The organism is Promicromonospora iranensis (genome assembly GCF_028994775.1).
Taxonomy (GTDB): domain Bacteria; phylum Actinomycetota; class Actinomycetes; order Actinomycetales; family Cellulomonadaceae; genus Promicromonospora; species Promicromonospora iranensis_A.
The window spans coordinates 1-112,324 of the sequence record NZ_JAJQMN010000008.1 but is presented as its reverse complement, the minus strand read 5'-3'; the positions used below and the strand labels follow the sequence as shown (position 1 = coordinate 112,324).

The window sequence follows — 112,324 nt, the reverse complement described above, 5'->3', positions numbered from 1 at the left end:
CTCGACGGTGCGGATCGCGTCCTCGAAGACATGGGTCTGCATCTTCACCGACGGGTCGTCGGGCTCGTCCGCGAGGGCGAGGTGCGACATGAGTCCGACGACCGCGAGCGCGCCCTCGGCCTGCAGCGCGGCTGCCCGGTCGAGGACGGCCGGCAGGTCGTCCGGCATGATCCCGTTGCGGCCGAGCCCGGTGTCGACCTTGAGGTGCACGCGGGCGGTCCGGCCGGCGGCGCGGGCGCCGTCGGCCACCTCGTCGAGGGCCCAGGCGGCCGCGACCGCCACGTCGACGTCGTTGCGGATCAGGTCGGCGAACGGGGCGCCGGGCGCGTAGAGCCAGGTCAGGATCCGATGCCCGGGTCCGACGGCGGCACGGACCGCCAGCGCCTCCGCGCCGTGCGCCACGCCGATCCAGGTCGCGCCGCCCGCGAGCGCCGCCCGGGCCGCCGGGGCCAGCCCGTGTCCGTACGCGTCTGCCTTGACGACTGCCATGACCTGCGCGGTCGGGGCGGTCGCCCGCAGGGCGCGCACGTTGTCGCGGATCGCGTCGAGATCGACGACGGCGCGGGCTGGGTGATCGGGGGCGGTGCTCATCGCACCGATTCTCGCACCTGGCGCCCGTCCGGGGGTCCCCACTCGCTCAGGGTCCTGCGGGACTCGAAACGGCGGGGCCGTCCGGACAGCGGGTCGGTGAGCTCGAGGGACCGGGACAGGAGCTGCAGCGGGCGGTCGAAGTCGTCCGGATCACTGTCGCGGAGCGCCGGCCAGAACGGGTCGTGCAGGATCGGCAGTCCGAGCGACGCCATGTGCAGCCGGAGCTGGTGGGTCTTGCCGGTGTGCGGCTCGAGGCGGTAGAGGCCCAGGCCCCGCGCCTCGTCGGCCGCCGCGAGCGTGACGAGCGACTCGGCGTTCGGCTCGCCGGGCACCTCCTCGGCCCGGGTGACGCCGCGCCGCTTCACGATGCGGCTACGGAGCGTGACGGGTTCACCCTGGGCGACCCGGGCGGCGTCCGGCGGCGCACAGTCCGACAGCGTCAGCGGCGCCACCGCCTCGTAGACCTTGCGTACCTCGCGCCGGGCGAACGCCTCCTGGTACGCACCGCGCACCTCCGGCCGCACGGTGAGGACCAGCACGCCCGCCGTGCCGCGGTCGAGCCGGTGCGCCGGCGAGAGCTCGGGCAGGTCCAGGGCGACCCGGAGGCGGACCAGGGCGGTCTCCCGTACCCACCGCCCGCGTGGCATCGTCGCGAGGAAGTGCGGCTTGTCCACGACCAGCAGGTTCTCGTCGCGATGCAGCACCTCCGGCTCGAACGGGATCCTCTCCTCGTGCGCGGGCGGGTCGCGGTACAGGTAGAGGAAGCCGCGCGGCTCGTACGGCGTCGTCGGGGTGAGCGGCTCGCCGTGGCCCGTGACGATCTCGCCGAGGTCCAGCTTCTCGAGCAGGCGCGCCTCGTCGTCGCGGAAGCGGTCCAGGAGGTAGTCGAGCGCACGGGGGAACCGCGTGACCACCGCGGGGTCGTGGGGCAGCACGAGCCGGGTCGGGTTGAGCCCGTCCCGCACGGGCAGCGGCGGTCGGTGCTTGGCGGGGCCAGGCGTGCGCACACCATCAACCTATCCTCCCGAGCGCGCCCGCCGGTCCCGGAGGGTTCCGTCGACCCGGACAACGGGTAGAGGATGGGCGGGTGACCCTCTACGACATCCCCTTCCACACGATGGACGGCACCGAGATCTCGCTGGCCGAGCACAAGGACGAGGTGGTGCTCGTCGTCAACGTGGCCTCGCGGTGCGGCCTGGCGCCGCAGTACGAGACCCTGGAGAGGCTGCAGAAGAAGTACCAGGACCGGGGTTTCACCGTGCTGGGCTTCCCCAGCAACCAGTTCCTGCAGGAGCTGAGCTCGAACGAGAAGATCGCCGAGTTCTGCTCCATGACCTACGGCGTCACGTTCCCCGTGCTCGACAGGATCAGGCTGAACGGGCGGCACGCCCACCCGCTCTACGTCGAGCTCAAGAAGACCGAGGACGCCGGAGGACACTCGGGCAAGATCCGCTGGAACTTCGAGAAGTTCCTGGTCCTGCCCGGCGGCGGCGTACGTCGGTACTCGCCGAAGACCCTGCCGGACGACCCTGCGATCATCGAGGAGATCGAGGCACACCTGCCGCGCTGAGGTTCAGGCCGCTCCGGTGGTGGCCGCCTCGTCAGGCGTCACCCGGAGCCAGCGTGAGCCGCATGGCGACCGGCACAACGTCCGAGGCGTCGCCGAGCCAGCCGGTCCACACCCTCGTCAGGCCCAGCTCCCTCCCGGGGTCGGGGTCCTCCGCGATCAGCCTGTGCTTGCTCACCAGCGGCATGGCCGTGAGCTCGCTGACCGTCAGAATGTCGATGACCAGCACGTCCACCCGATCGAGGCCGAACGCGAGCCAGTCCTGACTCACTCGCAGCGAGAGCGTGTCGAGCGCCGTCAGGCGGGACATCACTGCACTGAATGCTGTATCTGTCATGCAGCCTTGACGCTCGAGGTGCCCGGAGGTCACAGCACTTCGTGGAAATGTTGCAGACTGATTTTCGACAGGTAGGCCGCCCGGCCGACGGCTGCGTCCGCAAATCTCGACGGTGGTGCTCACGGCACGGCCTGGGCCTACGCTGTTGAGCATGGAACCGACCCGATTTCGGCAGGCCACGCCCGAGGACGCGCAGGCGCTCCTCGACGTCGAGCGCGCCGCCGGCATCGCGGCGCTCGGCCATATCTTCCCGCCGGGCATGTACCCCTTCCCGGCCGACGAGGTCCGGGCCAAGTGGGAGGCCGCGCTCGCCGAGCCCGGAGTCCGCGTGCTCGTGCTGGACGACGACGTCGACAGCTCCCGCCTCGCCTGCTTCGTCGCTCATGACGAGCGGCTGCTGCGACACCTCGCCGTGCACCCGGCCCGCTGGGGCGCCGGCCTCGCACGGGCGGCGATGGACGCGGCGGTCGCCGGGATGAGCGACCCGCGCCTGTGGTGCCTCGCCGACAACGACCAGGCCATCGGCTTCTACGAGCACCTCGGCTGGCGCCGTACGGGCCGCACCCAGGCATCGGACTACCCGCCGTTCCCGGACGAGGTGGAGATGGTCCTCCCCCGGGACTGACGGGCCGGGAGCCCGGCTACAGGTCGACCAGGCCTGCCCGGTACCCGAGCACCACCGCCTGCGTGCGGTCCCTCGCCTGCAGCTTCGCGAGGACGGACGCAACGTGCGTGCGCACCGTCTCGACCCCGACCACGAGCGCCGTGGCGATCTCCGCGTTGGTCATGCCCTCCGCCACCAGGCTCAGCACCTCCCGCTCGCGCGGCGTCAGCACCGGCGCCCCGGTCTTGGCACGCGGCCGCGCCCGCACCAGGTCACGCACGGCCTGCGGATACAGCAGGCTCTGCCCGACGGCGACCGTCCGGACCGCCTGCACCATCTCGTCGGCCCCGGCGCGCTTGAGCAGAAAGCCGGACGCCCCGACCGTCAGCGCGTCGAGCACGTAGCCGTCGTGCTCGAACGTCGTCACCACGAGCACCCGGGGAGGATCGGGCAGGCGGAGCACGAGCTCCGTCGCGCGCAGTCCGTCCACGCCGGGCATCCGTACGTCCATGCAGACGACGTCGGGCCGCAGCGTGCGCGCGAGCTCGACCGCCTGCGCGCCGTCACCCGCCTCACCGACCACCTCGAGGTCGGGCTCGGCGTCGAGGATGAGGCGCAGGCCGCTGCGGACGAGCGGCTCGTCGTCGGCGACGAGCACCCGTACAGGGGTGTCAGGCATCTGGGTCCTTCCGGTCGGTCCTGCCAGGGGCACCCTCACGCCCGCCTCGCGGCATGGGTGTGCAGGGCAGCGTCGCACGAAGCACCCACGCGCCGCCGTCCGGTCCCGCCTCCACCGTGCCGCCGAACAGGGCGACGCGCTCCCGGATGCCGGACAGGCCACGTCCGCCGGAGGAACGCCGGCCCAGGCGCGAGCCGGGGCCCGAGCCGGAGCGGACCGGGTTCACCACCTCGATCCGCACCTCGTCGCCGGCGTGCCCCACGGTCAGGCGCACAGGACCGGGAGCACCGTGCCGGTGGGCGTTGGTCAGCGCCTCGGTGACGATCCGCTGCACGGTGCGGCTCAGCAGGGCGGGCAACCCGTCCGGCAGGTCGATCTGGGCACTCAGGTCGAGCCCGGCGCGGCGGTGCGCCGACACCACGTCGTCCAGGGCGGGTGCGAGCGCCACGGGTGCGGCGTCGTCCGCGTCGTCGCGGAGCACTGCCAGGAGCTGGTCGAGCTCTGCGAGCGCCGCCCGCGCCGTGTCCTCGATGGCCCCCAGGGCGTCGGCCGCCGCGTCAGGGTTGACCGCGACGACCCGCCGTCCGGCCGCGGCCTGGACACTGACGACGGTGAGCGCGTGGCCGATCCCGTCGTGCAGCTCGCGGGCGAGGCGGGTGTGCTCCGCCTCGCGGCGGGCTCGGGCGAGAGCCGTCTCCATCCGGTCGTGCGGGGTGGGGCCGAGCACCCGCCCGGCGAGTGCCGAGGCGGCTGCCCCGAGCGGCCAGGTCGCCACGAGGGACAGCAGCCCGAAGACCGTGCACGCGATCAGCCGCAGGACGAGCGACACCGGACCGGTCGGCAACGGCAGGCCGGTGTAGAACGAGTCCCCGGGACGGAACGACTCCCCGGCGATCGCCTCGACAGCGATCATCACCGCCAGCGGGATACCCGCGAACAGCCCGGCCGCGACGAGCAGGCCCGAGGCCAGGTGCCCGGCCACCCATGCGGCCGTCCGGATCCGGTGCGCGGGCCGGGGCCGGGCGGGGACCACGAGCTCGTCGTCCACGTCGAGCAGCGCCCGGGCCGCGGTGACCTCCAGCTCCCGTGCGCCGGGCACCAGCCCGAGGCCGATGGCGGCGGTGACCGTGGCCACCGCCACCAACCACGAGGGCGGCCCTTCGGACGTGATGTTCAGCAGGCTGAAGACGAGCAGGACCAGGGCAAGCCCGATCGCCCCGCCCAGCATCTGCCAGGCGAACCGCCGGGCGAGGTACCGCGTGAGATACCGCTTCGTCGCCTGCATGCGGTCATCCTCTCCGGTCGTCAGGGTCACCTGCCAGGTCACACGGTCGCCCACCCTGCCGGTCACGCCGCAGGGAGCCGGTCCAGGGACGTGTCGGCGGCATCGAGCGCGGCCGCTCGCTCCGACTGGAGCCGGTGGGCGACGTAGCCCCAGACCGCGAGCGCCAGTGCCGGACCCCAGTACCAGCAGGGGAAGGCGATGGCGCTGACGATCTGGTCGCTGACGCTGTGTTCGCTGGCCGTGACCAGCATGGGGATGGCGGAGAAGATGAGGGTCACCGCGATCAGCCCGCCGGGTACGGCGGCAGCCGTGATCGGCACGCGGCGTCCGGCCAGTCCCGGCATCCACCGGGGGAACACCTCACCCCAGGACCGGATCAGGCCGAGGGTCAGGAAGAAGCCGAGCCAGGCGGCACTGGACAGCGTGATCCCCCAGATCCGGGTGGACATGTCCATGTCGTACTCCCCGAGCTGGGGCCACGGTGTGAACCACGTGAGCCGGGCCAGCGCGTACGGGAGCGGTCCGGTGGCGGCCGCGATCGTGATCGCACGGCGGTGCCTGACCACCCAGGCGGTGGCCCGCTCCATGGCCGACACGCCGGAAAGCGCCTGGACGCCGACCATGGCCCACAGGGTGCCGAGCGCGAGGATGAGCAGCGTGATGAGGACCGTCACGCCATGGGACAAGAAGACGCCAAGGATTCCGGTCGCCAGCCCGGTGAGGGCGTCGCGTGCCAGGACCACGCCGACGACGAGAGCCACCAGGCCGGGCACTCCAATCGCCCAGCGGGCCACTGGGTACCGGCGCACCAGCTGGATGAGCATGACCACCACGGCGAGCGGCATCAGGAGCGCGACGAGGTAGCCCATCGTCGCCAGGGGGCCGGTGCCCTGCAGCAGCACTCCGAACACGATGAGCTGCAGTGCGCCGGTCCCGACACGGCCCCGTACGCCGAGGGCACCGGCGAGGCCGGCGATCCCTGCCGCGACGCCGGTCAGTGCGGTGACGACGTGCAGGGTGGTGGCGACGTCCGGCCCGGCGAGCCCGGTGAGGAGGACTGGCCCGGCGAACCCGGCCAGGGGCACCCCGGCGGGTCCGGCGTACGGGTTGGGCCAGAGCCCGAGCATCCAGGCGAGACCGAGCAGCGCGACCGCACCGCTCGCGATGGTGGCGCCGAGGAGAGTGGCGCGAGGGAGGCGTTCCATGACTGTTCCTTCCGGTCGGTCGTTCGGTATGCCCTCACACTCCCGCCGGGTGGGTGCTCGCCCCCTCCCCCGGCCGGGGGATATCGGCTGGTGACCGGGGGATCCGTGGGGATAGTTTCGTGCGCATGACGTTCGACGAGGAGATCGCCGAGGGGCTTGCCGTCCCCACCGACGGCTGGGACTTCTCCTGGTTCGCGGGCCGGGCTACCGAGGAACGCCCGGGCTGGGGATACGTGCGGCTGTGCGGCGAGCGCCTGGGCCAGGTCGGCTCGGTGCTCGACGTCGACACCGGTGGCGGCGAGGTCCTCGCGGAGGCGCTGGGACTGGCGGAACGGGTTCCCCGCACGGTGTGCGCGACCGAGGGGTGGGCGCCCAACTACGAGCTGGCCTCAGCCGCTCTGGAGCCGTTCGGTGGTGTCGTGACCCTGGTCGACGGCACCACGGCGCCGCTCCCCTTCGACGACCGGACGTTCGACCTGGTCACGAGCCGGCATCCGGTCTCGTTCCCGTACGCGGAGGCCGCACGCGTGCTGGCGCCGGGCGGCACGCTGCTGGTGCAGGAGGTCGGTGCGGGGTCCAACCGGGCGCTCTACGAGTTCCTGATGGGTCCGCAGGAGAACCGGGACGCCGAGTACCTGGACGTCCTGCGGGCGCAGGTGGCCGGCGTCGGCCTCGACATGGTGCGGCTCCAGGACGCGCTGACCCGTGTCGAGTTCTTCGACCTGGCATCAGTGGTGCACTTCCTGCGCAAGGTCCTGTGGACGGTGCCGGACTTCAGCGTGGAGAAGTACGACGACCGGCTGCGCGCACTGCGCGACCACATCGCGGAGCACGGTTCGTTCGTCTGCCACAGCCGGCGCACGCTCGTGGAGGCACGCAAGCCCTGAGCGTCACGGGGACGCTCGTGCGGCCGCCTCAGGGCAGCTCGGGCTTCCCGTTCACGTCCTCGCGGGCCGGCGGCGGGTCCACGCGCTGCGCCGTGAGGTCGCGCGGTGTCAGGGTGAAGCCCTGCCAGTGCATCTCCATGGGACTCTGGTCCTCGTCGCGGGCGACGTGGTGGAACCCGACGGCGACCCAGGTGACGACGTCGGACAGCTCCGCCTCGTCCTGCGCGAAGTCGAGCACGCCCGACCCGCACGTGCCCTCCTTGTTCGCCGTGGCGAACAGCTGGCAGTCGTCCGCCTCGGTGAACGCGATGGTGTAGCCGGCGACCTCGGCGTCGTCGTGGTGGTGGTCCTGGGTGAGCTCGAACGGGGTCGTCGCGCCGAGGTCGATCTGGTACGAGATCGGGTGCTCGTCCTCGTTGAGCACCTCGGGGTTCACCACGCGCCACCAGCGGCGGTCCGCCGCCTCTGCCGTGCCCTCGTGCGTGATCCGGGTGAGCTCGCCCGCGACGATCGGTGACCGCGGTCCCTCCTCACCCGTCGGTTCGGCGTCGTACTGCTCCACCAGCTGGCCACCCCGTCCGCCGAGCGCCCAGTGCACCCGCCACACCGCGTTGTGCGAGTGGCTGGTGGCGTAGTCCGTGTCCCCGGGGCCGACCGGCCAGCCGTGGGCGGGATCGTCGCCGTAGTCCTCCGGCGACAGGTCACCGGTGGCACCCAGGTCGGACCGGATGGTGCCGTCGCTGGCGAACGTGTACTGGCTGACGTACTCGTACCAGCCGACCTTCGAGATCGTCGCCAGCCGCAGGTCCGTGCGCCGCGCCACCTCGGTTCCGCTGCCGTCGCTGCTCCGGTACGCGATCCCGCCGTCGACGACCTCCTGGCACAGCACGGCACGCCGCTCGCCTCCGCCGCCCATCGAGCCGTCACCGATCTTCGGCACGTACGTCTCGAGCCGCTCGCCCAGGCACTCCGTCTCGGTGAGGGTCATCATCTGGCGGCCCCCGAAGCCCTGCGTGGTGATGTCCTCGGTGTTGCGCAGGCCGGTGTCGTACGGCACCTCCAGCTGCCCGATGGACAGTTCCGCCAGCACCTGCACGGGCTTCCGACCCGCGGGCGTGAAGTGCACGTCCTGGAGCACCAGCCCGCGGCTGGAGTCGACCCGCCAGCACATGGTCCATGTAGAACCGCTGGGCAGCTCCTCCGTGACCGGGTCGTTCTCCGGACACCTGAGGTCCGCACCGCCCGACGCCGTCGGCTCTTCTCCGCGCGGAGCCGGTGCGGCGGGTATCGCTTGCTCCACCACCAGGATCGCGGCCACGACGAGCGCGACGATGGCCGCCGCTGCGACGATCGCCGGAATCACTCCCCGTCTCGGCAACAGCTCGGGCACGACTCCCCCTTCGATCTCGAGCACCGGCCCGTCGCCGGGCCGGTGCCGTACGAAACCGGCCCGGTGCGACGACGTCGCACCGGGCCGGTCTTACTGCGTCAGACACTTGCTACTGCGTCAGAGCATCAGCTCATCAGACGGCAGGCTTGTCGCCCGACATCCGGCCCATCGCGGTGGCGAAGGCCTGGCTGATCTCGCGACGGCGCTTGATCATGACCGCACCGGCGCCGAGGAGCAGCACCATGGCGGCGATCAGGGCCGCCACGTTCGCACCCGTCGCGGCGAGGCCGCCGTCGGTGCCGTCGCCGGCACCCGCACCCGCGTCGTCGCCGTCACCCGCGCCGGCGTCGGGCGAACCCGCGACAACGGTGATCGGCGTCTGTGCGCCCTCGCTGCCGTCGTCCGGCTGAGCGTCGACGATGATGACACCCGGCGGGGTCCCCTCGGGAACCGTGATCGGGGTCGTGAAGCCGCAGTCTTCGTCAACCTCAACGGTGACCGGGTCACCGATGTTGTTGCCCTGCGTGTCCTTCAGCTGCACGGTGACGGTGGCGCCGGCCGGGAAGCCGGTACCGGTCACCATGACCTCGTCGCCGGCCTCGACCACGGTCGGGTCAGCAACGATCGTCGGGTCGGTGCACTCGTCGCCCGGCGGGTTGGTGCCGGGGGCGAGGATCTCGAGCGGTGCCTCGGCACCCTCGCTGCCGTCCTCGGGCAGGGCCTCGACGATGTGGTCGCCGGGCTCTGCGTCCTCAGGAACCGTCAGGTCCGTGATGAAGCCACAGGCCTCGTCCGGGGTGACCGTGACCGGGTCGCCGACCGCGTTGCCCTCGGCGTCGCGCAGCTGCACGACGACCGGGACACCGGCCGGGAAGCCCTGGCCGACGACCGAGACGGTGTCGCCCGGGTAGGCAGCACCCGGCTCGACGGTCAGGGTCGGGTCCATGGCGCAGATGTCGGAGCCGGCGACCACTGCCAGCGGGGCCTCAGCGGCCTCACCGGTGGTGTCGTCCGTACCCACGACCGGGTAGACGCCGAGCTCGGCGTCAGCCGGGACCGGCACCGCGACGGAGAACCCGCCGGTGGAGTCGGTGTCGACCGGGATGGCCTCGCCCACGGGGTTGCCGTCGGGGTCGGTCAGCTGGACGGTCGCCGTCGAGTCAGGGGTGTAGCCCGTGCCGGTCGCGATGGTCGACTGACCGGGAGCGACCGTGGCGGGGTCGACCGAGATCGAGGGGTTGATCTCGCCAGGTCCACCAGGTCCGCCGTCGCCGGGCGTGATGCGCACGGCAGCGTTGCCCAGGTTGATCCGGGCGACCTCGTTCGCCGGGAGGAGCGCGATGCTCAGCGCGTTCAGGTCGAACGACGTGACGACCTCAGCGGCCTCGGCCGCCGTGGAGGTCTGGGTGACCTCGGTGGTCTCCGACACCTGACGGTTGATCGTGATCGAGAGGACCTCGGAGAGGACGTCGAACACAGGCGAGAGCAGCTCGCGGATCGGAGCCGTGATGGCGTCCGTCTTGAGGTCGTTGATCAGCAGCTCGAAGATGTTGTCACCCTCGTCGCTGATCAGCAGGTCGTACACCGGGGCGAGGATCGGCGCGAGCGCCGGGCCGAGCGTGTTGATGGTGTTGACCAGGACCGCGGCGACCGGCGCCATGGTGCCCGTGCTGTTGTCCACGGCCTCGGGGAAGTCGCCGTTCACGGCGTCCGCCAGGGGCAGCGACCACGAGACGTCGAGGGTGCCCAGCGGGCCCTCCTCGTAGAAGGCGATGTTGATCGTGACCGAGTTCAGCGAGTCCTCGATCGCACCGATGAGGATGCGGGTGACTTCCTGCATCAGCTCGTGCACGGTCTCCGCGATCAGCGGGTAGGTCGTGTCGTCGATGAGCTCGTAGTTCGGGGGCAGCTCGTTGAGCCCGCCCTCGGACCCGTCGGGGTTGTCCACCAGCTTGTCGAGGTGGATCTGCAGCTCACCGGTCGACAGGTCGATCGTGATCAGCTGGTTCGCCGAGGTGATCGGCTCGCCCACGACGGACTGGAACAGGTTCTCCTGCATGTTGCTGTCGACGGTGATCGAGGGCGTCGGAACACCCGGGACCGCGTCGAACAGGCCGGTCAGCGCACTGTCGTCGAGGTTCTCGTTGACGAGGTCCTCGACGGTCGTGTCGATGGTGCCGCCGATGTCGTAGATCGACGAAGCGGCATCCTCGATGACCGGGGAGTGCAGGAACAGGTCCAGGTCGGCAACGCGGTACTGGCCGAGGCCACCCACGCCGTCCTGGTCCAGGATGACGCCGTTCTCAGCCTTGACCTCGGCCGCACCCGCGCCCACCTCGAGCAGGAGCTGGTCGACGATCTCGTCGGTCAGGCCGTCGACGCCCAGCAGGCGTGCGACCGACAGGACGTCCACGGACGCCTTGCCGAAGTCCTCGGTCTCGCCGTCCAGGGTGATGCCGCCGTCCGCGCCGAGCAGGCCGGACACCGCGTGGGCGTCGACCGGGGACGACGCCTCGCTCTTGCTGGCAAGCGCACCGAGCTGACCGAAGTCAAGGAACTCGTCGAGGGGAACCTCGACGTCACCGATGCGGACGAGCTCGGAGCCGAGCAGCTCGACGTTGAGGTTGCCCTCGTTCGGCCCGGGGTTGGACTCCGAGCCGGCGTCCGAGTAAGCAGCAGCCAGCAGCGCCTCCTGGAAGAGCGTCGAGTCGAGGACGCTCGCAGCGGCCTCGGACGGCTCGTCCGGGTAGTTGTCCACTGCGACCGCAGGCAGTCCGGTGGCCGTAACCACGACTGCGGTTGCCGCGGCCGTCGCCAGGGTCCGGCGCCACGGGACGCCGCCCTTCCGACGTCGGCCTGACGGTACTTGCGTTCGGTTCAAGAGAACTCACTCCTCAATAGACACGCTTCAAGAAAAGCGTCCGGATCGGTACGTGATCACGTCCGGATCGATTGGGGCGAGGCGTATGACACACCGGTGCCCGGGGTTCAGCGAACAGTGGTTCTCAGGGACCTGCCAGGTGGAACGGCAATCGTGCGCTGACGCAACGGAACGCAACTCGCGGTGCGTTGAGCGCGATCGGAGGCGCGACAAAGGCATCCGCACGCACATGAGCGGAGAGAAGCGAAGGTAGTCCGAAATGCCGGGTGAAAAGCGCGACCAATAGCGGGTGAAAAACCTGCGCTCGAGTTGCGCGTCAGCCGCCGGCGAGCCAAGCGGGAGGGCGCGTCTCGGCGAGGCGCACCAGGTCCCTGCGGTCCCGGATGCCGAGCGTGGCGTAGGCCCGGCGCAGCCGGTTCACCACAGTCCGCTCGGACACGAACGTCGCCTGGGCGATCTGCGAGTTGGTCGCGCCGTGCACCGCGAGCCGGACCATCTCGCGTTCGTGGCTGCCGAGCACCTCCCACTCGGGACCGGTGCCACCGCTCGCGTCGGCCTCCGCGATGAACACGTCGATACCGCGCAGCCAGCCCGCCATCCCGGCCAGGCGCACCAGCGTCCGGGCCTCGTCGAGCATCGCGTTGCCCGTCGTGCGGCCGCCGCGCGTCACGGCGTACCGGCCGTACGCCACGAGCATGCGCACGCGCTGCCAGGGCGACATCGGGGCGGACGGCGTGTGCAGCGCGGCCTCGAAGGCAGCCGACGGCGCTCCGTCGTCGGCCAGGAGCGCATCGAGCCGGGAGTAGGCGGCCGCGACGTCCGGCGCCGACCACTCCTCCGGCGCCACCGGCGGATCGAGCAGGCGCTGTGCCCGCGGGCCGACCTTGCCGGGCGGGGTGGAGGCCATGACCGCCTCCACGAGGTCGCACCGCACCTGCACGCGCCCCCGGTACGGCCAGGCGCAGTGCTCGAGCGCGATGGTCAGCAGCGCGACCGCACCCTCCGCTTGTCCGACGACGAGGTGCGCGGCACCCAGGTCCGCGGCGTACTCGCCGAGCACGCGGGCGGACCAGCTGCCCGCCTGCGCGGGCATCGTGCTCGCGGGAACCGTGCCGTCGACGACGGCGTCCGCCGAGGCACGCATGCCCCGGGCCGGCAGCCACTCCTCGACCGACGGCCGCAGTTCCGCGGCGTGCGCGAGATGCGTGCGGACGTCGGCGGCGCGGCCGTCGAACGCGGCCACCCGGGCCGCCGCGAGGTCACGTGCGACGATCTCCGCCACCGTCCGGCCCGGCGTCGCGCCGGAGTGGTCGGCGAGCAGGCCGCGTGCGCCGACGACGTCACCCAGCGTCAGGAGGGCGCACACCTGGATGCCGACGCCCACCCAGTTCTGGCCGGGCGTCGGGCCGATCAGGCGCAGGTCCGCGCGCAGCGCGATCGGATCCGGCAGGTCGCCGGTGTCCTCCAGGCACAGGAGGGCCTCGGCGACGCGGGCGCCGGCGGCGCGAGCGGCCTCGCCGACGTTCGCCGGGTCACGCCACCACAGGTGGTCGGTCCATCCCGGCCCCACCCCGTCCGGCACCAGCGGGCCGTCCAGGTGATCCCGCCAGGCGCGACCGGTCAGCAGCGACACCCCGACGGCCCGCGCGGCCAGACCCGGGTCCGGCACCGCCGCGACCACCGCCCAAGCACGCGACGGCAGCTCGTCCAGGTGCAGCCCGTCGAGGAGCGTCGCCACGGAACCGGGGCCGGCCACGCCCCGGTCCAGCGCGTGGGTCCGGCCGTCCGCGACGACCTCCGCGGCACCCTCCGCGGCGCATGCCTCGCGGCACAGCAGGGCCAGCAGCGGGTGCCCCACCGCCGAGCCGCCGTCCCGGTGGGCGCGCGGGGCGCCGCCGAGGGGCTCGGCCGCGAGTACCGCCATGGTCACGGGGTCGAGCCCGGCCAGCATCGCCCGGTACGCGCGGCGCGCCGCCGAACCCACGGTCTCGGGTCCGGCCCAGGAGACGTCACCGCGCAGCTCCGCGGCGCTCAGCGAGCCGGCGAGCTCGAGGGCGAGCCGCGGATTGCCCGCGCTCCACCAGCGCAGGCGCTCGACGACGTCGGCCGCGACCGGGTCGCTCAGCTCCGCCGCGAGCACGCGCCGCAGGGACATCCGGTCGAGCGGGCCGAGCTCGAGCACCTCGACGTCGTCGGAGAGCGGATCGGCGGCGATGCTCCGTACCGCGGCGATCACGCGCCAGTCCTGCCCGTACGCCTCGTCCGCCAGGTGCTGGAGCCAGCGTGCGCGCTCAGGGGTGAGCACCCCGACGTCATCGACGAACAGGACTCGCGGCCCGGAACCACCGTCGCCGGCCCAGACCGAGACCGCGCGCAGGAACCCTGCCGCGTCAAAGGCCGCGTCATGCTCCAGGTGTTCCGGTACGGACCAGGCGGAGAGGTCGATGCGCCGGTTGTTGTCCAGGTCGTGCGCCGACGGCCGCGACGAGCACGGCCGCACCACGCGGATCGCCGAGGAGCCCGCGCCGACCAGCTTCAGGGCGTGGAGCACGGTCGAGGTCTTGCCGATCCCGCTCAGTCCGCGCACGACCAGGACCGTCGGGTCCAGGTCGGTCGCGAAGTGCCCGATGACCCGCAGCTCTCGATCACGCCCGTGGACCACGAGGTCCCTCCCCCTGCTACCTGCCTGGCTCGCCCATGCCGCCGGCACCGCCGAAGGCACCGCCACAGAAGGCCCGTTGCTTGATGGCACGCACACCCCAATTCGCCACTTACATGAATATTTATCAGTAGCGCCTCAGGAGTCTATGACAACAGATGAATCGTGCAGGGCGAGAGTGTGGTACGGGATATTACGGCCCTACATGGCGGATCTCCGGCAAGTGCGATAAACGCCGACAGCCGGGAATGCGTACGGAATGTCGCATTCAGCGCCATGAGGCTCACGCCAGCGGGCCGAGCATTTCCTGTCGGTCCGCGTCGGGCCGCGAAGTGCTGTCGAGCACGTCGACCAGCTTCTTCTCCTCGTACCGGAAATGCGTCTCCATGACGGACTCGATGCCGTCGAGGTGCCGCAGCAGATCGTCCCGCCCGGCTCCGGACAGCGTGGCGCGCTCCAGCTCGCCCAGCAGGTGGTCGAGCATGGAGTGGTCCCGTTTCAGGTCGGCGACCACGGGCGCCAGCTCGGGCCGGTCCGCCAGCACGACGTCGAACAGCGTCGCGTCCTCGCCGCGGTGGTGCCCGGTCAGGGCGGCGCAGAAGCCGACGCAGTAGAGCCGCAGCTCCCGGGCCGTCGTCGGGCCTGAGTCGTCCTCCTCGACCGCGGACCGGGCCACGGCGAGCGCCTCGCGCAGTCGCCGATGGACCTCACGAAGCTCCTGCCCCCAGGCGACGACACGTTGACTCATCGCCGCCCACCCTAGTTCGGGTGGGCGGCGGACGTCAGGCGCCCAGCAGCTCGGCGACGACGGCAGGCACCGCCCTGGCGATCTCCAGCGCCGCCAGCGGGCCTCCCGCGGAAGCCCGCGCCGCCGCCCTGCCGTGTACGAGCACCGCCGCGGCCGCGAGGCGGGCCGCGAGCGTCTCGTCCGAGACGACATCGGCGGAACGGCCCGCGAGCAGCGTCCCGAGGATCCCCGCGAGCACGTCGCCGGCGCCGGCGGTGCTGGTCCACGCCGGTGCGTCAGCCTGTGTGTACACGTCACCCGGGCCCGCCACCACCGTGATCGCACCCTTCAGCAGCACCGTCGCGCCGGTCGCCTGGTGCGCCGTACGCACCCAGTGCAGCGGCTGCGCCTCGACCGCTGCCCGGTCGACGTCGTGCCCCAGGCCCTGCAGGAGGTCGGCCAGCTCGCCGGCGTGCGGGGTCAGGACCGCCCAGGCCGGGAGCCGGTGCTCCAGCATGGTGAGCGCACCGGCGTCGATGACAGCGGGCATCTTGCCGCCTGTCACGTCCTCGGACAGCACTCCGGTCACCGCCGCGAGCGCCCCGAAGATCCGGCGGGCCTGCCCGTCGTCGTCCGGGCCGTCCTCCGGGCCGATCGCGGGGACACCCGGCCCGAGGACCCAGGCCTGCACCCGGCCGCCCGCCACGACCACCTCGGGGCGGGCCAGCAGCACGCGCGTACCGACCGCCTCGGGGCCGAGGTAGCGCACCATGCCGGGTCCGGCCAGGACCGCGCCCGACGTCGCGAGGACGGCCGCGCCGGGGTACGTGCTCGTGCCGGCGATGACACCGACCACGCCCCGCGTGTACTTGTGGTCGTGGGGGCTCGGGACGGGCCAGAGCTCGGCCACGTCGGCCGGCTCCATCCGTCGCACCCGCCCGGAGGCCGGATCCGTCCCGCTCATCGCGTGCCGGCCTGGCGCAGCTCCCCACACCGCGCCGGACCATCCTTCGGATCCCGCGACGGTGGGGAAGCCGACGTCGACCAGCTCGACCTCGCCGGCGAGGTGGGCCGCCGGGGGCAGGATCAGGCCGGGCTTGAGCGCGCCGAACGTGACGGTACGGTCGGCGGCCAGGACCGGACCGGGCACCGCGCCGTCGTCCACGCCGATGCCGCTCGGGATGTCGACGGCGATGGTGAGGGGCCAGCGCTCCCCCGCCTTCTCACGGGCCTCCGCGAGCGTGCGGACCAGGCCGCCCGCGGGCGGCCGCAGCGCCCCGCGCGCGCCGACGCCGACCAGGCCGTCCAGCACGATGTCGGAGGCGAGCGCGGTCTGGACCACCGAGGGCACCCGGATGTCGGCGAGCGTCAGCACCTTCCCGCCCGCCGCCCGGAACGCGGCAAGGCCGTCCTCGTGCGCACGTGTCGACGCCAGGACTGCGGTGACCGACATCCCCCGGCGGACGAGGTGCGCACCGGCGAACAGGGTGTCGCCGCCGTTGTTGCCGGGGCCGACGAGCAGCAGCGCCCGAGCGCCGCGGACTTCACCCCTGATTCCCGCCGTTCGGGCGCGGCGGAGGCGGGCGGTGCCGGGTAGCCCGTCGGATCCGAGGCTGCCGCGCAGGCGGACGGCGGCCGGACGACCGGCCCGGTCCGGCGCACGCCCGGTCGTCGGACCTGCCGCCACCTCTCGGAGCACTGCCTGGGCCAGCGCATATGCCGCCCTGGCCATGAGCGGCTCGCCGGCAGCGATCATCGGCTCCTCGGCCTTGCGTACCTCGTCGGAACTCCACGCGTCTTTCACAGCACCTATAGTGCCGCTTCCGCCCTCGTCCGAGGTACCAAATCCCAGCAATGTGGACCGCGCCTCCCGTCGGCAACCCGGTCGGCATAGGGTCGGACCATGCGATTCGGACTCTTCATCCCGCAGGGCTGGCGCCTCGACCTCGTCGACATCGCGCCCGCCGACCAGTGGGCCTCCATGCTGTCCCTTGTCCACCGTGCGGAGAACCAGGCCGCTGGTGAGGCCGTCCCGGGCGGTGAGTTCGCCTGGGAGTCGGCGTGGGTCTACGACCACTTCCACACCGTCCCCCAGGTCACCACCGAGGCCACGCACGAGGCGTGGACCCTCATGTCCGCGTTCGCGGCGGCGACCCAGCGCATCCGCCTGGGCCAGATGTGCACGTGCATGGCGTACCGGAACCCGGCCTACCTGGCCAAGGTCGCCTCCACCATCGACACGATCTCGGGCGGCCGCGTCGAGATGGGCATCGGTGCCGGGTGGTACGAGCACGAGTGGCGCGCCTACGGCTACGGCTTCCCGTCCGCGGGCGAGCGCCTGCGTGCCCTCGACGAGGGGGTGCAGATCATGGCGAACATGTGGCGCACCGGGTCCTCGGGCAGTTTCGAGGGCAAGCACTACCAGGTCGACGGCGCGCTCTGCTACCCGCAGCCGCTGCAGCAGCTCCCGGTGGGCGACGGCGGCGTCGAGGTTCCGTCCATCCCGCTGTGGATCGCCGGGGGCGGCGAGAAGAAGACGCTGCGCATCGCCGCGCAGCACGCCCAGTACACGAACTTCGTCGGCACCCCCGAGGGCTTCGCACACAAGTCGAGCGTCCTCGAGGCGCACTGCAAGGACGTGGGCCGCGACTTCGGCGAGATCACCCGGTCCGCCAACTACAACGTGGTGATCGGCGAGACCGAGGCCGACGTCGCCGAGCGGCTCGCCTGGATCGAGGCCCACCTGCGCCGGTGGGCCCCGGAGAAGGCTGACCAGGAGATCAACACCTGGCGCACCGGGCTCCTGGTCGGGACACCCGAGCAGATCGTCGAGCGGCTGCAGGGCATGCGGGGCCTCGGGCTGGAGTACGCGATCACGTACTTCCAGGAGGCCGCCTACGACCAGACCGGTCTGGAGCTCTTCGAGAAGCAGGTGATCCCGGAGCTCCAGTAGCCCCGGGCGCAGCAGCGGCCCGGGCGATAGATCAGCCCTCCGCGATCACCATGGCCGACGCGATGCCCGCGTCGTGCGAGATCGTGATGTGCCAGGTGCGCACCCCGAGCTCGGCGGCGCGGGCGGCGACGGTGCCGCTCGCGTCGATCCGCGGCGGGCCACCCACGGTGCGGTGCACCGTGACGTCGTGCCAGCGGAGGTTCCCGGGAGCGCCGAGCGACTTCGCGATGGCCTCCTTCGCCGCGAACCGGGCGGCCAGGGACGCCGGTGGCAGCTCCCGCTCCGCCTCCGTGAACAACTTCTCGCGCAGCCGGGGCGTGCGATCGAGGGTCTCCATGAACCGGTTCACGTCGACCACGTCGATGCCCGTCCCGATGATCATGGGCTCAGCCTAAGGTCGCCGACGGCGGCTGCCGCCTCCCAGCCGTCCCCCGGCCCCGGCCCCGGCCCCACGGTTCCGCCCTTGCGCATGATGCCCGATTTAGCGCACCATGTCGCAGTAACGCTGAGGTAAAGATGGCGCCTGCATCGAACCGGCAGAGCGCCATCTTTCACGTGGAGGAGGTTGCCATGCCGGAGGACGACGACAAGCTGCCCTTCCCCCTGGTCATGGTCGCGGTGTTCGGCGTCCTGATCGCCGCCATCGTCACGCTGCTGGTGGTCGTCGCCGTGTCGGGCTGACGCCGCCGGCATGCCCGCGGGACCCGGGCTCAGGCCGGGTATGCCTCCTCGACGCGGTCCAGCCACTCGCCGACGAGCGCCTCCAGCAGCCCGGGCTGCTCCAGGTGCAGCGCGTGCCCGGCCCGGTCCAGCACCGCGAAGGACGCCCGCGGGTAGTGCTCGACGAGGCTCCAGGCGTCGCGGTAACCGGTGACCGAGTCCTGCCGCCCGACGACGATGAGTGCCGGCTTCTCGAACGGCGCCGGCTCGACGGGAAAGCTCCCGGCGTAGTGGGCCTCGACCCGTGCGACCACCTCCGGGTCGGCGGCTGCCAGCCCGGGGTCCACCTCCTGCCGCGAGCGCGCCCAGGTCTCCTCGGTCTGCACCACGAGGACGTCCTCCGCCGCTAGCGCCTCGGACCCGACTCGCTCCGCGAGCACCGGGTCCCTGCTCAGCACCTGGTACCGCGGCAGCTCACGCAGCTCGTGCCGCGGGTCGACCACGGTCACCGCGAGGGCCAGGCCGGTCACCCGCTCTGGGTCGGCCGCGGCGAGGCCGCGCGCCAGGTATCCCCCGTACGACTGTCCGACCACCGCGTAGTCGCCCACCGGCACCAGCGCCTGGACGGCGCCCCGCAGGATGCGGAAGACGTCGTCGGTGCTGGCGACGTCGGGCGCCGCCGTCCGGCCCATGCCGGGCAGGTCCACATAGAGGCGGCGCCAGCCCTGTCGGTCCGTGAAGACCGGCTCGAACGCGCCGATCATGAGCCGGTGGTCCACCGGGAACCCGTGGACCAGCACCACGGTGGGCACTCCCGGCCCTACCGGCCCGTGCTCCACGTAGTGCACCTGTACCCCGTCGACCTCTACGTACGCCATGCAGTCCTCTCTCGTCAGCCCCGTACCTGGACGGGGTCACCACCATCCCGGATGCCCGCGGTGTCCTCCGGCAGCACCAGGTGCCGCCACCGGAACCACTTGCGCTCCAGCTCCTCGGACAGGTCCACGTCGAACCGCCGGGCCACCAGCAACAGCTGCGCCAGCGCGTCCGCCACCTCGCCGCGGAACGCGGCACGCGTCTCGTCGTCGGACAGACCGCGGTCCCGCGAACGGCCGGACAGGTTCAGGAACGCCTGGGTGAGCTCGCCGACCTCTTCGTGAAGCTTCAGCATCAGCCAGTCGTCGGTGCGCTCCACGCCGTGCAGCCGAGCGTAGGCGCGGCTGATGATCTCGACGTCGTCGGAAAGTCTCGTGAGCTCCATAGCCGCCGAGCGTCCCACATGCCGACCGGCGGCTACTCCACCGTGACCGACTTCGCGAGGTTCCGCGGCTGGTCCACGTCGAGGCCCTTCGCGGTCGCCAGCGCCATCGCGAAGATCTGCAGCGGCACGACCGCCAGCAATGGCTGCAGCAGCGTCGGGGCCTGCGGGATCCAGAAGATCTCGTCGGCGTACGGACGCACCGCGTCGTCACCGTCCTCGGCGATCACGAGGGTGCGCGCGCCGCGGGCGCGGATCTCCTGGATGTTGGAGACGACCTTGGAGTGCAGGGAGTCACGGCCGCGCGGCGAGGGCACGACCACGAAGACGGGCTGCCCCTCGTCGATGAGGGCGATCGGCCCGTGCTTGAGCTCACCGGCGGCGAAGCCTTCCGCGTGGATGTACGCGAGCTCCTTGAGCTTCAGCGCACCCTCCAGGGCCACCGGGAACCCGACGTGCCGCCCCAGGAACAGCACCTTGTCGGACTTCTCCATGGAGCGGGCGGTCGCACGCACGTACTCGCCGCGCTCGATGACCGTCTGGATCTTGCGCGGCATGGCGCGCAGGTCGTCGAGCAGCATGGCGATCTCGTCGGGGAACTTGTTGCCGCGCAGCTGCGCCAGGTACAGCCCGAGCACGTAGGCGGCGGTGATCTGGGCGAGGAACGCCTTGGTGGAGGCGACGGCGATCTCGGGGCCGGCGTGGGTGTACAGCACGGCGTCGGACTCGCGGGGGATCGTCGAGCCGTGGGTGTTGACGATCGAGATCACCTTGGCGCCCTGCTCACGCGCGTGCCGCACGGCCATCAGGGTGTCCATGGTCTCGCCGGACTGCGTCACCGCCACGACCAGCGTGCGCTCGTCGACGATCGGGTCGCGGTAGCGGAACTCGTGCGCCAGCTCGACCTCGACGGGGATGCGGCACCAGTGCTCGATCGCGTACTTGGCCACGTGCCCGGAGTAGGCGGCGGTGCCGCAGGCCACGACGATGATCTTGTTCACCGCGCGCAGCACCGACTCGTCGATGCGCAGGTCGTCCAGCACGAGGGCGCCGGTGGCGTCCGTCCGGCCGAGCAGCGTGTCGGCGACGGCCTGCGGCTGGTCGTGGATCTCCTTGTCCATGAAGGAGTCGAAGCCGCCCTTCTCGGCGGCGGCCGAGTCCCAGTCCACCGTGTAGCGCGTGGCGTCGGCGGGCTTGCCGTCGAAGTCGGTGACGGCCACAGAGGTCGGCGTGATCGTCACGACCTGGTCCTGGCCCAGCTCGAGGGCCTCCTTCGTGTGCGCGATGAACGCGGCGACGTCGGAGCCGAGGAAGTTCTCACCCTCGCCGAGCCCGACCACGAGCGGGGAGTCGTGCCGCGCCCCGACGACCGTCTCCGGCGCGTCCGCGTGCACGGCGAGCAGCGTGAACGTGCCCTGCAGGCGACCGGCGACGGCGGTCATGGCCTCCGTCAGGTCACCCGTCTCGCGGTAGGCCTTCGCCACGAGGTGCGCGGCCACCTCGGTGTCGGTCTCCGATCGGAAGGTCACGCCGTCGGCCAGCAGCTCGGCCTTGAGCTGGGCGAAGTTCTCGACGATGCCGTTGTGGATCACGGCGAGCCGGTCGCCGTCGGCCAGGTGGGGGTGGGCGTTCGCGTCCGTGGGGCCGCCGTGCGTGGCCCAGCGTGTGTGGCCGATGGCGGCGGTGGCCTCCGGCAGCGGGTTCCGCTCCAGCTCCTCGATCAGGTTGGCGAGCTTGCCCGACTTCTTCGCCCAGGCGACACCGTCCACCCCGGGCCCGACGAGGGCGACGCCGGCCGAGTCGTAGCCGCGGTACTCCAGCCTGCGCAGCCCTTCGATGGCTACGTCGAGAGGTGTGGCCGACGGCGCGGCGGCACCTGCGGCGTCGCCGTTCGCACTAGTCGGAGCAGTTCCCGTGTAACCCACAATCCCACACATGCGGGCGAGTCTAGCGAGCGTTCGGGCCTGCCCCCATGACAGGGCTCACAGGGCACGAAGTCTCACCCGGAGCGCGGCCGGACGACGGACGACGGCCATACCACCCGCCAGGTGGTGCACAATGCTGCAGGTGGTTTCCCAGCATCCGACGACGGATCTCAGCGAGCACCTGCTGGCGCTCGCCCCGTCCTCGCCCTACGTGGATCTCGACCGTGCGGCCTGGAGCCGTCTGTCGGCCTCGACCCCGCTGCCGCTGACCGACGAGGACGTCGAGCGCCTGCGCGGCCTCGGCGACCCGATCGACCTGGCCGAGGTCGACGCGATCTACCGCCCCCTGTCGCGCCTGCTCAACCTGTACGTGCAGGCCACCGGTGGCCTGCACGACGCGACGTCGACCTTCCTGCACGAGGATCCGCCCCGCACCCCGTACGTCATCGGGGTGGCGGGCTCGGTGGCCGTCGGCAAGTCGACGACGGCGCGTGTGCTGCGCGAGATGCTCGCCCGCTGGCCGGAGACGCCGCGCGTCGAGCTCATCACGACCGACGGGTTCCTCTACCCCAACGCCGAGCTCGAACGACGTGGCCTGATGGAGCGGAAGGGCTTCCCCGAGTCGTACGACCGGCGCGCCCTGATCCGGTTCCTGTCCCGGATCAAGGCGGGGCAGGCCGAGGTTCGCGCACCGGTGTACTCGCACGTCATCTACGACATCGTGCCGGACCAGGAGGTGGTGGTGCGCAAGCCCGACGTGCTCATCGTCGAGGGCCTCAACGTGCTGCAGCCGGCCCGTCCCTCCACCGTCGACGAGTCGACGGTGGCCGTGAGCGACTTCTTCGACTTCTCGATCTACGTGGACGCCCGCACGAGGAACATCCGCCAGTGGTACGTGGAGCGGTTCCTCGAGCTGCGCCGGACGGCGTTCACCAAGCCGGACTCGTACTTCCGGCGGTACGCGTCGCTCTCGGACCAGGAGGCGACCGAGCGGGCCCTGTCGATCTGGGAGTCCATCAACGCGCCGAACCTCGAGCGGAACATCATCCCCACCCGGGGCCGCGCGACGCTCGTGCTCACCAAGGGATCGGACCACGCGGTGCAGCGGGTGCGTCTCCGCAAGCTCTGACCCGGTCGCCGTGAGCGTGATGGTCGCGCCTCGGTCGGGCAGTGGTCGCGACGGTCACGCGCACAGCGCTCAGCCGTCCGACGGCGGTACCGTCGCCCGCTCCGCGGCGGGCTCCGCCGCCTCGGCCTCCTTCTTGTCGAGATGCCGTTCGGAGAACCAGCCGACCACCTTGTCGACGACGAAGCCCATGGCGACGCCGAACACCACGCCGATGGCGATCGCCAGGAGCGGCTCGTGGCCGAGCCACTGCGCGGCGACCAGACCGATCCCCGCCGAGTAGAGCGCCCACATGACGGCAGCGATCGCCGCGATGCCCGCGAACCGACGCCGGGGGTAGCCGACGGCGCCGGCCGTCATGTTCACGGCCACCCGTCCGATCGGCACGTAGCGCGCCGCCAGGATGAAGGAGGCACCACGGCGGGTCAGCGCTCGCTCGGCCCAGGCCACCGCGCGGCGTCCGCGCGGTCCGCGCAGGAAAGGTACGCGTTCGGTGCCGATCATCCGCCCGATCTGGTAGGCGATCTGGTCGCCCACCCATGCTCCGGCCGCCGCGGTCAGGAGCACGAGCCACATCCATGGTGTGCCCGTGCTGTGTGCCGATACCGTCAGCGTGATCACGACGGACTCGCTCGGCAGCGGCGGGAAGAAGCCGTCGATGGTCGCGAACGCGAACATCGCGGGGTAGATCCACGGCGAGGCGGCCATCGCGAGGATCCAAGCCTCGGTGGCGCTCAGGACTGTGGAAATGAGTTCGAGCACGGGACCTCGAGAGTCTCGGTCGGGCGCTACCCTTCGACAGGCTCAGGGCGGCGCCCGGGGGGCGGGACAGCACTTCTTAGTGCCTACGAGCCAGCCTACGCAAGGGGTGCCCCTGAAAGGCATCAGGGGTCCCCCTGGTAGAACCCCGCTTCCCAAGGATTCACGGGGCGTTCACGCCGGCCTCGCCTGCCGCCGCGGCACGAGCCGCTACAGCGTGAGCCGCTCCCGCACGACGGCGGCCAGATCGTCGGCGACCTTGTCCGCTTCGTCCTGTGCCGGGGCCTCGACCATGACACGCACGAGCGGCTCCGTGCCGGACTGCCGCAGGAGCACCCGCCCGGTGTCCCCCAGGCGCGCCGTCGCGTCCGCCACGGCCGCCTGGACACCCTCGTCGGTACCTGCGCGGGACTTGTCCACACCCCGCACGTTGACGAGGGTCTGCGGCAGGCGCTCGATCTGGCCCGCCAGATCGGCCAGCGACTTGCCCGACGCCTTGACGCGCGCGGCGAGGTGCAGCGCCGCGAGGACGCCGTCCCCCGTGGTCGCGTGGTCGGCCAGGATGATGTGGCCGGACTGCTCGCCGCCCAGGCTGAAGCCCTTCGCGCGCATCTCCTCCAGCACGTACCGGTCACCGACGGCGGTCTGCACGGTGGTGATGCCGCGCTCCCGCATCGCCAGGATCAGGCCGAGGTTGCTCATCACGGTCACCACGAGGGTGTCGCCCGGCAGACGCTCCTCCTCCTTGAGGGCGGTCGCGAGGATCCCGAGGATCTGGTCGCCGTCCACGATGGCGCCCGTGTGGTCGACGGCGAGGCAACGGTCCGCGTCGCCGTCGAACGCGACCCCGAAGTCCGACTCGGACGCCACGACGACCGCCTGGAGCTGCTCCGGGTGCGTGGAGCCGCACTTCTCGTTGATGTTCCGGCCGTCCGGGCTGGCGTTCATCACGACGACGTCGGCGCCCGCGGCGCGCAGGGCATCCGGCCCCACCTCGCTCGCCGCACCGTTGGCGCAGTCGAGCGCGATGCGCAGGCCCTCGAGCGGCCGATGGTCGGGCGTGGTGCCCACGCTGTCGGTCAGGTGCCGCACGTAGCGCTCGGCCGCGGCCTGGCCGTCCGTGCGGATGCGTCCGACGTCGGCGCCCGTCGGGCGTTCCCAGTCGTCACCGAGCGTGGCCTGGATGGCGTCCTCGACGGCGTCGTCGAGCTTGAGCCCACCGCGGGCGAAGAACTTGATGCCGTTGTCGGGCATCGGGTTGTGCGAGGCGGAGACCATGACGCCCAGGTCGGCCTCCAGCTCCGTCACGAGGTAGGCCAGGGCCGGCGTGGGCAGCACGTTGAGCATCACCACGTCCACGCCCGCGGACGCGAGGCCCGCCGCGACGGCGCCCGCGAGGAACTCGCCGGAGGCGCGGGTGTCGCGCCCGACGACCGCGCGCGGACGCGGGCCCAGCAGCTCACCCTGTGCGGTCAGCACGCGAGCGGCGGCGGCGCCCAGCTCCAGCGCCAGCTCCGCCGTGATGTCCTTGTTGGCGAGGCCCCGAACTCCGTCGGTGCCGAACAGCCTGCCCATGCGGGTTCTCCTCAGATCGTTCAGATCCCACCGTAGTGGGCCACCGGCGCGGCCGACCGTACGGTCGGCCGCGCTTCAACTACCGGAACGCGGGGTCGGGACTCGTTCCCCGACCCCGCGTCCGGCTTTGTCGTCAGTCTGGCAGAAGCACAGATGGCCCCGCTGAACAGTGTCGACACTGTTCGGCGGGGCCATCCAGCCACGCGCTGGGATCAGCGCTTGCTGTACTGCGGAGCCTTGCGGGCCTTCTTGAGACCGGCCTTCTTGCGCTCGACCGTACGGTCGTCACGCCGGAGGAAGCCGGCCTTCTTGAGCTCGGCGCGGTTGGCGTCCCGGTCGATCTCGTTCAGCGCACGGGCGATGCCCAGGCGCAGAGCGCCGGCCTGGCCCGACGTGCCGCCACCCGTGATGCGGGCGATGACGTCGAACCGGCCCTCGACCTCGACCAGGTTCAGCGGGCTGTTGACCAGCTGCTGGTGCACCTTGTTCGGGAAGTACTCCTCGAGGGTGCGGCCGTTGATCTTCCAGGTGCCGGTGCCGGGGACGAGGCGCACGCGCGCCACGGCCTCCTTGCGGCGCCCGAGGGCCTGAGCCGGGGCAGTGATGGACGAGCCGCGCGTTGCGGGCGCAGTCGTCTCGGTGGTGTAGGTGCTGGGCGTCTCTGCGCCCTGCTCGATGTCGACGGTGGTCTCGGCCACTGTGGTGTCCTCGCGTCCTTCGCGTTGCGATCCGGCAGCGGCCTCAGGCCTGCTGCGAAACCTGGGTGATCTCGAACGGCTTGGCCTGCTGCGCCGTGTGCGGGTGCTCAGAGCCTGCGTAGACCTTCAGGTGGGTCATCTGCGTCCGACCGAGCGAGGTCTTGGGGATCATGCCGCGCACAGCCTTCTCGATGGCGCGTTCCGGCTTGGTGTCCAGGAACTCGCCGTACGGGGTGGCAGTGAGGCCGCCCGGGTAGCCCGAGTGGCGGTAAGCCATCTTGGTCTCGCGCTTGTTGCCGCTCAGCGCGACCTTGTCCGCGTTGATGATGATGACGAAGTCACCACCGTCGACGTGCGGGGCGAAAGTCGGCTTGTGCTTCCCGCGCAGCAGAATGGCGACCTGGCTTGCCAGGCGGCCCAGGACGACGTCGGTCGCGTCGACGACGTACCAGTCGCGCTGGACGTCGCCGGGCTTGGGGGTGTACGTACGCACGGTTCGTAACCTTTTCGTTTTCGGTGTCGTCGGGCGAGAAGCGGCGCCCGATGAGTCAGGTCGTTGTGCGCGGGGGTCAGCTTGACGTCCGGGCCGTTCGCCGGCATACGAGTGGGCTCGATGCTGACGCAGGAACGTCGTGACAAAGCACAACGACTCATTAGAGTACCTGGCTGCTTCCCCAGGGGTCAAAGCGAAGCGGGCCTCAGCGCACCGCTCCTGACATGAGGTTCGACACGTCCGCCTGTGGCGTCTGGGCTGATGTGGTGCCACGGTAGGAGCATGACCGAGGAAACCCCAGCCACGACGCCAGGACCGGACGGGCTCGCTGAGGGCGATACCGACCAGCTCCCCACCGAGGACACGCTGCTCAACCGGGGCACCAAGGATGCCCTGGACGAGGGCTACTCCCCGCCCGAGCGCCCCCGGAGCAACCACTGGGGCGAGACCTCGTGGGAGGAGCGCCACGGCGAGCCGATGGACCAGCGCCTCAACGAGGAAGAACCCGATGTCTGGGAGACGGACCCTCTGGACCGCGCCGACACGTCGCGCGCGGGACGGCTCGTGTCCGACCCCGACGCCGATCCCGGCAGCTACGCCGGCGAGGACGGCAGCCGCGAGAACGACGTGTACGGGACCGACGCGGGCATCGACGGTGCCGGCGCCAGCGCCGAGGAGGCGGCGGTCCACTGGGTCGAGGAGCCGTGACCGGAGTGCAGCGCAGGGTGCGGGCCGCAGCGGAGCAAGGCACGCGCCCGTAGCGGAACGCAGGTCACGGCGACCATGGGCACGAGCCGTGACCGGAGTGCAGCGCAGGGTGCGGGCCGCAGCGGAGCAAGGCACGCGCCCGTAGCGGAACGGGACGCCGCCGAGGTAGTCATCTGGCGAGCTGGTCGTCCCAGACGTCCTCCTCCATGCGCTTGGCGCGGACGGCGTCGGCGCGGACGGCCAGCTCGTCGTCCGGCGGGAAGGTGATCTCCTCGAGGCACAGGCCCTCCGGGGGCACGACGAAGACGCCCGCGTCCCGGCGGCGGCTCGCCAGGAGGTCCGCGGGCCAGCTCACGGGGCGCCGCCCCTCCCCCACGGCGATCGAGGCGCCGACCAGCGCGCGCACCATGTTGTGGCAGAACGCGTCGGCGACCACGTGCGCGATCGCGAGCCCGGCGTCCGGGCCGTCGGCAGGGCGCTCCCATGCGATGCGCTGCAGCTCGCGGATGGTCGTCGCACCCGGCCGCGGTTTGCAGTACGAGGCGAAGTCGCGGACCCCGACGAGGGGGCGGACCGCGTCGTCCATCGCGGCGACGTCGAGGGGCTTGCGGGACCACAGGACGTGCCGGCGCCGCAGCGGGTCCCGGAGACCCGGCTCGTCCGCGATCCGGTAGGTGTAGCGGCGGCGCAGGGCCGAGAAGCGCGCGTCGAAGCCCGGCGGTGCCGGCCTGGCGGCACGGACGACGACGTCGGTCGGGAGCACGCCTGTCAGGCGGGACACCAGAGCCTCCGCCGGGGTGCGGCTGGACCGCCCCGAACGGCCCGGCAGCGCCGCCCAGGCCTCCGCCTCGAGATCGACGTGCGCCACCTGACCTCGCGCATGGACGCCTGAGTCGGTACGTCCGGCGACCGTGAACCGCGGTGTCGGACGGCCGAGCTGCTCGCTGCGGAGCACTCGCGCCAGACCCTCCTCGAGGGCGCCCTCCACGGTGCGCAGGCCCGGCTGCCGTGCCCAGCCGGCGAAGTCGGTCCCGTCGTAGGCGAGGTCGAGCCGGACCCTGATGAACTCGTTCACACCAGCCATCTTCCCCGATGCACGCCCCAGGGTTCGTACAGTGACTCCATGGCAGACACCCTCACCCTCGCGGTCGACTGCGGTGGCGGCGGGATCAAGGCGGCAGTGCTCGACTCGTCCGGTACCGCCCACGCGGCACCGGTCCGTGTACCGACCCCCTACCCGCTGCCGCCCGAGCTGCTCGTCGACACGATCGCGAAGATCGCCACCGACCTGCCGACCGCCGCGCGGGTCACCGTCGGCATGCCCGGCATGATCCGCAGCGGCGTCGTCGTGCACACACCGCACTACATCACCCGGTCAGGGCCACGCTCCCGCGTGGTGCCGGCCCTGCTGGACGCGTGGCGCAGCTTCGACATGCGCGCGGCGGTCGCCCATCGGCTGGGCCTGCCCGCCCTCGTCCTGAACGACGCGGAGGTGCACGGCGCGGGTGTCGTCGCGGCGTCGGGCTTGGAGCTGGTCATCACGCTCGGCACCGGCCTGGGGACCGCCATGTTCCACGGCGGGCGCATCGCGCCGCACCTGGAGTGGTCGCACGCCCCGGTGCGGCGCAACCTCACGTACGACCAGTACATCGGTGAGCCCGAACGCCGCCGGCTCGGCGACGGCCTGTGGTCGCGCCGGGTGGTCACCGTCGTCGACGGGCTGCGGCCCGTCTTCCACTGGGACCGGCTCTACATCGGTGGCGGCAACTCGCGGTGCATCACGCCGTCGGCCCTGGCCCGGCTCGGGGACGACGTCGTCATCGTGCCGAACTCTGCCGCACTGGTGGGCGGCGCACGGGCCTGGGACCTGCCTCCGACGCAGTGACCCGCCGAGAACGACGACGCCGGGCCGCACCCTCCGTACGGAAGGTGCGGCCCGGCGTCGTGCAGGAGGGAAAGAGGCTCAGGCCTCCTTCTTCCCCTTCTTGGTGGCCTTCTTCTCAGCGGCGTCCTCGGCCGGAGCCTCAGCGGCGTCCTCGACCGGGGCGTCGGTGACGTCCTCGGCCGGAGCGTCCTCGACCGGGGCGTCCTCGACGGGCGCCTCGGTCACAGGGGCTGCCTTCTCGGCGGCCTTGGTGGCCTCCTTGACGACGGCCTGCTTGGGGCTCACGGGCTCGGTGACGAGCTCGATGACCGCCATCGGCGCGTTGTCGCCCTTGCGGGTGCCGATCTTGGTGATGCGCGTGTAGCCACCGTTGCGCTCGGCCATGGCCGGGGCGATCTCGGTGAAGAGCGTGTGCACCACGCCCTTGTCACGCACGACGGTGAGCACGCGGCGACGAGCGGACAGGTCGCCCTTCTTCGCGAACGTGATCAGGCGCTCAGCCAGGGGACGCAGGCGCTTGGCCTTGGTCTCCGTGGTCGTGATGCGGCCGTGCTCGAAGAGGGAGGTCGACAGGTTCGCGAGAATCAGGCGCTCGTGAGCCGGGCTACCGCCGAGCCGCGGACCCTTGGTGGGGGTAGGCATTACTTGTCTCCTTGGAAGTGGTTCCGCGCGTCCGGCCTAGGCCGGACGCGGGACGTCAGTACGACTGCTCGTCGCCGCTGTAGGCCGCGGAGTCGCCACCCTCGAAGTACGAAGCGCCGGCCGGATCGAAGTCCAGCGGCGAGTCCTTGAGGCTGAGGCCGAGCTCGGCCAGCTTCTCCTTGACCTCGGTGATCGACTTCGCACCGAAGTTGCGGATGTCGAGCAGGTCCGCCTCGCTGCGGGCAACAAGCTCGCCCACCTGGTGGATGCCCTCGCGCTTGAGGCAGTTGTACGAACGGATGGTGAGGTTGAGCTCCTCGATCGGCAGCGCCAGGTCCGCGGCCAGCGCGGTGTCCGTGGGCGACGGGCCGATCTCGATGCCCTCGGCCTCGACGTTCAGCTCACGTGCCAGGCCGAACAGCTCGACCAGGGTCTTGCCAGCCGATGCGAGCGCGTCGCGAGGCGTGATCGCCTGCTTCGTCTCGACGTCGACAATGAGCTTGTCGAAGTCGGTGCGCTGCTCGACTCGGGTGGCCTCGACCTTGTACGTGACCTTGAGGACCGGCGAATAGATCGAATCAACCGGGATGCGCCCGATCTCCGCGTCGAACTGCTTGTTCTGCGCGGCGGACACGTACCCACGGCCCCGCTCGACGGTCAGCTCGATCTCGAGCTTGCCCTTGTCGTTGAGGGTGGCGATGTGCAGGTCGGGGTTGTGGACCTCGACTCCCGCCGGCGGAACGATGTCCGCGGCGGTCACGATGCCGGCGCCCTGCTTGCGCAGGTACATCACGACGGGCTCGTCGTTCTCCGAGGAGACCACGAGGTTCTTGATGTTGAGGATGATCTCGGTGACGTCTTCCTTCACGCCCGACACGGTGCTGAACTCGTGCAGCACACCGTCGATACGGATGGACGTGACAGCCGCGCCCGGGATGGACGACAGCAGGGTGCGACGCATCGAGTTGCCGAGCGTGTAGCCGAAGCCAGGCTCGAGCGGCTCGATGGAGAAGCGGGAACGGCTCTCCGAGATGACCTCTTCGGTCAGCGTGGGGCGCTGTGCGATAAGCACTGTGGGTGTCCTTTCAGTGTGCGTCCGCTATATGACGCATCACGGCATGCGATCTCTCGCGGCCCGGGCGGATCTCTGTCACCGTCCGGGCGAAGTTGCTCACCGCAAGCGGTGAGCGAACGTCTCGATCGCGGTGCGGCCGCACGGCCCAGGGGCTGCGTGGCCGCACCGCGGCGCGACGGATATCAGACGCGGCGACGCTTCGGGGGGCGGCAGCCGTTGTGAGCCTGGGGCGTCACGTCCTGGATCGAGCCGACCTCGAGGCCGGTCGCCTGGAGCGAGCGGATGGCGGTCTCGCGACCGGAACCCGGGCCCTTCACGAAGACGTCGACCTTCTTGACGCCGTGCTCCTGCGCGCGGCGAGCGGCCGACTCGGCAGCCATCTGCGCGGCGTACGGGGTGGACTTGCGGGAGCCCTTGAAGCCGACGTGGCCTGCGGACGCCCACGACACCACGGCACCGGACGGGTCGGTGATCGAGATGATCGTGTTGTTGAACGTGGACTTGATGTGCGCCTGGCCGAGCGGGACGTTCTTCTTGTCCTTGCGGCGGGGCTTGCGGCCTGCGGCGGCGCGAGTCTTGGGAGGCATATGTGTTTTCGAATCTCCTGGTCTGATCGGACCGGGGCGGTCTCAGCTCGGTGAGCCGACCGCTCCACGGACTGCTATCAGCGGGCCTTCTTCTTGCCCGCGACGGTGCGCTTGGGACCCTTGCGGGTACGCGCGTTGGTCTTGGTGCGCTGACCACGCACCGGCAGGCCGCGACGGTGGCGCAGGCCCTGGTAGGTGCCGATCTCGACCTTGCGGCGGATGTCGGCCGCGACCTCACGGCGGAGGTCACCCTCGAGCTTGAAGTTGCCCTCGAGGTGGTCACGGAGCGCGACGAGCTCGGCGTCGCCGAGGTCCTTCACGCGGACGTCCGGGCTGATGCCCGTGGCGGCCAGGGTCTGCTTCGCGCGGGTACGACCCACACCGAAGATGTAAGTGAGCGCAACCTCAAGCCGCTTGTCGCGGGGGAGGTCGACGCCGATAAGACGTGCCATGTGCCTTCCGGCTCCTGTACTGCTCGTCGGAGGTCTGCCGCACCGCCATCCCGCGAGATCTCGCGGGCCCCGGCCTCCGGACCGAGGGTTCCCCTTGCTGCGCGGTTGCCCGCGTGGCGAGGTTCGAGGTGGTGCGCTGGTGGTGGCCTCAGCCACCGACCCGGGCGGTTGCCCGGGCTGTGATCAGCCCTGGCGCTGCTTGTGGCGCAGGTTGTCGCAGATCACCATGACGCGACCGTGCCGGCGAATCACCTTGCACTTGTCGCAGATCTTCTTGACGCTCGGCTTGACCTTCATCGGATTTTTCCTCCGCAACGAACGTCCGGTTTCCCGGTGCGCGCGCAGCAGTGTCGTGGGTGGTCGATCATGCGGCGACGTCACCTCCGGCCAGGCCGTGGTCGACGTAGCCCCGGATCGGGGACTGACTACTTGTAGCGGTAGACGATCCGGCCGCGGGACAGGTCGTACGGGCTGAGCTCCACCACCACGCGGTCCTCAGGAAGGATCCGGATGTAGTGCTGACGCATCTTGCCCGAGATGTGCGCGAGAACCTTGTGACCGTTCGACAGCTCCACGCGGAACATCGCGTTCGGCAGAGCCTCGATCACGCTGCCCTCGATCTCGATGACACCGTCCTTCTTTGCCATATCCTCCGCTAACTCTCGTCGTGACTGCTTCCACGCCCACGGCGCCGCAGGAGCCTGCGTTGCCGACAGTCGGGTGTGGATGTCGCGTGCGTCCGTGTACCGCCAACCTCGTGTGCCTCGGCCTGCGCCCCGCTCGCGCGGGGACCGGCAGGCGCCTCGGCACCCTTTGAAGAACTGGAGGCGTTGAACGGACTACACCCAGCGGTCTAGCCTACGTCACTTCGTAAAGCATTCAAAGCGCAGGGCGCCGGCGACGGGCACTCGGGCCGTGAGCCTCACCACGCGGGGCCGCTCAGAGGTCGTACTCGACCCCCGGGAGACCGATCATCGTGTGCGGCAGACTGTCGACGAAGAAGAACAGCATCGGGAGCCAGCCGAGCACGACGCCCAGGCCGAGCGCGATGAGCACGGACGTGCCCCGAGCCTTCCAGAGCCACACCCCGAGCAGCCACACCACGACACCGAGCAGCAGTACCGACTCCCACACGAGCAGCGAGGTGCCGAACCCGAGCACGGTGCCGGCCCACAGGAAAGGGCTGGGCGCGAGCCGGCGGCCCCACGTGGCGAGCCAGCGACCGAACCGCCGGAGAGCGCTGCCTGCCGCCGGAAGGACCCGTGCGTACCAGGACGTCCGGGCTGCGCCGGCATGTGCGGGCGCCGCACTGGTGGTGTCGCCGCGCGGCCCGGTATCCGCGCCCGGCCCCGAGGAGCTGGCGCTGCCGGACAGGATGTGCGCTTCATCGGTCACGGGGCCGATCGTAGCCAACTGACTCCGAGTTCAATAGACCCCGGGTGAAAGTCACCGGTACGAGCAGGGCTCAGTCGAGCGAGACCGGTTCGACGCCGAAGACGCCGAGGCGCTCCGCTCCCCCGTCGACCGCGGTGAGGACGATGATGCCGTCCTCCACGATCGCGGTGGAGTGCTCCCAGTGCGCCGCACGGGAACCGTCGACGGTGACCACCGTCCAGTCGTCCTCCAGGACGCTGGTCTCGGAACCGCCGCGCGTGATCATCGGCTCGATGGCCAGGCACATCCCGGACCGCAGCCGGGGACCGGACGCCGACGTCTTGTAGTTGTGCACGTCCGGCGGCTGGTGCATGGCGCTGCCGATGCCGTGCCCGACGTACTCCTCGACGATGCCGTACTCGACACCGTTGAACTCTCCGGCCATCTCGACGGCGGCCTCGACGGCCTCCCCGACGGCGTTCAGCCGCTTCGCGGATGCCAGGGCGGCGATACCCGCCCACATGGCGGCCTCCGTCGCCCGGACGAGCGCGATGTCGGCGAGGTCCGCGCCCGCGGCGACCAGGTCGCCGTCGGGCAGCTTGTGGTCCAGCGCCCCGTCGGGACCCAGGACGAACGAGATGGCCGAGTCCCCGTGCCAGCCCTCGACGATCGCGCCGCAGTCGACCGAGACGAGATCACCCGCCGCGAGCACCCGGCTGCCCGGGATCCCGTGGATGACCTCTTCGTTGACTGACGTGCAGATGACCCCCGAGAAGCCGTGGTAGCCCAGGAAGGAGGGCGCCGCGCCGGCGTCCTCGATGGACCGGGCCGCCACGGCGTCCAGGTCGGCCGTCGTCAGGCCGGGCCGGGTCGCAGCCCGGACCGCGGCCAGCGTGTCCGCGACCACCAGACCGGCACGCCGCATGAGGCGCACCTGGTCCGGCGTCTTGTACTCGACCCGCTCCCGCCCGAAGACCACGCCTCAGCCCAGCTGGGCCGCGAGAGCGGCGACGATACGGTCGGTGACCTCGGTGATCTCGCCGAGCCCGTCGACCTGGACGAGCAGGTTGCGCTCGGCGTACGCCGCCGTCAGCGGTGCTGTCTGCTCCGCGTAGATGTCGAGGCGGCGCGTGATCGCGTCCTCGGTGTCGTCGTCGCGCCCCTCGTCCTGAGCGCGCTTCGCGATGCGCGTCAGGAGCTCGTCGCGGTCCGCCGTCAGCTCGATGACGCCGTCCAGCTCCCAGCCGAGGTCGGCGAGGATCCGGTCGAGCTCCGTGACCTGGGCCGCGTTGCGCGGGTACCCGTCGAGGATGAAGCCCTCCTTGACGTCGGGCTCCGCGAGGCGGTCCCGGACCATCGCGTTGGTGACCTCGTCCGGGACGAGGTCACCCTTGTTCGTGTACTCCTGCGCAAGCTTGCCCAGCTCGGTCTCCCCCGCGATGTTCGCGCGGAAGATGTCGCCCGTCGAGATCGGGACGATCCCGAAGACCTCGGCGAGACGGGCCGCCTGCGTGCCCTTGCCCGCACCCTGCGGACCCATGATGACCAGGCGCGTGACCTGACCCTCCTGGTCCGGACGAGCATGCAGCTCGCGGCGGGAGGTGGTGGTGGGAGTCTGACTCAACGGAGAAATCCTTCGTAATGGCGCTGCTGCAGCTGTGAATCGATCTGCTTGACCGTATCCAGCCCGACACCGACCACGATCAGGATCGAGGCGCCACCGAAGGGCAGGTTGGTGCTGACGCCGAGGAAGACGAGCACCAGCGTCGGGATCAGCGCGATCAGCGCGAGGTACACGGAACCGGCGGAGGTGATCCGGGTGATCACGAAGTCGAGGTACTCCGCCGTGGGGCGGCCGGCGCGGATGCCCGGGATGAAGCCGCCGTACTTCTTCATGTTGTCCGCGACCTCGTCCGGGTTGAACGTGATCGAGGTGTAGAAGAAGCAGAAGAAGATGATCATCAGCGTGTAGACCGCGATGTACAGCGGCGACGACTGCTGGACCAGGTTGTTGGAGATCCAGATGACCCAGTCGGCGCTCTGGTCCCCGAACTGGGCGATCAGGCCCGGGATAGCGAGGATCGACGCCGCGAAGATCACGGGGATCACGCCGGACATGTTGATCTTGATCGGGATGTAGGTGCTGGTGCCGCCGTACATCCGGCGGCCCACCATGCGCTTCGCGTACTGCACCGGGATGCGGCGCTGCGACTGCTCGACGAACACCACGAGGCCGATCACCACGATGATGACCAACAGCATCACGGTGAAGTTGACGGCGCCGTTGGCGCCACCGGCGATCGACCAGAGCGACGTCGGGAAGCTCGCCGCGATCGACGTGAAGATCAGCAGGGACATGCCGTTGCCGACGCCGCGCTCGGTGATCAGCTCACCGATCCACATGACGAGGCCGGTACCGGCCGTCATGGTGATGACCATGAGGATCGAGGTCAGGATGCCGTCGTCGACGATGACGTTGAGGTCACAGTTCTGGAAGAGCACACCCTGGCGGGCCGTCGTGATGACGGTCGTGGACTGGAGGATCGCGAGGGCGATCGTCAGGTAGCGGGTGTACTGGGTCAGCTTGGTCTGACCCGACTGGCCCTCCTTCTGCAGCGCCTCGAAGCGTGGGATCACCACGCGAAGCAGCTGCACGATGATGCTCGCCGTGATGTACGGCATGATCCCGAGGGCGAAGATCGACAGCTGCAGCAGAGCGCCGCCGCTGAAGACGTTGATCAGACCGAGCAGGCTGTTGTCGCCCTCCGAGGCGATGCACTGCTGCACGTTCGCGTAGTCCACACCGGGGGTCGGGATGAACGACCCGAGCCGGAAGATCGCCATCATCGCGATCGTGAACAGCAGCTTGCGCCGCAGGTCTGGCGTCCGGAAAGCCCGGCCGAAAGCGCTGAGCACCCTATCCTCCTGGCCCGCCGTTGCGGGATCTAGTGTCGCCGGCTGGCACCGGCGAGGTGTGTCGAACGTGGGCCAGACCACAACGGTGCAGCCAGACCGTGTCGGATTCTACGTTGCTCACGGGGTCTCTCGGACCACGAGAGCCCCCCAGTTTTCTCAAGAGAGCACACAGGGCCGGCCGCGCATCATGCGCCGCCGGCCCTGCAGCAGTCTCAGGCCTCCGAGACCGTACCGCCGGCCGCCAGGATCTTCTCCTTGGCGGACGCCGAGACGCGGTCGACCGCGATCTCGAGCTTGACGGTGATCTCGCCGTTGCCCAGCACCTTCACGGGCTGGCCCTTGCGGACCGCACCCTTGGCGACGAGGTCCTCGACGGTGACGGAGCCACCCTCGGGGAACAGCGCGGAGAGCTTGTCCAGGTTCACGACCTGGAACTCCACGCGGAACGGGTTCTTGAACCCACGCAGCTTCGGGAGGCGCATGTGCAGAGGCATCTGCCCACCCTCGAAGCCAGCGGGGACCTGGTAACGAGCCTTCGTACCCTTGGTACCACGACCTGCCGTCTTACCCTTCGACGCCTCACCACGACCCACACGGGTCTTCGCGGTCTTGGCGCCGGGGGCCGGACGGAGGTGGTGCATCTTCAGCGGCTTGTTCTCCGCCATGATCACTCGACCTCCTCGACGGCGACGAGATGCGCCACCGTCTTGACCATGCCGCGAATCTCCGCACGGTCCTCCTTCACGGCGGTGTCGCCGATCCGCTTGAGGCCGAGGGTTCGCAGCGTGTCACGCTGGTTCTGCTTGCCGCCGATGGCGGACTTGGTCTGAGTCACCTTGAGTCGAGCCATCACGCACCCGCCTTTGCAGTCGACTCGGCACGACCAGCGGCCTGCGCACGAAGGAGTGCGGCCGGAGCCACGTCCTCGAGCGGGAGGCCACGACGAGCGGCAACAGCAGCCGGCTCCTCGAGGCCCTTCAGTGCCGCGACCGTGGCGTGCACGATGTTGATCGCGTTCGACGAACCGAGCGACTTGCTCAGCACGTCGTGGATGCCGGCGCACTCCAGCACGGCGCGCACCGGACCACCGGCGATCACACCGGTACCCGGCGACGCCGGACGCAGGAACACGACACCGGCGGCCTTCTCACCCTGGATGGGGTGAGGGATGGTGCCCTGGATACGAGGGACGCGGAAGAAGTTCTTCTTCGCCTCCTCGACACCCTTGGCGATCGCCGCGGGCACCTCCTTGGCCTTGCCGTAGCCGACGCCTACGGTGCCGTCACCATCGCCCACCACGACGAGCGCGGTGAAGCTGAAGCGACGTCCACCCTTGACGACCTTGGCGACGCGGTTGATGGAGACGACCTTCTCGACGAAGGCGCTCTTCTCCTCGCGTCCGCCGCGGCGGTCGTCCCGACGTCCGCCACCACGGCGGTCGTTTCGGTCCTTGTTCTCGGTGGCGGCACCCTGGGGGGCGCCGCTGCGCTGCCCTGCAGCCATCAGAGAGTCCTCTTCTTCCGTGCGTTGGTCATCACAGGGCCAGACCGCCCTCGCGGGCGCCGTCAGCCACTGCAGCGACGCGACCGTGGTACTTGTTGCCGCCGCGGTCGAACACGACGGTGTCGACGCCGACAGCCTTGGCACGCTCGGCGACAAGCTCGCCGATCTTGCGGGCCTTGGCCGTCTTGTCGCCGTCGAACGCACGCAGGTCGGCCTCGAGGGTCGACGCCGAGGCGACGGTCTTGCCCACGCTGTCGTCCACGACCTGCGCCACCATGTGGCGCGAGGAACGGGTGACAACCAGACGCGGACGAACGGCGGTGCCTGCGATCTTCTTGCGCAGGCGCAGGTGACGACGCTGACGAGCGACGGACTTGCCCTTGCCCAGGATCTTGATAGCCATCGTCACTTACCAGCCTTTCCGACCTTGCGGCGGACGTTCTCGCCGGCGTAACGCACGCCCTTGCCCTTGTAAGGCTCGGGCTTGCGGATCTTGCGAATGTTCGCTGCGACCTCGCCGACCTGCTGCTTGTCGATGCCCGAGACCGAGAACTTGGTGGGGCTCTCGACTGCGAACGTGACGCCCGCAGGCGGTTCGACGACAACGGGGTGGCTGAAGCCGAGCGCGAACTCGAGGTTCGAGCCCTTCGCCACGACACGGTAACCAGTACCGACGATCTCGAGCTTCTTCTCGTAGCCCTGCGTCACACCGGTGATCATGTTGGCGATCAGGGTGCGGGTCAGGCCGTGCAGCGCACGGGAGTTCCGCTCGTCGTCCGGGCGGGACACCACAAGCTGGGCGTCCTCCTGGGCGACATTGATGGGTGCGGGCACGTTGTGCTCGAGAGAACCCTTGGGGCCCTTCACGGTCACGAGCGCGCCGCTGACAGTGATGTCCACGCCGGCTGGGACCGGAACGGGAAGCTTGCCGATTCGAGACATTGGCGTTTTCTCCTTTCCGGATTACCAGACGTAGGCGAGGACTTCGCCGCCGACGCCCTTGGCCTGTGCCTGACGGTCGGTGAGGAGGCCGGAGGACGTGGACAGAATCGCCACGCCCAGGCCGCCGAGCACCTTGGGCAGATCGGTGGACTTGCGGTAGACACGCAGACCGGGCTTCGAGACGCGGCGCACGCCCGCCAGGGCGCGCTCCCGGTTCTGGCCGTACTTCAGCTCGAGCGTGAGGGTCTTGCCCACCTGGGCATCCTCCACGGACCAGCCGACGATGTAGCCCTCGGCCTGCAGGATCTCAGCAATGTGCGTCTTCAGCTTCGACGACGGCATGGAAACCGTGTCGTGGTGCGCCGAGTTCGCGTTACGCAGACGGGTCAGCATGTCTGCGATCGGGTCGGTCATAGTCATCGGGCTCTTGCCCTTCCTCGCCGGGGTATCCGAGCGGCCCCGAGGGACCGAACAGACCTACGGCGTAGTTGTGTTACCAGCTGCTCTTGGTGACGCCCGGGAGCTCGCCGCGGTGGGCCATCTCCCGAACGCAGATGCGGCACAGGCCGAACTTGCGGTAAACGGAGTGCGGGCGACCGCACTTCTGGCACCGGGTGTAGGCGCGAACCGCGAACTTCGGCTTGGCGGCCGCCTTGTTGATCAGGGCCTTCTTCGCCATGTCAGTTCTCCTTGAAGGGGAAGCCGAGACGGCGCAGCAGAGAGCGGCCCTCGTCGTCGGTCGTCGCCGTCGTCACGACCGTGATGTCCATACCGCGGACCCGGTCGATCTTGTCCTGGTCGATCTCGTGGAACATCGACTGCTCCGTGAGACCGAAGGTGTAGTTGCCGTGCCCGTCGAACTGCTTGGGCGACAGACCACGGAAGTCGCGGATACGCGGCAGGGCGGTCGCCAGCAGGCGGTCGAGGAACTCCCACATGCGGTCACCACGAAGCGTCACGTGCGCACCGATCGGCATGCCCTCGCGCAGCTTGAACTGAGCGATGGACTTACGAGCCTTGGTGACCTGCGGCTTCTGACCGGTGATCGCCGAGAGGTCGCGGATAGCGCCCTCGATGAGCTTCGAGTCCTTGGCCGCGTCGCCCACACCCATGTTCACGACGATCTTCGTGAGACCGCCGGCCTGGTGCAGGTTCTTGTGGCCGAACTCTTCGATCAGCGCCGGGAGGATCTCCTCGCGGTACTTCTGCTTGAGGCGCGGCTGGGCCGGGGCCTCGATGGTCGTCTCGGTCATCAGATGTCCTTCCCGGAGCGCTTCGCAACGCGGATCCGGACGGTCTTGGTACGACCGTCGCGCTCCACCTGCTCCTCGCGGTACCCGACGCGGGTGCCCTTCTTGGTCTCCGGGTCGACGATCATCACGTTGCTCACGTGGATCGGCGCCTCGACCGTCTCGATGCCACCGGTGCGGGCGCCGCGCTGCGACTGACCCACCTTGGTGTGCTTCGTGACACGCTGGACGCCCTCGACCACGAGGCGGTCGGAGTCCTTGAGGACCTCGAGCACCCGGCCGGTCTTGCCCTTGTCGCGACCCGAGATCACGATGACCTGGTCGCCCTTCTTGATCTTCGCCATGGTCAGAGCACCTCCGGAGCCAGCGAGATGATCTTCATGAACCGCTTGTCACGCAGCTCACGACCCACCGGGCCGAAGATGCGGGTGCCGCGAGGCTCACCGTCGCCCTTCAGGATGACGGCGGCGTTCTCGTCGAACTTGATGTAGGAACCGTCGGGACGGCGGCGCTCCTTGGCGGTCCGGACGACGACAGCCTTGATGACGTCGCCCTTCTTCACGTTGCCGCCCGGGATCGCGTCCTTGACGGTGGCGACGATGGTGTCGCCGATTCCGGCGTAGCGACGGCCCGAACCACCGAGAACGCGGATGCAGAGAATCTCCTTGGCACCCGTGTTGTCGGCGACCCGAAGTCGCGACTCCTGCTGGATCATTGAATGAACTCCTGTCGTCGAACTGGTTCTCGCGCGGACTGATTCCGGCGAGCCTGGTCGAACGGATAGTTGCTGTGCTGAGCCGGGACGGCACGCGTACGTGTGTCACGCACCGCCCCAGCCGAAATAGAAGTCCTTACTTGGCCTTCTCGAGGATCTCCACGAGCCGGAACCGCTTGGTAGCGGACAGCGGGCGGGTCTCCATGATGACGACCAGGTCGCCGACACCGGCGCTGTTCTGCTCGTCGTGCGCCTTGACCTTGGTCGTGCGACGGATGACCTTGGCGTAGAGCGGGTGCTTCACCCGGTCCTCGACCTCGATCACGATGGTCTTGTCCATCTTGTCGCTGACCACGTAGCCACGGCGCACCTTACGCGTCGGGCGCTGGGCCTCGGGGGCCGCAGACGTCGTGTTCTCGCTCATTGCCTCACTCACTCACGCTCGGAGCCGTACGGATGCCGAGCTCGCGCTCACGCAGGATCGTGTAGATCCGAGCGATGTCACGACGGACGGCCTTGAGACGACCGTGGCTCTCGAGCTGGCCGGTCGCCGACTGGAAGCGGAGGTTGAAAAGCTCCTCCTTGGCTTCCTTCAGCTTGGCGACGAGAGTCTCGTCATCCATGCCATCCAGATCGATGGGGGCAAGCCCCTGCGTACCGATAGCCATCAGACACCACCCTCGCGCACCACGAAACGGCACTTCATCGGGAGCTTGTGCATCGCGCGGCGCATGGCCTCGCGAGCAAGGGACTCGTCAACACCGGCCAGCTCGAAAAGAATCCGACCCGGCTTGACGTTGGCGACCCACCACTCCGGAGAACCCTTACCGGAACCCATGCGGGTCTCGGCAGGCTTCTTCGTCAGCGGACGGTCCGGGTAGATGTTGATCCACACCTTGCCGCCACGCTTGATGTGGCGAGTCATTGCGATACGCGCCGCCTCGATCTGGCGGTTGGTGACGTACGCCGGCTCCAGAGCCTGGATGCCGAAGTCGCCGAACGCGATCTGGGTGCCACCCTTTGCCGCACCGGAGCGCGACGGGTGGTGCTGCTTGCGGTGCTTGACCCTGCGCGGGATCAGCATGGTCAGGCCTCCGTTCCGGTCTCTGCGGCCGGAGCAGCGGCTGCCTCAGCCACGGGGGCTGCCTCAGCACTGCGCTCGGCCGGACGCTCGTTACGACGACCGCCACCGCGACGCTCGCCACCGCGCTCGCCACGCTCGGGGCGGTCGCCCCGGCCACGGCCCTGACGGGGAGCGGCGGTAGCCTGCTGAGCGGCGAACTCCTTCTCGGTGACCTCGCCCTTGTAGATCCACACCTTCACGCCGATGCGGCCGAAGGTGGTGCGGGCCTCGTAGAAGCCGTAGTCGATGTACGCACGGAGAGTGTGCAGGGGCACGCGGCCCTCGCGGTAGAACTCCGAACGGCTCATCTCGGCGCCGCCGAGGCGGCCGGCGACCTGCACGCGGATACCCTTCGCGCCGGCACGCTGGGCGGACTGCATGCCCTTGCGCATCGCGCGACGGAAGGAGACACGGCTGGCCAGCTGCTCGGCAATGCCCTGAGCAACGAGCTGCGCGTCGATCTCCGCGTTCTTGACCTCGAGGATGTTGAGCTGAACCTGCTTGCCCGTGAGCTTCTCGAGCTCGCCGCGGATGCGGTCGGCCTCAGCACCTCGACGGCCGATCACGATGCCCGGACGTGCCGTGTGGATGTCCACGCGGACACGGTCGCGGGTGCGCTCGATCTCAACCTTGGAGATACCGGCACGCTCGAGACCAGTGCTCATGAGCTTGCGGATCTGAACGTCCTCACGGACGTAGTCGCGGTACCGCTGACCAGGCTTGGTGCTGTCGGCGAACCAACGCGACCGGTGGTCAGTCGTAATACCCAGGCGGTACCCGTGCGGGTGAACCTTCTGTCCCACTATCGGGCCCCTTCCTTGTCGGCGAGCACCACGGTGATGTGGCTGGTGCGCTTAAGAATGCGCGTAGCACGTCCCTGAGCCCGCGGCCGGAAACGCTTGAGCGTCGGCCCCTCGTCCACGAACGCGGCGGAGACGACCAGGTCGCCCTCGTCGAAGCGCTCGCTCGCGCGGTCGGCCTTCACCCGAGCGTTCGCGATCGCGCTCTCCACGACCTTGCGGATCGGCTCACTGGCGGCCTGCGGTGCGAACTTCAGCACCGCGACGGCCTCAGAGGCCTGCTTGCCACGGATGAGGTCCACGACGCGCCGGGCCTTCTGGGGCGTGACACGGACGAACCGCGCCTGCGCCTTGGCTTCCATTGCTGTCCTGCTTCCTTTTCTCAGACAGTCCAGATCATCACTGCTGTGGTGGGGAGAACCCCACGCCTCAGCGGCGACGACCCTTCCTGTCGTCCTTCACGTGGCCGCGGAAGGTCCGCGTGGGAGCGAACTCGCCGAGCTTGTGGCCGACCATCGACTCGGTCACGAAGACCGGGACGTGCTTGCGACCGTCGTGCACGGCAAAGGTGTGACCGAGAAAGTCGGGCGTGACTACCGACCGACGGGACCAGGTCTTGATAACTGTCTTGGTCCCCTTCTCGTTCTGGACGTCCACCTTCTTCTGGAGGTGACCGTCTACGAAGGGGCCCTTCTTCAGGCTACGAGGCATGTTTCAGGCTCCTATCAGCGCTTCTTGCCGGTACGACGGCGACGGACGATCATCCGGTCGCTCGACTTGTTCGGACGGCGGGTACGACCCTCGGCCTGGCCCCAGGGGCTGACCGGGTGACGTCCGCCGGACGTCTTACCTTCACCACCACCGTGGGGGTGGTCCACCGGGTTCATGGCGACACCGCGGACGGTCGGGCGCTTGCCCTTCCAGCGCATGCGGCCGGCCTTGCCCCAGTTGATGTTCGACTGCTCGGCGTTGCCGACCTCGCCGACCGTTGCGCGGCAGCGGAGGTCGACCATCCGGATCTCGCCGGACGGCATGCGCAGCTGCGCATAGGGGCCGTCCTTGGCAACGAGCTGCACCGACGCACCAGCCGAACGAGCGATCTTCGCACCGCCACCGGGCCGAAGCTCGATGGCGTGGATGACCGTACCGGTCGGGATGTTGCGCAGCGGCAGGTTGTTGCCGGGCTTGATGTCGGCACCCGCACCGGCTTCGATGCGGTCGCCCTGCGACAGCTTGTTCGGCGCGATGATGTAGCGCTTCTCGCCGTCCGCGTAGTGCAGGAGCGCGATGCGCGCCGTGCGGTTGGGGTCGTACTCGATGTGAGCGACCTTCGCAGGCACGCCGTCCTTGTCGTGACGACGGAAGTCGATGACGCGGTAGGCGCGCTTGTGGCCGCCGCCCTTGTGACGCGTCGTGATGCGACCGGTGTTGTTGCGTCCACCGGTCTTGCTCAGCGGGCGGATCAGCGACTTCTCCGGCTGCGAGCGTGTGACCTCGACAAAGTCGGCAACGCTGGAGCCGCGGCGGCCGGGCGTCGTCGGCTTGTACTTACGGATTCCCATGGAAACCTGTCCTCAATCGTCTCTCGTCAGCTCAGCCGACCGGACCGCCGAAGATGTCGATCGTGCCCTCGCGGAGGGTGACGATCGCACGCTTCGTGTCCTTGCGCTTGCCGAGGCCAAAACGCGTGCGACGCGTCTTGCCCTTGCGGTTCATCGTGTTCACCGACGCGACCTTGACGCTGAAGACCTTCTCGATAGCGATCTTGATCTCGGTCTTGTTGGCGCTCGGGTCCACGATGAAGGTGTACTTGCCCTCGTCGAGAAGGTTGTAGCTCTTCTCGGAGACGACCGGCGCGAGCAGGATGTCGCGCGGGTCCTTCACGGTGACGGTCACTTGGCAGTCTCCTCAGCGGTCTCGGCCTCGGACTCCGTGGCGACAGCCTTCGCGCCCTTGGTCGGGCCCTCGAGGAACGCGGCAAGCGCACCCTCGGTGAAGATGACGTCGTCGGAGACGAGCACGTCGTAGGTGTTCAGCTGGTCAGCGACCAGGAGGTGCACCTCGGGAACGTTGCGCAGGGACTTGACCGTGGCCTCGTCATCGCGCTGCGTCACGACGAGCACGTGAGCGCGCGTCGTCAGCTTCGTGATGGTGGCAAGCGCCGTCTTGGTCGACGGGACACCCTCGATGCCGAAACCGGCAACGACGTGCACGCGACCGGAACGAGCGCGGTCCGAGAGGGCACCGCGCAGGGCGGCAGCCTTCATCTTCTTCGGGGTGCGCTGGTCGTAGCTGCGCGGCTGCGGGCCGTGGACGACGCCACCGCCGGCAAACTGCGGAGCACGCGTCGAACCCTGGCGGGCGCGGCCGGTGCCCTTCTGCTTGTACGGCTTGCGGCCACCACCGCGAACCTCGCCACGAGTCTTCGTGGACGCGGTCCCCTGGCGGGCGGCTGCGCGCTGCGCAACGACCACCTGGTGGATCAGCGGGATGTTCACGGCGACGTCGAACACCTCAGAAGGGAGCTCGGCGGTGCCGGACTTCTTGCCCTGGGCGTCCAGGACGTCGACAGTCAGAGCGGTCATCGGGTTCACGCTCCCTTCGCGGCGTTACGCACGAGGACGACGCCACCCTTGGGGCCGGGAACCGCGCCCTTGACGAGCAGCAGACCCTTCTCAGCGTCGACCGCGTGAACGGTCAGGTTCTGGGTGGTCTGACGGGCGTTACCCATCCGACCGGCCATCTTCATGCCCTTGAAGACTCGCGACGGCGTCGAAGCGCCACCGATCGAGCCGGGCTTGCGGTGGTTACGGTGCGCACCGTGCGATGCACCGACGCCGTGGAAGCCGTGACGCTTCATCACACCGGCGGTACCCTTGCCCTTGGTGGTGCCAACCACGTCGACCACGGCGCCGGCCTCGAAGGCGTCAGCAGTGATCTCCTGGCCGAGCGTGAACTCGGAGGCGTTCTCGGTACGGATCTCGGCCACGTGACGGCGCGGCGTGACGCCGGCCTTCTCGAAGTGGCCCTTGAGGGGCTTGGTGACCTTGCGCGGGTCGACCTGGCCGGTCGCGAGCTGAACAGCCGCATAACCGTCGGCGTCGACCGTGCGGACCTGGGTCACCACATTGGTGCCCACGGACACGACGGTCACCGGCACGAGGCGGCCTGCCTCGTCCCAGAGCTGCGTCATGCCGAGCTTGGTCCCGAGCAACGCGGTCACGTTCTTCTGCTGGTTGGTCATGATGTCCTCCAGCCTCAGAGCTTGATCTCGATGTTCACGTCCGCCGGCAGGTCGAGTCGCATGAGCGAGTCGACGGCCTTGGGCGTGGGATCGATGATGTCGATGAGCCGCTTGTGCGTACGCATCTCGAAGTGCTCGCGGCTGTCCTTGTACTTGTGAGGCGACCGGATCACAACGAAGACGTTCTTCTCCGTCGGCAGCGGCACCGGACCCACGACCGTCGCACCAGCGCGAGTGACCGTGTCGACGATCTTGCGCGCCGAACTGTCGATCACCTCGTGGTCGTAGGACTTGAGCCGGATGCGGATCTTCTGTCCCGCCATGGCGTCGTCTGACTCTCTCTCTCGAACCGCTACTGTCCGACCCACGCACTCGGGCGTGTCGCTTAAAGCGGCACAGCCGGGCGCATAACACCATGACTGGTGCCGGGGCCGTTGGGAAGTGATCTGGACCAGCTGTACAGCCGGACCGACCACGACGTTTGCCGAGCCTGCTCGGAACAGTGCCTCCGGCAGAACCGAAGGACGTGTGCTCCGCGGGGCGCCTCGTAGCATCGAATAGCAGGCGATAAACCCCGCGACCCCACACCCGGTTTCTCCCCGGGAGGGTGACCGCTCCAGCCTCTGCTGGCCCCGAACGATCCGGGACCAAGGACTGCGGTTCTGCACACTGTTCGACACTTGAAAGAGCGCGCCTGTGACAGGCAACTATGCAATCTTGCCATACGACTCCGCATGTACCAAACGGAGGATGGTGTGACGCCCACTACTTACGCGATGAGGCCCGGGTGCCGAAGCACCCGGGCCCCATCGTTCAGCTGACTTCCGTCAGATGAGTCTGTGCTCCAAGATCACTTGATGATCTTGGTGACACGGCCTGAACCGACCGTGCGGCCACCCTCGCGGATGGCGAAGCCCAGACCCTCCTCCATGGCGATCGGCTGGATGAGCTCGACCGACATCTCGGTGTTGTCGCCGGGCATGACCATCTCGGTGCCCTCGGGCAGCGTGATGACGCCGGTGACGTCCGTGGTGCGGAAGTAGAACTGCGGGCGGTAGTTCGAGTAGAACGGGTTGTGACGGCCACCCTCGTCCTTGCCCAGGATGTAGACCTGAGCCTCGAAGTTCGTGTGCGGGGTGATCGAACCCGGCTTCACGATGACCTGACCGCGCTCGACGTCCTCGCGCTTGATGCCACGCAGGAGCAGACCGGTGTTGTCGCCGGCCTGAGCCTGGTCCATCTGCTTGTGGAACGTCTCGATACCGGTGACCGTGGTCTTCTGCGGCTGGCGGATGCCGACGATCTCGACGTCCGAGTTGATGTCCAGCGTGCCACGCTCGACCTTGCCGGTGACGACGGTGCCACGACCGGTGATCGTGAAGACGTCCTCGATCGGCATGAGGAACGGCTTGTCGAGGTCGCGCTCCGGCTCCGGGACGTTCTCGTCCACGGCGTCCATCAGCTCGACGATCTTCTCGACCCACTCGGCGTCGCCCTCGAGGGCCTTGAGGCCGGAGACGCGCACGACGGGAGCGTTGTCGCCGTCGAACTCCTGCGAGGAGAGGAGCTCACGGACCTCCATCTCGACGAGCTCGAGGATCTCCTCGTCGTCGACCATGTCGGACTTGTTGAGCGCCACGAGCAGGTAGGGCACGCCGACCTGACGGGCGAGCAGCACGTGCTCACGCGTCTGGGCCATCGGGCCGTCGGTCGCGGCGACCACCAGGATCGCGCCGTCCATCTGGGCGGCACCGGTGATCATGTTCTTGATGTAGTCGGCGTGACCCGGAGCGTCGACGTGCGCGTAGTGGCGCTTCGGCGTCTCGTACTCGATGTGCGCGATGTTGATCGTGATACCGCGCTGCTTCTCCTCCGGCGCGGCGTCGATCTCGTCGAAGTTGCGCTGCGTGTTCGCCGGGAGCTCCGGGTACTTGTCCGCAAGCGTCTTCGAGATCGCGGCGGTCAGCGTCGTCTTACCGTGGTCGACGTGACCGATCGTGCCGATGTTGACGTGCGGCTTGGTCCGCTCGAACTTGGCCTTAGCCACTGGGGTCCTCCTGGGACTTGGGTAGATGTTCCGAACGTTGCAGATGTCCGGCCAAGAAGCCTACAACTGCGGGGCGTGCGGTTCTTCCTACAGGTTGGTTGTGCGGGTCGACCTGTGGGGACTCACTCGCCCCGGGTCTTCTTGATGATCTCTTCGGCAACTGCCTTGGGAACCTCGGCGTAGCTGTCGAACTGCATCGAGTACACCGCGCGACCCTGGGTCTTCGACCGGAGGTCACCGATGTAGCCGAACATCTCACTGAGCGGCACCTGGGCGCGAACGACCTTGACGCCGGTCGCGTCCTCCATGGACTGGATCATGCCACGTCGGGAGTTGATGTCGCCGATCACGTCGCCCATGTACTCCTCGGGCGTACGCACCTCGACGGCCATGACCGGCTCGAGCAGGACCGGGTCGGCGCGCTTGACGCCTTCCTTGAAGACCATCGAACCGGCAATCTTGAACGCCATCTCCGAGGAGTCGACGTCGTGGTACGCACCGTCGATCAGCGACGCCTTGACGCCGACGACCGGGAAGCCCGCCAGCACACCCTGCTGCATGGCCGACTGGATACCAGCGTCCACGGACGGGATGTACTCGCGCGGGATGCGGCCACCGGTGACGGCGTTCTCGAACTCGTAGAGCTCGCCCTCCGTCGTCTCCAGCGGCGCAAAGGTCACCTGGACCTTGGCGAACTGGCCGGAACCACCCGTCTGCTTCTTGTGCGTGTAGTCGACCTTCTCCGCAACGCGGCGAATGGTCTCGCGGTAGGCGACCTGCGGCTTACCGACGTTCGCCTCGACCTTGAACTCGCGACGCATACGGTCGACGAGGATGTCGAGGTGGAGCTCGCCCATGCCGCCGATGACGGTCTGGCCGGTCTCGTCGTCCAGCCGCACGCGGAAGGTCGGGTCCTCCTGCGCGAGCTTCTGGATGGCGGTCGACAGCTTCTCCTGGTCGGCCTTCGTCTTCGGCTCGATCGCCACGTCGATGACGGGCTCCGGGAAGCTCATCGACTCGAGGATGACCTGGTTCTGCGGGTCGCACAGGGTGTCACCGGTGGTGACGTCCTTGAGCCCGATGAACGCGTAGATGTGGCCGGCGTGCGCCTCTTCGACCGGGTTCTCCTTGTTGGAGTGCATCTGGAAGAGCTTCCCGATGCGCTCCTTCTTGCCCTTGGTCGAGTTCTGCACGGCGGCGCCCTGCGCGACCTTGCCCGAGTACACGCGGACGTAGGTCAGCTTGCCGAAGAACGGGTGCGTGGCGACCTTGAACGCCAGCGCCGAGAACGGCTCCGTCTCGTCCGGCCGACGCTCGATGATCTTCTCTGCGTCCTTGACGTCGACGCCCTGGACAGCCGGGACGTCGAGCGGAGTCGGCAGGTAGTCGATCACGGCGTCGAGCATGGGCTGGACGCCCTTGTTCTTGAACGCCGAGCCGCACAGGACCGGGAAGGCCGCGGACTTGATGACGAGCTTCCGGATGCCGGACTTGATCTCCGGAACCGTCAGCTCCTCGCCACCGAGGAACTTCTCGAGCAGCTCGTCGTCGGCCTCGGCGACAGCCTCGACCAGGTCGGCGCGGTACTGCTGCGCCTTCTCGAGCATGTCGGCCGGGATCTCCTCGACCTCGTACTCCTCACCCATCTTGGTGTCGCCGCGCCACGTGAGCGCCTTCATCTCGATGAGGTCGACAACGCCCTCGAAGTCGTTCTCAGCACCGATCGGGAGCTGGATGACGAGCGGCTTCGCCTTGAGGCGGTTGATGATGGTGTCGACGGTGAAGTAGAAGTCCGCACCGAGCTTGTCCATCTTGTTGACGAAGCAGATGCGCGGGACGTCGTACTTGTCCGCCTGCCGCCAGACCGTCTCCGACTGGGGCTCGACGCCCTCCTTGCCGTCGAACACGGCAACGGCACCGTCGAGCACGCGCAGCGAACGCTCCACCTCGACCGTGAAGTCGACGTGACCAGGCGTATCGATGATGTTGATCTGGTTGTTCTTCCAGTAGCAGGTCGTCGCGGCGGACGTGATCGTGATGCCGCGCTCCTGCTCCTGCTCCATCCAGTCCATCGTCGACGCACCGTCGTGCGTCTCACCGATCTTGTAGTTCACACCCGTGTAGAAAAGGATGCGCTCGGTCGTCGTGGTCTTGCCGGCATCGATGTGGGCCATGATGCCGATGTTGCGGACCTTGTTCAGGTCGGTCAGCACGTCGAGTGCCACGGTGTCTTACCCCTTGGTCTGAAGGTGGGCTGGGGGCCGGCGGTCAAGCATCCACCGACGGCCCCGGGGTGACCCGGGGCCGCTCGGAAGCTACTACCAGCGGTAGTGCGCGAAGGCCTTGTTGGAGTCGGCCATCTTGTGCATGTCCTCGCGGCGCTTGACCGCAGCACCGAGACCGTTCGACGCGTCGAGGATCTCGTTCATGAGACGCTCCGTCATCGTCTTCTCGCGACGAGCACGCGAGAAGTCGGTGAGCCAGCGCAGCGCGAGCGTGGTGGCACGCGTGGGGCGGACGTCGACCGGCACCTGGTACGTGGCACCGCCGACGCGGCGGGAGCGGACCTCGAGCGCAGGACGGACATTGTCCAGCGCACGCTTGAGCACGACGACCGGGTCGCCGTCGGTCTTGGCACGAACGCCCTCGAGAGCGCCGTAGACGATCGCCTCGGCGGTCGACTTCTTGCCGTCGAGCAGGACCTTGTTGATCAGCTGCGTGACGACCGGGGACCCGTACACCGGGTCAACGATGAGCGGCCGCTTCGGGGCCGGACCCTTGCGGGGCATCAGCTCTTCTCCTTCTTGGCGCCGTACTTGCTCCGACCCTGCTTGCGACCCTTGACACCCTGGGTGTCAAGCGCGCCGCGGACGATCTTGTACCGCACGCCCGGGAGGTCCTTCACACGGCCGCCACGCACGAGCACGATGGAGTGCTCCTGCAGGTTGTGGCCGACGCCGGGGATGTACGCGGTGACCTCGGTACCGGAGGAGAGCTTCACACGCGCAACCTTGCGGAGCGCGGAGTTCGGCTTCTTGGGGGTGGTGGTGTACACGCGAGTGCACACACCGCGCCGCTGAGGGGAGGCATGAAGGGCCGGCGTCTTGGACGCCGTAACCTTCGAGGTACGCCCCTTGCGGACGAGCTGCTGGATCGTAGGCACTACGTCTCCGTCGTCTTCTTGAGCTTCGGCGACGCCCTGCCGGCGTCCCCGTCGATGGTCTTGGCTTGTGCGTGCCGATTGCATGCGGCACCCACAGCCCTCACGGGGACTGCTGCGCCACTTACCACCGGCTCGATGGCCCGGCTCCACCATCAGGGCACGACGTGCCCCGGAGGATCTCGCCGGGATGCCCACGCGCTCACATCGGCCGCTTCCGAGGCCACCTTGCGGCGGCTTTCAAGAGATGCGGCCCGACGGCGCGGGCACGAATTCTAAGAATACCCACGTGTTTACGGGGGGTCAAAACGAATCGGGTGTGAGATGCACCCGAAGAGCCGCGAAGTAGAGCGCCTGTCCGGCTTCCGCACGGGACGAACCCGTGCGGAGCAGGACAGGCGCTCTACCTCGCGGTCAACGGATCGGGATCAGCGGAAGTCGCCGAGGTCCAGGTCCTCCAGCGGGATCGCCTCGCCCGAGCCCATGCCGAGCGTCGGGAAGTCGATCTCGTCGTAGCCGAAGCTCGGGTAGAGCTCGGCCTTGGCCTGCTCGGTGGGCTCGACCTCGACATTGCGGTAGCGGGGCAGACCCGTACCGGCCGGGATGAGCTTACCGATGATGACGTTCTCCTTGAGGCCCAGCAGCGGGTCACGGCGACCGCTCATCGACGCCTCGGTGAGCACTCGGGTGGTCTCCTGGAAGGAGGCCGCCGAGAGCCACGAGTCGGTGGCGAGCGAAGCCTTCGTGATACCCATCAGCTCCGGACGGCCGGCGGCCGGCTGGCCACCCTCCGACACGGCCTTGCGGTTCGCGTCCTCGAAGCGCATGCGCTCCGCGAGCTCACCAGGCAGCAGCTGCGAGTCACCCGAGTCGAGCACGGTCACGCGACGCAGCATCTGCCGCACGATGACCTCGATGTGCTTGTCGTGGATGTCCACGCCCTGGCTGCGGTAGGTCTCCTGGACCTGGTCCACCAGGTGCGTCTGCGTGGCACGCGGGCCGAGGATCCGCAGCACCTTCTTCGGGTCGACAGCACCCTGCACGAGCTGCGTGCCCACGGTGACGTGGTCGCCGTCCGCGATCTTCAGGCGTGCACGCTTCGTGACCGGGTACTTGATCTCCTCGCCACCGTCGTCCGGCGTCAGCACGAGGTGACGCGTCCGCTCGGTGTCCTCGATCGTCACGCGACCCGTGTACTCCGCGATCGGCGCCTCACCCTTGGGGGTACGGGCCTCGAAGAGCTCGGTGACACGCGGCAGACCCTGCGTGATGTCCTCAGCGGCAGCCACACCACCGGTGTGGAAGGTACGCATCGTCAGCTGCGTGCCCGGCTCACCGATCGACTGCGCCGCGATGATGCCGACGGCCTCGCCGATGTCCACGAGCAGGCCCGTGGCCAGGGAGCGGCCGTAGCACTTCGCGCAGGTACCCACGCGGGACTCGCACGTCAGGACCGAACGGACCTTGACGCTCTCGATGCCCGCGGCGATCACCTGGTCGATGATGACGTCGCCCGCGTCCGAACCGGCGGTCGCGATGACGTTGCCGTCGGCGTCCACCACGTCGGTCGCGAAGGTACGCGAGTAGATGCTGGTCTCGACACGGTCGTCCGGGACGAGCGAGCCGTCCGGGAGCTTCTCGGCGACCGGCAGCGTGAGGCCACGCTCGGTGCCGCAGTCGTCCTCGCGGATGATGACGTCCTGCGAGACGTCCACCAGACGACGGGTCAGGTAACCCGAGTCCGCCGTACGGAGAGCCGTGTCGGCCAGACCCTTACGGGCACCGTGCGTCGCGATGAAGTACTCGAGGACGGACAGGCCCTCACGGTAGTTGGACTTGATCGGACGAGGGATGATCTCGCCCTTCGGGTTCGCCACGAGGCCGCGCATACCGGCGATCTGACGGACCTGCATCCAGTTACCACGAGCACCCGAGCCCACCATGCGCATCACGGTGTTGCGCGCGTTGCTCTCGAGGTTGACCCGCATGGCCTGTGCGACCTTGTCGGTAGCCTGCGTCCAGATCTCGATGAGCTCCTGACGGCGCTCGTCGTCGGTGATCAGACCCTTGTCGAACTGCTGCTGGACCTTGAGGGCCCGAGCCTCGTGCTCGTCGAGGATCTCCGCCTTGGCGGTCGGCGCGGCGACGTCGGAGATGGCGATCGTGACACCGGAACGCGTGGCCCAGCGGTAGCCGGCGTCCTTCAGCGCGTCCAGCGCCGCGGCCACCTCCACCTTCGGGTAGCGCTCGGCGAGGTCGTTGACGATCGTCGACAGGCGCTTCTTGTCGGCCACACCGTTCTCGTACGGGTAGTCGACGGGCAGCGCCTCGTTGAACAGGTACCGGCCGAGGGTGGTGTCGAACAGGAGCTGCTGCCCCGGCTCCCAGCCCTCGGGCGCCTCGAAGTCCTTCAGCGGCGGCACCAGGTCCGACATCCGCAGCTTGATCTTGGCGTTGATGTCCAGTTCGCCCCGGTCGAAGGCCATGATGGCCTCGGCCACGGAACCGAACGCACGGCCCTCGCCCACGGCGCCCGGACGGTCGCTCGTGAGGTGGTGCAGACCGATGATCATGTCCTGCGAAGGCATGGTCACCGGACGGCCGTCCGACGGCTTCAGGATGTTGTTGCTCGAGAGCATGAGGATGCGGGCCTCGGCCTGCGCCTCGGCGCTCAGCGGCAGGTGCACCGCCATCTGGTCACCGTCGAAGTCGGCGTTGAACGCGCCGCACACGAGCGGGTGCAGGTGGATGGCCTTGCCCTCGACGAGCTGCGGCTCGAAGGCCTGGATACCCAGGCGGTGCAGCGTCGGTGCACGGTTCAGCAGCACCGGGTGCTCCGTGATGACCTCTTCGAGCACGTCCCAGACCACGGGACGGGTGCGCTCGACCATGCGCTTCGCGCTCTTGATGTTCTGCGCGTGGTTGAGCTCCACGAGCCGCTTCATGACGAACGGCTTGAACAGCTCGAGCGCCATCTGCTTGGGCAGACCGCACTGGTGCAGCTTGAGCTGCGGGCCGACCACGATGACCGAACGGCCCGAGTAGTCGACACGCTTACCGAGCAGGTTCTGACGGAATCGACCCTGCTTGCCCTTGAGCATGTCGGAGATCGACTTCAGCGGACGGTTGCCCGGACCCGTGACCGGACGACCGCGGCGACCGTTGTCGAACAGCGAGTCCACGGCCTCCTGGAGCATCCGCTTCTCGTTGTTGACGATGATCTCCGGCGCGCCCAGGTCCAGAAGCCGCTTGAGGCGGTTGTTCCGGTTGATGACGCGGCGGTACAGGTCGTTCAGGTCCGACGTCGCGAACCGGCCACCGTCGAGCTGCACCATCGGGCGCAGGTCCGGCGGGATGACCGGAACGGCGTCGAGCACCATCGCGGTCGGCGAGTTCGTGGTCGTGAGGAACGCGTTCACGACCTTGAGGCGCTTGAGGGCACGGGTCTTGCGCTGGCCCTTGCCCGAGCGGATCGTCTCGCGCAGCGACTCGGCCTCGGCCTCCAGGTCGAAGTTCTGGAGGCGCTGCTGGATCGCGTTCGCGCCCATGGCCCCCTCGAAGTAGGTGCCGTAGCGGTCCTGGAGCTGCCGGTAGAGCATCTCGTCGCCCTCGAGGTCAGCGACCTTGAGGTTCTTGAACCGGTCCCAGACCTGCTCGAGGCGGTCCAGCTCCTGGTCCGCACGCTTGCGGATCTGAGCCATCTCGCGCTCGGCGGAGTCACGCACCTTGCGGCGCGCGTCGGCCTTGGCACCCTCGGCCTCGAGCTCGGCCAGGTCGGCCTCGAGCTTCTGGGCGCGGGTGTTGATGTCGTTGTCCCGGCGGTCGGAGATCTCCTTCTTCTCGAGATCGATCTCGTTCTGCAGGTTCGGCAGGTCTTCCTGGCGGGCCTCGTCGTCGACCGACGTGATCATGTAGGCCGCGAAGTAGATGACCTTCTCGAGGTCCTTCGGGGCCAGGTCCAGCAGGTAGCCCAGGCGGGACGGCACACCCTTGAAGAACCAGATGTGCGTGACGGGTGCGGCGAGCTCGATGTGGCCCATGCGCTCACGGCGCACCTTGGAGCGCGTGACCTCTACGCCACACCGCTCGCAGATGATGCCCTTGAAGCGCACGCGCTTGTACTTGCCGCAGTAGCACTCCCAGTCGCGGGTCGGACCGAAGATCTTCTCGCAGAAGAGCCCGTCCTTCTCCGGCTTGAGGGTGCGGTAGTTGATGGTCTCTGGCTTCTTGACCTCACCGTGCGACCAGGCACGGATGTCCTCGGCCGTGGCGAGGCCGATACGCAGCTCGTCGAAGACGTTGACGTCGAGCAAGATGTCCTACTTCCTGAAGTTCTCGAAAACCCTCGTGGTGTCCGGGTCCGCGCCCGGTGTCCAGGTCCGCGCCCGGTGTACGGGCGCGGACCGGTGTCAGATCTCGTCGACGCTGGAGGCGGCGTTCGGCCGCCTCGAGAGGTCGATGCCGAGCTCCTCAGCAGCGCGGTACACCTCGTCGTCCGACTCCTTCATCTCGATGGAGACACCGTCGCTCGAGAGCACCTCGACGTTCAGGCACAGCGACTGCATCTCCTTGAGGAGGACCTTGAAGGACTCCGGGATGCCCGAGTCGGGGATGTTCTCGCCCTTGACGATCGCCTCGTAGACCTTGACACGGCCCGGGACGTCGTCGGACTTGATGGTGAGAAGCTCCTGGAGCGTGTACGCGGCGCCGTACGCCTCGAGTGCCCAGACCTCCATCTCACCGAACCGCTGACCACCGAACTGCGCCTTACCACCCAGCGGCTGCTGCGTGATCATCGAGTACGGGCCGGTCGAACGCGCGTGGATCTTGTCGTCGACCAGGTGGTGCAGCTTCAGGATGTACATGTAGCCGGTGGAGACGGCCTCCGGGAACGGCTCGCCGGAGCGACCGTCGAACAGCATCGCCTTGCCGTCCTGGTTGACCATGCGCTGGCCGTCCCGGTTCGGCAGGGTCGCCCCGAAGAGACCGCGCAGCGCGACCTCCTCCAGACCGTCGAACACCGGCGTGGCGACAGGGCGGCCCGGCTCGCTCGTGTGAGCGACGTCGGGGAGGCTCTGCAGCCACTCCCCGCCCTTGTCCTCCGCCAGCGAGACGTCCCAGCCCTGCTTGGCGATCCACCCGAGGTGGGTCTCCAGCACCTGGCCGACGTTCATTCGGCCCGGCACACCCAGCGGGTTCAGGATGACGTCGACAGGCGTGCCGTCCTCGAGGAACGGCATGTCCTCCTGCGGGAGGATCTTCGAGATGACGCCCTTGTTGCCGTGGCGGCCGGCCAGCTTGTCGCCGACCGTGATCTTGCGGCGCTGCGCGATGTAGACACGCACCAGCTGGTTCACGCCGGCGGGCAGCTCGTCGCCGTCCTCCCGGTTGAACTCGCGCACCGCGATGACCGTGCCCTGCTCGCCGTGGGGAACCTTGAGCGAGGTGTCGCGCACCTCGCGCGCCTTCTCGCCGAAGATCGCGCGCAGCAGGCGCTCCTCCGGGGTCAGCTCGGTCTCACCCTTCGGGGTGACCTTGCCGACCAGGATGTCGCCCGCGCCGACCTCGGCACCGATGCGGATCACGCCGCGCTCGTCGAGGTCCGCGAGGACCTCCTCGGAGACGTTCGGGATGTCCCGCGTGATCTCCTCCGGGCCGAGCTTGGTGTCGCGAGCGTCGACCTCGTGCTCCTCGATGTGGATCGAGGAGAGGACGTCGTCCTCCACGAGGCGCTGCGACAGGATGATCGCGTCCTCGTAGTTGTGGCCCTCCCACGACATGAACGCGACCAGCAGGTTGCGGCCGAGCGCGAGCTCGCCCTCGTCCGTGGCCGGGCCGTCAGCGAGCACGGAGCCGACCTCGACCCGCGCACCCTCGTCGACCAGCACGCGCTGGTTGTAGCTCGTGCCCTGGTTCGAGCGGACGAACTTGTGCACGCGGTACGAGCCCGTCGTGCCGTCGTCGTTCGCCACGAGCACCAGGTCGGCCGAGACCTCGGTGACCACACCGGGCTTGGTCGCCACGATGACGTCGCCGGCGTCGACCGCCGCACGGCGCTCCATGCCGGTACCGACCACGGGGGCCTCGGACCGGACGAGCGGCACCGCCTGGCGCTGCATGTTCGCACCCATGAGAGCGCGGTTGGCGTCGTCGTGCTCGAGGAACGGGATCAGGGCAGTCGCGACCGACACCATCTGGCGCGGCGAGATGTCCATGTAGTCGACCTCGGCACCCGGGATGTCGTTGGTCTCGCCACCCTTGGTGCGGACGAGCACGCGGTCGAGGACGAAGGTGCCGTCCTCGAGCAGCGGCGTGTTCGCCTGCGCGATGATGTAGCGGTCCTCGTCATCGGCCGTCAGGTACTCGATGTTGTCGGTGACCTTGCCGTTCTCGACCTTGCGGTACGGCGTCTCGATGAAGCCGAACGGGTTGATGCGACCGAACGACGCGAGCGAACCGATCAGACCGATGTTCGGACCCTCAGGGGTCTCGATCGGGCACATGCGGCCGTAGTGCGACGGGTGGACGTCACGGACCTCCATGCCGGCGCGGTCACGGGACAGACCACCCGGGCCCAGCGCGTTCAGGCGACGCTTGTGCGTCAGCCCGGCCAGGGGGTTGTTCTGGTCCATGAACTGCGACAGCTGCGACGTGCCGAAGAACTCACGGATCGACGCGACGACCGGACGGATGTTGATCAGCGTCTGCGGCGTGATGGCCTCGACGTCCTGCGTGGTCATGCGCTCACGAACGACGCGCTCCATGCGGGACAGCCCCGTGCGCACCTGGTTCTGGATGAGCTCACCCACGGCGCGGATACGGCGGTTGCCGAAGTGGTCGATGTCGTCGACCTCGACGCGCACCTCGACAGGCTCGCCGTTGCGCATCCCCGAGAGGATCTGCTTGTCGGCGTGCAGGGCGGCGAGGTACTTGATCGTGGCCACGACGTCGGTCAGCGACAGCGTGGACTCGGCCAGCTGTGCGTCGACACCGAGCTTCTTGTTCGCCTTGTAGCGGCCGACCTTCGCGAGGTCGTAACGCTTCGGGTTGAAGTAGAAGTTCTCGAGCAGCGCGCGACCGGCCTCGACCGTCGGCGGCTCACCCGGGCGGATCTTGCGGTACAGGTCCACAAGAGCCTCGTCCTCGGTGTGGACGTGGTCCTTCTCGAGGGTGTCCAGCACCGACGGGAACTCGGCGAACTCCTCGCGGATCTCCGCCTCGCTCATGCCGAGAGCCTTGAGCAGCACCGTGACGGACTGCTTGCGCTTGCGGTCGACGCGGACGCCGACGGCGTCGCGCTTGTCGATCTCGAACTCGAGCCAAGCACCGCGCGACGGGATGATCTTCGCGGAGAAGACGTCCTTGTCGCTGGTCTTGTCCGGGGTGCGCTCGAAGTAGACGCCCGGCGAACGCACCAGCTGGGAGACGACGACACGCTCGGTGCCGTTGATGATGAAGGTGCCGCGCGCCGTCATGAGCGGGAAGTCGCCCATGAAGACGGTCTGGCTCTTGATCTCACCGGTGGTGTAGTTGACGAACTCCGCGGTCACGAACAGCGGGGCCGCGTAGGTGAAGTCCTTCTCCTTGCACTCGTCCGCCGTGTACTTCGGCGGCTCGAAGCGGTGGTTCGAGAAGGAGAGAGACATCGAGGAGCCGAAGTCCTCGATCGGGGAGATCTCCTCGAAGATCTCCTCGAGGCCCGAAGTTTCCGGGACGTCATTACGGCCAGCCGCCTTGGCAGTTTCTACCCTGGCCTGCCAGGCTGGGTTACCAAGAAGCCAGTCGAAGCTCTCGGTCTGAAGGCCAAGCAGGTCGGGGACCTCGAGTGGCTCATAGATCTTTGCGAAAGAAACGCGACGGGAAGCGGTACGGTTCGCAATGGCTTCGGCGGACGGAGCTGAAGGGGTGCGCGAGGCAGCCAAGAGGGGTCCTTCCCTGCAGTTCGGGTGAACGCTGTACGCTCTGCGGTGCTGCAGGAAGCTCTGCCGGACTTCACCGGTCGCCGGAGGGCATCCCACAAGAGGGGATGCAACCAGGACTTTCGGGAAGCAGGGGGAGGCGTCGAGGGCACACGCGGGCGCAAAGCGCTAGCATACCTATCTCCCTTAAGTATGTCCAGTCGCCCTAGTACGTGCACGCCGAGAACGCAATACCCTTCGAATCGTTGCGTATCCGCACCGCGGTCGCACGTCGGCTGACCTGGGCGGACGCGAGAGGCCCGCACCCCGAGGGGTGCGGGCCTCTGCAGTCGGCGGACGGCGCCCGGGACGAGCCCGGGCCGCCGTCACACCAGCCCGAAGGCGGTGGAGCCTGAGGTCACTTGAGGGTGACGGTGGCGCCGGCGCCCTCCAGGGCGGCCTTCGCCTTCTCGGCGGCGTCCTTGTCGGCGCCCTCGAGAACCGGCTTCGGTGCGCCGTCGACCAGGTCCTTGGCCTCCTTGAGACCGAGGGACGTGAGCGCGCGCACCTCCTTGATGACCTGGATCTTCTTGTCGCCAGCAGCCTCGAGGATGACGTCGAACTCCGTCTTCTCCTCAGCGGCCTCGGCCGGCGCGCCACCCGCGGGGCCCGCGGCGACGGCTGCGACCGGAGCGGCAGCGGTGACGTCGAACTTCTCCTCGAAGGCCTTCACGAAGTCGGAGAGCTCGATGAGGGTGAGCTCCTCGAAGGCGGACAGGAGCTCGTCGGTGGAGAGCTTCGCCATGATGGCGTTCCTTTCAGTTGGCGCTTCGCGGACCGGTGCGGCCCGCGAGAAGCAGGGGGTTTTTGTTCTAGCGCTGTCGCCTGATCAGGCGGCAGCACCCTCCGACTCCTGCTTCTGACGCAGGGCATCGATAACGCGAGCGACCTGGGCGGGCTTGGCGGTGAAGGCGTAAGCAGCACGCGTCAGCGTGGCCTTCAGACCGCCGGCCACCTTGGCCAGCAGAACCTCGCGGGACTCGAGGTCCGCGAGCTTCGTGATCTCTGCCGTGGACATCGGGCGGCCGTCGAGCACGCCACCCTTGATGACCAGAGCAGGGTTCGCCTTGGCGAAGTCACGCAGTCCCTTCGCAGCCTCGACCGGGTCACCGGTCACGAATGCGATGGCGGACGGGCCCTTCAGGTCGGCGTCGAGACCCTCGACACCGGCCTCCTTGGCCGCGATCCCCGTCAGCGTGTTCTTCACCACGGCGTAGGTTGCGTTGCCGCTGAGCGACCGACGCAGCTCCTTGAGCTGCGCGACGGTGAGCCCGCGGTACTCGGTCAGCACGGCCGCGTTGGAGTCGCGGAACTTGCCCGCGATCTCTGCGACTGCGGCTGCCTTGTCCGGCCTCGCCATGGCAATCCTTCCGGTGGTGGTACCACCGTCCCCTGGGGCATACGCCCCGGGCGTGCCCCGGAAAATGAGAAAGAGCCCCGGCGCAGGTGCACGGGGCTCGGTTTGCGCGGCAGGGCCGCACTCGAGTTCGTCACCTGCGCAGGCCCCCGCTCTCAGCGGGACTTCGGTCTTCTTCTGCCCTGCAGGAGGGCAGCGTCCAACAACCGGCGGTCTTGGGTTACCTGAGAATCATACATGGCTACACGCGTGGTGCTACACGCGAGGGCGGTGGCCCGCGCCACACGCGGCCTGACGGCGGCAGCGCTCCGCCCCCACCGAACGTAGGCTCCGTCGCACTACCGGCCACCGAACGTAGGGTTGCTCGCCCCGTCAGAGCTCATCCAGCCACTACCCCTACGTTCGACACCCACGGGGCCAGGGCATCAGCGGGGCAGGCCCTCCAGGGAGCCGAAGCAGACCAGGGGGGCCGGATCCGGCTCGTCCGCGAGCGCCGCCGCCAGCGCCGCCTCCGGGTCGTCGGTCGCGCGGAGGTGGGCGTGGAACCGGGGCATCACGCGGGCGGCGACGGCGTCGGACAGCGGGGCGACCGCGGCGACGACGGCGCGGGCGCCGAGCCGCAGGAGGACGGCCGTCAGGCCCAGGACCTCGCCCCCGACGACCTGGGACGATCCGCCGACCTCGCATGCCGACAGGATCACGACCGAGCCGGGCAACCGGATGCCGTCGAGCTCGTGGGCGAACAGCGGGCCGTCGGCCAGGTCGATGGAGGCGAAGAGCGGGTTGTCGGCGTCGTGCCTGCCGTGGGTCGCCAGGTGCACGATGTCGTGCGTGGCGAGGGCCTCGCGCACCGCCGTCGTCGTGGCGGTGGAGCCGGTGAGAACGGTTGCGCCCGGCCACACCGTGCCCACGGCCCGGACCTCGCTCGCGCCGAGCGTCACGCCGCGCCCGTGTGCGGCGAGGAGCCGGTGTCCCTCCCCCGGCCGCGGGTGTGCCCGGCCGCGCGCCGCGTAGGAGCGCATGGTGGTGCGCTTGCCCCGGCGGGACGGGAGCGCGGTCCAGGGCACTCCGACGAGCGGGTCCCGGCCGATGACGTACAGCGGGCCGTCGGCCGCCAGGGGTACGGCGAGGACCTCGTCGAGCGCACGCAGGTTGCGGGTCAGGGAGCGCCGGGCGACGGCGCGCAGGGCGGTGGGTACGAGGTCGTTGGCGCACACCCCGAGATCGGCACGGGCGCGCAGCACCCGCTCGGCGACGTCGGCCCGGGTGCCCAGGTCCACGATTCGCTCGCCGTTCGCGTCGAGACGGACGCACCGCAGGACGCCGTCGATCACCAGGAAGTTGGCGACCACCGCTCCGTCGTCGCGGGCGGACAGGAGCGCGCGTACGTCCGCGACGGTGGCGGGACGTTCCTCGGCCGCGGCCTCGTCGGCGCCCGTACGGTGCCATGCGCGTTCACGGGCGGTCGCCAGGAGCCTGCCGGACCGCTCGAACAGGTACGCACGCTCGGCGGCGCTCTCCTGCTCCGTGAGGGTGCGGGCCCGGACGACGAGACCGCGGGCCTCCGTGACGAGCGCACGCACGGCGGGGTCGTCCGGCGCGGCGGCGCCGCCCACTCCGGCGAACGTGGCGCGGCCGCGTTCGAGCGCCTCGAACAGGGCATCAGGTCGGCCCGTCCGGACGGCGGCCTCGACGTCGGTCCGCTGGAGGTCGACCCCGTGCGCCGCGGCGGCCGTCACGGACTCCACCGAGCCGAGGCCCACGCGGTGGTCGGCGAGCAGGCTGAGTCCCGCGCGCACGGCGGCGATGCCCTTGTCCCGGTCCCCCGACGCGAACGCGATCTGGGCGAGCACGGTCTGCTGCTGGATCCGGGTGCTCAGCGGGGCGTCGGCCACGCGGTCCGGGAGGTTGTCGAGGACGGCACGGGCGGCCGCGACGTCGTCGGCCAGGACGTACCACTGCGCGGCGACGAAGCGCGCGGCCAGCCCGGGGTGCTGACCGAGGAGCGGGTCGACCTCGTCGCCGGCCTCCGCGGCCTGGAGCGCCTGCTCGGCGCGGTGGCGCGCGTCGTCCGGTACTGGCGCCTCGCCACGCCGGATCGGCAGGAGGATCGCCTCCAGCTCCGCGACGTGTGCGACCGCAGCCCGCTGCGGGTGGCCCACGCCGGCGTAGTGCCGCCGGGCGACGGCCGCACTGGCACGGCCCTCGTCCCATCGGTGCAACGCCATGAGGCAGCGCGCGCGGAAGTACTCGGCCTCGGCGCGGTGCGGCGCCCGGCCGGGGCCGGTCATGCGCGAGATGGCCTGGGTGAGCACGCGCTCGGCGTCCTCCAGCAGCCCGGCCTCGTAGAGGACGGCGCCGCGCCCGATCTCCAGGAGGCCGTCGTCCCGCTCCGGATCGACGGCGCGGGCCGCAGCCATGGCCCGCAGCGCCCCCGGCAGGTCGCCGAGCGCGTAACGCACGAAGCCGGTGTTGTGCAGGGCGAGGGAGGCGACGGCGGACAAGCCGGCCCGCATCGCCTTGTCGTGGCAGACGTCGAAGTCCCGGAGTGCCGAGTCGAGCCGGCCCAGCTCGATTGCGGTGGCACCCCGGTTGAGCAGCGCCGCCGCGAGGTCACGGGCGGGGAGCTGCGCCGGGTCCGCGAGCACCCTGTCGAAGGCGGCCATGGCGTCGAGCTGCCGGCCCGCACGCTGGAGAAGCAGTCCGCGCGTCCCCTCGATGACGGCCGCGAGGCGCGCCCGGACCGCCGGCGTAGTGGTCTCGGTGCGGGCATCGGCGTCCTCGAGGATCGCCAGCGGCTTGTCGAGCGTGTCTTCGACGGCCTGGACGGAAACTGCCTCGCCCGCCAGCGAACGGACCATGCCCTCGGTCCAACGCTCGTGGTCGGCGGCCTCGAAGGCGGTGGGGTCCATGACCCGGAGCCGGTCGAGCACCTGCCGGAACCGCGGCAGAGCATCACCCGGCCGCGAACGGGAGTTGAGCTCCCGCGCGGCCAGCAGCTCCGCCTCAATTTCCGGCCACATGTCGCCCCCGGTTGCCTTTTCCGCGCCCTCACGCGCGTCAGGCGGGACACGCTAGCGGGGTGCGTGGCCTGATGTCACCGCCCTTTCCGACGCCGCAGGTCAGGAGCTCGGGCCGGGCGAAGGTGTCGGCGATGATCGGGATTCACCCGTTCAACGTCATGCGGTGGCGAGGCCTTCGACCGAGCTGAAGCACACGAGCGGCACCGGCTCGGCGACGTCCTTGAGGGCTGCCGCGAGCGCAGCCTCCGGATCGTCGGACTCCCGCAGGTGGGCGTGCAGACGCGGCATGACGCGGGCGGCCAGCTCGTCGGAGAGCTTGGCGACCGACGCGATGACGGCGCGGGCGCCGAGGCGAAGGAGCACCGAGGTGAGGCCCAGGACCTCGCCGCCGAGCACCTGGGTGGAACCGCCGACCTCGCACGACGACAGGATCACCACCGATCCCGGCAGCGGTGTCCCGTCGAGCTCGTGGGCGAACAGCGGGCCGTCGGCGAGGTCGATGCTCGCGAAGAGCGGGTTGTCGGCGTCGTGCTGACCGTGGGTGGCGAGGTGCACGACGTCGTGCGTGGCAAGGGCGGTGCGGACGTGCTCGGTAACGGCGTGCTCCCCGGTCAGCACCGTTGCGCCCGCCCACTGCCGGCCGACGGCGTGGGCCTCCTCGGTGCCGTGCTTCACGCCGGGGCCGGCCGCTGCCAGGAGTCGGCGTTTGCCGCTGGGGCGGGCGTGGGTGCGGCCCCGGGCGACGTACGAGTTGACGGCGGTGCGGAGGCCGCTGCGCGAGGGAAGCGCGGTCCAGGGGACGCTGAGCAAGGGCTCCCGGGCTACGACGTAGAGGTCACCGTCGGCGCGAAGGGGCGCGAGCAGGATGTCGTCGAGGACCTTGAGGTTGCGGGCGAGGGAGGCGTTGGCGGCTGCGCGCAGGGGCGCCGGGATGAGGTCGTTGGCGGCCATGGCGAAGTCGGCGCCTAGGCGGCGGACGCGTTCGATTGCGTCTTCTGACGATCCGAACTCGATGGTCGTCACCACCCGAGCGTCCACTCGAACGCAGCGCAGGACGCCGTCGTGCACCAGGAAGTTGGCCACGACCGCGGCCTCGTCACCACGCTCAGAGAGGAGACTGCGCAGTTCATGGGCTGTCACAGGCCGCTGTACCCCGCCCGCGTTGCCCGCATGCCGCCAGGAACGCTCACGCACCTCGTTCTGGATCCGATGTGCGCGGCGGGTAAGGCGTTCACGCTCCTTGGCGCCATCCGCATCTACCTCACGAGCCTTGGCCAACAGACCCCGCGCTTCGGTAAGGAGTGCGGCGGCTTCCGGGTCATCCGGCGGGGTGACCCGGCCCGTGCCAGCAAACGTGGCACGACCTCGCTCCAGCGCGTCGAACAGAGCCGAAGCCCTTCCGGTGCGAGCGGCCGCTCCTACATCGATGCGCGTCAGGTCCACACCATGCGTTGCGGCGGCCGTCACCGACTCGACCGAACCCAACCTGCTGCGGTGGTCCGCAAGCAAGCCCAAGCCTGCCCGGACCGCACGGAGTCCTTTGGCCCGATTACCCGCCGCGAATGCCAACTCCGCGTGTGCGGTGTAGTGCTGGATCCGCATCGTCAACGGAGCACTCGACATGCCACGCGGCAGTTCTTGCAACGTGGCACGCGCGGAGTCGAGGTCCCCCGCGAGGAGAAACCACTGCGCGGCTACCAAGCGCGCGGCGTGACCAGGGTGTTGGCCGAGGACCGGTCCGGCCGCGTCGCCCTGACGAGCGGCGGCGAGCGCCTGGCCCGCTCGGCGTCGCGCCGCCCCTCGGGAGATCGGCCCAGCCCGCCGGGCAGGCGCGAGGGCGGCTTCGAGTTCTAGCACGCGCGCCAGCACTGCGCGGGGTGCATGGCCAGCTGCTTCGAAATGCCGGCGAGCCCGACCAGCCACACGCTGCGCCTCGTCAAAACGCTTCAACGCGAGCAAGCTTCGCGCCCAGTAGTGTTCGGCCTCGGCGCGCTCTGGGCGGAGCCTGGATTCTGCTAGCTCGGGCACTGTCCTACCGAGCATCGTCTCGGCATCCACGACCAGCCCCGCCTCGAAGAGCACCTCCGCGCGACCCAGGTTCTCGATCCCCCGCGCGCCGTCCGGGAGGAGGCTGCGCGACTCTTCCATAGCGGTCAAGGCACCCGGGAGGTCACCGAGAAGGTGGCGCACGTAGCCAATATTGTGCAAGGCCGATGCCTGGGTCACGCTGCTTCCGGCGAGCGCCGAGCGATCTCGCGCCACCTCGTAGTCTCGCAACGCATCATGAAGCCGGCCCGACTGCGACACCGCAAAGCCTCGGTTCAGGTGGTCGATAGCGAAGCTGCGATGGTCGTCCGGGGCATGGGACCTGATCGAGTCAGAGATGTGTTCGGCGGCCTCGGAGAATTTTCCCACTCGAAGCAGTAGCACCCCGCGCTGCCCTGAGACCAGTCCGACCAGGTTGGACCTCACTGTGTCCGGTGCACATGCCGCACTGGCCGCAGCTCGTTCAATGTGCATCGAAGCGGCATCGAGATCCCCTGAGATGCCGAACTCCGCGACGGCGAGTCCGAGCCAGCAGCGCGTCGTAAGACGCGAGTGTTCCTCCTGCGCTGCGCGATCCACGACGTCAGTGACTGGAAGGTCGGACAGCAGCGCACGAAACTCCTCGGCTGCCTTCGCCGGTTCGTATTGTGCGTTCCATCTTCTGGCGGCTTCATAACGCTCGCCCAGTGCTGCCAGTCTCGCGTCCACGGTGCGCCTCCAACACGACATGGCGACAGCGCGCCTAGCAGGTCACCCTGCCATGGCTGGCACCTCCACGTACAAGTCGCCGACCGCGGCCACCGCGTTCCATGCGGCCGCCACACGTGCCGAGATACCGTCGCTGGGCCCGTTGCCGCCTTCGGTGGTGGCCACCCGTGCAGCAAGCACGGCCCTGGCCAGCTCACCCGCGAGTGTAGGCGCCGCGAAAGACGTGCCGCTCCACGTGCCGAATCCACCCACAAAGTTGTCGGGATCAAGCGACTGTCGGAGGCCATCGCCGCTCCTCCACGGCTCCTGCGCGCCGTCGAAGGTCGTAGGCATCGAGCTCACGACGCGAACGCCGTTCCGCACAGCCGTCACCCATGGGCCGTCGTTGCTGAAGTCAGCGAGCGATCCATCCGGATTCATCGCTGTCACCGCCAGCAGTGGCGTGTAGTCGGGTCGGACATCCGCAGGATCCCGCGGTACGACTCTCCCCTCCGTACGGTGGACCTTCGGTGCCCACGCCGCCGGGTAGGTCGGCCTGGCGGAGCCATCGTTACCGGCTGAGAGCACGACCAGAACACCCACACGGCGCAGATCCCGCAGGCGCCCGCGCAACACACCGTCGTAGTCGTCATCGTCCTCTGGGTGCTCGGCATAGAACCCGGCGCTCAGCACGACGACATCGACGGGGTGGAATCCCTTCTGCCCAGCAATGCCGCGCAGGTGGTACTCGAGAAGCTTCTCAAGCGTACGTGCGAGGTCCCACTCGCTGACCCGCCCGTCCCCGCCGAATACCCGGACCGGCAGAATTGCAGCGTCGGGACATACCTGGTGCACGACGCCCGCGATGAACGTGCCGTGCCCTGCGTAGGTGTCAAGCTCGTCCGCACGGTCACGACGGCGGCCGCGTACCTCGCAGTCGTACAGTGGCTCGTCCTCAGCGCTCGTGCCGAGGGGCTCTCCGTCCACCATCGCGTCCCGGATCACGATGTTCCCGGCTTCCTCGAACCAGGGATGCGCGCCAATACCCGAGTCGAGGACCGCGACGACGGGCCGAGCAACCCCGGCCGCGGTGACGAAAGGTGTCGTGCCTTCCGCGTGTGCGCGCAGCGGCGCGGGGCCCAGGAAGCTTGCGGGTGAACGCGAGCTAGGAGGCCCGTGCGGCTCCCACTTCTGGTGCCCGACGACGAGGTGGTCCAGCGAAACCCGTGAGCGGTCGTCCTCCGCCAGTACCTCAGCGACCTCGTCCATGAGGTCCCACGCGTCCCCGTCTCCGACGCTGTCCTCGCCTGCCGCCACTTGGAACACAACGCCATGCCGGGAGTCGAGTGGGTTCTCCCCCTCCCGTGACGCCGCCAGTTGCAAAGCAACTTCCTCGATGGCCAGGCCGCGTGCCTGTGCGCGATCACGAACTGCGGCCATGACGGCGTCCTCGCCGTCAGACCGTCCACGAACGATCAGGCGGTCGGAAACATACTGGGTCGGCATCACGCGACCGCCACGACGCGACGTGACCTCCGCCGGGTCCAGGTCCCTCGCCGGGCGCCACGTCCCGAAATGGTCTCGGACGCGCAGCTCGGACTCGGGCATGGGCTCACTCACAGCAGTACCTCTCCATCGATAGGCGCACTCGGCTCACCCCGCCGCGCCCCCACAGCCGGGTCAGGTATCCAACAGGTCAGAAATTCAAAGTTCGATGACGGGGGTGCTCACGGCACCGCCACCGCCATCGGTGCGGCGCACCACCAGGCTCGCGCGGCCTCGTTCGACGGAGTCGAACGAGAACCGGCCGTCCTCGTCGGAGGCGACCGTGACGACGTCGGCCCCCGGTCGGTGCAGCTCCACGTCGAGGCCTGCCGCCGGAGCGGCCCAGCCGTCGATCCGTACCCGGCCGCCGGCGGACGGGGACAGGCTGATCATGACGGTCAGCGAGTCGTGCGTGAAGGTGATGGTCTTCGCCTCGGCGGGCGCTGTGTCGTCAGCACGCGCTGCCGCGGCGGCCCCCCGGACGCCGGCGAGCGGCGCGTCGAGGTAGACCGCCTCCATCAGGTCGGCCTCCAGGCCGGCCAGGGTGACCGCGAACAGAGACCGCTCGACGAGGTCGCTCGGCACCGGGTCCATCGCATCGACCAGCTGGGCAAGACGGGTCAGCACAGCCCCGTCGTCGGCGTCGAGCATGCCCTTCGGGTCGAACGAGAGGTCCCCCACGGCCTCTTCGTCCTTGTTGGGTTCCGGCGTCAGGTCCACGAGAAGTCCCCCTGCTCGTCGAGGATGGTGCGCAGCTTCGCCAAGCAGCGTCCACGAGTTGAGCCGATGGAGCCCATCGGCATTCCGATCGCCGCCGAGATGTACCGGTAGTCCGGCCGGTCGGCGAGCGAAACCAGACGCAGCAGCTCTTGGCAGCGTCCGGGAAGTTTCTGGAGCGACATCCACAGGAGGCGGTCGCGTTCCTCGCGCAGCACCTCGTCGTCCGGCAGCGGATCCTTCGCAGGAAGGGCCATCGGGTGCTCCGGGCTGTCGTCCGGGAGCTCGGTGCGGCGCTTCTCGTCGTCACGGTGCTTGCGCACGACCTCCCACGCGGCGCGCTTCGCCGTCACCAGGAGCCACTTCAGCACAGCCTTGGGCTCCGCGATCGAGTCGGCGTGACGGACGAGGGCCACCCAGGTGCTCTGCACCACGTCCTCGGCGGCGTCGTGATCGACGCCCTGCGCGCGGACCGTGTGCCAGAGCAGCGGCGTCGCCTCGCGGACCAGATCACCTAGTGCCTGGTGGTTGCCCTCGCGGTACTCGGTCAAGGCGATCGCAGCGCGATCGCCGAGCGTGAGCCCGGGCCCGTCGACATCGGGCAGGGCCTCCCTTGATCCTGTCATTGCACCACGGGATTCTCTGCTGGCGGATGTTTCCACGTTCGAAACCGGACGTGGACCACTTGGACCAGCCGAGTCTACGGCCGACACTGCAGATCCGGGGAGATAGAAGACTGTGCCCACCTGGCACTCCCCCTCTCCTCGACGCGTGTCGGCACGATGCCGCTCACCAGACAAGAGGGGCGAACACCAGGTTCGATACATACTGCTGAACCCAAATCAAAAAGGCCCGCACCCCTTGTCGGGATGCGGGCCTTCTCGCGCTCAGGAGCGCTCGGTTCAGGCCGAGACGTCTTCCAGGAGCTTGGTGGTCTTGCTCTGGTCCAGCGGGATGCCGGGGCCCATCGTCGTGGTCATGGTCGCCTTGCTGATGTAGCGACCCTTCGAGGACGACGGCTTGAGGCGCAGAACCTCGTCGAGCGCGGCCGCGTAGTTCTCCAGCAGCTGGACCTCCGAGAAGGAGGCCTTGCCGATGATGAAGTGCAGGTTCGCGTGCTTGTCGACGCGGAACTCGATCTTGCCGCCCTTGATGTCGGTGACAGCCTTGGTCACGTCCATCGTCACGGTGCCGGTCTTCGGGTTCGGCATAAGACCGCGGGGGCCCAGCACCTTACCGAGGCGACCGACCTTGCCCATGAGGTCCGGCGTGGCGACTGCCGCGTCGAAGTCGGTGTAGCCGGCGGCCACCTTCTCGATCAGCTCGTCGCCACCGACCTCGTCGGCACCGGCCGCGCGGGCCTCCTCCGCCTTGGCGGCGTTGGCGAACACGATGACCTTGGCGGTCTTACCCGTGCCGTTCGGCAGGTTGACCGTGCCGCGGACCATCTGGTCCGCCTTGCGCGGGTCGACGCTCAGCCGGAACGCGACCTCGACGGTCGCGTCGTACTTGACGGTGGCGGTCTCCTTGGCGAGACGAATCGCGTCCAGCGGCGCGTAGAGCGTGTCGCTGTCGATCTTCTCTGCGGCGGCGAGGTACGCCTTGCTGCGCTTTGCCATGTTTCTCTCTCCTTGTGGTCGTAGCGGGCCCGTTGGCCCTGCCACTGCTGGTGCCCGACGACGTCCGCCGGTCACCTTGCCCTGTCGGGCTTCGTCGTGAGCGCGATCTCTCGCGCCCGGTACAGGCGCAACGATCGCGCTCACGACAACGGGATCACTCCGAGACGGTGATGCCCATGGAGCGGGCGGTGCCCGCGATGATGAGCGAAGCGGCCTCGAGGTCGTTCGCGTTGAGGTCCGGCAGCTTGGTCGTGGCGATCTCGCGGACCTGGTCCTTGGTGATCGACGCGACCTTGACCGTGTGCGGCGTCGCGGAGCCCTTGGGCACGCCGGCGGCCTTCTTGATCAGCTCGGCGGCCGGCGGGGTCTTCGTGATGAAGGTGAACGAGCGGTCCTCGTACACCGTGATCTCGACCGGGATGACGTTGCCGCGCTGCGACTCGGTCGCCGCGTTGTACGCCTTGCAGAACTCCATGATGTTCACGCCGTGCTGACCCAGTGCGGGGCCGATCGGCGGAGCCGGCGTCGCTGCGCCGGCCTGGATCTGCAGCTTGATGAGGCCGGAGACCTTCTTCTTCGGGGGCATGCTTGTCTACCTTCTGTTCGGTTGGGCCGACGCCGTGGGCGATGACCCGGTTGCAATGCTGGGGCCGACTGCTCAGATCTTGGCGACCTGGTTGAACCCCAGCTCGACCGGGGTCTCCCGGCCGAAGATGGAAACGAGGACCTTGAGCTTCTGGGCCTCGACGTTGATCTCGGAGATCGAGGCGGGCAGCGTGTCGAACGGACCGTCGGTCACGGTCACCGACTCGCCGACCTCGAAGTCCACGTGGACCGGGGCCTTGCCACCGGTCGTCGCGCCGCCACCGGCGGCGGCAGGCTGGCCGCCCTGCGAGGGCTGCGGCAGCATCGACGGCGCGAGCATCGAGAAGATCTCGTCGAGGCTCAGCGGCACCGGCTGGTGCGTGTGCCCGACGAAGCCCGTGACGCCCGGCGTGTGCCGCACGGCGCCCCACGACTCGTCGGTCAGGTCCATGCGCACGAGGACGTAGCCGGGGATACGCACCCGGCTCACGATCTTCTTCTGCGCGTTCTTGATCTCGGCGACCTCTTCCATCGGAACCTCGACCTGGAAGATGTAGTCCTCCATGTTCAGGCTCTGGATGCGGTTCTCGAGGTTGGTCTTCACGCGCTTCTCGTAGCCGGCGTACGAGTGGATGACGTACCAGTCACCGGGCTGGCTGCGGAGGGTTCGCTTGAACTCCTCGACCTCGTCCACGATGACGTCGCCGTCGGCGTCGACGGTGCGCTCGTCGGTGGCTTCGCCCTCGACCTCGCTCTCGTCCGTGGTCTCGGCGTCGGTGTCGGTGTCGACCGGAGTCTCGGCGTCCGCAGGCACGTCAACGTTCTCGGCGTCCAGGGGCGCGTCAACGGCGGCCTCGTCACCGTCGGACGGCGAGACGTTCTCCGTCTGGTCCAGAGAGTCCTGGGACACGAAACGAACCTGCTTTCTCTTCGTGCGCCGGGGCTGCGCCCGGCACGGGTGTGCGTACCTCTACGAGCTGTGTTCGCCCATTGTCGCGCGAAAGTGCCGCGAAGGGACAATCAGCAACAGGCGAGAACGATCACAGCGAAGTACTGCGCAGCGTGCCCCATCTGCTTGTCCGGCGCACCCGGACCGACGCCGACCGTGGTCGGGGCCGTCTACGGCTGCGTCGACGTGCTGTCGCGGAAGAGCCGAATCAGGCGAAGACCCAGCCGGCGAGCATGCCGAACCCGTAGTCCAGCACCACCACGAAGAACATGACGACGACCAGGAAGACCAGCACCACGGTCGTGTACGTCATGAGCTCGGAACGCGTCGGCGAGACGACCTTCTTGAGCTCGGCCACCACTTGGCGCACGAAGAGCGCGATTCGGGCGAAGATGTTGCCGCCGCCCTTGTTCGGACGCTCCGCGGCGCTCTGGATCACCTCGGTGTCGCTCACTGCTACCCCACTCCTGTGGCCCGGCGCGCCGGTCGGCGCGGACTGGCATTCCAGGTCCACTCACGTGGGCCCGCTGCGCGCGGCCCCGCTGGGGTTCACGCTGGCAGGGTAGACAGGACTCGAACCTGCAACCTGCGGTTTTGGAGACCGCTGCGCTACCAATTGCGCCACTACCCTTTGTGTTTCGATGCCTCGTCACGTGTTGACACGAGCCCTTGGAGAGGCGCGCAACATTGGGCGAGGATCGATCACCGAGGCACAACTGTACGGTACCCAGCGCTGTAGGTCGAACTCGTTCCGGGCGACCCCGGCGCAGTCCCGGCAGGCCCGGGCGGTGAGCGCTGTCCATCGAACGGTGGACAGCAGGTGCAGCCGAACGGGCGTCCCGCCGCGCACCTCGACAGGAGCATGCTCGACGCATGCAGACATCCGATCCCCTGGCCGTTCGAGTACGCGGCCTCCGCAAGCGGTACGGCAGTACGCGCGCCGGTTTCAAGAACGCCGTCGCAGGTCTTGACCTCGACGTCGCCCACGGCGAGATCGTGGCCGTGCTCGGCCCCAACGGAGCGGGCAAGACCACCACCGTCGAGATCCTCGAGGGCTTCCGCGACCGGGACGACGGCGAGGTCGCGGTGCTCGGCGAGGACCCCCGGCACGCCGGCCGCGACTGGCGGGCGCGCATCGGCGTCGTCATGCAGGACTCCCGGGACATGAGCGAGCTCACGGTCCTCGAGAAGGTGCGGGCCGCAGCAGCGTCCTACCCCGACGCTCGCGACCCCGCGGAGGTCATCGCGGCCGTCGGGCTCGCGGAGAAGGCGAAGGCACGGACCCGCGGGCTGTCCGGCGGGCAGCGGCGACGGCTCGACGTGGCGCTCGGGATCGTCGGCAGGCCCGAGCTGCTGTTCCTGGACGAACCCACCACCGGGTTCGACCCGCAGGCCCGCCGGTCCTTCTGGGACCTCGTGACCGCGCTGCGCGACGACGGCACCACGATCCTGCTGACCACCCACTACCTGGACGAGGCGGCCCAGCTGGCCGACCGGGTGGTCGTCGTGCGCGACGGCGTGGTGGTCGCGTCGAGCACGCCCGAGACCCTGGGCGGCCGCGAGGCCCGTACCCCGGTGGTCGGGTGGGACGACGGCGGCGTCCGGCGCACCGAGCGGACGGACCGGCCCACCGCCGCCGTCGCGCGGCTGATCGCGAGCGCCGGGCCGGACGGCGAGGTGCCCGGCCTGTCCGTGACCCGCCCGACGCTCGAGGACGTGTACCTCTCCCTGATCGGCGAGACCTCCACCACCGACGTCGACGGCGTCGACGACAGCACCAGAAAGGCGGCGTGATGAGCACGACGAAGGAAACAGCGCTCGACAAGCTCGACCGACGGGCAGGTCTCGACGGGCGGTCGACCGGCGCCCAGCGGCTGCCCGGCACACTCCGCCTGGGACTGGTGCGTGGTGGCGTCGAGCTGCTGCAGTTCGTCCGCGAGCGGGACTCGGTCGTCTTCGGGTTCGCCTACCCGATCCTCATGCTCGCGATCTTCTCGTCGGTGTTCGGCGACGACGACCCGATCGTCGCGAACGGCGTACCGGTCAGCTTCGCGCAGTACTTCCTGCCCGGCATGGTGGCGACGGGCATCATGCTCTCCACCTACCAGACGCTCGCCCTGTCGATCGCGGTCGAGCGCGACGACGGGACGCTGAAGCGCCTCCGGGCCACGCCACTGCCGGCGACGTCGTACTTCCTGGGCAAGGTGTTCCTGTCGCTGGTCACCGTGCTGGCGCAGACCGCGCTGCTGCTCGCGGTCGCCGCGCTCGTCTTCGACGTCCCGCTGCCCGACGATGTCGGCCACTGGGTCACCTTCGCGTGGGTGTTCGTGCTCGGCACGGCGGCCGGCGCGGTGTGCGGTGTCGCGTACTCGTCGGTGCCGCGCTCCGGCCGGTCCGCGAGCGCCGTGGTGGTCACGCCGGTCCTGGTGCTGCAGTTCACGTCCGGTGTGTTCTTCCCGGTGACGGAGCTCCCGGGCTGGATGCTCGACCTGTCCTCGCTGTTCCCGCTCAAGTGGATCGCGCAGGGGATGCGTTCCGTGTTCCTTCCGGACGCTTTCGCTGCCGCCGAGCCGGCCGGGTCCTGGCAGCACGGGGCGACGGCTGCTGTACTGGCGGCATGGCTGGTTGTCGCGCTCGTGGTCGGTGCTCGGACGTTCCGGTGGCGGCGCCACGATGACGGCTGAGGAGGCCACGACCGACGAGCACGCCATCAGCCGCGTGTACGCGGGGTGGGACGAGCAGGTGCGGTGGTGGGACGCGGCGTTCGGCGTGATCGTCGGCCTGACCGCCGTGGCCCTCGCGCTGGAGGGGATGCGGGGCTCGCAGCTCGCGATCGCATACGCGGCGCTGGGTGCGATGGTCGTCGCGTACGTGCTGTGGGGTGCGAAGGCGGCGCGGAGCCGCGACCAGCGGCGAGCCCTGGCGTACCTGGTGGTGCTCGTCGTGGGTACGGGGGTGGCCGTCGCGCAGGGCAACGTGGCGCAGTTCCTGCTGTTCATCGCGTTCGGCCAGGTGTGGATGCTGCTGGAGTCGATCCGGCAGGGGGTGATCGGCTGCGTGGTGCTCGGTGTGGTCGTGTCCGTCGCGGTGGCGTCGGGGTACGACTTCGCCCCGGAGGTGATGCGTGAGGTGGCGCCGCAGATGGCGGCGACCCTGGTGTTCGCGATCGGGCTGGGGCTCTGGTTCCACCTCGCGATGAGACGCGCCGCGGAGCATGCACGCCTCCTGGTCGAGCTGCAGGCCGCACAGGCCCAGCTCGCGACGACCAACCATGAGGCCGGGGTCCTCGCCGAGCGGGAGCGCCTCGCCCGCGAGATCCACGACACGCTCGCCCAGGGGTTCACGAGCGTCGTCATGCAGTCGCAGGCCGCGACGGCGGCCCTCGACGTCGGGGACGACGCCGCCGTGCGCGAGCGCCTGCACGTCGTCGAGGAGACCGCACGCGACAACCTCGCCGAGGCCCGCGCCCTGGTGGCGGCGTTCGCGCCGGTCGCGCTGCAGGACGCCTCGCTCCCCCAGGCGCTGGGCCGGCTCGGGAGCCGGTTCGCGGAGGAGACCGGCCTCGCGATGACCGTCGAGACGGACCAGGTCGGCGCGTTGTCGCCGACGGTGGAGGTGGTGCTGCTGCGGGCCGCCCAGGAGGCGTTCGCGAACGTGCGGCGGCATGCGCAGGCGCGGTCCGTCGTCGTGCGGCTGGGGCAGGCGGAGGGCGAGGTGGCACTCACGGTGTCCGACGACGGTCGCGGGCTCGGCGCGGACGCCTCGTACGGCTTCGGGCTGGCGGGGATGCGGGACCGGGTGCGGTCGGCAGGTGGCACGCTGGTGGTCGGTCCGGGGGCCGACGGCGGCACCACCCTGTGCGCCCGGGTGCCGGTCGACGGACAGGTCGACGGGCAGGCCGGCGGGCAGGCCGGCGGGCAGGCCGGAGCGCCCGCGGCCCACGACGGAACTCAGGAGGTCGCCGGATGATCCGGGTGCTGGTGGTGGACGACCATCCGGTCGTGCGGTCGGGGCTTGCCGGCATGCTCACCGTGGAGGACGACCTCGAGGTGGTGGGCGAGGCCGCCGACGGGCAGGAGGCCGTGGCGCTGGCCGCGTCGCTGCGGCCCGACGTCGTGCTGATGGATCTGCGGATGCCGGTGCTCGACGGCGTGGCGGCGACCGCCGGCATCGTGGGTACCGGGCCTCGGGTGGTGGTGCTGACGACCTACGACACCGACGCCGACATCCTGCGCGCCGTCGAGGCCGGCGCGACGGGATACCTGCTCAAGGACACTCCCCGCGCCGCGCTGGTCGCAGGTGTCCGGGCAGCGGCCCGCGGCGAGACGGTGCTGGCCCCGAGCGTGGCGACCCGGCTGGTCAGCTCGGTACGCACCGCCGCGGAGCGTCCGTCCGCCCGGGAGGCCGAGGTGCTCGGGCTCGTGGCGCTCGGCCGGTCGAACGCGGAGGTCGGGCGGGAGCTGTCCATCACGGAGGCGACGGTCAAGACGCACCTCATCCGGGCGTTCGCCAAGCTGGGCGTCACCGACCGGACGGCGGCCGTGACCGTGGCCCGGGAGCGCGGCTGGATCGCCTGACCCTCCTGGTCGGGCGCCTCTCTCGGGCGTCCCTCCTGAGGTCCGGCGCCGTCCGGCAGCGGCCTAACGGCCTCCCGCCGCAGGGCCCGCCGACGGGTCGCCGCCCGCTTCCCCTCCGGTCGGCTCGCCCGTCGGCTCGACCGGCTCACCGGTCGGCTCGTCCGTGGGCTCGTCCGTGGGCTCGTCGGTCGGCTCGTCGGTCGGCTCGTCCGTGGGCGTCGGGGTGGGCGTCGGCGTCGGGGTGGGCGTCGGGGTGGGCGTCGGTTTGGGCGTCGGCGTCGGCGTGGGTGTCGGCGTCGGCGTGGGTGACGGCGTGAACTCGGGCTCCGGCGGCGGCACGTACTCTTCGGTCTCGCTCGGGGTGGGCGAGGACGAAGGCGTACGGGAGGGTTCCCGCGTCGACGGGCTGTCCGTCGGCGTGACCACCGGCGTTCCCTGGTCGTTGACGAGGTTCGCGATCACCAGGCCCGCGCCGCCGAACACGAGCAGCGCGAACACGACGATCGTGACCACGCGGCCGCGGCCGGTCGTCAGGGCGTGCCACCACTTGCGCTCCTCCTCGGGCGCCTCCACCGGGGAGGGCCCGATCGGCGGGGGACCGACAGGGGGCGGTACGGGAGCGGTGACCGGCTCCGTGCCGGCCGCGTCGTCGTCGGCGGCCGCGGCGGCCGCCCCCGCGACGCCGGCACCGACTGCCGCGGCACCCACCGCTCCGACCATCATGGTGCGGTCGTTGCCCTCGGAGACCTGGCCCAGCTTCATCGTGCCCGAGCCGGCACCCGCACCGGCGACCGGGTCGATCACCTCGGTGCCACCGGCGCCCACACCGAGCTGCATCGTCTCGCCGCTGGTGCCCAGCCGGCCGGCAGGGCCGCCGAGCAGGATCGTCACGGTCGCGCGCATCGCCTCGGCCGTGGGGAACCGCCGGCCCGGGTCCTTCGCCATCGCGCGCGAGACGAGGCGGTCCACGGACGCCGGGACCGCCGCGCGGCGCGCCGAGGCCGCCGGCACCGGCGCGTTGACGTGCGCCCGCAGCACGTCCTCCGCCTGCGCCCGCTCGTACGGCGCGTGCCCGGTCAGCGTGTAGTACGCGAGCGCGCCGACCGCATAGATGTCGCTGCGTGCGTCGAGAGGCTTGCCGCGCGCCTGCTCGGGCGACATCCCGATGACCGAACCGGCCACGGTCGCACCGTCGCCGTCGCCGCCGGCGGGTCGCGTGAGCCCGAGGTCCAGCAGCCCGACGGCGAACGTGCCGTCGGCCTGCTTGTCGACCATCACGTTGCGCGGTGCGACGTCGCGGTGCACCAGGCCCGCGGCGTGCACGGCCCCGAGCGCCTCCAGCAGCCCGTCGATGATCACCAGCGCGTCGCGCCAGGGCAGGCCGTGGTCCCCCGCGAAGTCGGACAGCGACATGCCGGGCATGCGGTTCATGACCGTCCAGGGGACGTTCGCCCCTGCGACGTCCTCCTCGCCGGAGTCCAGCACCTTCACGACACCCGGGTGGTCCACCAGCGCCGACGCCTCGACCTCACGGCGGAGGGAGTCGCGGGCGTTCTGGTCGTCGACCAGGTGGGGGTGCAGCACCTTGACGACCAGCGGCTGGTCGAGGGGGTCGGGCTCGTCCGACTCCTCGGGTGCGGCGATCTCCGCCGTCGCGTCGGGGTCGACGTCGGACCCGGCACCGGCGTCCGTACCGGCGTCCGTCGTCGTGCCGGAACCCGCGTCGTTGTCCGCGGCGGCACTCGTGTCGCCGTCGGCCGCCTTGTCGTCGGAGTCATCGGCGCCGGAGTCATCGCCGTCGGACTTCTCGCCGGACGCGGACTCGTCGCTCGTGCTCGCGTCGGCCTCGTCCGTGCCTGCCCCGTCGGCGGTCTCGTCGGCGGTCTCCGTGTCGCCGTCGACGCTCGCCGGGGGCTCCGGAACCGGAGGGGTCGCGATCCGCTGCGCCTCGTAGACGGTGAACGTTGCCCCAGTGCCCAGGACGTCGACGAGCTCGTACCTGCCACCGAGGACGGCGTGCACCGGAACGTCTGTCGCGTTGTCCTCGCTCGTGGTCTCGTCGTTCACTGGTTCACCGGTGTCCGTGGTTGCAAATAAGTCATTTCGGCTATCTGGGGCATGTTCTTCTCAGGATACGTAGCGGAGCGCGCACGCACCAAAGCTGGACGTCGGGATGTGTGAGTAGTGCGGAGTATCACGACCGCGGCTGCCGTCGGACCAGCGCTTTGCCAGACTACGCAGATGCGCGACCTCGCACTCCTTCCCAAGGCGCACCTCCACCTCCACTTCACCGGATCCATGCGGGTGCCGACCCTCGTCGACATGGCAGCCGCGTACAACGTGCGCCTGCCCGAGGCGCTCATCGACAACGACCCCCTGCGCCTGCCCGCCACCGAGCGGGGCTGGTTCCGGTTCCAGCGCCTGTACGACGCCGCTCGCGCGTGCGTGCGCTCGGAGGCCGACATGCGCCGCCTGGTCGACGAGGCCGCGGCCGACGACGCCGCCGAAGGCTCCGGCCGCCTGGAGATCCAGGTCGACCCGACCTCCTACGCCCCGTTCGTCGGCGGCATCACCCCGGCCGTCGAGATCGTCATCGACGCAGCCAAGACCGCGAGCGCGGCCCACGGGGTCGAGGTGGGAGTGATCATCGCGGCGTCGCGCATGCGGCACCCGCTCGACGCGCGCACGCTCGCCCGGCTCGCCGCCCGGTACGCGGGCGACGGCGTGGGCGAGGTGGTGGGGTTCGGGCTGTCGAACGACGAGCGCCGCGGGGACACGTCCCAGTTCGGGCACGCGTTCGACATCGCCCGCCGCGCCGGCCTGGCGGCGGTGCCGCACGGCGGCGAGCTGCTGGGCCCCGACCACATCAGCGAGGTCATGCGGGAACTCGTCCCCGACCGGCTCGGGCACGGCGTGCGCGCCGCCGAGGACGAGCGTGTCCTCGCGGACATCGTGGAGCGCGGTGTCGCCCTGGAGGTGAATCCCGGCTCGAACATCGGTCTCGGCGTGTACGGCGAGGCGAGCGAGGTCCCCCTGCGCACCCTGGTGGACGCCGGTGCCCTGGTCGCGCTCGGCGCCGACGACCCCCTGCTGTTCGGCACGCGGCTCGTCGACCAGTACGAGATGGCACGGAGCGCACACGGCTTCACGGACCGCGAGCTCGCCGCGCTGGCGGCGTCGTCCATCCGGGCGAGCCGGGCGTCGTCGGGCACGAAGGCCCGTCTCCTCGCCGAGGTCGACGCGTGGCTGCTCTCGCCGGACCCTGACGACAGGCTGGATGCCCTCCACCCGGGCGGTACAGTCACGATTGGGTGACGATCAACCGGCCCAACCGTACTGACCGCCCGCAGGTCAGTCAGAGATGAAGGACACTCGCGAGGGGACGACGTCGTCTCGTGTGTGGTGCCGCGCCACCCCAGAAGGCGCGGTCGAGGAGGAGTCACGATGCGGGTAATGCACGGTAGGCCGACCCACGGTGTGGGCAGGAACGTCGGCAGGAAGATCATGGGCACGCTCGGCGCGGTGGCGCTGGCCGCGGGCCTGCTGTCCGCCTGCGGTGACGGCCAGGAGCCCCCCGCGGACACGGCGGCGACCAGCTCACCCAGCCCGGAGGAGAGCACCCGGAGCCAGGATCCCGGAGCCGAGGAGCCGGAGGCCTCGCCGAGCGAGCCATCGGCCGAGGCGAGCGGTGACGGCGCCGACGAGGGCACCGGCGACGGCGCGAGCGATGACGCCGACGACGGAACGGCCGCGCCGGACGACGCCGAGGGTGATGCCGGTGATGCTGGTGATGTCGAAGGCAAGAACGACGGGAAGCGCGACGACGGCTCGTCCGAGGGGGACGACGGGGAGTCGGACGGCAAGGGCGAGAACGACGACAAGGGCTCGAAGGACGAGGAGCCCGAGAAGCCCGACTACATCGAGCTCGGCGAGGACAGCGACCGGGTGGGCAAGCTGCAGCAGCGGCTCAAGGACCTCGGCTACTTCGTGACCTCGGTCGACAACGCGTACGGGGCCGAGACGCAGCAGGCGGTCTTCGCGCTGCAGAAGGCCGGTGGCCTGTACCGCGACGGCGTGGTGGGCGACGCCACGCAGAAGGCCGCGGACGACGGCCTCGTGCCGCAGGCCCAGACGTCGTCCGGGAAGGTGCTCGAGATCGACATCGACCGGCAGCTCGTGCTGGCGGTCGAGAACGGCAAGGTCGTGAAGGTCATCAACGCATCGTCCGGCAACGGGGAGACCTACGAGGCGCAGGGCACCACCTACACGGCGTACACGCCGCGCGGTTCGTTCGCGGTGTACCGCGAGGTGAACGCGATGCACTCGTCGACGCTCGAGCTGGGCGACATGTGGCGGCCCAAGTTCTTCACCGGCGGCATCGCGGTGCACGGCTCGTCGTCGGTCCCCGCGTTCCCCGCCTCGCACGGGTGCGTGCGCGTCTCGAACAGCGCGATGGACTGGATCTGGGACACGTGGGGCGCCCCGTCGGGTACCCCCGTCGTCGTCTACTGACGGTCCGGTCCTCGGTGGTCGAGCCTGTCGGGACCGGTCTCGACAGGCTCGACCTGCGAGGGCTCGACCACCGGGGTCCCGAACACCAGGGTTGGGTCAGAGGGAGACGCCCACCAGGACGGTCTCCGGCACCAGCGTCACGCCGAACCGGTCGCGGACGCCGTCACGCACCGCGCGAGCGAGGGCCACGACGTCCTCCGCACGAGCGCCGCCGCGGTTGGTCATCGCGAGCGTGTGCTTGGTCGACAGCCGCGCCGGGCTGTGCTCCCCCGCCAGGCCGAAGCCCTTGCCGAAGCCGGCCCGTTCGATGAGCCAGGCGGCGCTGGTCTTCACGAACGCCGGGTCGATCGCGCCGAGACTCGGGCCTGTGCTGGTCTCCGGCGTCGACGAGCGGACGGGGTAGCGAGGGGCGTCCTCGGGCAGGTGCGCGAGGTGCTCGACGGGGATCACGGGGTTGGTGAAGAAGGAGCCCGAGTTCCAGCGGTCGTGGTCCGGCTCCGCACCGAAGGACGGACGGTCGAGCAGCATGCCCTTGCCGCCACGGAGGCCCAGCACCGTCTCGCGGACGTCCTTCATCGGGGCCCGCTGCCCCACCTCGACGCCCAGGCGGCGCGCCAGCTCCCCGTAGCCGACCGGCGCCGAGAGCGTGCCGAGCCGGAACTGGAACTGCACGTCCAGCACCACGTAGCGCGGCGACGGGTACCAGGGAGCACGCGGATCCTCGTCCCGGCCCTCGGTGTGCATCGAACGCTTCAGCAGCGACGTGCGGTACCCGAAGTCCAGCTGGCCCACCGAGAACGTGCGCACCCGCCGCTCGCCCCGGTCCCACGTGCGCACCAGCGACACGACGCCGGAGAGCTCCTGGCCGTACGCACCGATGTTCTGCACCGGGGCGGCGCCCACCGTGCCGGGGATGCCTGACAGCGACTCGACACCGACCCAGCCCTCGGAGACCGCGCGCTCCACGAGCTCGTCCCAGTTCTGACCCGCGGGGGCGCTCACCACGGCGCCACCGCAGGAATCATCCGACTCGACAGTGATGCCGCCGCGGGTGTCGCGCACGACGACGCCGTCAAAACCCTCGTCCGCCACCAGCAGGTTGGAGCCGCCACCCACGACCAGCAGTGGCACACCGTCGTCGTCGGCGGTGCTCACCGCCTCGATCAGAGCGGCCTCTTCCTCCGCCTCCACGAACGAGGCTGCCGGGCCACCCACGCGGAGTGTGGTGAGGTCGGCAAGGCTAGGGGCCACCGCTTGCGCCTGGACGGTGTCTGCCGGGTATGGGCTCACCCTGCAAGCCTATCTACCTGTCGCGTTGGATTTGTGGACATCTTCGACATGCCGTGGGTGATGTCTGCCATTTCTGGAACCTTCTGGTGTCGACAGACGTGTTCTGTGCTCGTCCTGACGGCCCAGCCTCTGGGCAGCGCGCGCCTCGTGCCCTGCACTACCTCTTCACACCGGCCGCCGTCGGCAGCGGCCGCAGGGATCGGGCCACGGCCAACCCCAGCGCCATGGGGATCAGCAGCACCAGCACGGCCAGGCGGTAGCCCGTCTCGTGGGCGACGAAGCCGATCAGCGGCGGCCCCACGAAGAACGCCGTGTAGGCGATGGTCGAGACAGCCGCCACCCGCATCGCGGCCCGCTTCGGTTCGTCGGACGCCGCGCTCATGCCCATCGGGAAGCCCATCGCCGCGCCGAGACCCCACAGGCCGACGCCGACCAGGGCCAGCCACAGGACCGGGACCAGGGCGAACGTCAGCACGCCCACGAGAGCCAGCCCCGCGGAGATCACGAGCACCGGCACGCGCCCGAACCGGTCGATGGCCCGTGTCCCGGCGAGCCGGGCGGTCGTCATGGCGGTGAGGAAGACGGCGAGACCCACGGCACCCATCCCGTCGGACGTCTCGAAACCGTCCACCACCGCGAGGCTCACCCAGTCGTTGGCCACCCCCTCGGTGAGGGCCGCCCCCAGCACCACCAGCCCGATCGCCAGGGTGCGCGGCTCGCGCCAGGCGGCGACCAGCCCTGCCACGCCCGACGTCGGCGGCGTCACCTCTCCCGGGTCGGCACCGTCCGCGCTGCCCGCCCCTGCGGTGGGCACACCGTGGGGCACGGCGTCCGCGACCACGCTCGGCGAGAAGTAGCGGACGGCGATCAGCACCGACAGCAGCGCGACGATCCCCGCCGACACGATGTGCCAGACCACGGGGACGCCCATGGTCGCCACCAGCGCGCCGATGCCGGCGCCGAGCACCGTGCCGAACGAGAAGCCGGCGTGGAAGACCGGCATGACGGCACGGCCGAGCCGCTGCTCCACCGCCGCGCCCTCGAGGTTCATCGCGGCGTCCCAGACGCCGGCGCCCACACCGAACAGGATCAGGCCGAGCCGCACCGCGAGATGCTCGTCCACCACGACGCCGTAGCCGGCCACCGCGAGCCCCGCCACCAGGACGCCCGCGAAGGTGACCACCGTCCGCGCGGTACCGAACCGCTCGGCGACCAGGCCCGAGAGCGGGATGGCCGCGACGGAGCCGATCGAGCCCGTGAGCAGCAGCAGGCCCATCTCCTGCTCGGAGAAGGACAGGCCGTCCCGGACTGCCGGAAGACGCGATGCCCAGCTCGCGAAGGCGAACCCACTGGCGGCGAAGACGACGAAGACCGCACGAGCGGCGGCGTGTGCAGTAGGCACGGAACTCCTTGGTGCGATTGAATCACCCGACCGTAAGCCACAATCTGGGATCAGCCCAGCAGATTCCTGGGTCCCGCACCACTGGTGCCCGATCGAGAGAAGGAACCCGCGATGAGCCGCCAGACCGTACGACCGACCCTCGCGAAGGTCGCCGAGCTGGCAGGTGTCTCCGTCTCCACCGCGTCGCTCGCTTTCTCCGGTGCGGGACCGATCACCCCCGAGACCCGGGAGAAGGTGCTGGCCGCCGCGCGCGAGCTCGAGTACTCCGGGCCCAACCCCCTGGGGCGTCAGCTCCGGTCGGGACGCTCCGGGATCGTGGGTGTGGTGATCGGCGACCAGCTGGGCCGGTCGTTCCGGGACCCTGTCTCCACCCAGGTGCTGCACGGCCTGGTCTCGGCGATCGGTGAGCAGGGGCTGGGCGTGCTCCTCGTGCCCGGCATGCCGCAGGGCGCCACGGCGCAGTCCGTCGGGCTGGCCGCGGAGGCGGGCCTGCCGCCCGCCGTCGACCCGTTGGTCGAGGCCGCGGCGATGGATGTCGCGGTGCTCGTGTGGGGCACCCTGAAGGACGACCCGAACCTCGCCGCGCTGCAGCGCCGGGGTGTGCCCGTCGTCATCGGCGAGGGGCACGAGGTGTCCGGCGTACCCGTCGTGAGCGTCGACGACCGCCGGGGAGCCGCCGAGGCGGTACGGCACCTGGTCGAGCTCGGGCACACGCGGATCGCCGAGATCACGCTGCCGTTCGGGCGGGACGAGCGGTCCGGGCTCGTCGACGCCGACCGGCTCGCCGCCGCCGAGCGCACGCCCACCCGCAACCGGCTGGCCGGTGTGCGGGACGTCGTCGAGCCCGTCATCTCGTGGGAGACGCCCGCCTCGCTCGTGGAGCACGGACGCGACGCCGCCACGGAGATCCTGTCCGAGTGGGCTCCCGCCAGGGACCGCCCGACGGCGATCATCGCCCACTCCGACCTGCTCGCCGCCGGCGCCGTGATCGCAGCCCGCGAGCTCGGGCTGCGGGTGCCCGAGGACGTGTCCGTGGCGGGGTTCGACGGACTCGACCTGCCGTGGCTCTCCCCCGACGTGCTCACCAGCGTGCACCAGCCGCTCGTCGAGAAGGGCCGGGCGCTCGGCCTGGCCGTCATCGCGCTGCTCGCCGGCGAGGAGCCCGAGTCGGTCGTGCTGCCCGTGAGCCTGGTCGAGGGCACGACAACAGGTCCGGTCCCTGACCTCACCTGACCACCCCTCGTTGAGTGCTGGATATTTGTGGGTTCAGCAGGCGCCGGCCCGCAAATATCCAGCACTCAACGGAGGGTCAGGGGCGGAGGGTCGGGGCCGGGAGGTAGACCTCGCCGCCCGCCTCGCGGAACTCCGCCGACTTCTGGGCCATACCCTCTGCGGCCGCCAGGCCCTCCGCCGCCGCGTCCGCGAGCGCCGCCTGGTTCTGCGCCCCGCCGAACTCGTCGCGGATGTCCTGCGAGATCCGCATCGAGCAGAACTTGGGGCCGCACATCGAGCAGAAGTGTGCGGTCTTGGCGGCCTCGGCCGGGAGGGTCTCGTCGTGGTAGGACTCGGCGAGCTCCGGGTCGAGCGACAGGTTGAACTGGTCGCGCCAGCGGAACTCGAAGCGGGCCTTGGACAGGGCGTCGTCCCGGTCGCGCGCGCCGGTGTGCCCCTTGGCGACGTCGGCGGCGTGCGCGGCGATCTTGTAGGTCACCACGCCGGTGCGCACGTCGTCGCGGTTCGGCAGGCCGAGGTGCTCCTTGGGCGTGACGTAGCAGAGCATCGCGGTGCCGTACCGGGCGATCTCCGTGGCGCCGATGGCGGAGGTGATGTGGTCGTAGCCGGGCGCGATGTCGGTCACGAGCGGGCCGAGCGTGTAGAACGGCGCGCCGTCGCAGAGCTCCTGCTGCCGTTCCACGTTCTCTCGGACCAGGTGGAACGGGATGTGGCCGGGCCCTTCCACCATGACCTGGACGTCGTGGGCCCAGGCCCGCTTCGTCAGCTCGGCGAGCGTGTCGAGCTCGGCGAACTGGGCGGCGTCGTTCGCGTCGGCGAGCGAGCCCGGGCGCAGACCGTCACCGAGGGAGAACGCCACGTCGTACCGCGCGAAGATCTCGCAGAGCTCGTCGAAGTGGGTGTAGAGGAAGTTCTCCTGGTGGTGTGCGAGGCACCAGCCGGCGAGGATCGACCCGCCGCGCGAGACGATGCCCGTGACCCGGTCGGCGGTGAGCGGCACGTACCGCAGCAGCACGCCGGCGTGCACGGTCATGTAGTCGACACCCTGCTCGCACTGCTCGATCACGGTGTCCCGGTAGACCTCCCAGGTCAGCGCGCTCGCGTCACCGTTGACCTTCTCGAGCGCCTGGTAGATCGGCACGGTGCCGATCGGTACCGGCGAGTTCCGCAGGAGCCACTCGCGGGTGGTGTGGATGTCGTCGCCCGTGGACAGGTCCATGACGGTGTCAGCGCCCCACTTGGTCGCCCACTCGAGCTTTTCCACCTCCTCCGCGATAGAGCTGTGGACGGCGGAGTTCCCGATGTTCGCGTTGACCTTCACGAGGAACGCCCGGCCGATGATCATCGGCTCCGACTCCGGGTGGTTCACGTTGTTCGGGATGATCGCCCGCCCGGCCGCTACCTCGCTGCGCACCAGCTCCACGTCGCAGCCCTCACGCACCGCGACGAAGCGCATCTCCGGCGTGATCACGCCCTGGCGCGCGTAGTGCATCTGGGTGACGGTCCGGCCGGGGAGCGCCCGGCGCGGCCGACGTCGTTCGCCCTGCCACTCCTGGGTCGCGGCGCCCCGGCGCAGTGCGCTGCGCCCGTCGTCGGCCAGGTCACGACGCCGGCCGTCGTACTCCTCGGTGTCTCCCCGCGCCACCACCCAGGGTTCCCGGGCCGGCGCGAGCCCGCGCACCGGGTCGGATCCGGGTCCCTGCGTGCGGTAGACCCGCACGGGCTCGTTCGGGGTGCCGTCAGGGGACGGCGCCAGCGTGATCTCGGTGACCGGCACCTGGAGGCCGGCGTCGTGCGGTGTGCTGTTCCCGCCGTCGTGGTCGTGCTCGTACTGGTACGCGAGCGTGCGGGACTGGGTGTTCTCCATCATGAGACTCCTGCTTCCTACGCCGGTGTTAACCGGACAGGTTCAACGGTCCCGGGCCGTCCAGCCCGATCTCAGCCCCTGCGTGAGGCACCCGTGGGATCGCCGCTGACGTTAGCATCCCCAGCCGGAGTTCACCGAGGCACTTTTTTGCAGCCAGGAGGCGCTCCACTCTGGTAGAGAAGCCCCATGGCTCGCTCCACCCTGAAGTGGGCCCAGGCCATGGAGGCAGGCATGTTGACTCGAGGAAAGCTGCGAACGAGGGCGTTCGCGCTGGCGGCGACGGGAGCGCTTGTGGTGCAGGCGGGGATCGTGGCGGGCGCGGCGGCAGCGGACGAGCCAGGACCGGCGGCGTCGGACAACCAGATCACCCTGACCGCGTGGGACGGCTACCGCGAGCTCCGCGCGGGCAAGACCACGAACCTGCGGCCGGGCGCCAAGGGCGGGCTGGTGCTGCGCGGCACGGGCGAGACCGTGGAGTACACGGACCCGTTCGGCGACGGCGAGCCGGTCACCTACGAGACCGGCCGGTGGACCTCGCCGGTCGTCGAGACCGGGTACCTGATCGACGAGTCCGTGAGCTCATGGAACGCGCACACCCCCACGGGCACCTGGGTCGAGATCGAGTTCCGTGGCCGCAAGGCCGACGGCACGTGGACCAAGTGGTTCGTGATGAGCCGCTGGGCGTCGGGCGCCGAGTTCGCTCCGGCCGACGGCAGCGTGGGCGACATCCACCGCACCTCCGTGAACGGCCAGACGGACGCGGACGCCTACCTGTTCACGGACACCTACGTCGCGAAGGGCGGTCACGAGCCGGAGGCCTTCCAGACCCGGGCCACGCTGTACCGGCCCGAGGGCACGCGGGTCTCCCCGCGGCTTGACTCGGTGAGCACGATGACCAACGAGTACCTGCCCGACGCGCACTACACCGGTACCAGCGACTTCACGCTCGGGCGTGAGCTGTCGCTCGACGTGCCGCAGTACAGCCAGAACATCCACCGCGGCGAGTACCCGGAGTTCGGGGGCGGCGGCCAGGTGTGGTGCTCGCCGACGTCGTCCACGATGGTGATCTACTCGTACGGCCTCGAGGTGCCGGAGTCGGAGCTGGAGGGCATCGTGGCGCCGAACGGCGACCCGCAGGTCGACTACGCCGCCATGCGCACGTGGGACTACACGTACGAGGGCGCGGGCAACTGGCCGTTCAACGCCGCCTACGCGAACACGTTCGGGCTGGAGTCGTTCGTGACCCGGCTGCGCTCCCTCGCGGAGGCCGAGAAGTTCATCGAGGCGGGCATCCCGCTGGTCTTCTCGATCAACTTCGAGGCGGAGGAGATGCCGGAGGCCGGGTACGAGACCAACGGGCACCTCGTCGTGCTCCGCGGGTTCACCGCCGACGGCGACCCCATCCTCAACGACCCGCACGGGGCGACCAACGACGCCGTCCGGGTCGTGTACACGCGGGAGAACTTCGAGCGCGTGTGGCAGACCTCCACCGACGGCATCACGTACATCTACCACCCGAAGGATGTGAAGCTGCCGCGCAACCTCCCGGGAGTCACTCCGAACTGGTGACCGGTCGGAGGAAGCACGTACGCACGCGGGGTGCGTTGCGCAGAGTAGACAAGGTCTACCGAGCGCAACGCACCCCGCGTGCGTGGTGTCGCCCCCGCGACCGCTCTACCGGCCCGGGACCTCCCGCGGTTCCGAGGTGTACGACGCCGACGTGTGCCCCTCCGCGGAGACCGTCACCCGGACCGAGATCTCGGCTCCCAGGTCGCGCCCCGTCACCAGGTACCAGGATGCGGTCGCCCGGCGCACCGGCTCGCCGTCACGCAGCCACTGGTAGCTGACGTCGACGTCGTCCGGGAGATACGTTCCGGCGTCGGCCGTCAGGACCTTGCCGGGCTTGGCCCGGCCCTCGATGCTCGGCCCCGTCACGTCGGCGACCACCGGGTCGTGCAGCTCGACGTCGGCGGCGTTGACGAACACGTGCCGGTGCGCCAGCCAGACCTGGTAGTACACGTCGTCGCCGCGGACCACCGTGCGGTCACCCGGCCCCGAGCCGTCGAACGTGGTGGCCCGGTAGTAGTCGGAGGCCACGTGGTCGTCGGCCACCGCGTATGTCTGCTCCGTGCCCACCTGGTACTCGATGGGCGTGACCGGCTGCACCGGGACGTCCGGGTGCTCCTCGTACGCTGCCGCCTCCGGATACGCCCTGCCGAAGACCGGCGCCGGTGCGTCGCCCGTGACGGTGATCGTCTTCGCGGTCGCCGGCACGACGACCGGCCGTTCGGCGGGGTTGTGCAGCCAGGCCAGCGAGCCGGCCCACCACACGCCCAGCCAGTCGCCCTCCACCCGGTCCACGACGAGCTTGTGCCCGGACTGCACGCGCGCGCTGACGTCGCTCGCGTAGGTCGTGCCGTCGGCACCGTCCGGCTTCCAGCCCGGGTCCTTCGCCAGCGGGGCATCGGCCGACGGCGCCTGCCGCAGGTACCGGAAGTTCGTCCCGGCGCCCTCGACGCAGGCGCCCGACCCCGGCGACGCCTGCTGGCAGCCCGTCACGGTGTTCGGGTTGTCGGCGTAGCCCGTGCGCACCTCGACGACGTCGCCCGGCGCGACGTTCGTCGTCGTCTCCAGGTCACCGCCGATCGGGGCGCCGAGCAGCTCGAAGTAGTGGTCCCAGTCCCAGTACGGGCCCGGGTCCCAGTGCACGTTCTTGGTGTACCCGGGCAGGATGCCCGGCACCTGGTCGTGCCCGATGACGTGCGCCCGGTCGAGCGGGATGTCGTGCTCCGCCGCCAGGTGCCGCACCAGCGCCGCCGACGACTGGTACATCGCCTCCGTGTACCAGGCCCCCGTACCGGCCCAGCCCTCGTGCTCCAGACCGATGGAGTGCATGTTCATGAACCAGTTGCCCGCGTGCCAGCCGACGTCGGCCGGGTCGAGGTGGTTCGCCACGTGCCCGTCCGAGGACCGCAGCGTGTAGTTCCACGCCAGGTAGGACGGGTCCTGCACCAGGTTGACCGTGGGCTGGTAGGCCGTCTCGGTGTCGTGGATCAGGATGTAGTCGAGGGATGGCCCGCCCGCGCCGGTGCGGTCAGCCTGGTCATGGTTGCCGTAGTCCCCGGTGTTGTCCGGGAGGTCCGGCGAGGCCTTCTCGTACGGAGCGGGCAGCCACTCGCAGCCCAGGTCCACGGGGCAGTCCGCCTCCGGGTCGCTCGTGCTCGCGGCCCGCGGCACGGCGACGTCCCGGTTACCCGTGAGGATCACCGCACCGTCGGCCGGGGTGGTCGTTCCGGCACCCTCTCGGAGGATTGTGTACACCTGTGTAGCGAAACCCTCGACGTCGCTCATGCGGGACACCGCGTTCTGCCACTCCCCCAGACCTTCCGACGTCGTTCCGCCCGGCTCGGCGTCGACCGCGCCGTCGCGCACCGCCTGGGCCTGGTAGGACGCGAGCAGCGCCGCTCCGCCGCACACGTTGGCCTGCGACCCGGCCTTGAGAGTCTCCTCGTCGAGACCGGTGAGCCGCGCCGCGCGGGTGAGCTCGGGGGTCCCCTCGTGGGCAGGACCCGCCTTGTCGTTCACCGCGGAGAGCGGCAGCCCGTCGCCGTGCGCGTGGCCGGCCGCCGTGCCGCCGTGGAGGTTGAACACCCCGTAGCCGCCGTCGGCGCTGACCTGGCCGGCGTGCTGGTCCCAGCGCGACTCCATGTACGACACCGCCTTGAGCAGGTCCTCCGGCACGCCGGTGGCCTCGGCGGCCGCCGTGAACGCCTCGTCGAGCGAACCTGCTGCGAGGACGGCGGTGCAGGTCACCCCTCCGCCGTCGGATCCCGTCGCCGTCGGGGCCGCGTTGGCCGCCGAGAGGGGTAGGAGTGGAAGTAGCAACCCGGCCGCCGTGGCCAGGGCCGTGCTGCGCCGTCGTGACGTCACGCGGAGATCCTCTCGTCAGCCCTACATGCTGGACGAGAGAATCACACCCGATCCACGGGCGCATGAGAAGACCTACGGGTTAAAAACCTGTGACCCGTAGGAACGCGGGAGCGTCAGAGGCGGACGAGCACCTGGGTGCGGCCCAGGACCTTTGCACCGTCGACGGTGACGGCGAGGTCGACGCGCACGGTTCCGGCGTCGGCGTCGATCACGCCGATCGTGGCCGTGACCTCGATCGAAGCGGTGCCCGGGTTGGGGACCTCGACGGGCTTGGTGAACCGCGTCTGGTAGTCGACGACGGCGCCCGGGTCGCCCGCCCACTCCGAGACCAGGCCCACGACGCTGCCCATGGTGAGCATGCCGTGCGCGATGACGCCGGGCAGGCCCGCACCCTCGGCGACCTTGTCGTTCCAGTGGATCGAGTTGAAGTCACCGCTGGCGCCCGCGTAACGGACGAGGTCCGCGCGGTCGAAGGTGACGGTGCGCGTTCCGATCACGTCGCCGACGGCGAGGGCGGCGATGTCGGGGCGGCTCATGCGTCCTCACCTCGGATGGCGAGCGTGGAGGTGACGGTGGCGACGTGCTCGCCCGGGGACTCGGCCTCGGGTGACGGCACCTCGACGCTCTCCGGCACCGCGTAGATCTCGCACCGCGTGGTCACCATGCTGATGGCCCCGCGGGAGACGATCCGGTCCACGTGCAGCACCGTCGTGAGCTCGTCGCCGGCGACGATCGGGCGGTGGTGCGTGAAGCGTTCGTCCGCGTGGACGACACGCGAGAAGTCGATATCGGCCGCGGGGTCGCTGATGTACTGCGACTCGGCGCGCTGCGCCACGATCACGGCAAAGGTCGGCGGAGCGACCAGGTCCAGATAGCCCAGACCCCGCGCTGCCACGAGATCGTGGTGCGCGGGGTGGGTGGCACCGACAGCTGTGGCGAACTCGCGGATCTTCTCGCGACCTACGGAGTAGGGGGCGTTGGCCGGGTAGACCCGGCCCTCGAAGTCAGCGTTCGCCACGTCGGTGTGAACCAGCTACCGAGACTCAGCGAGTCTCGCGGTGCGACGTGTGCTTGCCACAGCGCGGGCAGAACTTCGCCAGCTCCAGGCGGTCAGGGTCGTTCCGGCGGTTCTTCTTGGTGATGTAGTTCCGCTCCTTGCAGTCCACGCATGCGAGCGTGATCTTCGGGCGAACGTCCGCACTCTTGCTTGCCATGGCTCTCACCTCCGCGCCTCGAGAGGGAGGCGCCATGTGTCTTCTCGTCGTCCGGCAAGGGACGCCGAACGGATGTACTTGCTTGGTAGCGAGGGCGGGGCTCGAACCCGCGACCTCACGATTATGAGTCGTGCGCTCTGACCAGCTGAGCTACCCCGCCGCGCGTGACGGAACGCGAGGCCATCCGCCGTTGTTCCCCCACCGGCGAACCGGAAAGAAGGACGGACGACCCCGCGTCGATCACAGAGCCCCGAAAGGGAATCGAACCCTTGACCTTCTCCTTACCATGGAGACGCTCTGCCGACTGAGCTATCGGGGCGGCGAGGAAGACTCTACATGCCCTCCGGCCTCGCGTGAAATCGAATCGGGTGTGAAGTACGCCGCGTCGTTGATCGGTCGCTCACCGACCTACCGGGGGCGAGGGAGGACACGGCGCAGGCGCGGGGCCGTCACGGTCAAATCACCCGGTGAAACCGGCTTGGACGGTGGTGGAGTGCTGTAGCACAGTGCCATCCTTCGGCCATGCCGAGACACCATCGCCATGCCGCGAGCACCGCTGCGATCGCTCTGATCGCCGGAATGCTCGTGGCAACCGGCCAGCCCGCCGCAGCGGACGTCCGCCAAGGCACCGTCACCACCACCGCTGGTGACCACACCGTCACAGCGACCGTGTCCGTCGGCGATGCCTCGGTACCTCAGTGGGGCAAGTCCGTCACGATCTTCGTCGGCTATGCGAGCCCGACCGCCACCGTGACGGCCGAGGGTCACGGGAACACCGTGGTCGTGACACACCGAGCCAGCGGCGACAGCCAAACCTTGGCGCTGTACGGCTACAGCGCAGGTACCCGCGAGTACGCCACGTTCACCACGGGTGGAGCGGCGACGGGGACGTTCGACGTGTACCTGGGTGCGACCACGACGGTCGACGGTGCGACGGCGACCTTCGAGCACAACAAGGTCACGAGCTTCACGGTCACCCGCGAGACGCGTCCGTGGATCGAGGTGAAGCCCGGCATGCCGCTCAAGGGCAAGGCGTACCAGGTCAGCGGAGGCCTCGAATGGTTCGTCAGGGACAGCTATCACGCCGCGCGGGGTGCACAGATCGGCTTGTGGTTCACGCCGAAGGGCTCGACCAGCGCGGTCCGCAGGAAGACCCTCACGCTCGGTTCGACGGGCAAGTTCAGTACTTCGTTCGAGAACAACGGTCCCGGTACGTGGGAGATCCGGTTCGCCGGCGGTTCGCAGTACACACCGTCGTCGGCGAGCGTGACCATGTCGAACTTCTCGCGCGGCAAGCACGCTGCCACCTATACCCAGAAGGTGAGCGGGACGTCGTACTCCACAACGGTGACGGCGTCCGACATCGACATGACGCTCAGGGGCGCGACGATGCAGGTGGACGTACGGTTCCGGCACAACGGCAGGTCCGTCGTCTGGGACACGGGCGCGTTCCTCGAGAGCTGGAACGTCGCGCGGCGGGAGACATCGTTCGGGGATCTCCGCCAGGTGTCCGGCGGCCACTACACCGGGAAGGTTCATTTCCCCGCGTTCACGAGCGCGGGAATGCACACGATCGGGGCCGTGTCCGACGCCAAGGTGTACTACGGATCAGGCGGGAACGACTACGACTGGCACTTCATCGGACCGGTGGCGATGACCCCGTTCGTCGTCCGCCGGAGCACCATCCTCGATGCGAGGCTCTCCACGAGCACGCCGGCAAGGGGTCAGCAGTACGCGGTGCAGGGCAAGCTCCGGAAGATCTCGGTCGATCAGTCGAACCGAGCGTCCTACCAGCCCGCAGCGCGTACCAGTGTGCGTCTGTACTTCAACCCGGCCGGCCCCGCGCCGACACGTTACGTACGGTCCGTGAGGACCGACTGGGACGGCAAGTTCCGGACTCGCGTCGGGGCCACCTCGTCGGGGCTCTGGACCGCGAAGTATGCGGGAACCACCACGACGTACCTGGGCTCGACCGACACGGCGAGAGTGACCGTCCGCTGACGTGAACGAGGTGCCGCCTCACCGGGGCGGCACGGAACCCTCCACAGAGCCAGCCCATAACCGCAGTAGGGCCTGACCGGCGTTTCCGCTGGTCAGGCCCTACTTGTGAGTCACGTGGCTGGTGAGGGATTCGAACCCCCGAAGGCTGAGCCGTCTGATTTACAGTCAGATCCCTTTGGCCGCTCGGGCAACCAGCCGTGAACGAGCCCAACCATAGCGCCCTCCTGGCCCTCGCGAGAAATCGAAAACCGGCCCGGTCTGGTGACGAGCCCCACAGCGCCCGCCGTGATCGGGACCGACGCGCGAGACCTATCGTGACGGCGTGACACAACACCAAGATCGCTGGGGTCTGCCCCTTGGCATCGGGGCCTACCTGCTCTGGGGCGGGATGCCGCTGTTCTTCCCGCTGCTCCAGCCGGCGGGTGCCCTCGAGATCGTGGCCCACCGCATCGTGTGGAGCCTGCTCTTCTGCCTGATCGCGCTCGCCGCGCTGCGCCAGCTGGGCGTCTTCCTGACCGCCCTGCGTTCGCCGCGCATCCTGGGCACGTTCGTCGTCGCCGCGGCGCTGATCGTCGTCAACTGGGTCGTGTACGTGTACGCCGTGCTCAGCGACCGCGTGCTCGACGCCGCCCTGGGCTACTTCATCAACCCGATCGTCACCGTGCTGCTCGGCGTGCTCGTCCTGCGGGAACGGCTGCGGCCCGTGCAGTGGATCGCGATCGGCTTCGGCGCCGCATCGGTGGTCGTGCTGTCCACCGGGCTGGGCGGGCTGCCGTGGATCTCGCTGTGCCTCGCTGCCTCCTTCGGCCTCTACGGGCTCGTGAAGAACCGCGTGGGCCGTACCGTCCCGGCTCTGCCCGGCCTCGCCGTCGAGACGGTGGTCGCCGTCCCGTTCGCGCTCGCGTACCTCGTCTGGCTCGGCAGCGCCGGGACCTTCACGGGACACGGAACCGGACACGTGCTGCTGCTCATGTCGGCAGGCATCGTGACGGCGCTGCCGCTGCTGCTCTTCGGCGCCGCCGCGCGTCGGCTGCCGCTGTCCGTGATCGGCATGCTGCAGTACCTCGCTCCCGCGCTGCAGTTCCTCGTGGGGCTGCTCGTCTTCGGGGAGCACATGCCTGCAGCGCGCTGGGCAGGGTTCGCCCTGGTGTGGGTGGCGCTCGTACTGCTCACGATCGACGGGATCCGCCAGAGCCGCCGGGCTCCTCGGCCCCGTCTGGAGTGAGGCTGGTCGAGCCTGCCGGGACCGGGGTCTCGACACGCTCGACCAGCGGGACTACTCGGCCAGCGGGACTGCTCGACCAACGGTGGCTCGGCCGAGCGGTGTTTCAGCCGACCACGCCGGCGACCTGGCGGGTCGTCACGTTGAGGCGGTTGTAGACGTTGGTGACCCCGATGTAGAGCACCAGCGCCGCGAGCGCCTGCTCGTCGTAGTGCTCGGCGGCACGGTTCCAGATGGCGTCGGGCACGGGGTCCGAGCTGTCCGCGAGCCGCGTGACCGACTCGGCGAGCTCGATCGCCGCGCACTCGGCCTCCGAGAGGTACGGCGACTCACGCCATGCGGAGACCGAGCCGAGCCGGTCCTCCGACTCGCCTGCCTTGCGGGCCTGGCGCATCCCGTAGTCGATGCACCAGGCGCAGCCGTTGATCTGGCTGGTGCGAAGGTGCACCAGCTCCAGCGTGGTGGCCGGTACACCCTGCCCGTGGACGATCTGTCCCAGCGCGCTCAGGTGCTTCACCGCGCCCGGCACGAGCAGTGCCGGGTTCTGCATGCGGGGCGCCAGCGTTCGCAGGTGCGGGGTGGTGGACGCCTCGGGGGCGAAGTCGTGGGTGGTGGTCTCGGTGGTCATCGCGGTCCTCTCGTCGTGGCCGGACGTCGTGGCCGGACGTACCGGCCGGTCACATCGGCGCCCTGCGCGCCGTCACACTCCTGACGCCCCCGAGACCGAGGATGTGACCGATGAATCCCGACGAGCTCGCCACCGCCTTCGAGCAGCACCGCCCCCGCCTGCGTGCGGTGGCCTACCGGATGCTCGGCAACCCCGATGACGCCGACGACGCGCTGCAGGAGACCTGGCTGCGCCTCAATCGCACCGGCGACGCGGAGATCGAGAGTCTCGCCGCCTGGCTGACGACGGTCACCGGCCGGATCTGCCTCGACATGCTCCGCTCCCGGTCGACCCGCCGCGAGGCGCCCCTACCGACCGGCCTGCCGGACGACGTCGGGCCGGAGCTTCCGCACGACGACGTCCCTGACCCTGCCCAGGAGGCAGAGCTGGCCGATGTCGTCGGGCTGGCGATGCAGATCGTGCTGCAGAGCCTCGACCCTGCCGAACGTCTGGCGTTCGTGCTGCACGACCTGTTCGCCGTGCCCTACGAGCAGATCGCACCGGTGCTGGGCCGCTCGGTGGCCGCGTCGCGGCAGCTCGCGAGCCGCGGCCGGCGGCGGGTGCAGTCGGGGGCGGCCGCGCAGAACGGCGCGGCGTCCGGCGTCGGCTCCCGGACCGCCGCCGAGGCCCGGACCGACCGGCAGGTGGTCGAGGCGTTCCTCACGGCGTCCCGCACGGGAGACCTCGCGGGCCTGCTGGCCGTGCTCGCGCCCGAGGTGGTGCTGCGCGCCGACCAGTCGGCGGTCGAGACGGCGGCGGCGTCGGCCGACAAGGGCGCTCCCCTGCTGGCGCGCGAGGTGCGTGGCGCCGCGGCCGTCGCGGAGGCGTTCCGGGGCCGGGCGGGAGGTGCCGTGCCCGCGCTGGTCGGCGGCTCCGTCGGGTTCACGTGGGCGCCGGGCGGCACGCCGCGCGCCGTGTTCGCGGTGGTCGTGCACGACGGGCGGATCGCCAGCGTGGACCTGGTGGGCGACCCCGACGCCATCGCCGTGCTGGGTGTGGAGCTGCTCGGCTGACCGCCCGGGACGGTGTGGGTGTCGGGTGGCAGGGTGAGCGCATGAACGCTCCTCGCACCGTGGTGGCCGGGCCGGCCACGTGGAACACGATGGTCCGGCTCGACCACCTTCCCGAGCCCCGCCCGCACGCCGTGTTCGCGCGCGGCACGGTGCGCACACTGGGCGGCACGAGCGCCGGGAAGGTCCTGCACCTCGCGGATCTCGGGGCGGCCTGCACGCTCGTCGCCGACGTCGGCACGGACCCGGAGGGCGACCTCATCCTCGCGGCGCTGGACCGCGCGAAGGGCGTCGAGGTACTGGCCCGGCGGGCCCCCGGCCCGTCGGAGCAGCACCTGAACCTGATGACCGACGCCGGTGAGCGCCTGTCGATCTACCTCGCGACAACCACGGCCTCCCCCGGGCCCGACGCCGTCGCCGTCGCCCGGGTGGCCGACGCCGAGCACGTGGTGCTGGACCTCGGCGCCGCCGGGCTGAGCCTGCTCCCGGCCGCCGTCGCGAGCGGGGCGACGCTGTGGACCGACCTGCACGACTACGACGGTGTGGCGGAGTTCCACCGCCCGTTCGCCGAGGCGTGCTCGCACGTCTTCCTCAACGACGACGGCACCGACGACCATCGTGCCCTCATGTCCGACCTGCTGGACCGTGGTGCCCGGACCGTGGTGTGCACGCTCGGCGCCGACGGCGCTGTTGCGCGCACCGCGGAGGGCTGGTTCGAGTGCCCGGCGGAGCCCGTGGACGTGGTCGACACCAACGGCGCGGGCGACGCGTTCTTCGCCGGGTTCTTCACGGCGCACCTCGCGGGCGCGGGCACCGCGGACTGTCTCCGGGCGGGCGCACGCCAGGCGACCCGCGCCCTGACCACCGCGCATCTGTCCCCGATCCTCGACGAACACCCCTTGTCGTGAGCGTGATCGTCGCGGCGAGAACGGGCACGTCGACGCGACGATCGCTCACGACACAACCGGGGCCGCTCCCCGCAGAGCCAGGATTCCGCGGGGTCAGGAGTCCGCAGCCGCCCTGGCGGCGCTGCCCAGCAGCGCCGTGGCCAGCTCTTCGGCCACACCGTCGGCATCGTGGTGCCCGACGACCGCGTCGGCGCAGGCCAGCACCTCGCTGTGGGCGTTGGCCACGGCGATGCCCCGGCCGGCCCAGGTGAGCATCGGCAGGTCGTTGGGCATGTCGCCGAAGGCCCACACGTCGGAGGCGTCGACGCCGAGCCGCGCGCACCAGCGGGCCAGCGCGGCGGCCTTGTCGACGCCGGGCGGCATGAGCTCGGCCAGGCCGACGGCGCCCGAGTACGCCAGCTGGGCGTGCGGCCCGATGGCGCCGCGCACCGCGGCGAAGAACTGTTCCTGCGCGAGCCGGATCTCCTCGGGCGGGTCGACGACGATGCCCGGCGGCGGGATGTACGCGGGATCGAGCGCGAGGATCTTCGACACCGGCCCACGTGCGCGGTCCGCACCGAGCGTGTCCTCGACCGGGACGGACCAGAGACCCGGGTCCAGGGCCGGTTCCCGGTTGGGGTAGGTCGGGTCGAACACGACGCCGCCCGGCCGCTCGAAGGCGAGCGCGGCGTGCGGCAGCGCGGCGCGGATCCCGGTCACGACGGCGAGCGCCGCGTCGTCGTCGAACCCGCAGGTGTCGAGCGTCTCGCCGGAGGCGAGGTCGAGCACACAGGCCCCGCCGATGCAGATGACGCGGCCGTGGCCGCCGACGGCGTCCGTGAACCGGGTCAGCCAGCGCGGCGGTCGGGCGGTCACGAAGACCACCTCGACGCCTGCCGCGTCGAGGTCGGCGAGGACGTTCCGCGTGCGCTCCGAGACCTGGCCGCGGCTGTCGAGCAGCGTGCCGTCCAGGTCGGTGGCGACGACGCGGGGCAGGCGGGTCACCGCTCGCTCACCTCGTGCCTCAGCGCGCGCGACGTGACGACGCCCATCTCAGCCACCTCCGGTCCAGGTACGTACGCACACCCTAGACGCGGCGCTCGGCGCGACAAAGAGCCGCCGCATGTTCTACATGATTTACATGTTGTAACGTGTAGCTCAGACAGGAGCAGACACCCGAGCACGGGAGGCATGCGGTGGCCGACGACAAGAGTCCAGCGAAGTACGGTCCTGGAGGCCGCGGCTTCTACGGTTCGGTGACGGTGAGCGAGCGGGGGCAGATCGCGATCCCGGCCCAGGCCCGGCGCGACCTGGGGATCGAAGCGGGTGACAAGCTGCTGGTCCTCGCCGACCCTGAGCAGGGTCTCGCCCTGATGACCATCGACACGCTGATGCGCAACCTCCAGGGCTCGTCCACGCTGCTCGAGATGATCCAGCAACACGCCAAGGACGGCGCAGACGACACGGACGAGGCGGAGTAGCCGCATGGGCAACCCGGTCACGTCACCGTCGTCGGTCATGGTCACCCGGACGGCCCGCAGAGCGCCGGCACCGGACCTGGCGCGGGGTGGGATGCTGCTGTTCATCACGTTCGCGCACGCCCCGCTGTTCGTGTCCGCGATCGACCGTGGACCCGAGGTGGTCAACGAGATCACGAAGGTCTTCCATCTGCTCTTCGTGCACAACCACGCGCGGCCGCTGTTCGCGTTCCTCTTCGGTTACGCCCTCGTCCAGATGATGAACCGGCAGCAGGAGCGCGGCGCGAGCTGGACCGACGTCCGCACGCTGGTGCGACGACGAGGCTGGTGGCTCGTCGTCATCGGCGCAGTCCACGTACTGCTCTTCACGCCGCTCGACATCCTGGCGCCGTACGGGATCGCCGGGCTGCTGCTCGCCGGGCTGCTCCGGGCCAAGGACTCCACCCTGCTCTGGGTGAGCGGGCTGACGATGATCCCGGCGACGGCGGCGGCCGCCCTCGGGATGTGGCTCCCGTTGTCGCAGGGCATCTCGAGCTACACCGTCGGCAGCGTGGCCACGGGCGACCGGACCTGGACCGAGGCGTTCGTCGACCGGACCACGAGCTGGCCGTACGGCCTGGTCATCGGGGTCCTGCTCGTCATCCCCGGGGTCGTGCTCGGGATGTGGGTGGCGCGACGCCGAGTCCTGGACGAACCGGAGAACCACCGCGCGCTGCTCTGGCGCTTCTCGGTCGCTGCCACGGTGGCGTCGGTCCTCGGCGCGCTCCCTGCCGTACTGCTCGAGCTCGGGACGTGGTCGAACGAGAACCCGGTTGTCGTGCTGACCGCGGCAGTCGCCCAGCCGCTCACCGGCTATGTGGGCGGAATCGCTCTGGCGGGCTTCATCGCGCTGATCGCGTGCTCCGTGGCCGACCGCCCCGGCCGGCTGACGACCGCCGTTCAGGCACTGGGCCAGCGGTCGATGAGCATGTACCTGTTCCAGACCGTGGTGTGGGTCGCGGTCTTCACGCCCTTCGGCCTGGGGCTGGAGGACCGGATGGGGCTCGCGGGCGCCACCGCCGTCGCGATCGCCACCTGGGTGGTCTCGGTGATCATCGCCGACCTGATGCACAGGGCCGGTTACCGCGGGCCGGCGGAGATCCTGCTGCGCCGGCTGTCGTACACCCGGGCGAGATCGGCTGCCCGGTGAGCCGGGAATGCTTCGGGCAGGTCACGCGCTGAGCTCGGCCACCGACCGGTGCCGCTCGGGGACGAGCGGTCCGACCAGGACCGCGTCAGCCCATCAGCAGCGCCGCCACCGACACGAGGGCCGACACGACGAGCAGGCAGAGGACCACGCGCTCGTACCGCGAGCTGCCGAACGCGTGGAACGCCCGGGCGCCCACCAGCTGCCCCAGCAGCGCCGCGCCGACGAGCGGCAGCCAGTACTCGTACGTCTGCCACGTTCCCGCGATCACCAGTGACGCGACACTCAGCGGCAGGCGCACGAGCGAGACGGTGACGAGGGTGTCCCGCATCGCGTGCGGCGCCAGGTCACGGTGGACCAGGTAGTAGACGCTGGGCGGACCACCGAGGGAGGTCGAGGTGCTCAGCGCACCCGAGAGAAGACCGGCCGGCACGGCCCACACGGGCCGGACGACGACACCACGCTCCCGCGAGCGCAGCCGCAGCACCACCGCGCCGATCACCACGCAGGCGACGAAGATCTGGAGGCCGGACGCCGGCAACCAGGCCAGCAGCCAGGCGCCGACCAGCATGCCCGGCACGGACCAGCCGGCGAGCGCCCAGACCTCCCGGCCGACCGGCCGCGGCACGCTGCGCCGCATCGCCAGGATCGCCACATCGCAGACGGTGCCGGTGATGATGATCGTCGAGACCGCCTCGGCCCCGCCGATGGTCGCGGCGAGCAGCGGGGCGCTCAGCAGCGCGAACCCGAAACCCGACAGCGACTGCAGGATGGCGCTGACGAAGATCAGCGCGAAGAGGGCGCCGAGGAGGATCCCGCCGTCCAGGTCCACGGCGCTCAGGCGGCACGCAGCCCGACGGCGGGCAGGATGACCTCGTCGATGTTCGAGAGCAGGAACTCCCGGTCGACCGGCTTGCGCAGCAGGAGCACCCGGTACGCGACCAGCGCCGGGCCGATCATGCAGAGCTTCTCGACGTCGACGTCCGACGGGATCTCGCCCCGGTCGATCGCGCGCCGGAAGAAGATGCGGTTGACGGCGGCTCGCGGCTCGACCAGCGCCTCTTGCGCGGCGGCGGCCATCTCGGGGTTGCGGGCGATCATGGACACGATCCCGGCCATCACCTTGAGCTTCCGCTCACTGTCGCGGATGCTCGGCGGCTTGATCATCGCGACCAGGTCCCCGCGCAGCGTTCCCGTGTCGGGCAGGCTGTCGACGTCGAGGTCCCTGCCCTTCATGCAGGCGACGGCGTCGAGCACCAGGTCGGACTTGGACGGCCACCGGCGGTAGAGCGTCGCCTTGCCTGCCTTGGCGCGCGTCGCGACCATCTCGACCGTCATCCCGTCGTAGCCGGTCTCCGCCAGGACGTCGAGCGCGACGTCCAGGATCTCGGGGTCGCGAGTGTGGTCCCGTTTGCGCCCGAGCCGGGGCTTCACCGTGGCGTGCTCGATCTGCGCCATCGCAGCCGCCCTCCTTCCTGTCCGACTCGACCTTACCGTTGGGTTAATTATTGAACCAGCCATATCCGGAACTCCGCAGTACCGTATATGGTGGCGCGTATGTCCGATACCTCAACACTCGCCACCGACGGTCGGCGCTGGATCACGCTCGTCGTGGTCGGGCTCGCACAGCTCATGGTCGTGCTCGATGCGACTGTCGTGAACATCGCGCTCCCGTCCGCCCAGGCCGACCTCGGCTTCTCGGACGGTCAGCGCCAGTGGGTCATCACCGCCTACTCGCTCGCCTTCGCCAGCCTGCTCCTCCTCGGCGGACGCCTTTCCGACCTCGTCGGCCGGAAGCGGACGTTCGTCATCGGCCTCATCGGCTTCGCGATCGCCTCGGCCCTGGGCGGCGCGGCCGGCTCGTTCGAGCTGCTCGTCGCCGCACGTGCGCTGCAGGGCGTGTTCGGCGCCCTGCTGGCCCCCACCGCGCTCGCCGTGCTGACCACCACCTTCACCGTCCCGAAGGAGCGCGCCCGCGCGTTCGGCGTGTTCGGCGCGATAGCCGGCGCGGGTGGCGCCGTCGGGCTGCTGCTCGGTGGTGTCCTGACGGAGACTCTCGACTGGCGCTGGAACCTCTACATCAACGTCTTCATCGCCGCGTTCGCCCTCGTCGGCGCCTTCGTCTTCATCCCGCGGATCACCCGCACCGGTCCGCGGCCGAGCCTGGACGTGCCGGGCACGCTGCTCGTGTCGGGCGCGCTCTTCGGCCTCGTCTACGGCTTCTCGAACGCCGAGACCGGCGGCTGGGAGACGCCCCTGACCTGGGGCATGCTCGCGAGCGCCGTCGTGCTGCTCACCGCGTTCGTCGCCTGGCAGGCACGAGCGGCCCACCCGTTGCTGCCGCTCTCGATAGTCCTCGACCGCAACCGCGGCGCCGCCTACCTCTCGGTGCTGATCGCGGGTGCGGGGATGTTCGGCATCTTCCTCTTCGTCACCTACTACCTGCAGCTCACGCTCGGGTACTCACCGATCCAGACGGGTCTGTCGTTCCTGCCCATGATCGGGATGCTGGTGCTCGCCGCCCAGCTCGGCACCAACCTGTTCGTGCCCAGGTTCGGGCCCAAGCTCATGGTGCCGATCGGCATGACGCTCGGCGCGACCGGCATGTTCTTCCTGACGTTCCTGGACGCCTCGAGCTCCTACGCCGCGAACGTGCTGCCGCCGCTGATGATCGTCGGCTTCGCGATGGGCACGATCATGCCCGCGTCGATGCAGACCGCCACGCTCGGTGTCGACCGGCAGTTCGCAGGCGTCGCGTCGGCGATGGTGAACACGAGCCAGCAGGTCGGCGGCTCGATCGGCACCGCGCTGCTCAACACCCTTGCCGCCACGGCCGCTGCCGACTACCTCGCTGCCCACGCGCCGGTGACCGAGGCGGTCGGCGTGCAGGCAGCGATCACCAGCTACTCGACCACGTACTGGTGGGGCGCCGGGTTCTTCGCCCTGGGCGCGGTGCTGTCGGCGCTGCTGTTCCGCCGCCGCGGTGACGGGTTGTCGCTCGCGACCACGCCCCCGGCACAGGTACAGACCGAGCGCACCGCCGACCCTCTACTTGTCCCCTGATGCCGACTTGGACTCGACCTACCACGCAGCGGCCCTGGCCCATCGCCCTACATCACGTCGAAGAAGGTGTCCGGTCGTCCGAGGAACCTTTTCCACAGGTTGACCGATTCCAGCTCGGACCACGTGCGCTCCGCGATCCCGTGCTCCGTCATCTCCAGGATCTGGGCACCGGGCAGAGCTGCCACCAAGGGTGAGTGGGTCGCGTAGATGACCTGCGCCGCGTGGTCGGTCACCAGGTCCTGCAACCGGTACAGCAGCTGCAGCGTGGACTCGAACGACAGCGGCCCCTCGGCCTCGTCCAGGAGGTAGAGGCCGGGACCGCTGAACCTGCCGGCGATCGCCTGGAGGTACGACTCGCCATGGCTGACCTCCGTGGACAACCGGTCACCGTAGCCGGTGACTCCGGCCTCGGTCATGAACGCAAGCATCCCGAACGCGGTCTCCGCACGCAGGTAGAAACCCTTCGCGCTCTGGCGGGTCATGCGCGTCCCTGCGATGGTCCTGTCCAGGATGATCGCCTCACCCAAGGGACTCTTCTCCATGCCGCTGGCGTACTTGCGACCACCGTGCCCGCCGCGTACGTCGATCCCGTACGTCTCGGCGATGGCCTCCAGCACGGTGGACTTACCGGACCCGTTCGCACCCACCAGGATCACGATGCTGCTGGTCAACCGCATACCGTGCGCGGCGAGGTCAGCGACGGCCGGAATCGTCCACGGCCAGGCGCCCTCGTCGACATGGGCCGGCTTGACGCTCACTCGCTCGATCAGCACCGCCTCAGGCTAACGACACGACCTCGTCGTCCGGGCGGAGCGTCTGGAGTTGCACCTTCCGTAGCGGCATGTGGTCCTGTGGACTCACGTCCCGCCCCACTGAGGAAGGCCCTGCTCATGGATTCGACCTTCATCCCGCCGCGCCAGGTCAAGATCGGTGACGCGGCGGCCTTCGTCGGCGTCACACCGCGGACGATCCGTCACTACCACGAGATCGGCCTGCTCCCCGAGCCCGAACGGGGCAGCGACGACCGTCGCCGCTACGGCTACGACGACATCATCCGACTGCTGTGGATCCGCAAGATGGCCGACGCCGGGATCGCCCTGGACGACATCCGTGGCGCCTTCGCCGACACGCCTTCTGCCGATGTCGACGGCGACCGCGGCATCGCGGGCATCCTGGAACGGCTGGAGGAGACCCTCGTCGCCCAGGAAGCAGAGCTGCGGCGACAGCGGGCTGCCGTGCAGCGCATGCGCACCGAAGGCAGCAGGATGGGCCTGCTCTCCGACTTCGTCACCAGCCGCCTCAAGAACCTGCCCGAAGGTTCCCTGCGCCAGGCGGACCTGGACGACCTGCTGGTCAGCGAGCGGCTCCTCAGCCCGCTCGGCGCGGCCATCCGGGCCGCCCGTTTCATCGCCCTGGCCACCCACCCGGATCTGCGGGCGGAATCCGACCGTGTCGAGGCCGCCGAGGAGGCCCTCGATGACACGGTCGCTGTCGACGACCCCCGCGTGGCGCAGATGGCCGCCGACCGGTACGCCTTCGAAAGGGCGCTGGAAGCCGTCATGGAGGAGTCCAGCCTGGCCGAGAGCGACGATGCGATCATCGACTCCTGGGACGCCTTGCACCCCGCTGACGCTGATGAGGGCGCGGCCTGCAAGAGCCCTGGCAGGGAGCAAGGGTCCATGAGCGTGTTGGAAACCCTCAGACAGATGCCTTTGGACCTCTCCCCGGCCCGCCTGCGCTCCATGGAGCTGGTCGCGCAGACGATGTCTGATGCCGCGGAGACCTCCTGACGGACCGGGCGGACAGCCATCGGTGTTCCGGCAGCCACCGGTCAGCGGTAGTTCGTGGATCCGGGTTGCGTTGCTTGACCTCGCCCAAAGGGCAACGCCCATGCTGGGGACACCGATAGCCCGACAGCGCAGGAGACCCATGGAGAACGAGAAGAACGACCTGACCGCCGGCAACTTCCAGGAGATGACCGGCCTGACCGCCAAGGCGCTCCGCCTCTATGCCGAGCGAGGCATCCTGACGCCGGCATCGGTCGACCCGGACACCGGATACCGCCGCTACGCACGCGCGCAGCTCCAGCACGGGATGACCACCGACCTCCTGCGACGCGCCCAGGTCCCCTTGTCCGAGCTCGCCTCGGCGACCAGCTTCCCCTTCGACCGGTGGCGCGAGACGGTCCAGATGAGACGCCACCTCGAGGACTTCTATCTTGCCGTCGCCGAGCGAGTCACCGCGTTCGACCCGGCGGACTTCACCGCCCACGCCTCCGAGGCCCCGGCGCTCGACTGGGTCGGCGTCGTCCTCGACCTCGACGTCCCCGAGGACATCGAAGGCAGGATCGAGACGTTCACCGGTCTGGCGGTCGAGACACCCGCCGTCGGCAAGGCGTTCGGCGAGGCGCTCACCGACCTCGGCGTCGGACCCACCGACGTGTGCTGGACAGCGGCCCCCGACACGAGCACGAGGAGCGGGGGCGGGCAGCTTCTCCTGGCCCGCCCCGGTCCGGTCCATCTCGCTGAGGCTGATCGCGAGCACATCGCGGAGCGAGTGCGTTCCAGCACCGGACGGAGCGTCGTCCCGGCGACAGGGACACTCCCAGCACGCGTCGAGATCACGTTCACGGCCGCCGCCACCGATGATCCGACACCGGTCGAGGAGGCCGCCGCCGGATATCTGCACGTGCTCGCCTTCGAGGACTACGTCCGACGACACCGGCTCACCGCCGTCCTGCCCACCGCACGGCAGGTGATCCATGCGGCGACGTGGTTCCCGCTCGATGCTGTCGGTGAACCGACCAGCGTCTTCGACGTACTCCCAGCCGCACCCGCGGTCTGAGGGCCTGACCCGACGCCCCGCGACTCAGGCCGCGATGACCGCACCACTCCGGAAGAGGTATGCGCGCCTAGCTGGATGGCAGTGGCTCGCGGACAACCACACGGACCCTGTCCGGCTACTGCCTGGTCCGCGGCGACATCCACCGGCTCAACCTGCTCGTGCACGGCACCAGGTTCGTCTGACCGACTGGGCCTGGTCCCGGACCGGACCACCCTGGGTCGACGCCGCGCTACTGGTTCCCCGGCCTATCGGTGACGGACACGAGCCAGTCGAGGCCGAGCACTTCGTGTCCGGCACCTGGGGTATGCAGCACGCCAGCGCGATAGGGGACGCCATCACGGCGTTCGCCGCAGCCACATACGGCCAGTGGCGCCGTCTTGCAGTCGCCTACCCGAGTCCACATCTGGAATCGGCGGTTCGCGGCGCACGCCCAGTACCGGCTGCCCGTGAACTAGCCGCCCTCGGGAAACCTGGAGGGTTATCGGTCGATGCTCGGCGCGGTTCGTTTGATCGGGGGCGGGTTCAGGCTTCCGCGTAGGACCTCGCCTCTCGGCGAGTAGAGACGCAGCATCGGGGCGAACGACCCTGACGGGGCCGGTAGCCAGTTCGCTTCCTTGTCAGGGCTGGGAGGCGTGTGCTGAAGATAGAAATCGAGAGACCCGTCGGCGTTGTAGTTGAACTGGTCGCGGTCCCTGATCACAAAACGGTCGATGGGGTTGGCGACCTGGAAGCCGTCCCCGTCGTACATCGTCAGTGACCAGAAGGCGTCCACGGCAGGGAGCTCGTCCTCGTCGAAATGCAGCACGTAGTCGTGGGTGCCGGAAAATGGCTCCCCGTTGGCGTCGGCGAACGCATTGGGATAGATCGCGTCCTCGGGAAGGTTTGCTCCGAGGCCTCCGAACGTGACCAGTGCACGGAGCCGGTAAGACGTGCCGTACGTGCCGAGATTCTGGCCCCAGCTCCAGCCGTTCCTGATCGTGCCGAGACTGCCGTCGAGAAGCGTCCGACGGATGTCGTTATGTGCAACCTGAGGCGCAGCGTTGATCGCCTCGATGACGTCAGCGTCTAGCGCTTCCACTGCGAAGTCCTGGCCTGCTCGGAGGCCGAGTGCCTGCATCCGGTGCACGATCGGGTAGTCGTTCGGGTGCGGCGGGTGGATCTTGAGCAGGTCGGCCAGCCGGGTGAAGAACTCAACCCCACTCATCGCGTTGACCTGGTCGAACGGTGGGGTCGTATCGTCGATGTCCTGTGCGGTCGGCTCCTCGCTCGGCGGCACATACTCCTGACCCCAGGCGCTCAAGGGGGTGAGTCGGTAGCCGTCCTGGATACGGTGCACGTTCTGGTAGTCATCGGGACCGTTGGTCTGGGTGCGGCCGATGATCCATGCGACCGGGGTCGGTGATCGGATCAGCTCGACGTCATCGGGAAGCTCGCCCGCCCAGTCGGGGCAAACGAGCGCGAAGTCGCGTGCACGTCCGCCGGTCGTGCGGGTGCCGGGCACGGCGAAGATGTCGGTCCACATGTCGTAGATCGGGACGAGGCAGTATCGGTCGGTCTCGGGCAGGCTGAGCACGACGGGCTCGTGACGCAGGTCCAGCCATGCCATCGAATACAGCGTGTCGAAGTTGAAGCGGACCACTTCCCGGGACTCAGCCCGGGGAAAGGCACGTGCGTGGGCGAACTGATTGACCGGCGCCCGCATCGACACGCTGTGTGCATCCGGCACGTTTGTCATCTGCCTGCGGGTGAGTTCCATCGTCACCAATGGGTATGCGTACTGATATACGTCAATCGCCAAGGCGTTCAGATCGGGTCGCACGTCGTCAACCTCCGGGCCCTCGTTGGCAACGAAACACCACTCACAGTACGGTCTTCACGTGGTGACCGCGCGACCGCAGGAACGACTCCTAGAGCACGTCCGGTGAATCGCGGAACCAGAGAAAGATCGTGGCGACGGTGGGTCTCGTGCGAAGAGCACAAACTGCTTGAGTTGGTTGGATCACCAATCAGGGGTCAGGTAGGGCCTGCATGGCGCGCGCGTGAGCGTGCCATTCGATGAGTTCGGCACGTCGGTCGAGAGCTTCATAACGTCCCGTGCGAACTGCCGCCGGGCTTGTGGAACCACCCCGCGACCCGGCTCCGTCCGGTGGACGTGCGCATTGCTGCGCGCGTAACTCTTTCGTGCAGGACGGCAGCGATGTCGTCAGCGCCGTGCAGGCTCCTGGTGGCTGCGACCCGAGGTAGGAGGCCGTAGACATCGTGGCCGTCTGCTTCAGCCATATCGAGAAGTTCGCTCCGCGTGGTGACGAGCAGTGGATCTTCTGGAACCCCAACGGAGACGAGCGCGGACTCTGGAACCGCAACAGCGCGTCACGGGCGTGGCGAACGAGCCACCGTCAGGTGGGACTGGACGCCTACACGCTCCACGACCTGCGGCACTTCTTCGCGTCGGGCCTGATCGCCGACAACTACGACGTCGTCACCGTCCAGCGGGCTCTGGACCATTCCAGCCCGACCACCACGCTCAGCGCCTACGGCCATCTGTGGCCGAGCGCAGAGGACAAGACCCGGGCAGCGGCCACGTCGCTCATGCGAACCGTGCTGTCCGCACAGCCCGCGACCGAGGCCGCGAAGTCCTCCTGACAGACCAAACGGGCGGCCACCGGCATCCCGGCGACCACCCGTCAGTCCATGCTCAACGTCTGCTCCTGCGGACTGTGTGCGGACTGGCAGCCCAGAACAGTCTGCTGGCCTGCATGTTCAGCGGTAGTTCGTGAACTGCAGCGCGAAGTCCAGGTCCGAGCCCTTCAGCAGCGCCATGACCTCCTGCAGCTGGTCGCGGGACTTGCTGGTCACGCGCACCTCGTCACCGGTGATCTGCGTCTTCACGCCCTTGGGGCCCTCTTCGCGGATGATCTTGGTGACCTTCTTCGCGGACTCCCCCGCAAGACCCTCCTTGAGCGTCGCGGCCAGGCGGTACTCCTTGCCGGACGGCTTGGGCTCCCGCTCGCCGACGTCGATCGACTTGAGGGAGATGCCGCGCTTGACCAGCTTGGTCTCGAAGACGTCGAGGGCGGCGAGCACGCGCTCCGACGAGTTGGCGGCGATCGCGATGCTCTCGCCGCTCCACTCGATCGAGGCGCCGACGTTCTTGAAGTCGTACCGCTGCGAGATCTCCTTGGCTGCCTGGTTCAGCGCGTTGTCGACCTCCTGGCGGTCGACCTTGCTGACGATGTCGAACGACGAGTCGGCCATGTGGTGCTCCTTCTATGTCATACCCGGGCGCCCCTGCACGTCCGGTGGGAATCTGGACAACCGTATCCGCAGCCACGGAAGGCGACGAACGCATTCCGCGGCGGCGAACGGATGGTTTCAGAGCATCCCGGGTGGGGTGCCCCAGTCCGGACCCGACGTCGGCCCGCCGATCCCGCCCGTGCCGTAGCCGCCGGACGGGCCGCCGGCCATGGCCTCGAGGCGGCGGATACGGTCCGGCATCGGCGGGTGCGTCGCGAACAGACGGCCGATCCCGGCGCCGCGGAACGGGTTCGCGATCATCACGTGGGACACGTTGGTGAGCTCACGGTCCTGCGGCAGCGGCGCGCGCTGCGTGCCCTGCTCCAGCTTGGCCAGCGCGGAGGCCAGCGCCAGCGGGTCGCCGGTGAGCCGAGCACCGTCCTCGTCGGCGTCGTACTCCCGCGTGCGGGAGATCGCCATCTGGATGAGCATCGCCGCGATCGGCGCGAGCAGCGCCATGGCGAGAGCGGCGAGCGGGTTGCCCCCCTCCCGGCGGTCACCGCCACCGAAGAACAGCAGGAACTGCGCCAGCGCCGTGATGAGGCCGGCCAGGGCGGACGCGACCGACGCCGTGAGGATGTCGCGGTTGTAGACGTGCATGAGCTCGTGCCCCAGCACGCCACGCAGCTCGCGCTCGTTCAGCAGCTGCAGGATCCCCTCCGTGCAGCACACCGCGGCGTTCTTCGGGTTACGACCCGTGGCGAACGCGTTGGGCGCCTTGGTGGGCGATATGTACAGCCGGGGCATCGGCTGACGCGCCGCCGTCGACAGCTCCCGCACGATGCGGTGCATCTCCGGTGCCTGCAGCTCGGTGACGGGATACGCGCGCATCGCGCGGATCGCCAGCTTGTCGGAGTTCCAGTAGCTGTACGCCGTCGTGCCCAGCCCGATGAGCACGAAGATCCACAGCATGCCGCTGGAGCCGCGCGCGAAGAGCGCCCAGAGCCCGAGGATCACGGCCCACATCCCACCGAACAGCGCGGCGGTCTTCAGCCCGTTGTAGTGCCTGTGCATCGCACTCCTTTCCTCCCAGCCGAACGCGCCGCACCGGGCGGCGGTTCCCACAATGCCGTCCAAGGAGGGCTGTGGCGAGACAGAAGTGGGGCGGAGCGACCGATCGGTACGCTCCGCCCCAGTTCTATCTCGGCCCGGCCCTACTTCGAAAGGGTCCTGCTGATCGTGATCATCTCGTCGCGCGGCACGACCTTCACACGCTCGCGGCCCTGGGCCTCGCCGAGCGCGCGCTCGTGCGCGTCCAGGAGCTCCCAGCCGGCCCACTCGACGTACTCCACGCCCTTGCCGGCGAGGAACTCGGTGACGGCCTCCGGCTCGCCCTGCGGAGCGGTCCGGCCGCCGTCCAGGTCGCCGGGCGCCTCGCCGTCGGCCACACCGGTGACGTCCTCGACGAGGTGCCGCACCGTCTCCGAGGCGTCGGACTTGGTGTGGCCGATGAGGCCCACCGGGCCACGCTTGATCCAGCCGGTCGCGTAGACGCCGGGGACCTGGTTGCCGTCGATGTCGACGACCCGGCCCTCGCGGTTGGTGATGACACCCTTGACGTCGTCGTAGGGGATCTCCGGCAGCGACGAGCCGAAGTAGCCGACGGCGCGGTAGACCGCCTGGACGGGCCAGTCGACGAACTCGCCGGTGCCCTTGACCGTGCCGTCGCCCTGCAGCGCGGTGCGCTCGGTACGGAACCCGACGACCTTGCCGTTCTCGCCGAGCACCTCGGCGGGGGCGTGCAGGAAGTGCAGGTGCAGACGGCGGGACGCCGTGTTCTGCGCCGGGTCCTTCAGCGTCCAGTCCACCAGGGTCTTCACGACCTGCTTGGTCTGGTTCGACGAGTTGATGGCGGACTCGGAGCCCTCGTCGAAGTCGAAGTCCTCCGGGTACACGACGATGTCGACGTCGGGCACGTGGCCCAGCTCGCGCAGCTCCAGCGGCGAGAACTTGACCTGAGCCGGGCCACGGCGCGCGAACACGTGCACGTCGGTGACCGGGGAGGTCTTCAGGATCTCGTACACGTTGGCCGGGACCTCGGTGGGGAGCAGGTCGTCCGCGTGCTTGGCCAGGATCCGGGCCACGTCGAGGGCGACGTTGCCGGCGCCGATCACGGCGACCTGCTCCGCCTCCAGCGGCCAGGTGCGCGGCACGTCCGGGTGGCCGTCGTACCAGGACACGAAGTCGGCGGCACCGTAGGAGCCGTCCAGGTCGATACCCGGGATGTCCAGCTCGGCATCCTTGATGGAGCCGGTGGAGAAGATGACGGCGTCGTAGAACTGGCGCAGGTCTTCGAGCTTCACGTCCACGCCGTAGTCCACGTTCGCGAGCAGACGGATGTCTCCGCGGCTCAGCACCTTGTGGAGCGCGACGATGATCTGCTTGATGCGCGGGTGGTCCGGGGCCACGCCGTACCGCACCAGACCGAACGGCGCGGGAAGGCGCTCGAACAGGTCGATGCTCACGTCGAGGTCGGTCTTGGACAGGATGTCGCTCGCGTAGATGCCGGCAGGGCCGGCGCCGACGACGGCGACGCGCAGGGGTCGGGTGGTGCTCACGAAGGGGCGCCTTCCGGGTCGAGGTCAGGAGGGGAAGCGAAGGCCGGTCCTGATTCTACCGACAGGGTAAGGATCACCTCACCGGGCGTCTCATGTTTCACGCCGTCCGCCCGGGATCGTCACTGACTGGGCTGGCCGGCGCTGATCTCCGTGATAGCGCGCCGCAGGTCCTCCTTGCCGCTGCCGCCCATGGCGCGCAGAGCGTTGTACGCCGGAACGACGGTGGCCGACGTGCGGCCGTCGGACACCCTCAGGGCGTCGATCGTCCGGGACCCGTAGACAGCCTGCACCACCCCCGCGTCCGCCGGACGCTGCACGGTCCAGCTGGGCGCGGTGCTGCGGCGTCCGGCCCAGACCTCGACCTGGCCGGCGGTGACGACCAGAGCCATGGGGCTACCGCCCATGCCCATCAGGCCGGGCGGGGCGTGGGCGAACGAGCCGGCCTCGTCGGCCGCCTCCGCCGTCGAGTAGGCGGGAATGACGACGGCGTCGGGCCGTCCCTGCCGAGCGTGGGAGGCCACACGGCTCGACCGGCCGATCATCACGGCCACCGTGATACCGCAGATCACCAGGACGACGGCGAGCGCGATCCACAGGGTGGCGTCGCCCAGACCGTCGCGCTGGATGGTGAGGAAGAGCCGCAACGCCGCGGCCAGAGCGAAGACGACGAGAGCACCGATCCAGATCTTCTTGCGGGTGTTCGCATTCATGAGGCCTCCGAGGGCGACGGGTCGGACATCAGAAGGGCGGCTCCAGACCGATGCCTGGAGCCGCCCTTCCGCACAGATCGAGTGCAGGTGTCTCAGATGCCCGAGGCGAGCTGCGAGTCGGCGTCCTGCAGCGTCGTAGCAGCCTGCTCCAGGAACGAGGCCATACCCTCGATACCCTCGATGGCCTGCTTCGCGCCCGTCGTGAACTCCT

At 69.6% G+C, this 112,324-nt stretch carries 111 protein-coding genes, 4 tRNA genes and 1 riboswitch (1 of these 116 cut by a window edge); of the genes, 25 read left to right on the top strand and 90 right to left on the bottom strand.

Annotation, left to right across the window (positions count from 1 at the left end; translation table 11 throughout):
• Together alr and LUU90_RS16290 are read right to left on the bottom strand one after the other, a co-directional pair.
• Window positions 1-591: the 5' portion of an alanine racemase gene (alr, locus tag LUU90_RS16295; protein WP_275004591.1), read on the bottom strand. It extends 645 nt beyond the left edge of the window; only the first 591 of its 1,236 coding nucleotides appear in the window; its start codon is at window positions 589-591; its stop codon lies off the left edge, out of view.
• Complete coding sequence (locus LUU90_RS16290) at window positions 588-1,598, bottom strand: pseudouridine synthase (RefSeq protein WP_275004588.1); 1,011 nt, start codon at window positions 1,596-1,598, stop codon at window positions 588-590. The genes alr and LUU90_RS16290 overlap by 4 nt, the downstream gene beginning before the upstream one ends.
• Window positions 1,599-1,678: 80 nt before the next feature.
• Here LUU90_RS16290 and LUU90_RS16285 point away from each other — a divergent pair, with 80 nt between their 5' ends.
• Complete coding sequence (locus LUU90_RS16285; protein ID WP_275004587.1) at window positions 1,679-2,161, top strand: glutathione peroxidase; 483 nt, start codon at window positions 1,679-1,681, stop codon at window positions 2,159-2,161.
• A 31-nt stretch (window positions 2,162-2,192) separates the two neighbouring features.
• On the opposite strand, the gene LUU90_RS16280 is transcribed toward LUU90_RS16285, so the two are convergent.
• Window positions 2,193-2,495 carry a hypothetical protein gene (locus LUU90_RS16280; RefSeq protein WP_275004585.1) on the bottom strand — a complete coding sequence of 101 codons (303 nt, stop codon included), beginning with the start codon at window positions 2,493-2,495 and terminating at the stop codon, window positions 2,193-2,195.
• 151 nt (window positions 2,496-2,646) lie between these two features.
• Here LUU90_RS16280 and LUU90_RS16275 point away from each other — a divergent pair, with 151 nt between their 5' ends.
• A complete protein-coding gene (locus LUU90_RS16275) occupies window positions 2,647-3,120 on the top strand; it encodes a GNAT family N-acetyltransferase (RefSeq protein WP_275004584.1) in 474 nt (157 codons plus the stop codon).
• Between the two features lie 16 nt (window positions 3,121-3,136).
• On the opposite strand, the gene LUU90_RS16270 is transcribed toward LUU90_RS16275, so the two are convergent.
• The 3 genes from LUU90_RS16270 to LUU90_RS16260 all read right to left on the bottom strand — a co-directional run bounded on the left by LUU90_RS16270 (window position 3,137) and on the right by LUU90_RS16260 (window position 6,268).
• Window positions 3,137-3,778 (bottom strand): response regulator transcription factor, encoded by a 642-nt coding sequence (locus tag LUU90_RS16270; RefSeq protein WP_275004583.1) that lies wholly within the window; start codon window positions 3,776-3,778, stop codon window positions 3,137-3,139.
• Window positions 3,771-5,063: a sensor histidine kinase gene (locus tag LUU90_RS16265; RefSeq protein WP_275004581.1), complete on the bottom strand. Its 1,293-nt coding sequence runs from the start codon at window positions 5,061-5,063 to the stop codon at window positions 3,771-3,773. The genes LUU90_RS16270 and LUU90_RS16265 overlap by 8 nt, the downstream gene beginning before the upstream one ends.
• Before the next feature lie 62 nt (window positions 5,064-5,125).
• Window positions 5,126-6,268 (bottom strand): hypothetical protein, encoded by a 1,143-nt coding sequence (locus LUU90_RS16260; RefSeq protein WP_275004580.1) that lies wholly within the window; start codon window positions 6,266-6,268, stop codon window positions 5,126-5,128.
• A 125-nt stretch (window positions 6,269-6,393) separates the two neighbouring features.
• Here LUU90_RS16260 and LUU90_RS16255 point away from each other — a divergent pair, with 125 nt between their 5' ends.
• Complete coding sequence (locus tag LUU90_RS16255; RefSeq protein WP_275004579.1) at window positions 6,394-7,155, top strand: class I SAM-dependent methyltransferase; 762 nt, start codon at window positions 6,394-6,396, stop codon at window positions 7,153-7,155.
• 28 nt (window positions 7,156-7,183) lie between these two features.
• Here LUU90_RS16255 and LUU90_RS16250 read toward each other — a convergent pair whose 3' ends face one another.
• The 5 genes from LUU90_RS16250 to LUU90_RS16230 all read right to left on the bottom strand — a co-directional run bounded on the left by LUU90_RS16250 (window position 7,184) and on the right by LUU90_RS16230 (window position 16,616).
• Complete coding sequence (locus LUU90_RS16250; protein ID WP_275004577.1) at window positions 7,184-8,545, bottom strand: copper amine oxidase; 1,362 nt, start codon at window positions 8,543-8,545, stop codon at window positions 7,184-7,186.
• A gap of 133 nt (window positions 8,546-8,678) precedes the next feature.
• Entirely contained in the window at window positions 8,679-11,336 is a 2,658-nt protein-coding gene (locus LUU90_RS16245) for a choice-of-anchor G family protein (RefSeq protein ID WP_275004576.1), read from the bottom strand.
• A gap of 406 nt (window positions 11,337-11,742) precedes the next feature.
• Window positions 11,743-14,088 carry a helix-turn-helix transcriptional regulator gene (locus tag LUU90_RS16240; protein WP_275004574.1) on the bottom strand — a complete coding sequence of 782 codons (2,346 nt, stop codon included), beginning with the start codon at window positions 14,086-14,088 and terminating at the stop codon, window positions 11,743-11,745.
• 280 nt (window positions 14,089-14,368) lie between these two features.
• A complete protein-coding gene (locus LUU90_RS16235; RefSeq protein WP_275004573.1) occupies window positions 14,369-14,833 on the bottom strand; it encodes a hemerythrin domain-containing protein in 465 nt (154 codons plus the stop codon).
• A gap of 34 nt (window positions 14,834-14,867) precedes the next feature.
• Window positions 14,868-16,616: a bifunctional ADP-dependent NAD(P)H-hydrate dehydratase/NAD(P)H-hydrate epimerase gene (locus LUU90_RS16230; protein WP_275004570.1), complete on the bottom strand. Its 1,749-nt coding sequence runs from the start codon at window positions 16,614-16,616 to the stop codon at window positions 14,868-14,870.
• 99 nt (window positions 16,617-16,715) lie between these two features.
• Here LUU90_RS16230 and LUU90_RS16225 point away from each other — a divergent pair, with 99 nt between their 5' ends.
• On the top strand, window positions 16,716-17,765 hold the full coding sequence (locus tag LUU90_RS16225) for an LLM class F420-dependent oxidoreductase (RefSeq protein ID WP_275004568.1): 1,050 nt from the start codon (window positions 16,716-16,718) through the stop codon (window positions 17,763-17,765).
• A gap of 31 nt (window positions 17,766-17,796) precedes the next feature.
• Here LUU90_RS16225 and LUU90_RS16220 read toward each other — a convergent pair whose 3' ends face one another.
• From LUU90_RS16220 to glmS, 4 genes are all read right to left on the bottom strand, one after another.
• Window positions 17,797-18,147: a holo-ACP synthase gene (locus tag LUU90_RS16220; RefSeq protein WP_275004566.1), complete on the bottom strand. Its 351-nt coding sequence runs from the start codon at window positions 18,145-18,147 to the stop codon at window positions 17,797-17,799.
• 328 nt (window positions 18,148-18,475) lie between these two features.
• A complete protein-coding gene (locus LUU90_RS16215; protein WP_275004565.1) occupies window positions 18,476-19,303 on the bottom strand; it encodes an alpha/beta fold hydrolase in 828 nt (275 codons plus the stop codon).
• 14 nt (window positions 19,304-19,317) lie between these two features.
• Window positions 19,318-19,686, bottom strand: coding sequence for a pyrophosphatase (locus LUU90_RS16210; protein ID WP_275004564.1), 369 nt, complete (start codon window positions 19,684-19,686; stop codon window positions 19,318-19,320).
• A 32-nt stretch (window positions 19,687-19,718) separates the two neighbouring features.
• Complete coding sequence (gene glmS / locus LUU90_RS16205; RefSeq protein WP_275004562.1) at window positions 19,719-21,620, bottom strand: glutamine--fructose-6-phosphate transaminase (isomerizing); 1,902 nt, start codon at window positions 21,618-21,620, stop codon at window positions 19,719-19,721.
• Window positions 21,621-21,741: 121 nt separating this feature from the next.
• Between glmS and coaA the strand changes: the two genes are divergently transcribed.
• Window positions 21,742-22,737 carry a type I pantothenate kinase gene (gene coaA, locus LUU90_RS16200; RefSeq protein WP_275004560.1) on the top strand — a complete coding sequence of 332 codons (996 nt, stop codon included), beginning with the start codon at window positions 21,742-21,744 and terminating at the stop codon, window positions 22,735-22,737.
• Between the two features lie 69 nt (window positions 22,738-22,806).
• On the opposite strand, the gene LUU90_RS16195 is transcribed toward coaA, so the two are convergent.
• From LUU90_RS16195 to rplM, 4 genes are all read right to left on the bottom strand, one after another.
• On the bottom strand, window positions 22,807-23,496 hold the full coding sequence (locus tag LUU90_RS16195) for a DedA family protein (RefSeq protein WP_275004558.1): 690 nt from the start codon (window positions 23,494-23,496) through the stop codon (window positions 22,807-22,809).
• A 207-nt stretch (window positions 23,497-23,703) separates the two neighbouring features.
• Window positions 23,704-25,068 carry a phosphoglucosamine mutase gene (glmM, locus tag LUU90_RS16190; RefSeq protein WP_275004556.1) on the bottom strand — a complete coding sequence of 455 codons (1,365 nt, stop codon included), beginning with the start codon at window positions 25,066-25,068 and terminating at the stop codon, window positions 23,704-23,706.
• A 212-nt stretch (window positions 25,069-25,280) separates the two neighbouring features.
• Entirely contained in the window at window positions 25,281-25,766 is a 486-nt protein-coding gene (gene rpsI, locus LUU90_RS16185) for a 30S ribosomal protein S9 (protein WP_275004555.1), read from the bottom strand.
• Between the two features lie 43 nt (window positions 25,767-25,809).
• Window positions 25,810-26,259, bottom strand: a complete 450-nt coding sequence (gene rplM / locus LUU90_RS16180) for a 50S ribosomal protein L13 (RefSeq protein WP_275004553.1) — start codon at window positions 26,257-26,259, stop codon at window positions 25,810-25,812.
• Between the two features lie 282 nt (window positions 26,260-26,541).
• Here rplM and LUU90_RS16175 point away from each other — a divergent pair, with 282 nt between their 5' ends.
• Entirely contained in the window at window positions 26,542-26,967 is a 426-nt protein-coding gene (locus LUU90_RS16175) for a DUF5709 domain-containing protein (RefSeq protein WP_275004551.1), read from the top strand.
• A 169-nt stretch (window positions 26,968-27,136) separates the two neighbouring features.
• Here the strand turns inward: LUU90_RS16175 and truA are convergent, their stop codons facing one another.
• Entirely contained in the window at window positions 27,137-28,051 is a 915-nt protein-coding gene (gene truA / locus LUU90_RS16170) for a tRNA pseudouridine(38-40) synthase TruA (RefSeq protein ID WP_275004550.1), read from the bottom strand.
• A gap of 39 nt (window positions 28,052-28,090) precedes the next feature.
• On the opposite strand from truA, the gene LUU90_RS16165 reads away from it, so the two are divergent.
• Window positions 28,091-28,852, top strand: coding sequence for an ROK family protein (locus tag LUU90_RS16165; RefSeq protein ID WP_275004549.1), 762 nt, complete (start codon window positions 28,091-28,093; stop codon window positions 28,850-28,852).
• A gap of 78 nt (window positions 28,853-28,930) precedes the next feature.
• On the opposite strand, the gene rplQ is transcribed toward LUU90_RS16165, so the two are convergent.
• The 49 genes from rplQ to LUU90_RS15920 form a co-directional block, all read right to left on the bottom strand.
• Window positions 28,931-29,494, bottom strand: a complete 564-nt coding sequence (rplQ, locus tag LUU90_RS16160; protein WP_275004548.1) for a 50S ribosomal protein L17 — start codon at window positions 29,492-29,494, stop codon at window positions 28,931-28,933.
• Window positions 29,495-29,549: 55 nt separating this feature from the next.
• Complete coding sequence (locus LUU90_RS16155; protein WP_129788496.1) at window positions 29,550-30,566, bottom strand: DNA-directed RNA polymerase subunit alpha; 1,017 nt, start codon at window positions 30,564-30,566, stop codon at window positions 29,550-29,552.
• 185 nt (window positions 30,567-30,751) lie between these two features.
• Window positions 30,752-31,156 carry a 30S ribosomal protein S11 gene (gene rpsK, locus LUU90_RS16150; RefSeq protein WP_020016139.1) on the bottom strand — a complete coding sequence of 135 codons (405 nt, stop codon included), beginning with the start codon at window positions 31,154-31,156 and terminating at the stop codon, window positions 30,752-30,754.
• A 77-nt stretch (window positions 31,157-31,233) separates the two neighbouring features.
• Window positions 31,234-31,608: a 30S ribosomal protein S13 gene (gene rpsM / locus LUU90_RS16145; RefSeq protein WP_129788495.1), complete on the bottom strand. Its 375-nt coding sequence runs from the start codon at window positions 31,606-31,608 to the stop codon at window positions 31,234-31,236.
• A 183-nt stretch (window positions 31,609-31,791) separates the two neighbouring features.
• Window positions 31,792-31,905 (bottom strand): 50S ribosomal protein L36, encoded by a 114-nt coding sequence (rpmJ, locus tag LUU90_RS16140; RefSeq protein ID WP_003956441.1) that lies wholly within the window; start codon window positions 31,903-31,905, stop codon window positions 31,792-31,794.
• 128 nt (window positions 31,906-32,033) lie between these two features.
• Complete coding sequence (infA, locus tag LUU90_RS16135; RefSeq protein ID WP_020016137.1) at window positions 32,034-32,255, bottom strand: translation initiation factor IF-1; 222 nt, start codon at window positions 32,253-32,255, stop codon at window positions 32,034-32,036.
• A 292-nt stretch (window positions 32,256-32,547) separates the two neighbouring features.
• Window positions 32,548-33,003 (bottom strand): hypothetical protein, encoded by a 456-nt coding sequence (locus LUU90_RS16130; protein ID WP_275004546.1) that lies wholly within the window; start codon window positions 33,001-33,003, stop codon window positions 32,548-32,550.
• Between the two features lie 70 nt (window positions 33,004-33,073).
• Entirely contained in the window at window positions 33,074-33,961 is an 888-nt protein-coding gene (map, locus tag LUU90_RS16125; RefSeq protein ID WP_275004544.1) for a type I methionyl aminopeptidase, read from the bottom strand.
• A 3-nt stretch (window positions 33,962-33,964) separates the two neighbouring features.
• Complete coding sequence (locus LUU90_RS16120) at window positions 33,965-34,522, bottom strand: adenylate kinase (RefSeq protein ID WP_275004873.1); 558 nt, start codon at window positions 34,520-34,522, stop codon at window positions 33,965-33,967.
• Between the two features lie 80 nt (window positions 34,523-34,602).
• Window positions 34,603-35,898, bottom strand: coding sequence for a preprotein translocase subunit SecY (gene secY / locus LUU90_RS16115; protein ID WP_275004542.1), 1,296 nt, complete (start codon window positions 35,896-35,898; stop codon window positions 34,603-34,605).
• A 212-nt stretch (window positions 35,899-36,110) separates the two neighbouring features.
• The gene (gene rplO, locus LUU90_RS16110; RefSeq protein ID WP_274993160.1) at window positions 36,111-36,563 is read right to left on the bottom strand and encodes a 50S ribosomal protein L15; all 453 of its coding nucleotides are present in this window, start codon (window positions 36,561-36,563) and stop codon (window positions 36,111-36,113) included.
• A 2-nt stretch (window positions 36,564-36,565) separates the two neighbouring features.
• The gene (gene rpmD, locus LUU90_RS16105) at window positions 36,566-36,748 is read right to left on the bottom strand and encodes a 50S ribosomal protein L30 (RefSeq protein ID WP_020016131.1); all 183 of its coding nucleotides are present in this window, start codon (window positions 36,746-36,748) and stop codon (window positions 36,566-36,568) included.
• Entirely contained in the window at window positions 36,748-37,401 is a 654-nt protein-coding gene (gene rpsE / locus LUU90_RS16100; protein ID WP_275004541.1) for a 30S ribosomal protein S5, read from the bottom strand. The genes rpmD and rpsE overlap by 1 nt, the downstream gene beginning before the upstream one ends.
• 31 nt (window positions 37,402-37,432) lie before the next feature.
• The gene (rplR, locus tag LUU90_RS16095) at window positions 37,433-37,804 is read right to left on the bottom strand and encodes a 50S ribosomal protein L18 (RefSeq protein WP_274993158.1); all 372 of its coding nucleotides are present in this window, start codon (window positions 37,802-37,804) and stop codon (window positions 37,433-37,435) included.
• A gap of 2 nt (window positions 37,805-37,806) precedes the next feature.
• Window positions 37,807-38,343, bottom strand: a complete 537-nt coding sequence (rplF, locus tag LUU90_RS16090) for a 50S ribosomal protein L6 (protein ID WP_275004540.1) — start codon at window positions 38,341-38,343, stop codon at window positions 37,807-37,809.
• 21 nt (window positions 38,344-38,364) lie between these two features.
• Window positions 38,365-38,763, bottom strand: coding sequence for a 30S ribosomal protein S8 (rpsH, locus tag LUU90_RS16085; protein ID WP_274993156.1), 399 nt, complete (start codon window positions 38,761-38,763; stop codon window positions 38,365-38,367).
• 73 nt (window positions 38,764-38,836) lie between these two features.
• Complete coding sequence (locus tag LUU90_RS16080; protein WP_021480434.1) at window positions 38,837-39,022, bottom strand: type Z 30S ribosomal protein S14; 186 nt, start codon at window positions 39,020-39,022, stop codon at window positions 38,837-38,839.
• Between the two features lies 1 nt (window position 39,023).
• Window positions 39,024-39,596: a 50S ribosomal protein L5 gene (gene rplE / locus LUU90_RS16075; protein WP_116673596.1), complete on the bottom strand. Its 573-nt coding sequence runs from the start codon at window positions 39,594-39,596 to the stop codon at window positions 39,024-39,026.
• Entirely contained in the window at window positions 39,596-39,937 is a 342-nt protein-coding gene (gene rplX, locus LUU90_RS16070; protein ID WP_116673595.1) for a 50S ribosomal protein L24, read from the bottom strand. The genes rplE and rplX overlap by 1 nt, the downstream gene beginning before the upstream one ends.
• A 2-nt stretch (window positions 39,938-39,939) precedes the next feature.
• Window positions 39,940-40,308, bottom strand: coding sequence for a 50S ribosomal protein L14 (rplN, locus tag LUU90_RS16065; protein ID WP_274993155.1), 369 nt, complete (start codon window positions 40,306-40,308; stop codon window positions 39,940-39,942).
• Window positions 40,309-40,444: 136 nt separating this feature from the next.
• The gene (gene rpsQ / locus LUU90_RS16060) at window positions 40,445-40,732 is read right to left on the bottom strand and encodes a 30S ribosomal protein S17 (RefSeq protein ID WP_275004539.1); all 288 of its coding nucleotides are present in this window, start codon (window positions 40,730-40,732) and stop codon (window positions 40,445-40,447) included.
• Window positions 40,733-40,736: 4 nt separating this feature from the next.
• Entirely contained in the window at window positions 40,737-40,976 is a 240-nt protein-coding gene (gene rpmC, locus LUU90_RS16055; RefSeq protein WP_116673593.1) for a 50S ribosomal protein L29, read from the bottom strand.
• Window positions 40,976-41,392 (bottom strand): 50S ribosomal protein L16, encoded by a 417-nt coding sequence (gene rplP / locus LUU90_RS16050; protein ID WP_108492297.1) that lies wholly within the window; start codon window positions 41,390-41,392, stop codon window positions 40,976-40,978. Before rplP ends, rpmC begins: the two co-directional genes overlap by 1 nt.
• 2 nt (window positions 41,393-41,394) lie before the next feature.
• Window positions 41,395-42,234, bottom strand: a complete 840-nt coding sequence (gene rpsC, locus LUU90_RS16045) for a 30S ribosomal protein S3 (RefSeq protein ID WP_275004537.1) — start codon at window positions 42,232-42,234, stop codon at window positions 41,395-41,397.
• Entirely contained in the window at window positions 42,234-42,593 is a 360-nt protein-coding gene (gene rplV, locus LUU90_RS16040; RefSeq protein WP_116673591.1) for a 50S ribosomal protein L22, read from the bottom strand. The genes rpsC and rplV overlap by 1 nt, the downstream gene beginning before the upstream one ends.
• Window positions 42,594-42,660: 67 nt before the next feature.
• Window positions 42,661-42,942: a 30S ribosomal protein S19 gene (gene rpsS / locus LUU90_RS16035; protein WP_253869175.1), complete on the bottom strand. Its 282-nt coding sequence runs from the start codon at window positions 42,940-42,942 to the stop codon at window positions 42,661-42,663.
• Between the two features lie 14 nt (window positions 42,943-42,956).
• Entirely contained in the window at window positions 42,957-43,793 is an 837-nt protein-coding gene (gene rplB / locus LUU90_RS16030; protein ID WP_275004535.1) for a 50S ribosomal protein L2, read from the bottom strand.
• Window positions 43,794-43,824: 31 nt separating this feature from the next.
• Window positions 43,825-44,127, bottom strand: a complete 303-nt coding sequence (rplW, locus tag LUU90_RS16025; protein ID WP_129788480.1) for a 50S ribosomal protein L23 — start codon at window positions 44,125-44,127, stop codon at window positions 43,825-43,827.
• Entirely contained in the window at window positions 44,124-44,816 is a 693-nt protein-coding gene (rplD, locus tag LUU90_RS16020) for a 50S ribosomal protein L4 (protein ID WP_275004533.1), read from the bottom strand. The genes rplW and rplD overlap by 4 nt, the downstream gene beginning before the upstream one ends.
• A gap of 5 nt (window positions 44,817-44,821) precedes the next feature.
• Entirely contained in the window at window positions 44,822-45,475 is a 654-nt protein-coding gene (gene rplC, locus LUU90_RS16015) for a 50S ribosomal protein L3 (protein ID WP_274993151.1), read from the bottom strand.
• Window positions 45,476-45,489: 14 nt separating this feature from the next.
• Complete coding sequence (gene rpsJ / locus LUU90_RS16010; protein WP_019146773.1) at window positions 45,490-45,798, bottom strand: 30S ribosomal protein S10; 309 nt, start codon at window positions 45,796-45,798, stop codon at window positions 45,490-45,492.
• Between the two features lie 527 nt (window positions 45,799-46,325).
• Window positions 46,326-47,522 (bottom strand): elongation factor Tu, encoded by a 1,197-nt coding sequence (gene tuf, locus LUU90_RS16005; protein WP_275004532.1) that lies wholly within the window; start codon window positions 47,520-47,522, stop codon window positions 46,326-46,328.
• Between the two features lie 122 nt (window positions 47,523-47,644).
• Complete coding sequence (fusA, locus tag LUU90_RS16000; protein ID WP_275004530.1) at window positions 47,645-49,747, bottom strand: elongation factor G; 2,103 nt, start codon at window positions 49,745-49,747, stop codon at window positions 47,645-47,647.
• Between the two features lie 93 nt (window positions 49,748-49,840).
• Window positions 49,841-50,311: a 30S ribosomal protein S7 gene (gene rpsG / locus LUU90_RS15995; protein WP_020016110.1), complete on the bottom strand. Its 471-nt coding sequence runs from the start codon at window positions 50,309-50,311 to the stop codon at window positions 49,841-49,843.
• The gene (gene rpsL / locus LUU90_RS15990; protein WP_108492305.1) at window positions 50,311-50,685 is read right to left on the bottom strand and encodes a 30S ribosomal protein S12; all 375 of its coding nucleotides are present in this window, start codon (window positions 50,683-50,685) and stop codon (window positions 50,311-50,313) included. The genes rpsG and rpsL overlap by 1 nt, the downstream gene beginning before the upstream one ends.
• A gap of 425 nt (window positions 50,686-51,110) precedes the next feature.
• The gene (locus LUU90_RS15985; protein ID WP_275004529.1) at window positions 51,111-54,995 is read right to left on the bottom strand and encodes a DNA-directed RNA polymerase subunit beta'; all 3,885 of its coding nucleotides are present in this window, start codon (window positions 54,993-54,995) and stop codon (window positions 51,111-51,113) included.
• A gap of 96 nt (window positions 54,996-55,091) precedes the next feature.
• Window positions 55,092-58,604 carry a DNA-directed RNA polymerase subunit beta gene (rpoB, locus tag LUU90_RS15980; RefSeq protein ID WP_275004527.1) on the bottom strand — a complete coding sequence of 1,171 codons (3,513 nt, stop codon included), beginning with the start codon at window positions 58,602-58,604 and terminating at the stop codon, window positions 55,092-55,094.
• 394 nt (window positions 58,605-58,998) lie between these two features.
• Complete coding sequence (gene rplL / locus LUU90_RS15975) at window positions 58,999-59,385, bottom strand: 50S ribosomal protein L7/L12 (protein ID WP_182620554.1); 387 nt, start codon at window positions 59,383-59,385, stop codon at window positions 58,999-59,001.
• Between the two features lie 84 nt (window positions 59,386-59,469).
• Window positions 59,470-60,000: a 50S ribosomal protein L10 gene (gene rplJ / locus LUU90_RS15970; RefSeq protein ID WP_275004525.1), complete on the bottom strand. Its 531-nt coding sequence runs from the start codon at window positions 59,998-60,000 to the stop codon at window positions 59,470-59,472.
• A gap of 422 nt (window positions 60,001-60,422) precedes the next feature.
• The gene (locus LUU90_RS15965) at window positions 60,423-63,020 is read right to left on the bottom strand and encodes a CHAT domain-containing protein (RefSeq protein ID WP_275004524.1); all 2,598 of its coding nucleotides are present in this window, start codon (window positions 63,018-63,020) and stop codon (window positions 60,423-60,425) included.
• A 156-nt stretch (window positions 63,021-63,176) separates the two neighbouring features.
• Window positions 63,177-65,774, bottom strand: a complete 2,598-nt coding sequence (locus LUU90_RS15960; protein ID WP_275004522.1) for a CHAT domain-containing protein — start codon at window positions 65,772-65,774, stop codon at window positions 63,177-63,179.
• A gap of 42 nt (window positions 65,775-65,816) precedes the next feature.
• The gene (locus tag LUU90_RS15955; RefSeq protein WP_275004521.1) at window positions 65,817-67,361 is read right to left on the bottom strand and encodes a S8 family peptidase; all 1,545 of its coding nucleotides are present in this window, start codon (window positions 67,359-67,361) and stop codon (window positions 65,817-65,819) included.
• A 96-nt stretch (window positions 67,362-67,457) separates the two neighbouring features.
• On the bottom strand, window positions 67,458-68,018 hold the full coding sequence (locus tag LUU90_RS15950; protein ID WP_275004520.1) for a carboxypeptidase-like regulatory domain-containing protein: 561 nt from the start codon (window positions 68,016-68,018) through the stop codon (window positions 67,458-67,460).
• Window positions 68,009-68,641: an RNA polymerase sigma factor gene (locus LUU90_RS15945; protein WP_275004519.1), complete on the bottom strand. Its 633-nt coding sequence runs from the start codon at window positions 68,639-68,641 to the stop codon at window positions 68,009-68,011. Before LUU90_RS15945 ends, LUU90_RS15950 begins: the two co-directional genes overlap by 10 nt.
• Window positions 68,642-68,917: 276 nt before the next feature.
• Window positions 68,918-69,634: a 50S ribosomal protein L1 gene (gene rplA / locus LUU90_RS15940; protein ID WP_275004518.1), complete on the bottom strand. Its 717-nt coding sequence runs from the start codon at window positions 69,632-69,634 to the stop codon at window positions 68,918-68,920.
• A 154-nt stretch (window positions 69,635-69,788) separates the two neighbouring features.
• Window positions 69,789-70,220 carry a 50S ribosomal protein L11 gene (gene rplK / locus LUU90_RS15935; protein WP_275004517.1) on the bottom strand — a complete coding sequence of 144 codons (432 nt, stop codon included), beginning with the start codon at window positions 70,218-70,220 and terminating at the stop codon, window positions 69,789-69,791.
• Window positions 70,221-70,292: 72 nt separating this feature from the next.
• Entirely contained in the window at window positions 70,293-71,129 is an 837-nt protein-coding gene (gene nusG / locus LUU90_RS15930) for a transcription termination/antitermination protein NusG (protein WP_275004516.1), read from the bottom strand.
• 247 nt (window positions 71,130-71,376) lie between these two features.
• The gene (secE, locus tag LUU90_RS15925; RefSeq protein ID WP_275004514.1) at window positions 71,377-71,622 is read right to left on the bottom strand and encodes a preprotein translocase subunit SecE; all 246 of its coding nucleotides are present in this window, start codon (window positions 71,620-71,622) and stop codon (window positions 71,377-71,379) included.
• 101 nt (window positions 71,623-71,723) lie between these two features.
• A tRNA-Trp gene (locus LUU90_RS15920) sits at window positions 71,724-71,799 on the bottom strand.
• A 242-nt stretch (window positions 71,800-72,041) separates the two neighbouring features.
• On the opposite strand from LUU90_RS15920, the gene LUU90_RS15915 reads away from it, so the two are divergent.
• The 4 genes from LUU90_RS15915 to LUU90_RS15900 are packed head-to-tail and all read left to right on the top strand — an operon-like array spanning window position 72,042 to window position 75,745.
• Complete coding sequence (locus LUU90_RS15915) at window positions 72,042-72,962, top strand: ABC transporter ATP-binding protein (RefSeq protein WP_275004512.1); 921 nt, start codon at window positions 72,042-72,044, stop codon at window positions 72,960-72,962.
• Window positions 72,962-73,852 carry an ABC transporter permease gene (locus tag LUU90_RS15910; RefSeq protein WP_275004511.1) on the top strand — a complete coding sequence of 297 codons (891 nt, stop codon included), beginning with the start codon at window positions 72,962-72,964 and terminating at the stop codon, window positions 73,850-73,852. The genes LUU90_RS15915 and LUU90_RS15910 overlap by 1 nt, the downstream gene beginning before the upstream one ends.
• On the top strand, window positions 73,842-75,137 hold the full coding sequence (locus LUU90_RS15905; RefSeq protein WP_275004510.1) for a sensor histidine kinase: 1,296 nt from the start codon (window positions 73,842-73,844) through the stop codon (window positions 75,135-75,137). Before LUU90_RS15910 ends, LUU90_RS15905 begins: the two co-directional genes overlap by 11 nt.
• On the top strand, window positions 75,134-75,745 hold the full coding sequence (locus LUU90_RS15900) for a response regulator (protein WP_275004509.1): 612 nt from the start codon (window positions 75,134-75,136) through the stop codon (window positions 75,743-75,745). Before LUU90_RS15905 ends, LUU90_RS15900 begins: the two co-directional genes overlap by 4 nt.
• 63 nt (window positions 75,746-75,808) lie before the next feature.
• On the opposite strand, the gene LUU90_RS15895 is transcribed toward LUU90_RS15900, so the two are convergent.
• Window positions 75,809-77,812: a serine/threonine-protein kinase gene (locus LUU90_RS15895; RefSeq protein WP_275004508.1), complete on the bottom strand. Its 2,004-nt coding sequence runs from the start codon at window positions 77,810-77,812 to the stop codon at window positions 75,809-75,811.
• A gap of 174 nt (window positions 77,813-77,986) precedes the next feature.
• Here LUU90_RS15895 and LUU90_RS15890 point away from each other — a divergent pair, with 174 nt between their 5' ends.
• Window positions 77,987-79,060: an adenosine deaminase gene (locus LUU90_RS15890; protein WP_275004506.1), complete on the top strand. Its 1,074-nt coding sequence runs from the start codon at window positions 77,987-77,989 to the stop codon at window positions 79,058-79,060.
• Window positions 79,061-79,198: 138 nt separating this feature from the next.
• Window positions 79,199-80,257 (top strand): L,D-transpeptidase family protein, encoded by a 1,059-nt coding sequence (locus tag LUU90_RS15885; RefSeq protein ID WP_275004503.1) that lies wholly within the window; start codon window positions 79,199-79,201, stop codon window positions 80,255-80,257.
• A gap of 96 nt (window positions 80,258-80,353) precedes the next feature.
• On the opposite strand, the gene LUU90_RS15880 is transcribed toward LUU90_RS15885, so the two are convergent.
• Both LUU90_RS15880 and LUU90_RS15875 read right to left on the bottom strand, forming a co-directional pair.
• The gene (locus tag LUU90_RS15880; protein WP_275004501.1) at window positions 80,354-81,547 is read right to left on the bottom strand and encodes a UDP-N-acetylmuramate dehydrogenase; all 1,194 of its coding nucleotides are present in this window, start codon (window positions 81,545-81,547) and stop codon (window positions 80,354-80,356) included.
• Window positions 81,548-81,704: 157 nt separating this feature from the next.
• Window positions 81,705-82,949, bottom strand: a complete 1,245-nt coding sequence (locus LUU90_RS15875; protein WP_275004500.1) for an MFS transporter — start codon at window positions 82,947-82,949, stop codon at window positions 81,705-81,707.
• A 111-nt stretch (window positions 82,950-83,060) separates the two neighbouring features.
• On the opposite strand from LUU90_RS15875, the gene LUU90_RS15870 reads away from it, so the two are divergent.
• Window positions 83,061-84,182, top strand: coding sequence for a LacI family DNA-binding transcriptional regulator (locus LUU90_RS15870; RefSeq protein ID WP_275004498.1), 1,122 nt, complete (start codon window positions 83,061-83,063; stop codon window positions 84,180-84,182).
• 76 nt (window positions 84,183-84,258) lie between these two features.
• On the opposite strand, the gene thiC is transcribed toward LUU90_RS15870, so the two are convergent.
• Window positions 84,259-86,052 carry a phosphomethylpyrimidine synthase ThiC gene (gene thiC, locus LUU90_RS15865; protein WP_275004496.1) on the bottom strand — a complete coding sequence of 598 codons (1,794 nt, stop codon included), beginning with the start codon at window positions 86,050-86,052 and terminating at the stop codon, window positions 84,259-84,261.
• Window positions 86,047-86,152: riboswitch (TPP riboswitch) on the bottom strand. It overlaps the preceding gene by 6 nt.
• Window positions 86,153-86,235: 83 nt before the next feature.
• Here thiC and LUU90_RS15860 point away from each other — a divergent pair.
• Complete coding sequence (locus LUU90_RS15860; RefSeq protein WP_275004494.1) at window positions 86,236-87,618, top strand: C39 family peptidase; 1,383 nt, start codon at window positions 86,236-86,238, stop codon at window positions 87,616-87,618.
• A gap of 105 nt (window positions 87,619-87,723) precedes the next feature.
• Here LUU90_RS15860 and LUU90_RS15855 read toward each other — a convergent pair whose 3' ends face one another.
• The 6 genes from LUU90_RS15855 to LUU90_RS15830 form a co-directional block, all read right to left on the bottom strand.
• Complete coding sequence (locus LUU90_RS15855) at window positions 87,724-89,979, bottom strand: N-acetylmuramoyl-L-alanine amidase (protein ID WP_275004493.1); 2,256 nt, start codon at window positions 89,977-89,979, stop codon at window positions 87,724-87,726.
• 113 nt (window positions 89,980-90,092) lie between these two features.
• Window positions 90,093-90,515 (bottom strand): MaoC family dehydratase, encoded by a 423-nt coding sequence (locus tag LUU90_RS15850; RefSeq protein WP_275004491.1) that lies wholly within the window; start codon window positions 90,513-90,515, stop codon window positions 90,093-90,095.
• Complete coding sequence (locus LUU90_RS15845) at window positions 90,512-90,997, bottom strand: FAS1-like dehydratase domain-containing protein (RefSeq protein WP_275004490.1); 486 nt, start codon at window positions 90,995-90,997, stop codon at window positions 90,512-90,514. The genes LUU90_RS15850 and LUU90_RS15845 overlap by 4 nt, the downstream gene beginning before the upstream one ends.
• Before the next feature lie 25 nt (window positions 90,998-91,022).
• Window positions 91,023-91,193: a 50S ribosomal protein L33 gene (rpmG, locus tag LUU90_RS15840; protein ID WP_013837798.1), complete on the bottom strand. Its 171-nt coding sequence runs from the start codon at window positions 91,191-91,193 to the stop codon at window positions 91,023-91,025.
• Between the two features lie 83 nt (window positions 91,194-91,276).
• Window positions 91,277-91,353 (bottom strand) — tRNA-Met (locus tag LUU90_RS15835).
• Window positions 91,354-91,439: 86 nt separating this feature from the next.
• Window positions 91,440-91,512: transfer RNA gene (locus LUU90_RS15830), tRNA-Thr, on the bottom strand.
• A 203-nt stretch (window positions 91,513-91,715) separates the two neighbouring features.
• Here LUU90_RS15830 and LUU90_RS15825 point away from each other — a divergent pair.
• On the top strand, window positions 91,716-93,194 hold the full coding sequence (locus LUU90_RS15825; RefSeq protein ID WP_275004488.1) for a hypothetical protein: 1,479 nt from the start codon (window positions 91,716-91,718) through the stop codon (window positions 93,192-93,194).
• Between the two features lie 115 nt (window positions 93,195-93,309).
• Here LUU90_RS15825 and LUU90_RS15820 read toward each other — a convergent pair.
• Window positions 93,310-93,391: transfer RNA gene (locus LUU90_RS15820), tRNA-Tyr, on the bottom strand.
• 125 nt (window positions 93,392-93,516) lie between these two features.
• On the opposite strand from LUU90_RS15820, the gene rarD reads away from it, so the two are divergent.
• The gene (gene rarD / locus LUU90_RS15815; RefSeq protein WP_275004486.1) at window positions 93,517-94,419 is read left to right on the top strand and encodes an EamA family transporter RarD; all 903 of its coding nucleotides are present in this window, start codon (window positions 93,517-93,519) and stop codon (window positions 94,417-94,419) included.
• Window positions 94,420-94,522: 103 nt separating this feature from the next.
• Here rarD and LUU90_RS15810 read toward each other — a convergent pair whose 3' ends face one another.
• Window positions 94,523-95,044, bottom strand: coding sequence for a carboxymuconolactone decarboxylase family protein (locus LUU90_RS15810; protein ID WP_275004485.1), 522 nt, complete (start codon window positions 95,042-95,044; stop codon window positions 94,523-94,525).
• Between the two features lie 110 nt (window positions 95,045-95,154).
• On the opposite strand from LUU90_RS15810, the gene LUU90_RS15805 reads away from it, so the two are divergent.
• Both LUU90_RS15805 and LUU90_RS15800 read left to right on the top strand, forming a co-directional pair.
• Window positions 95,155-96,096 (top strand): sigma-70 family RNA polymerase sigma factor, encoded by a 942-nt coding sequence (locus tag LUU90_RS15805; RefSeq protein ID WP_275004484.1) that lies wholly within the window; start codon window positions 95,155-95,157, stop codon window positions 96,094-96,096.
• Window positions 96,097-96,137: 41 nt separating this feature from the next.
• Window positions 96,138-97,001: a carbohydrate kinase family protein gene (locus LUU90_RS15800; RefSeq protein ID WP_275004483.1), complete on the top strand. Its 864-nt coding sequence runs from the start codon at window positions 96,138-96,140 to the stop codon at window positions 96,999-97,001.
• A 93-nt stretch (window positions 97,002-97,094) separates the two neighbouring features.
• Here LUU90_RS15800 and LUU90_RS15795 read toward each other — a convergent pair whose 3' ends face one another.
• Window positions 97,095-97,985: an HAD family hydrolase gene (locus tag LUU90_RS15795; RefSeq protein WP_275004481.1), complete on the bottom strand. Its 891-nt coding sequence runs from the start codon at window positions 97,983-97,985 to the stop codon at window positions 97,095-97,097.
• Between the two features lie 191 nt (window positions 97,986-98,176).
• Between LUU90_RS15795 and LUU90_RS15790 the strand changes: the two genes are divergently transcribed.
• Entirely contained in the window at window positions 98,177-98,461 is a 285-nt protein-coding gene (locus LUU90_RS15790; RefSeq protein WP_275004480.1) for an AbrB/MazE/SpoVT family DNA-binding domain-containing protein, read from the top strand.
• Window positions 98,462-98,465: 4 nt separating this feature from the next.
• Window positions 98,466-99,647 carry a DUF418 domain-containing protein gene (locus LUU90_RS15785; protein WP_275004479.1) on the top strand — a complete coding sequence of 394 codons (1,182 nt, stop codon included), beginning with the start codon at window positions 98,466-98,468 and terminating at the stop codon, window positions 99,645-99,647.
• Between the two features lie 85 nt (window positions 99,648-99,732).
• Here LUU90_RS15785 and LUU90_RS15780 read toward each other — a convergent pair whose 3' ends face one another.
• Both LUU90_RS15780 and LUU90_RS15775 read right to left on the bottom strand, forming a co-directional pair.
• Window positions 99,733-100,476 (bottom strand): sulfite exporter TauE/SafE family protein, encoded by a 744-nt coding sequence (locus LUU90_RS15780; RefSeq protein WP_275004478.1) that lies wholly within the window; start codon window positions 100,474-100,476, stop codon window positions 99,733-99,735.
• A 5-nt stretch (window positions 100,477-100,481) separates the two neighbouring features.
• Entirely contained in the window at window positions 100,482-101,102 is a 621-nt protein-coding gene (locus LUU90_RS15775) for a TetR/AcrR family transcriptional regulator (RefSeq protein WP_275004476.1), read from the bottom strand.
• A gap of 99 nt (window positions 101,103-101,201) precedes the next feature.
• Between LUU90_RS15775 and LUU90_RS15770 the strand changes: the two genes are divergently transcribed.
• Window positions 101,202-102,707 (top strand): MFS transporter, encoded by a 1,506-nt coding sequence (locus tag LUU90_RS15770; RefSeq protein ID WP_275004475.1) that lies wholly within the window; start codon window positions 101,202-101,204, stop codon window positions 102,705-102,707.
• 47 nt (window positions 102,708-102,754) lie between these two features.
• Here the strand turns inward: LUU90_RS15770 and LUU90_RS15765 are convergent, their stop codons facing one another.
• Entirely contained in the window at window positions 102,755-103,480 is a 726-nt protein-coding gene (locus tag LUU90_RS15765) for an AAA family ATPase (protein ID WP_275004474.1), read from the bottom strand.
• 117 nt (window positions 103,481-103,597) lie between these two features.
• On the opposite strand from LUU90_RS15765, the gene LUU90_RS15760 reads away from it, so the two are divergent.
• Window positions 103,598-104,497 carry a MerR family transcriptional regulator gene (locus LUU90_RS15760; protein ID WP_275004472.1) on the top strand — a complete coding sequence of 300 codons (900 nt, stop codon included), beginning with the start codon at window positions 103,598-103,600 and terminating at the stop codon, window positions 104,495-104,497.
• A 139-nt stretch (window positions 104,498-104,636) separates the two neighbouring features.
• A complete protein-coding gene (locus LUU90_RS15755; protein WP_275004471.1) occupies window positions 104,637-105,551 on the top strand; it encodes a MerR family DNA-binding transcriptional regulator in 915 nt (304 codons plus the stop codon).
• Between the two features lie 478 nt (window positions 105,552-106,029).
• Here the strand turns inward: LUU90_RS15755 and LUU90_RS15750 are convergent, their stop codons facing one another.
• A complete protein-coding gene (locus LUU90_RS15750) occupies window positions 106,030-107,370 on the bottom strand; it encodes a DUF1254 domain-containing protein (protein ID WP_275004469.1) in 1,341 nt (446 codons plus the stop codon).
• A gap of 440 nt (window positions 107,371-107,810) precedes the next feature.
• On the opposite strand from LUU90_RS15750, the gene LUU90_RS15745 reads away from it, so the two are divergent.
• A complete protein-coding gene (locus tag LUU90_RS15745; protein WP_275004468.1) occupies window positions 107,811-108,194 on the top strand; it encodes a tyrosine-type recombinase/integrase in 384 nt (127 codons plus the stop codon).
• 117 nt (window positions 108,195-108,311) lie between these two features.
• Here the strand turns inward: LUU90_RS15745 and LUU90_RS15740 are convergent, their stop codons facing one another.
• The 4 genes from LUU90_RS15740 to LUU90_RS15725 all read right to left on the bottom strand — a co-directional run bounded on the left by LUU90_RS15740 (window position 108,312) and on the right by LUU90_RS15725 (window position 112,113).
• A complete protein-coding gene (locus LUU90_RS15740) occupies window positions 108,312-108,806 on the bottom strand; it encodes a YajQ family cyclic di-GMP-binding protein (protein ID WP_274993099.1) in 495 nt (164 codons plus the stop codon).
• A gap of 117 nt (window positions 108,807-108,923) precedes the next feature.
• Window positions 108,924-109,859, bottom strand: a complete 936-nt coding sequence (htpX, locus tag LUU90_RS15735; RefSeq protein WP_275004466.1) for a zinc metalloprotease HtpX — start codon at window positions 109,857-109,859, stop codon at window positions 108,924-108,926.
• Window positions 109,860-109,999: 140 nt separating this feature from the next.
• Complete coding sequence (locus LUU90_RS15730; RefSeq protein WP_275004465.1) at window positions 110,000-111,403, bottom strand: FAD-dependent oxidoreductase; 1,404 nt, start codon at window positions 111,401-111,403, stop codon at window positions 110,000-110,002.
• 119 nt (window positions 111,404-111,522) lie between these two features.
• Window positions 111,523-112,113 carry a hypothetical protein gene (locus LUU90_RS15725; RefSeq protein WP_275004464.1) on the bottom strand — a complete coding sequence of 197 codons (591 nt, stop codon included), beginning with the start codon at window positions 112,111-112,113 and terminating at the stop codon, window positions 111,523-111,525.
• Window positions 112,114-112,324 lie beyond the last annotated feature (211 nt).

Excerpts from the sequence above, each read along its gene's own strand:
- LUU90_RS15905 (WP_275004510.1), top strand. The coding sequence starts at position 73,842 with ATGACGGCTGAGGAGGCCACGACCGACGAGCACGCCATCAGCCGCGTG.
- rpsQ (WP_275004539.1), bottom strand. The coding sequence starts at position 40,732 with ATGAGCGAGAACACGACGTCTGCGGCCCCCGAGGCCCAGCGCCCGACG.
- rplA (WP_275004518.1), bottom strand. The coding sequence starts at position 69,634 with ATGGCAAAGCGCAGCAAGGCGTACCTCGCCGCCGCAGAGAAGATCGAC.
- truA (WP_275004550.1), bottom strand. The coding sequence starts at position 28,051 with ATGGCTGGTGTGAACGAGTTCATCAGGGTCCGGCTCGACCTCGCCTAC.
- rplJ (WP_275004525.1), bottom strand. The coding sequence starts at position 60,000 with ATGGCGAGGCCGGACAAGGCAGCCGCAGTCGCAGAGATCGCGGGCAAG.
- LUU90_RS15775 (WP_275004476.1), bottom strand. The coding sequence starts at position 101,102 with ATGGCGCAGATCGAGCACGCCACGGTGAAGCCCCGGCTCGGGCGCAAA.
- rplB (WP_275004535.1), bottom strand. The coding sequence starts at position 43,793 with ATGGGAATCCGTAAGTACAAGCCGACGACGCCCGGCCGCCGCGGCTCC.
- LUU90_RS15755 (WP_275004471.1), top strand. The coding sequence starts at position 104,637 with ATGGAGAACGAGAAGAACGACCTGACCGCCGGCAACTTCCAGGAGATG.
- rplD (WP_275004533.1), bottom strand. The coding sequence starts at position 44,816 with ATGACCGCTCTGACTGTCGACGTCCTGGACGCCCAGGGCAAGAAGTCC.
- rplQ (WP_275004548.1), bottom strand. The coding sequence starts at position 29,494 with ATGCCTACCCCCACCAAGGGTCCGCGGCTCGGCGGTAGCCCGGCTCAC.
- LUU90_RS16225 (WP_275004568.1), top strand. The coding sequence starts at position 16,716 with ATGCGATTCGGACTCTTCATCCCGCAGGGCTGGCGCCTCGACCTCGTC.
- rplC (WP_274993151.1), bottom strand. The coding sequence starts at position 45,475 with ATGACCAACCAGCAGAAGAACGTGACCGCGTTGCTCGGGACCAAGCTC.
- LUU90_RS15900 (WP_275004509.1), top strand. The coding sequence starts at position 75,134 with ATGATCCGGGTGCTGGTGGTGGACGACCATCCGGTCGTGCGGTCGGGG.
- LUU90_RS16275 (WP_275004584.1), top strand. The coding sequence starts at position 2,647 with ATGGAACCGACCCGATTTCGGCAGGCCACGCCCGAGGACGCGCAGGCG.
- rplV (WP_116673591.1), bottom strand. The coding sequence starts at position 42,593 with ATGGAAGCCAAGGCGCAGGCGCGGTTCGTCCGTGTCACGCCCCAGAAG.
- LUU90_RS15800 (WP_275004483.1), top strand. The coding sequence starts at position 96,138 with ATGAACGCTCCTCGCACCGTGGTGGCCGGGCCGGCCACGTGGAACACG.
- rpmD (WP_020016131.1), bottom strand. The coding sequence starts at position 36,748 with ATGGCTCGACTCAAGGTGACTCAGACCAAGTCCGCCATCGGCGGCAAG.
- rplE (WP_116673596.1), bottom strand. The coding sequence starts at position 39,596 with ATGACCGAGACGACCATCGAGGCCCCGGCCCAGCCGCGCCTCAAGCAG.
- rpsG (WP_020016110.1), bottom strand. The coding sequence starts at position 50,311 with ATGCCCCGCAAGGGTCCGGCCCCGAAGCGGCCGCTCATCGTTGACCCG.
- LUU90_RS15785 (WP_275004479.1), top strand. The coding sequence starts at position 98,466 with ATGGGCAACCCGGTCACGTCACCGTCGTCGGTCATGGTCACCCGGACG.
- LUU90_RS16215 (WP_275004565.1), bottom strand. The coding sequence starts at position 19,303 with ATGGCGTACGTAGAGGTCGACGGGGTACAGGTGCACTACGTGGAGCAC.
- LUU90_RS16120 (WP_275004873.1), bottom strand. The coding sequence starts at position 34,522 with ATGGGTCCGCAGGGTGCGGGCAAGGGCACGCAGGCGGCCCGTCTCGCC.
- infA (WP_020016137.1), bottom strand. The coding sequence starts at position 32,255 with ATGGCAAAGAAGGACGGTGTCATCGAGATCGAGGGCAGCGTGATCGAG.
- LUU90_RS15965 (WP_275004524.1), bottom strand. The coding sequence starts at position 63,020 with ATGTGGCCGGAAATTGAGGCGGAGCTGCTGGCCGCGCGGGAGCTCAAC.
- LUU90_RS15955 (WP_275004521.1), bottom strand. The coding sequence starts at position 67,361 with ATGCCCGAGTCCGAGCTGCGCGTCCGAGACCATTTCGGGACGTGGCGC.
- glmS (WP_275004562.1), bottom strand. The coding sequence starts at position 21,620 with ATGTGTGGGATTGTGGGTTACACGGGAACTGCTCCGACTAGTGCGAAC.
- LUU90_RS15810 (WP_275004485.1), bottom strand. The coding sequence starts at position 95,044 with ATGACCACCGAGACCACCACCCACGACTTCGCCCCCGAGGCGTCCACC.
- rpsM (WP_129788495.1), bottom strand. The coding sequence starts at position 31,608 with ATGGCACGTCTTATCGGCGTCGACCTCCCCCGCGACAAGCGGCTTGAG.
- LUU90_RS15915 (WP_275004512.1), top strand. The coding sequence starts at position 72,042 with ATGCAGACATCCGATCCCCTGGCCGTTCGAGTACGCGGCCTCCGCAAG.
- rplR (WP_274993158.1), bottom strand. The coding sequence starts at position 37,804 with ATGGCTATCAAGATCCTGGGCAAGGGCAAGTCCGTCGCTCGTCAGCGT.
- LUU90_RS16080 (WP_021480434.1), bottom strand. The coding sequence starts at position 39,022 with ATGGCGAAGAAGGCCCTGATCAACAAGGCGGCCGCCAAGCCGAAGTTC.
- rpmJ (WP_003956441.1), bottom strand. The coding sequence starts at position 31,905 with ATGAAGGTCAAGCCGAGCGTCAAGAAGATCTGCGACAAGTGCAAGGTG.
- LUU90_RS15760 (WP_275004472.1), top strand. The coding sequence starts at position 103,598 with ATGGATTCGACCTTCATCCCGCCGCGCCAGGTCAAGATCGGTGACGCG.
- LUU90_RS16175 (WP_275004551.1), top strand. The coding sequence starts at position 26,542 with ATGACCGAGGAAACCCCAGCCACGACGCCAGGACCGGACGGGCTCGCT.
- htpX (WP_275004466.1), bottom strand. The coding sequence starts at position 109,859 with ATGCACAGGCACTACAACGGGCTGAAGACCGCCGCGCTGTTCGGTGGG.
- LUU90_RS16265 (WP_275004581.1), bottom strand. The coding sequence starts at position 5,063 with ATGCAGGCGACGAAGCGGTATCTCACGCGGTACCTCGCCCGGCGGTTC.
- LUU90_RS15870 (WP_275004498.1), top strand. The coding sequence starts at position 83,061 with ATGAGCCGCCAGACCGTACGACCGACCCTCGCGAAGGTCGCCGAGCTG.
- LUU90_RS15890 (WP_275004506.1), top strand. The coding sequence starts at position 77,987 with ATGCGCGACCTCGCACTCCTTCCCAAGGCGCACCTCCACCTCCACTTC.
- rplO (WP_274993160.1), bottom strand. The coding sequence starts at position 36,563 with ATGGCGGAGAACAAGCCGCTGAAGATGCACCACCTCCGTCCGGCCCCC.
- rpmG (WP_013837798.1), bottom strand. The coding sequence starts at position 91,193 with ATGGCAAGCAAGAGTGCGGACGTTCGCCCGAAGATCACGCTCGCATGC.
- rpsH (WP_274993156.1), bottom strand. The coding sequence starts at position 38,763 with ATGACTATGACCGACCCGATCGCAGACATGCTGACCCGTCTGCGTAAC.
- LUU90_RS16165 (WP_275004549.1), top strand. The coding sequence starts at position 28,091 with ATGGCAGACACCCTCACCCTCGCGGTCGACTGCGGTGGCGGCGGGATC.
- rpsJ (WP_019146773.1), bottom strand. The coding sequence starts at position 45,798 with ATGGCGGGACAGAAGATCCGCATCCGGCTCAAGTCCTACGACCACGAG.
- rpsK (WP_020016139.1), bottom strand. The coding sequence starts at position 31,156 with ATGCCTCCCAAGACTCGCGCCGCCGCAGGCCGCAAGCCCCGCCGCAAG.
- rplX (WP_116673595.1), bottom strand. The coding sequence starts at position 39,937 with ATGGCGAAGATCAAGAAGGGCGACCAGGTCATCGTGATCTCGGGTCGC.
- LUU90_RS15860 (WP_275004494.1), top strand. The coding sequence starts at position 86,236 with ATGGCTCGCTCCACCCTGAAGTGGGCCCAGGCCATGGAGGCAGGCATG.
- glmM (WP_275004556.1), bottom strand. The coding sequence starts at position 25,068 with ATGGGCAGGCTGTTCGGCACCGACGGAGTTCGGGGCCTCGCCAACAAG.
- rplL (WP_182620554.1), bottom strand. The coding sequence starts at position 59,385 with ATGGCGAAGCTCTCCACCGACGAGCTCCTGTCCGCCTTCGAGGAGCTC.
- LUU90_RS16270 (WP_275004583.1), bottom strand. The coding sequence starts at position 3,778 with ATGCCTGACACCCCTGTACGGGTGCTCGTCGCCGACGACGAGCCGCTC.
- LUU90_RS16260 (WP_275004580.1), bottom strand. The coding sequence starts at position 6,268 with ATGGAACGCCTCCCTCGCGCCACTCTCCTCGGCGCCACCATCGCGAGC.
- rplK (WP_275004517.1), bottom strand. The coding sequence starts at position 70,220 with ATGCCCCCGAAGAAGAAGGTCTCCGGCCTCATCAAGCTGCAGATCCAG.
- rplN (WP_274993155.1), bottom strand. The coding sequence starts at position 40,308 with ATGATCCAGCAGGAGTCGCGACTTCGGGTCGCCGACAACACGGGTGCC.
- LUU90_RS15770 (WP_275004475.1), top strand. The coding sequence starts at position 101,202 with ATGTCCGATACCTCAACACTCGCCACCGACGGTCGGCGCTGGATCACG.
- rplF (WP_275004540.1), bottom strand. The coding sequence starts at position 38,343 with ATGTCTCGAATCGGCAAGCTTCCCGTTCCGGTCCCAGCCGGCGTGGAC.
- LUU90_RS16255 (WP_275004579.1), top strand. The coding sequence starts at position 6,394 with ATGACGTTCGACGAGGAGATCGCCGAGGGGCTTGCCGTCCCCACCGAC.
- LUU90_RS16235 (WP_275004573.1), bottom strand. The coding sequence starts at position 14,833 with ATGAGTCAACGTGTCGTCGCCTGGGGGCAGGAGCTTCGTGAGGTCCAT.
- LUU90_RS15850 (WP_275004491.1), bottom strand. The coding sequence starts at position 90,515 with ATGAGCCGCCCCGACATCGCCGCCCTCGCCGTCGGCGACGTGATCGGA.
- thiC (WP_275004496.1), bottom strand. The coding sequence starts at position 86,052 with ATGATGGAGAACACCCAGTCCCGCACGCTCGCGTACCAGTACGAGCAC.
- LUU90_RS16210 (WP_275004564.1), bottom strand. The coding sequence starts at position 19,686 with ATGGAGCTCACGAGACTTTCCGACGACGTCGAGATCATCAGCCGCGCC.
- rpmC (WP_116673593.1), bottom strand. The coding sequence starts at position 40,976 with ATGGCTATCGGTACGCAGGGGCTTGCCCCCATCGATCTGGATGGCATG.
- LUU90_RS15825 (WP_275004488.1), top strand. The coding sequence starts at position 91,716 with ATGCCGAGACACCATCGCCATGCCGCGAGCACCGCTGCGATCGCTCTG.
- coaA (WP_275004560.1), top strand. The coding sequence starts at position 21,742 with ATGCTGCAGGTGGTTTCCCAGCATCCGACGACGGATCTCAGCGAGCAC.
- LUU90_RS15740 (WP_274993099.1), bottom strand. The coding sequence starts at position 108,806 with ATGGCCGACTCGTCGTTCGACATCGTCAGCAAGGTCGACCGCCAGGAG.
- LUU90_RS16220 (WP_275004566.1), bottom strand. The coding sequence starts at position 18,147 with ATGATCATCGGGACGGGCATCGACGTGGTCGACGTGAACCGGTTCATG.
- LUU90_RS15910 (WP_275004511.1), top strand. The coding sequence starts at position 72,962 with ATGAGCACGACGAAGGAAACAGCGCTCGACAAGCTCGACCGACGGGCA.
- LUU90_RS15885 (WP_275004503.1), top strand. The coding sequence starts at position 79,199 with ATGCACGGTAGGCCGACCCACGGTGTGGGCAGGAACGTCGGCAGGAAG.
- LUU90_RS15945 (WP_275004519.1), bottom strand. The coding sequence starts at position 68,641 with ATGACAGGATCAAGGGAGGCCCTGCCCGATGTCGACGGGCCCGGGCTC.
- rplP (WP_108492297.1), bottom strand. The coding sequence starts at position 41,392 with ATGCTGATCCCGCGCAGGGTCAAGCACCGCAAGCAGCACCACCCGTCG.
- LUU90_RS16280 (WP_275004585.1), bottom strand. The coding sequence starts at position 2,495 with ATGACAGATACAGCATTCAGTGCAGTGATGTCCCGCCTGACGGCGCTC.
- LUU90_RS15725 (WP_275004464.1), bottom strand. The coding sequence starts at position 112,113 with ATGAATGCGAACACCCGCAAGAAGATCTGGATCGGTGCTCTCGTCGTC.
- LUU90_RS15805 (WP_275004484.1), top strand. The coding sequence starts at position 95,155 with ATGAATCCCGACGAGCTCGCCACCGCCTTCGAGCAGCACCGCCCCCGC.
- rpsS (WP_253869175.1), bottom strand. The coding sequence starts at position 42,942 with ATGCCTCGTAGCCTGAAGAAGGGCCCCTTCGTAGACGGTCACCTCCAG.
- rpsE (WP_275004541.1), bottom strand. The coding sequence starts at position 37,401 with ATGGCTGCAGGGCAGCGCAGCGGCGCCCCCCAGGGTGCCGCCACCGAG.